The sequence below is a fragment of the Persicirhabdus sediminis genome (assembly GCF_016595495.1).
GTDB classification, from domain to species: domain Bacteria; phylum Verrucomicrobiota; class Verrucomicrobiia; order Verrucomicrobiales; family Akkermansiaceae; genus Persicirhabdus; species Persicirhabdus sediminis.
Map to the genome: position 1 here is coordinate 31,374 of NZ_JAENIM010000043.1, position 115,343 is coordinate 146,716.

85 protein-coding genes (1 of these 85 only partly in view) are annotated in these 115,343 nt (G+C 50.1%); 43 read left to right on the plus strand and 42 right to left on the minus strand.

All coding sequences use genetic code 11. The annotated features are described in order from the left end of the window. The 8 genes from JIN82_RS13075 to holA all read right to left on the minus strand — a co-directional run. Positions 1 to 647: transposase (locus tag JIN82_RS13075; RefSeq protein ID WP_325099513.1), on the minus strand; the 647-nt coding region annotated here is incomplete at its 3' end. Positions 648 to 837: 190 nt separating this feature from the next. Then, positions 838 to 2,361: a sulfatase family protein gene (locus JIN82_RS13080; protein ID WP_234042012.1), complete on the minus strand. Its 1,524-nt coding sequence runs from the start codon at positions 2,359 to 2,361 to the stop codon at positions 838 to 840. A gap of 42 nt (positions 2,362 to 2,403) precedes the next feature. Beyond that, on the minus strand, positions 2,404 to 4,014 hold the full coding sequence (locus JIN82_RS13085) for a sialate O-acetylesterase (protein ID WP_200312104.1): 1,611 nt from the start codon (positions 4,012 to 4,014) through the stop codon (positions 2,404 to 2,406). Between the two features lie 124 nt (positions 4,015 to 4,138). After that, positions 4,139 to 4,810 carry a phospholipase D-like domain-containing protein gene (locus tag JIN82_RS13090; protein WP_200312105.1) on the minus strand — a complete coding sequence of 224 codons (672 nt, stop codon included), beginning with the start codon at positions 4,808 to 4,810 and terminating at the stop codon, positions 4,139 to 4,141. A gap of 31 nt (positions 4,811 to 4,841) precedes the next feature. After that, positions 4,842 to 5,969 carry an HlyD family secretion protein gene (locus JIN82_RS13095; RefSeq protein ID WP_200312106.1) on the minus strand — a complete coding sequence of 376 codons (1,128 nt, stop codon included), beginning with the start codon at positions 5,967 to 5,969 and terminating at the stop codon, positions 4,842 to 4,844. Between the two features lie 24 nt (positions 5,970 to 5,993). Further along, on the minus strand, positions 5,994 to 6,377 hold the full coding sequence (locus tag JIN82_RS13100) for a DUF3302 domain-containing protein (protein WP_343221745.1): 384 nt from the start codon (positions 6,375 to 6,377) through the stop codon (positions 5,994 to 5,996). Between the two features lie 140 nt (positions 6,378 to 6,517). Continuing rightward, complete coding sequence (locus JIN82_RS13105; RefSeq protein WP_234042013.1) at positions 6,518 to 6,790, minus strand: DUF1653 domain-containing protein; 273 nt, start codon at positions 6,788 to 6,790, stop codon at positions 6,518 to 6,520. Positions 6,791 to 6,803: 13 nt separating this feature from the next. Further along, positions 6,804 to 7,910, minus strand: coding sequence for a DNA polymerase III subunit delta (gene holA, locus JIN82_RS13110; protein ID WP_200312108.1), 1,107 nt, complete (start codon positions 7,908 to 7,910; stop codon positions 6,804 to 6,806). A 257-nt stretch (positions 7,911 to 8,167) separates the two neighbouring features. On the opposite strand from holA, the gene JIN82_RS13115 reads away from it, so the two are divergent. The 3 genes from JIN82_RS13115 to JIN82_RS13125 all read left to right on the plus strand — a co-directional run bounded on the left by JIN82_RS13115 (position 8,168) and on the right by JIN82_RS13125 (position 9,592). Further along, positions 8,168 to 8,554, plus strand: a complete 387-nt coding sequence (locus tag JIN82_RS13115; RefSeq protein ID WP_200312109.1) for a hypothetical protein — start codon at positions 8,168 to 8,170, stop codon at positions 8,552 to 8,554. Positions 8,555 to 8,595: 41 nt separating this feature from the next. Continuing rightward, a complete protein-coding gene (locus JIN82_RS13120) occupies positions 8,596 to 9,225 on the plus strand; it encodes a hypothetical protein (protein ID WP_200312110.1) in 630 nt (209 codons plus the stop codon). Positions 9,226 to 9,352: 127 nt separating this feature from the next. Continuing rightward, entirely contained in the window at positions 9,353 to 9,592 is a 240-nt protein-coding gene (locus tag JIN82_RS13125; protein ID WP_200312111.1) for a YecH family metal-binding protein, read from the plus strand. A 99-nt stretch (positions 9,593 to 9,691) separates the two neighbouring features. On the opposite strand, the gene JIN82_RS13130 is transcribed toward JIN82_RS13125, so the two are convergent. Together JIN82_RS13130 and JIN82_RS13135 are read right to left on the minus strand one after the other, a co-directional pair. Further along, entirely contained in the window at positions 9,692 to 10,993 is a 1,302-nt protein-coding gene (locus JIN82_RS13130) for an ABC1 kinase family protein (RefSeq protein WP_200312112.1), read from the minus strand. A 13-nt stretch (positions 10,994 to 11,006) separates the two neighbouring features. After that, the gene (locus tag JIN82_RS13135; RefSeq protein WP_200312113.1) at positions 11,007 to 11,681 is read right to left on the minus strand and encodes a hypothetical protein; all 675 of its coding nucleotides are present in this window, start codon (positions 11,679 to 11,681) and stop codon (positions 11,007 to 11,009) included. A 176-nt stretch (positions 11,682 to 11,857) separates the two neighbouring features. Between JIN82_RS13135 and JIN82_RS13140 the strand changes: the two genes are divergently transcribed. After that, positions 11,858 to 12,286 carry a DUF1016 N-terminal domain-containing protein gene (locus JIN82_RS13140; RefSeq protein ID WP_200312114.1) on the plus strand — a complete coding sequence of 143 codons (429 nt, stop codon included), beginning with the start codon at positions 11,858 to 11,860 and terminating at the stop codon, positions 12,284 to 12,286. 13 nt (positions 12,287 to 12,299) lie between these two features. Here JIN82_RS13140 and JIN82_RS13145 read toward each other — a convergent pair whose 3' ends face one another. The 8 genes from JIN82_RS13145 to JIN82_RS13180 all read right to left on the minus strand — a co-directional run bounded on the left by JIN82_RS13145 (position 12,300) and on the right by JIN82_RS13180 (position 21,794). Beyond that, positions 12,300 to 12,767: a dihydrofolate reductase gene (locus tag JIN82_RS13145; protein ID WP_200312115.1), complete on the minus strand. Its 468-nt coding sequence runs from the start codon at positions 12,765 to 12,767 to the stop codon at positions 12,300 to 12,302. A 27-nt stretch (positions 12,768 to 12,794) separates the two neighbouring features. After that, the gene (locus JIN82_RS13150; RefSeq protein WP_200312116.1) at positions 12,795 to 13,604 is read right to left on the minus strand and encodes a thymidylate synthase; all 810 of its coding nucleotides are present in this window, start codon (positions 13,602 to 13,604) and stop codon (positions 12,795 to 12,797) included. Between the two features lie 87 nt (positions 13,605 to 13,691). After that, on the minus strand, positions 13,692 to 14,663 hold the full coding sequence (locus JIN82_RS13155; RefSeq protein WP_200312117.1) for a hypothetical protein: 972 nt from the start codon (positions 14,661 to 14,663) through the stop codon (positions 13,692 to 13,694). 339 nt (positions 14,664 to 15,002) lie between these two features. Next, complete coding sequence (locus JIN82_RS13160; RefSeq protein WP_200312118.1) at positions 15,003 to 15,554, minus strand: DUF4136 domain-containing protein; 552 nt, start codon at positions 15,552 to 15,554, stop codon at positions 15,003 to 15,005. Between the two features lie 133 nt (positions 15,555 to 15,687). Next, positions 15,688 to 16,647, minus strand: coding sequence for a YegJ family protein (locus JIN82_RS13165; protein ID WP_200312119.1), 960 nt, complete (start codon positions 16,645 to 16,647; stop codon positions 15,688 to 15,690). A gap of 490 nt (positions 16,648 to 17,137) precedes the next feature. Beyond that, positions 17,138 to 18,199, minus strand: coding sequence for an FUSC family protein (locus JIN82_RS13170; RefSeq protein WP_200312120.1), 1,062 nt, complete (start codon positions 18,197 to 18,199; stop codon positions 17,138 to 17,140). 140 nt (positions 18,200 to 18,339) lie between these two features. Then, positions 18,340 to 20,985, minus strand: coding sequence for an MGH1-like glycoside hydrolase domain-containing protein (locus JIN82_RS13175; RefSeq protein WP_200312121.1), 2,646 nt, complete (start codon positions 20,983 to 20,985; stop codon positions 18,340 to 18,342). 179 nt (positions 20,986 to 21,164) lie between these two features. Further along, positions 21,165 to 21,794, minus strand: coding sequence for a hypothetical protein (locus JIN82_RS13180; protein ID WP_200312122.1), 630 nt, complete (start codon positions 21,792 to 21,794; stop codon positions 21,165 to 21,167). 266 nt (positions 21,795 to 22,060) lie between these two features. On the opposite strand from JIN82_RS13180, the gene JIN82_RS13185 reads away from it, so the two are divergent. Next, positions 22,061 to 22,783 (plus strand): hypothetical protein, encoded by a 723-nt coding sequence (locus JIN82_RS13185; RefSeq protein ID WP_200312123.1) that lies wholly within the window; start codon positions 22,061 to 22,063, stop codon positions 22,781 to 22,783. Between the two features lie 32 nt (positions 22,784 to 22,815). Here the strand turns inward: JIN82_RS13185 and JIN82_RS13190 are convergent, their stop codons facing one another. After that, positions 22,816 to 23,256, minus strand: coding sequence for a Fur family transcriptional regulator (locus JIN82_RS13190; RefSeq protein WP_200312124.1), 441 nt, complete (start codon positions 23,254 to 23,256; stop codon positions 22,816 to 22,818). A 137-nt stretch (positions 23,257 to 23,393) separates the two neighbouring features. Between JIN82_RS13190 and JIN82_RS13195 the strand changes: the two genes are divergently transcribed. Together JIN82_RS13195 and JIN82_RS13200 are read left to right on the plus strand one after the other, a co-directional pair. Beyond that, a complete protein-coding gene (locus tag JIN82_RS13195; RefSeq protein ID WP_200312125.1) occupies positions 23,394 to 24,908 on the plus strand; it encodes a sulfatase family protein in 1,515 nt (504 codons plus the stop codon). A 192-nt stretch (positions 24,909 to 25,100) separates the two neighbouring features. Further along, positions 25,101 to 27,623: an HzsA-related protein gene (locus JIN82_RS13200; protein ID WP_234042014.1), complete on the plus strand. Its 2,523-nt coding sequence runs from the start codon at positions 25,101 to 25,103 to the stop codon at positions 27,621 to 27,623. Between the two features lie 101 nt (positions 27,624 to 27,724). Here the strand turns inward: JIN82_RS13200 and JIN82_RS13205 are convergent, their stop codons facing one another. Beyond that, the gene (locus JIN82_RS13205) at positions 27,725 to 28,243 is read right to left on the minus strand and encodes a hypothetical protein (RefSeq protein WP_200312127.1); all 519 of its coding nucleotides are present in this window, start codon (positions 28,241 to 28,243) and stop codon (positions 27,725 to 27,727) included. A gap of 238 nt (positions 28,244 to 28,481) precedes the next feature. Here JIN82_RS13205 and JIN82_RS13210 point away from each other — a divergent pair, with 238 nt between their 5' ends. Then, positions 28,482 to 29,936: a sulfatase-like hydrolase/transferase gene (locus JIN82_RS13210; protein WP_200312128.1), complete on the plus strand. Its 1,455-nt coding sequence runs from the start codon at positions 28,482 to 28,484 to the stop codon at positions 29,934 to 29,936. 325 nt (positions 29,937 to 30,261) lie between these two features. On the opposite strand, the gene JIN82_RS13215 is transcribed toward JIN82_RS13210, so the two are convergent. Next, positions 30,262 to 36,852 (minus strand): Ig-like domain-containing protein, encoded by a 6,591-nt coding sequence (locus JIN82_RS13215; RefSeq protein WP_234042015.1) that lies wholly within the window; start codon positions 36,850 to 36,852, stop codon positions 30,262 to 30,264. A gap of 798 nt (positions 36,853 to 37,650) precedes the next feature. On the opposite strand from JIN82_RS13215, the gene JIN82_RS13220 reads away from it, so the two are divergent. From JIN82_RS13220 to JIN82_RS13230, 3 genes are all read left to right on the plus strand, one after another. Then, the gene (locus JIN82_RS13220; protein ID WP_343221746.1) at positions 37,651 to 39,672 is read left to right on the plus strand and encodes a BCCT family transporter; all 2,022 of its coding nucleotides are present in this window, start codon (positions 37,651 to 37,653) and stop codon (positions 39,670 to 39,672) included. A 936-nt stretch (positions 39,673 to 40,608) separates the two neighbouring features. Beyond that, the gene (locus tag JIN82_RS13225) at positions 40,609 to 41,226 is read left to right on the plus strand and encodes a L,D-transpeptidase family protein (protein WP_200312131.1); all 618 of its coding nucleotides are present in this window, start codon (positions 40,609 to 40,611) and stop codon (positions 41,224 to 41,226) included. 656 nt (positions 41,227 to 41,882) lie between these two features. Then, positions 41,883 to 42,197: a hypothetical protein gene (locus tag JIN82_RS13230; RefSeq protein WP_200312132.1), complete on the plus strand. Its 315-nt coding sequence runs from the start codon at positions 41,883 to 41,885 to the stop codon at positions 42,195 to 42,197. A gap of 88 nt (positions 42,198 to 42,285) precedes the next feature. Here JIN82_RS13230 and JIN82_RS13235 read toward each other — a convergent pair whose 3' ends face one another. The 5 genes from JIN82_RS13235 to JIN82_RS13255 form a co-directional block, all read right to left on the minus strand. Then, on the minus strand, positions 42,286 to 42,867 hold the full coding sequence (locus JIN82_RS13235; protein ID WP_200312133.1) for a hypothetical protein: 582 nt from the start codon (positions 42,865 to 42,867) through the stop codon (positions 42,286 to 42,288). A 1-nt stretch (position 42,868) separates the two neighbouring features. Further along, positions 42,869 to 44,362, minus strand: coding sequence for a TPM domain-containing protein (locus JIN82_RS13240; protein ID WP_200312134.1), 1,494 nt, complete (start codon positions 44,360 to 44,362; stop codon positions 42,869 to 42,871). Between the two features lie 3 nt (positions 44,363 to 44,365). Further along, positions 44,366 to 45,316, minus strand: coding sequence for a LemA family protein (locus tag JIN82_RS13245; RefSeq protein ID WP_200312135.1), 951 nt, complete (start codon positions 45,314 to 45,316; stop codon positions 44,366 to 44,368). Continuing rightward, the gene (locus JIN82_RS13250) at positions 45,300 to 45,659 is read right to left on the minus strand and encodes a PadR family transcriptional regulator (protein ID WP_200312136.1); all 360 of its coding nucleotides are present in this window, start codon (positions 45,657 to 45,659) and stop codon (positions 45,300 to 45,302) included. The genes JIN82_RS13245 and JIN82_RS13250 overlap by 17 nt, the downstream gene beginning before the upstream one ends. Before the next feature lie 315 nt (positions 45,660 to 45,974). Continuing rightward, positions 45,975 to 47,930 carry a CASTOR/POLLUX-related putative ion channel gene (locus JIN82_RS13255; RefSeq protein WP_200312137.1) on the minus strand — a complete coding sequence of 652 codons (1,956 nt, stop codon included), beginning with the start codon at positions 47,928 to 47,930 and terminating at the stop codon, positions 45,975 to 45,977. A 106-nt stretch (positions 47,931 to 48,036) separates the two neighbouring features. Between JIN82_RS13255 and JIN82_RS13260 the strand changes: the two genes are divergently transcribed. After that, a complete protein-coding gene (locus tag JIN82_RS13260; protein WP_200312138.1) occupies positions 48,037 to 48,633 on the plus strand; it encodes a TFIIB-type zinc ribbon-containing protein in 597 nt (198 codons plus the stop codon). A gap of 792 nt (positions 48,634 to 49,425) precedes the next feature. Here the strand turns inward: JIN82_RS13260 and JIN82_RS13265 are convergent. Together JIN82_RS13265 and JIN82_RS13270 are read right to left on the minus strand one after the other, a co-directional pair. Continuing rightward, positions 49,426 to 49,779 (minus strand): low molecular weight protein tyrosine phosphatase family protein, encoded by a 354-nt coding sequence (locus tag JIN82_RS13265; RefSeq protein ID WP_200312139.1) that lies wholly within the window; start codon positions 49,777 to 49,779, stop codon positions 49,426 to 49,428. Between the two features lie 32 nt (positions 49,780 to 49,811). Further along, entirely contained in the window at positions 49,812 to 50,234 is a 423-nt protein-coding gene (locus tag JIN82_RS13270) for an RNA-binding S4 domain-containing protein (protein ID WP_200312140.1), read from the minus strand. 163 nt (positions 50,235 to 50,397) lie between these two features. Here JIN82_RS13270 and hflX point away from each other — a divergent pair, with 163 nt between their 5' ends. The 5 genes from hflX (at position 50,398) to JIN82_RS13295 (ending at position 56,219) form a co-directional block, all read left to right on the plus strand. Further along, positions 50,398 to 51,693 carry a GTPase HflX gene (hflX, locus tag JIN82_RS13275; protein ID WP_200312141.1) on the plus strand — a complete coding sequence of 432 codons (1,296 nt, stop codon included), beginning with the start codon at positions 50,398 to 50,400 and terminating at the stop codon, positions 51,691 to 51,693. Between the two features lie 38 nt (positions 51,694 to 51,731). After that, positions 51,732 to 52,988, plus strand: coding sequence for a L,D-transpeptidase (locus tag JIN82_RS17525; protein WP_200312142.1), 1,257 nt, complete (start codon positions 51,732 to 51,734; stop codon positions 52,986 to 52,988). A 248-nt stretch (positions 52,989 to 53,236) separates the two neighbouring features. After that, on the plus strand, positions 53,237 to 54,244 hold the full coding sequence (locus JIN82_RS13285; protein WP_200312143.1) for a L,D-transpeptidase: 1,008 nt from the start codon (positions 53,237 to 53,239) through the stop codon (positions 54,242 to 54,244). A 1,103-nt stretch (positions 54,245 to 55,347) separates the two neighbouring features. After that, positions 55,348 to 55,716, plus strand: a complete 369-nt coding sequence (locus JIN82_RS13290; protein WP_234042016.1) for a hypothetical protein — start codon at positions 55,348 to 55,350, stop codon at positions 55,714 to 55,716. Positions 55,717 to 55,808: 92 nt separating this feature from the next. Further along, positions 55,809 to 56,219 carry a hypothetical protein gene (locus JIN82_RS13295; RefSeq protein ID WP_200312145.1) on the plus strand — a complete coding sequence of 137 codons (411 nt, stop codon included), beginning with the start codon at positions 55,809 to 55,811 and terminating at the stop codon, positions 56,217 to 56,219. Positions 56,220 to 56,285: 66 nt separating this feature from the next. Here JIN82_RS13295 and mnmA read toward each other — a convergent pair whose 3' ends face one another. Continuing rightward, entirely contained in the window at positions 56,286 to 57,368 is a 1,083-nt protein-coding gene (mnmA, locus tag JIN82_RS13300) for a tRNA 2-thiouridine(34) synthase MnmA (protein ID WP_200312146.1), read from the minus strand. 300 nt (positions 57,369 to 57,668) lie between these two features. Here mnmA and JIN82_RS13305 point away from each other — a divergent pair, with 300 nt between their 5' ends. The 9 genes from JIN82_RS13305 to JIN82_RS13345 all read left to right on the plus strand — a co-directional run bounded on the left by JIN82_RS13305 (position 57,669) and on the right by JIN82_RS13345 (position 70,697). Then, on the plus strand, positions 57,669 to 58,802 hold the full coding sequence (locus JIN82_RS13305) for a hypothetical protein (RefSeq protein ID WP_200312147.1): 1,134 nt from the start codon (positions 57,669 to 57,671) through the stop codon (positions 58,800 to 58,802). Positions 58,803 to 58,856: 54 nt separating this feature from the next. Further along, positions 58,857 to 60,530: a DUF1318 domain-containing protein gene (locus tag JIN82_RS13310; RefSeq protein ID WP_200312148.1), complete on the plus strand. Its 1,674-nt coding sequence runs from the start codon at positions 58,857 to 58,859 to the stop codon at positions 60,528 to 60,530. Positions 60,531 to 60,896: 366 nt separating this feature from the next. After that, on the plus strand, positions 60,897 to 62,588 hold the full coding sequence (locus JIN82_RS13315; protein ID WP_200312149.1) for a hypothetical protein: 1,692 nt from the start codon (positions 60,897 to 60,899) through the stop codon (positions 62,586 to 62,588). Between the two features lie 50 nt (positions 62,589 to 62,638). Continuing rightward, positions 62,639 to 64,141: a hypothetical protein gene (locus tag JIN82_RS13320; RefSeq protein ID WP_200312150.1), complete on the plus strand. Its 1,503-nt coding sequence runs from the start codon at positions 62,639 to 62,641 to the stop codon at positions 64,139 to 64,141. A gap of 458 nt (positions 64,142 to 64,599) precedes the next feature. Beyond that, positions 64,600 to 65,058, plus strand: coding sequence for a universal stress protein (locus JIN82_RS13325; protein WP_200312151.1), 459 nt, complete (start codon positions 64,600 to 64,602; stop codon positions 65,056 to 65,058). A 261-nt stretch (positions 65,059 to 65,319) separates the two neighbouring features. Beyond that, positions 65,320 to 66,669, plus strand: a complete 1,350-nt coding sequence (bioA, locus tag JIN82_RS13330; protein ID WP_200312152.1) for an adenosylmethionine--8-amino-7-oxononanoate transaminase — start codon at positions 65,320 to 65,322, stop codon at positions 66,667 to 66,669. A gap of 15 nt (positions 66,670 to 66,684) precedes the next feature. After that, positions 66,685 to 67,614, plus strand: a complete 930-nt coding sequence (locus tag JIN82_RS13335) for a 2-dehydropantoate 2-reductase (protein WP_234042017.1) — start codon at positions 66,685 to 66,687, stop codon at positions 67,612 to 67,614. A 479-nt stretch (positions 67,615 to 68,093) separates the two neighbouring features. Then, positions 68,094 to 70,079 carry a serine/threonine protein kinase gene (locus tag JIN82_RS13340; RefSeq protein WP_200312154.1) on the plus strand — a complete coding sequence of 662 codons (1,986 nt, stop codon included), beginning with the start codon at positions 68,094 to 68,096 and terminating at the stop codon, positions 70,077 to 70,079. A gap of 15 nt (positions 70,080 to 70,094) precedes the next feature. Beyond that, complete coding sequence (locus JIN82_RS13345; protein WP_200312155.1) at positions 70,095 to 70,697, plus strand: RNA polymerase sigma factor; 603 nt, start codon at positions 70,095 to 70,097, stop codon at positions 70,695 to 70,697. Between the two features lie 103 nt (positions 70,698 to 70,800). Here the strand turns inward: JIN82_RS13345 and JIN82_RS13350 are convergent, their stop codons facing one another. Then, complete coding sequence (locus JIN82_RS13350) at positions 70,801 to 73,161, minus strand: LamG-like jellyroll fold domain-containing protein (RefSeq protein ID WP_200312156.1); 2,361 nt, start codon at positions 73,159 to 73,161, stop codon at positions 70,801 to 70,803. An 843-nt stretch (positions 73,162 to 74,004) separates the two neighbouring features. Between JIN82_RS13350 and JIN82_RS13355 the strand changes: the two genes are divergently transcribed. The 5 genes from JIN82_RS13355 to JIN82_RS13375 all read left to right on the plus strand — a co-directional run bounded on the left by JIN82_RS13355 (position 74,005) and on the right by JIN82_RS13375 (position 84,368). After that, positions 74,005 to 75,234, plus strand: a complete 1,230-nt coding sequence (locus tag JIN82_RS13355) for a hypothetical protein (RefSeq protein ID WP_200312157.1) — start codon at positions 74,005 to 74,007, stop codon at positions 75,232 to 75,234. Between the two features lie 371 nt (positions 75,235 to 75,605). Next, positions 75,606 to 77,864 carry a PKD domain-containing protein gene (locus tag JIN82_RS13360; protein WP_200312158.1) on the plus strand — a complete coding sequence of 753 codons (2,259 nt, stop codon included), beginning with the start codon at positions 75,606 to 75,608 and terminating at the stop codon, positions 77,862 to 77,864. Between the two features lie 452 nt (positions 77,865 to 78,316). Continuing rightward, on the plus strand, positions 78,317 to 80,509 hold the full coding sequence (locus tag JIN82_RS13365; RefSeq protein ID WP_200312159.1) for a PKD domain-containing protein: 2,193 nt from the start codon (positions 78,317 to 78,319) through the stop codon (positions 80,507 to 80,509). Between the two features lie 158 nt (positions 80,510 to 80,667). Next, on the plus strand, positions 80,668 to 82,896 hold the full coding sequence (locus JIN82_RS13370; protein ID WP_200312160.1) for a PKD domain-containing protein: 2,229 nt from the start codon (positions 80,668 to 80,670) through the stop codon (positions 82,894 to 82,896). A gap of 260 nt (positions 82,897 to 83,156) precedes the next feature. Then, positions 83,157 to 84,368 (plus strand): hypothetical protein, encoded by a 1,212-nt coding sequence (locus tag JIN82_RS13375; RefSeq protein WP_200312161.1) that lies wholly within the window; start codon positions 83,157 to 83,159, stop codon positions 84,366 to 84,368. A 50-nt stretch (positions 84,369 to 84,418) separates the two neighbouring features. Here JIN82_RS13375 and JIN82_RS13380 read toward each other — a convergent pair whose 3' ends face one another. Then, positions 84,419 to 84,688, minus strand: coding sequence for a hypothetical protein (locus JIN82_RS13380; protein WP_200312162.1), 270 nt, complete (start codon positions 84,686 to 84,688; stop codon positions 84,419 to 84,421). A gap of 203 nt (positions 84,689 to 84,891) precedes the next feature. After that, on the minus strand, positions 84,892 to 87,876 hold the full coding sequence (locus tag JIN82_RS13385; RefSeq protein ID WP_200312163.1) for a discoidin domain-containing protein: 2,985 nt from the start codon (positions 87,874 to 87,876) through the stop codon (positions 84,892 to 84,894). 260 nt (positions 87,877 to 88,136) lie between these two features. On the opposite strand from JIN82_RS13385, the gene JIN82_RS13390 reads away from it, so the two are divergent. Next, the gene (locus JIN82_RS13390; RefSeq protein ID WP_200312164.1) at positions 88,137 to 88,274 is read left to right on the plus strand and encodes a hypothetical protein; all 138 of its coding nucleotides are present in this window, start codon (positions 88,137 to 88,139) and stop codon (positions 88,272 to 88,274) included. Here the strand turns inward: JIN82_RS13390 and JIN82_RS13395 are convergent. Together JIN82_RS13395 and JIN82_RS13400 are read right to left on the minus strand one after the other, a co-directional pair. After that, complete coding sequence (locus JIN82_RS13395) at positions 88,264 to 91,257, minus strand: discoidin domain-containing protein (protein ID WP_200312165.1); 2,994 nt, start codon at positions 91,255 to 91,257, stop codon at positions 88,264 to 88,266. The genes JIN82_RS13390 and JIN82_RS13395 overlap by 11 nt on opposite strands. Before the next feature lie 16 nt (positions 91,258 to 91,273). Then, on the minus strand, positions 91,274 to 92,059 hold the full coding sequence (locus tag JIN82_RS13400) for a glutamine amidotransferase (RefSeq protein WP_200312166.1): 786 nt from the start codon (positions 92,057 to 92,059) through the stop codon (positions 91,274 to 91,276). Positions 92,060 to 92,270: 211 nt separating this feature from the next. On the opposite strand from JIN82_RS13400, the gene JIN82_RS17620 reads away from it, so the two are divergent. After that, a complete protein-coding gene (locus JIN82_RS17620; RefSeq protein ID WP_200312167.1) occupies positions 92,271 to 93,104 on the plus strand; it encodes a helix-turn-helix domain-containing protein in 834 nt (277 codons plus the stop codon). A 161-nt stretch (positions 93,105 to 93,265) separates the two neighbouring features. Here JIN82_RS17620 and JIN82_RS13410 read toward each other — a convergent pair whose 3' ends face one another. Then, positions 93,266 to 94,903, minus strand: coding sequence for a fumarate hydratase (locus JIN82_RS13410; RefSeq protein WP_200312168.1), 1,638 nt, complete (start codon positions 94,901 to 94,903; stop codon positions 93,266 to 93,268). 280 nt (positions 94,904 to 95,183) lie between these two features. Here JIN82_RS13410 and JIN82_RS13415 point away from each other — a divergent pair, with 280 nt between their 5' ends. Next, on the plus strand, positions 95,184 to 96,671 hold the full coding sequence (locus tag JIN82_RS13415; RefSeq protein WP_200312169.1) for an HD domain-containing protein: 1,488 nt from the start codon (positions 95,184 to 95,186) through the stop codon (positions 96,669 to 96,671). Between the two features lie 56 nt (positions 96,672 to 96,727). Next, positions 96,728 to 97,306: a peptide-methionine (R)-S-oxide reductase MsrB gene (gene msrB / locus JIN82_RS13420; RefSeq protein ID WP_234042018.1), complete on the plus strand. Its 579-nt coding sequence runs from the start codon at positions 96,728 to 96,730 to the stop codon at positions 97,304 to 97,306. A gap of 87 nt (positions 97,307 to 97,393) precedes the next feature. Here the strand turns inward: msrB and JIN82_RS13425 are convergent, their stop codons facing one another. From JIN82_RS13425 to JIN82_RS13435, 3 genes are all read right to left on the minus strand, one after another. Further along, the gene (locus JIN82_RS13425) at positions 97,394 to 98,131 is read right to left on the minus strand and encodes a hypothetical protein (RefSeq protein WP_200312170.1); all 738 of its coding nucleotides are present in this window, start codon (positions 98,129 to 98,131) and stop codon (positions 97,394 to 97,396) included. 14 nt (positions 98,132 to 98,145) lie between these two features. Beyond that, on the minus strand, positions 98,146 to 98,892 hold the full coding sequence (locus tag JIN82_RS13430; RefSeq protein ID WP_200312171.1) for a hypothetical protein: 747 nt from the start codon (positions 98,890 to 98,892) through the stop codon (positions 98,146 to 98,148). 66 nt (positions 98,893 to 98,958) lie between these two features. After that, positions 98,959 to 99,621, minus strand: coding sequence for a DUF1287 domain-containing protein (locus JIN82_RS13435; protein ID WP_234042019.1), 663 nt, complete (start codon positions 99,619 to 99,621; stop codon positions 98,959 to 98,961). Between the two features lie 426 nt (positions 99,622 to 100,047). On the opposite strand from JIN82_RS13435, the gene JIN82_RS13440 reads away from it, so the two are divergent. The 3 genes from JIN82_RS13440 (at position 100,048) to JIN82_RS13450 (ending at position 102,512) form a co-directional block, all read left to right on the plus strand. Next, positions 100,048 to 100,539 carry a DOMON domain-containing protein gene (locus JIN82_RS13440; RefSeq protein ID WP_200312173.1) on the plus strand — a complete coding sequence of 164 codons (492 nt, stop codon included), beginning with the start codon at positions 100,048 to 100,050 and terminating at the stop codon, positions 100,537 to 100,539. Positions 100,540 to 100,807: 268 nt separating this feature from the next. Then, on the plus strand, positions 100,808 to 101,521 hold the full coding sequence (locus tag JIN82_RS13445; RefSeq protein WP_234042020.1) for an alpha/beta hydrolase: 714 nt from the start codon (positions 100,808 to 100,810) through the stop codon (positions 101,519 to 101,521). Positions 101,522 to 101,606: 85 nt separating this feature from the next. After that, positions 101,607 to 102,512 carry a uracil-DNA glycosylase gene (locus JIN82_RS13450; RefSeq protein WP_200312175.1) on the plus strand — a complete coding sequence of 302 codons (906 nt, stop codon included), beginning with the start codon at positions 101,607 to 101,609 and terminating at the stop codon, positions 102,510 to 102,512. 479 nt (positions 102,513 to 102,991) lie between these two features. Here the strand turns inward: JIN82_RS13450 and JIN82_RS13455 are convergent, their stop codons facing one another. Together JIN82_RS13455 and JIN82_RS13460 are read right to left on the minus strand one after the other, a co-directional pair. Further along, a complete protein-coding gene (locus JIN82_RS13455; protein ID WP_200312176.1) occupies positions 102,992 to 103,180 on the minus strand; it encodes a hypothetical protein in 189 nt (62 codons plus the stop codon). 204 nt (positions 103,181 to 103,384) lie between these two features. Continuing rightward, positions 103,385 to 104,632, minus strand: a complete 1,248-nt coding sequence (locus JIN82_RS13460; RefSeq protein WP_200312177.1) for a porin family protein — start codon at positions 104,630 to 104,632, stop codon at positions 103,385 to 103,387. Between the two features lie 595 nt (positions 104,633 to 105,227). Between JIN82_RS13460 and ispG the strand changes: the two genes are divergently transcribed. The 3 genes from ispG to JIN82_RS13475 are packed head-to-tail and all read left to right on the plus strand — an operon-like array spanning position 105,228 to position 111,471. Next, positions 105,228 to 107,030, plus strand: a complete 1,803-nt coding sequence (gene ispG, locus JIN82_RS13465; RefSeq protein WP_200312188.1) for a (E)-4-hydroxy-3-methylbut-2-enyl-diphosphate synthase — start codon at positions 105,228 to 105,230, stop codon at positions 107,028 to 107,030. Between the two features lie 29 nt (positions 107,031 to 107,059). Continuing rightward, a complete protein-coding gene (locus JIN82_RS13470; protein ID WP_234042022.1) occupies positions 107,060 to 107,944 on the plus strand; it encodes a 50S ribosomal protein L11 methyltransferase in 885 nt (294 codons plus the stop codon). Between the two features lie 56 nt (positions 107,945 to 108,000). Next, positions 108,001 to 111,471, plus strand: a complete 3,471-nt coding sequence (locus JIN82_RS13475; protein ID WP_200312178.1) for a YihY/virulence factor BrkB family protein — start codon at positions 108,001 to 108,003, stop codon at positions 111,469 to 111,471. 121 nt (positions 111,472 to 111,592) lie between these two features. Here the strand turns inward: JIN82_RS13475 and lexA are convergent, their stop codons facing one another. Then, the gene (gene lexA, locus JIN82_RS13480; RefSeq protein ID WP_200312179.1) at positions 111,593 to 112,204 is read right to left on the minus strand and encodes a transcriptional repressor LexA; all 612 of its coding nucleotides are present in this window, start codon (positions 112,202 to 112,204) and stop codon (positions 111,593 to 111,595) included. A 306-nt stretch (positions 112,205 to 112,510) separates the two neighbouring features. Here lexA and JIN82_RS13485 point away from each other — a divergent pair, with 306 nt between their 5' ends. Beyond that, a complete protein-coding gene (locus JIN82_RS13485; RefSeq protein WP_200312180.1) occupies positions 112,511 to 112,663 on the plus strand; it encodes a hypothetical protein in 153 nt (50 codons plus the stop codon). A gap of 56 nt (positions 112,664 to 112,719) precedes the next feature. Continuing rightward, complete coding sequence (locus JIN82_RS13490) at positions 112,720 to 113,934, plus strand: transposase (protein ID WP_200312181.1); 1,215 nt, start codon at positions 112,720 to 112,722, stop codon at positions 113,932 to 113,934. A gap of 234 nt (positions 113,935 to 114,168) precedes the next feature. Here JIN82_RS13490 and priA read toward each other — a convergent pair whose 3' ends face one another. Beyond that, positions 114,169 to 115,343 carry the 3' portion of a replication restart helicase PriA gene (priA, locus tag JIN82_RS13495; protein ID WP_325099514.1) on the minus strand. 1,048 nt of this gene lie beyond the right edge of the window, so 1,175 of the gene's 2,223 nt are visible here — the last part of the coding sequence; its start codon lies beyond the right edge, outside the window; it ends in the stop codon at positions 114,169 to 114,171.

Sequence of the window (115,343 nt, forward strand, 5' to 3'; positions counted from 1 at the left end):
TTAGGCATTTCATCTTTCAGCCAGAGCACACGACATAGCCCACGGCGAGCGCGTTTATCTCCAGCTAGAGCGGCTCCATAACTACACCATCGATACGCTTCTGGTTTCTCCACCATGCCCGCTCTAACTGGGTTCAGATCAATGTAGGTCGACATGATTCTAGCAACGTATCCAGCCTGCACGAGCACGCTGGTGTAGCGACCGCTCCACAGGTAGCCGTCGCGGTTGTTATGCCTATTGTACCAGCGACTGAACCGCTGCTTCAGGCTCTTCATGAAGTTGCCCAAATCGTGCATCCGGCTGGTATATTGTCGCTTGAAATTATCCGCCGCCACCCGGCTGGGATTCCCCTCAGCATCTTGGCTAGTAGTCTCTAGCAAATTGTTAAATATCTGCTTCACCTCGGCGTAGTAGCTGGCTGAATACAGCGCCTTCACGCGTCGTAAAAACTCATCATCGCTAATTTCTACCTCACCTTCCTTAGGCACTTCAACCAGCAGGTGAAAGTGGTTCGACATCACACAATAGCTGAGGATTTTGACGCCGTAAAAGGTCTCACAATTACGCATGAGCCCAACAAATAGCTCACGCTCAGCATCACCCAAAATAAATCGCCGGTCGACTACACGCGAAATGCAATGGTACACCGCCGAGCGATGTTTTCGATATGGTGACAAATAGCGAGCTGTAGCCATAATCTCTACAGGTAACTCAGGTTGTGAAGATTGCAAAAAGTTCCTACGTGAAATTACCTGTCTGTAAAAAAAAGGAGAGGTAAAAAAAATGCCACGTCGTCAGGATGACGAGGTGGCATGGATGATAGGTTTAGCTGTGAGCTTACTTCCCTTTTCTTTTCTTTGGCTGAGGTCTGTTTTTGCGCTCAGCGGCTTGAGTATTGAACTGAGACACGTTAGTGCGTTTGCCTTCTGCGTATTTCACGTTGCGGTTAGCAGGGACTTTGCCGGTCACATTTTCAGCTAGTTGGCTGTCCCATGCGTCAAATGCGTCTTGCATTTGTTGGGCGCGCTCAGGGTATTTGTTAACGAGGTCAACGCGCTCGCCTGGATCTTCTGCTAGGTTGTACAGCTCGATGGTTTGATCGCTGCGGCTGTTCCAACAGAGCTTCCAATCGCCTTGGCGGATGGCGTAATCGTTGTCACGGCGCCAGAACATATTTTGGTGAGGTCTTTCGTTAGCTGGCTTTTCACCGGTGATGTATGGCAGTAGGTCAACGCCGTCAAATGGCAGTCCTTTGCTAGGTTTGGTCATACCTGAGCGGGCTACGGCAGTAGGCGCCATGTCGAAGCTAACCACTGGGTGCGGATAGACTTGACCAGCTGGAATGGTGCCAGGCCAGTAAGCGACTAACGGGACACGCAGGCCACCTTCGTAGGTATCGCCTTTAAAGCCGTTGAAATCGCCGGGGCTGGACATAGTTGTCGTGCCACGTTCTTTCTGTTTGGGCTGTTTAAATCCCTGACCGCGAGGGGTGCCATTATCACTGAGGTAGAAAATGAGAGTATTCTCGCTGAGGCCATTTTTTTCTACGGCGTCGAGGATGGCTCCGACACTGTCATCTAGCGCTAACACCATACCGGCAAAGAAGCGGCGTTCTTCGTGGTGTACTGGAAGGTCCTTGAGTCTCTCGAGGTATTTGTCGTGCACTTGCCATGGGAAATGGACTGCATTGTGAGCTACGTAGAGGAAAAATGGACGGTCTTTATTTTCGTTAATAAAGTCAGCTGCCTCGTCACCGTAAACTTCAGTTAGGTAGTCGCCTCGCTCTTGGATTGGCGTATCAATTTTGCCATTTCGGTAGACGGGGAAAATGGCTTTTCTGGTTTCGTCTGCATTGGCGCTAGATTTGAAATAGTCGTGAGATCCTGTTGGAGATCCGTAGTAGAAGTCAAATCCACGGTTCCACGGCAGTTGGTCTTCAGTTTCACCGAGGTGCCACTTGCCGATCATACCAGTGTGGTAGCCGAGCTCCTTCATCATTTCTGCGAAGTTTTGCTGGCTGTGTGGGATCACGCTGAGAGGGCCGTTGCCGTAGTAGCCGAGCCTCTGCTGGTGCATGCCAGACATGATACCGCAGCGAGATGGGCCACAGACGGATGCGGTGACGTAGCCTTGGGCGAATGAGGTGCCGCCTTTAGCTAACTTATCAATGTTAGGTGTGCGGATATCATCAAATCCATGGAAACCAACATCACCGTAACCCTGATCATCAGCAAGGACGATAATCACATTTGGCGGTGTCGCAGCCTGGCTGGCCGCTATGAGTGAAACACTGCCAATTAGGCTCAGTGCGGATGTTTTGAAGTCGTGCATATGCATTATATTTGTAATATAAATACGCATGTGCAAGGTCAAATCAGGACAAAGTAGCGGCTGATAGGATAATTATTTTAGTTCGATAGTAAAAACGGAAGCAGGCAGGCCCTCTTTATTGTAAAGGTTAGCCTTCAGCGGCAGACCCGCCCAGGCGTAGCGCACAGCTTTTGGTGCGCTGATTTCTGGGTGGGAAACCTTGACCTCGTCAGCTGAGATAATTTTGGCTTTTGCCCAATGCCATTGGCCTGAAGCATCTTGCATAGCAAAACCGCCGAGCTCGTCGTTAGTTGCCTTAGCTGGCTGCATGAGTGTTTTTGTCGATGCAGTTAGGCCGCTGCCAGTTGAGTCAAATTTGATCACCAAATCTTGACCATCCAGCTGGTGTGAGCGGTAGAGGGGGCCTGAGGAAACGATGTCTTTGGCATAATCATTAGCTAAGGCTAACAGAGCGAGTCGTTTGCCCACGTCATACTTGTTGTGCGGGTGGATGTCTTGGCTTTCACCGATGTCGTGAGCGACAGCCATGCCTGTGTTAGCCAGCTCGAGTGTAAGGCGCTGTTGTTCTCGTATGAAGGCAAACGAGGAATCGTCACCGGCGTCACCTTCAGCTTCACGGAAGCCCGCGAGCTGGACGTGATAGAATGGCAGTTCCTCATTGCCCCAGCGCTTGCGCCAGCCTTGGACCATCGCCATATAGCGCTGGCTGTAGACTTCTTGGAAATGGTTAGCATTACTTTCACCCTGATACCAGAGCACCCCGCGCACACTGTAGGGGATGCACTGGGCAACCATGCCGTTGAAGAGAGTGGCTGGAAATTGTTTGTTAGTTTTGGTCGGCGGATCTAGCCTCGGGCGTGGGCCTTGTTTGTTTTTTTGCCATTCAGCTAGGGCTAATTTGTGGGCATCGGCAGCTTTTTTTACAGCTTCAGGAGATTGTTGTTTTGCTTTTTCTGCTGCCTTTTCTAGATTGTTTTGGTAGTAAGCTTTAAGGTTATCGTTAGATTCTAGCACCTCTTTAGGGATCCATGCTTCTACACGAGTACCACCAACGGCGCACTTGATGATGCCGACGGGAACCTGCAGTTCTTTTCGCAGCTCTTTGGCAAAAAAGTACGAGGTAGCGCCAAATTTGTTACTGCTTTGTGGGCTTAGCGGTGTCCATGAGCTATCAAAACTATGAGCCTCGGCAAATGGGGAGGGTCGGTTAGGTACTGAGATTTGACGTAAGAGCGGATCATTGGCGGTTTTTACTTCTTCCCTGAGGAATTCCACCAGCGGCTGGTATTGAGGCTCACGAGCATCTTTTAGCATCATTTCCATAGTGAAGAACATGTTCGACTGGCCTGAGCAGAACCAGACTTCTCCAACAAGTACATCATTAATTTCTTTACTAACATCGCCGATGTTAACCTGTAGCTGGCGAGCTTCAGCAGATGCATCCATGGGCTCTAGCTGGACTAGCCACTTACCTTCTTCGTTGGTTACGGCTTTTACATTTTGTCCGTCAAATTGCACAGTCACCTCAGTTCCCGGATTAGCGGTTCCCCAAACTGGCACTGCTTGGTCGCGCTGCAGCACCATGTGGTCGCTAAACAGGCTTGCGAGAGCTGCTTGCTCGGCAGTGAGTTGGCCGATGCTGGCTGCTAGAGTGATGGTGGCGAGAAGGTAGTTCATTTTCATAATCCCTATAGAATGAGTAATGCACATAGGGGAAATGTGCGATTTGATGTGGATTAAACGAACATAGACGCGTTGTTATTTCAATAATTTAGTTAAAATAAACAGATTGTGGAGGCGGGAAATATTATTTGAGTTCCTGCCATAGTCTATCAAACTCTAGCTGGAATTGGCTGACTAACTTTGGTTCGTTAGTGACCAGGATATTTTCGTTATTGGCGGTGGCGGCACTGCGCGTCCAGTTGTAGCTGCCATTGAGCAGTTGGCTGGAGTCAGCGATGGCAAACTTGTGGTGCATGTGTGCCTCGCTACGGTCAAATCGGCAACTCACCCCTTTTTCTATCAAATAGTCGAGATCGGAGCCAAGGTCCTCAGATTTATCATCATCTGATAGAATGCGAACGCTAACACCACGTTGTTTAGCTTCGATAATTTTTTCTACAATACGGTTATCAGTAATGGTGAAAACACAGATGTCTAGCTGGCTACGGGCGCCGGATATGAACTCACGAATGCGGTGTAAGCAGTCGTCACCAGGGCTGAAATAGGCGCTGGATTTGATTTTCATTTCATTAGAGTAGAGCTGCTTGATGACGGCCTCCAGCCAGTCCATCACGGTAAGTTCACCAAACTCTTCTAGCGATTTGGTGGCGAGCCGAAAGGCCATAGTGCGCACTTTGGCCAGTTCGATATGATTGCCCTGTAGCTGGGAGATCAAGGTTTTGAGTTCTTTGCGCTCAGAACGGCTGAGGGCAAAATCTTCTAGCGAATCTATGAGTTGCTGTTGGATTTTTTCCATGCTGAAGTTTTTGTTGATGTTAGCTGGATGATTAATGATCGAGGTAGATGTAGTTTTCCCAGCTCTTCATTCTGAGGAGAATTTTTCTGAGCAGAGCGACGTGTTCGAGGTGTTCGCTGTAGACAGCGACCTCGGCGAAGATGCCATCTGGCAGCGTGTAGTCGCTCATATCATCAGTGATAGTTAGCATGACCGGCACAAGACCGCGTTTGTTTTTGGCGTATTCGGCGGTTTCCATGAGCGTGCCTGAGGCTTGAAATTCCCCTTCCCCTAAAGCGGGAAACATCTGGCTAACTTCTGCTGTGAAGACTTTGCCGGGGATGCTTGGAAACATGATCTCAGCTTGATAGCCGGGTTTGAGGCGCTGCAGGGCATTTTGACGAAAACTGGCAACGACGAAATGTTTTTGGTTAGGGATGAAGACCATGGTTGGTTTCAGAGGCATGCTAACAGCCATCATGCCAGGGCGCACTTTGATCTGTGTTACATAGCCGTCGCTAGGCGCGCAAACGATGGTGCTGTCGAGGTTGAATTGCGCCTTTGATAGAGCGGCTTGATGCTCGGGAATGACATTGTGCACTTGTGAGTCGCGCTCTAGCTGGTGCATGGCTAGGTTGGCTTTGGCTTCATCTAATGAGGCTTCAGCGCCGAGGTAAATTTGGCGTTTGTTTTCCACCTCGTTAGCTGAGACGGCGCCGCTGGCAGCAGTCTTGCTGAAGCGCTCGAATGACTGCTTAGTGCGGTCACGCTCACTGGTAGCGCGCTCTACAGCGGCTTGCGACTGGGCTACTAGCTGGGTCATTTGGTCGACTTGAGCTTTGGCTAGATCCAGCGCTGCTTGCATTTGATTGACTTTGAACTGGTAGGGTTCGGGGTCGATTTTGAAGAGCACAGTATCTTTTTTGATAGGTACGTTAGCCTCTACGGGCACGTCGATGACAAGCCCTCTAACGTTGGGGACGATGGGGGTGCTGATGAACCCACGAACGGCAGATTTTGAATGTGGGTGATTGTAGTTCATGGCAAACACAAGCGCGCCAATGATAACAACGCCACCAAGTACGGCGGTGGGGATTGTCCACTTGTTCAGTGGAATTTTGAAAAGTTTGAAAATGCAGATGCAGATGGCTGCGTAGGTGAGTAGGAGTAGGATTTCCATAGTCTTAAAAATTGAGGGTGGACATTATTCACCATTTTCCAGCTGGCTGGACGACTGCGCTGATTTTGTGGTTTGATTTGATTCTAACTTAGCGACTTGCTTGGTTAGTTTTGCGACTTTCTTTTCAAGATCTATCAATGCCTGTTGGGCGCTTTCGGGTTGCCCCTTATCACTGATGAAGCCCCAGCCGCGATCAGCGCGGTACAAGGTGGCCCAGATCCACAAAAATGGCCACAAGACGTGCAGGGTAAATAGACTAATCCAGCCAGCAACGAGGATGGCATCTTGCTGCGGGTGGTTTCTTTTTTTAGCGATTTCGTAGGGGATATCGTGAATGGCGATGATGCCATAGAAGATCACGAGTACCACGGCGATGAGAATTCCGAGTGAAATGTAGTCTAGCATGATGTAATGGTTGTGAGAGTAACATCACCTATCACCCAGTGTGATAGGGACTGTGAAACCATTAGATCGCTGGGGAATTTTTACAAGAGCATTAAGCGCCGCCACGCGCTGGATGATTGTCTATCAATGCTATGTCATTAGATCTAGCTAGGATCTTGGATGTGTTCAAAGCGATAGAAAGTTTTGCCGTCGCGGGTGACTTGCTCAGCAAACATGCTCAGCGGTCTCACCCAGAGCTCACGCTCGCCGTAGCGCGGTCGGTAGATCACCATGGTGTTGTCGGTTTCGCTACAGCGGGCGAAGTCGACCACATCGTATTCATTGCCTTTGAAATGCCGGTAGCGCCCTTTGACGATTTCTCTTTCCATGGTTTGCTGCTGAGATTCTTCGCTATGTCCTCTATGTGGTTGTATCATGTTCAGTGAGGATTTATTTTTCCGTGCAGATGATGGCGATGAGGCGGTGGAGGATCATGCGGTGGTCTTGGCCGGTGCTGACGAGTGAGAGGTCGGCCTCTAAGCATGAGTCCATGGCCTTGCGCAGTGCTGGGAGAGAGAATTTGTTAGCATCTCTAGCTGCTAGAAAGAGTGGGTAGGCATTGACGCCTCCTGCTTTTTTCTGTGGCAGCCAAGAGCGCTCATTTTCTGGCAGCGCATTGATGGCGGCGGCAAATTGATTGTAGTTAGCCAGTGAGACTTTGCGTCCAGCTGTGGCGGCTTTGGCCATGAATAGATTGCGCACGGTGGGGATGATAGAGGCGCGCAGCAGGCCGATGGCGGCTTCGTTGCGGGCGAGCTGTTGGTTGACAATCTCGATCGCTCTAACGGCATTTTTTTTCTGCAATGCGCGCCCGATTTCAAAAACGATGCCGGCGCGCGACAGTGGCACCATGAGCTGGACGTCGTCTACTTCCACTTGGCGCCGTTGGTCGCCGAGGTAGAGGTCGAGTTTGGCGAGCTCTGAGTTGATTTGGCGGGTATCTTCCCCAGCGCGCATGACAAATAATTCCATCGCTTCAGCCTCGAAGCTCATGCCGTAGTCGTTAGCTTTCTGGCGCACCATATTGGCGACGATGTCTTGCCAGCCGTCTTTGCTAACATCTGGTTTGTCGTAGCTGCGAATGGTGGCAATTTTATCTAGCAGCTTGTAGAATGCGCGGCGTTTGTCGATGCCGGTACAGCTGATGATGAGTTTGACGCTATCGGGCACGCCTTGTTCGATGGCTTCTTTGAGCGCTTCGACGCCTTGTTTGGTGCGGTCGGAGTCGCTAGTGCGATCGCCGCCAGCTAGAAATGATGCGCGTTTGAGCCAGACGATTTTATCGCCGCCAAAGAAGGGCAGGGTTTGCAGGGCTTCGATAGTTTGGCCGCAGGCGCTGTAGGCGTCTTCGCTATTGCCAGCGGTGCCTTCGATGATGTCGTTGGCAAAATCATCCGAGTCAGCGGGCTTGAGCTGGTTGAAGAGCTTGTGCGCTTCTTCAGCCACGCTGCCTTCATCATTGCCCATGATGACGTATATGTTCCCTGCCTTTGCCATGGCTTCAGCATGTTGTGGGGCAGGTGGTTTTGACAAGGCTCAAGTTATACCATTTGAGCCGATAAACCCTTGGCATGGCGAACTGGATTTTCCGCTAGGCCGCGGCGAGAGGAGCTCTTGTAGCTGGCTCGATTCAGGCCTTTAACCTATCAACCGTTTGCTTGTCTCGCTCGGGTCTTGTGCCTTGAGACGCGAGAGTATTTTGCTAGAATGCAGGAATGACAGCGAGGACAACTGGGTATGCATTTTTTGTTAGCATGACGTCTATAGTATTGATGGCTCTGGCATGTTTATGGGTAGTCGGAGTTTTGGTTTTTGATTTCAGCTGGCATCAATCTCATGCCTCACTGCTAGATGATGTTTTTCTAGCGGCTTTAACGGTAGTTGTAGTGGCGCCAGCTGCCTATGTGATGCGCTCGACTTGGAGTTTTTATAAAAAGCCGTGCATTGTCTATCTAAAGCCAGGTTTGGTTTTGTTAGCTCTCTCGCTAGCTGGAGTTTTGTTTTACCAGCTAGCTCAGCAACCCGCTGAGGTGTTGGTGAATTTGATCATGCCTGTGGCTATTGGCCTAGCTTGGCCGCTGGTTTATTTCAGCTGGCGGGCATTCAAATGGCTGCTGAGACACGGTGGCTGGCCTAGATAGCTGGCGATTGGGAATGAGTTTAGTTGTTAGGATTAGAGAATATGACAGAGGGCCGACGATTTAAAACCATCAAATGCATTTCTATCAGCATGGTGACCTTGCCGACTCTGCTGCTGATTGCAATATGGGTTGATTTTGTGATGTGGTCAGATTTAGCCTCGTTGCCCAATTGGATATTCCTGCTGATTCTATCGACGATTTTGGCCATCCCAGCGTGGTCGGGTTGGCGGTTTTATAAAAAGACGAGCTTAGGAAGTTTGCGGTCTGGCCTGTCGATGATGCTTGCGATACCTTTGCTGGTACTCATGTGCTGGCGAGTGGAGGATAGTAGTGGAATTTATTCCCAGCTCAGCTTTCCCGTAGCGATTCTCCTTGGCGCAGTGCTTCATGTTAGATCTGAGCGGCTATTGAAGGACAAGCTGAAGCTGGCTGGGGAAGTCTGCAAGCCGCATCCTTTGATCATCTCTGGGGCATTGTTTTTTATCTTTCTGGCGATGTGGACTACGCTGTCGCAGAGCTTCGAGGGTCATCTCAGTGAGTTGCGTGGCATGGCAAAAGTTCTCGGCATGTTAGCCCCCTTCCTATTGGCATTTGTCAGCTATAAATTATTGAGGTCAACTCTGCATCGCATGATTTACGGTAAGCCGGAGCTGGTTGAGCAATTAGATTAAAACTTTGTTTCTATTAAATCCCTGTAGCTGTAGGGTTTATAGACGCTAAATGGTGGCTAATTAATGCGTATGTTTTGAGCTTAGATGCGATGCACAAAGCGGGTGATTGGGCCTATAGTATCCACGTATGAATGAAATACATGGACACGAGGTAATGCAGATGATGATTGATGCGAATAAGACCTACTCACGTACGTCCCTGCGCAGCGACATCTACGATAAGTTTGGTGTAGACGCTACATTCTATACCTGTTCAGCCAGCGGCATGTCTGCAGATGAGTTGATCAAATTTTTGGAGAACAAAGGAAAAGTTGTTTTCAATTCTTATGGTTACATCGCCGAAGAAGTGGTGATGTGCAATCATTAGGGATTGATAAGCATTATGCGTTAGATTCATTTCTACGCAGTTGTTATTGTTACGTGTTGCCGGTATACCTGGGGGGGTATACCGGTTTTCGTTTTTTAGTTAGGATATGGCTGGCCTGCTAGTGCGGATTTTTGCTTTCAGCGCGCCAGCTAGGTTATACAGGCCGAAGTAGGTGCGGTTGAGGTAAAGGGCATCGGCATTTCCTCTAGCAGCATTGAGTGATTGCAGTTCTTGGTCGTCGCGCGTTTGGTCGCCAAAGTCAGCGAGCTCGCGGAAATACGATTGGTCACCAAAGTCAAACACCTCGTGCTGGAATGGTCTGGAGAGCAGGTCGACAGATTGGTGGAATACTTCGGTGAGCTTGGCCACCGCAGCTGGAGAATCGTCAGGTAATAAGAGGCCTATCTTATAGAGTGATTGGCGGAATTTCTCTGGATCTGCTAGGATTTCTGGCTCCATCAGGCTGAAGTATTGGCGGTAGAAATCATCCGGTAGCGCTTTGACACAGCCGAAGTCGAGCACCCAGAGCTGGTCGTCTATCACCTTGAAATTTCCTGGGTGTGGGTCGGCGTGAAAGACCCGCAGCGTATGCACCTGATGGTGATAGAAATCCCACAGCGACTGGCCAATGAGGTCAGCCAGCTGGCTATCTTCATTGCGCTGGCAGAATTCATCGAGCACTTCACCAGCCACCCAGTCCATGGTGAGGATGCGTTTGCTGCTGAGCTCGGCATGGAAGTTAGGAAATTGTATGTTAGCCAGCTGGCTGGACTTTTCCGCCAGCTCTAATGACCTACGTAGTTCCAGCTGGTAGTCGGTTTCCTCGGTGAGCCGTTCTTCCACCTCGTTGATGTATGGATTGATGGCTTTGGCATCTAGCTTGAATAAGCGCATGGCCAGTGGTTTGACGATGGAGAGGTCTGAGTGAATGCTCTCCGCCACGCCAGGGTATTGGATTTTTACCGCGTAGTCGTGGCCGTCTAACTTAGCTTTGTGGACTTGACCAATTGACGCCCCAGCGATGGCTTTTTTACCAAACTCATCAAATATTTTATCTGGCGATTTATCCATTTCGCTGAGGAATGTTTTCACTACCAGCGGGTAGGAGAGCGGCGGTGCCGAGTAGTGGGCTTTGGAGAATTCTTTGACGTAGGGGTCGGGCAGTAGGTTGCGGTCGAGGCTGAGCATTTGCGCTAGCTTCAGCGGGCTACCCTTGAGTTTGCTGAAGGTGCCAAAGGCCTCGGCGGCGGTGCGCTGGTGGAATTTCTCTTTGTCGCCATTGCCTGTTAGCGCCTTTTTGCCAGCGTATTTCAGGTAGTTCACACCGACACGGGCACCAGCTGCGGTGAGCGATGCGGCGCGTCCGATCTTATCTTTAGGGATGGATGTTTGTTCTTTCATCAGCGTGGTGGGACTACGGCTGCAGGCGGCGCATCATGAAGCGGGCGAGGTCTAGCGCGGAGTCGAGCACGCCTGAGCTGGCGCTGTCGGCAAAGAAGCGGACGGATTTTTCTATCAATGCGTCGGTGTCTTGGAAGCCGTCGCTGGTATCTTTGCGATAGTAGTCGATGAGGAAACGTAGCTGCTCAAACAGGCCCTTGGCGTAGAGCTCGTTGAGCTTTTTGCGGTCGGCAATCTGACCGCTTGCTAGACCTTCTTGCATCAGCTCGTCTGCCCAGCTGGTGAATGTTTGGCGCATGGCGCGCAGCGAGTCAGGTTTGAGATCTCGCATACACGGGAAGCACTCTACCAGCCGCGAGCGGTGGCGCTGGACGTGGGTGAAGAAGGTAAAGTAAAAAGCTAACAATTTCTGCTGGATGTCGTACTCAGCGTAGTCGTCATCAGCTTCCAGCACGTTGATAGTCTCGCGCACGAGGCTTTCCCAGTAGCGAGATTCGAGCGCGGAAAATGAGCTGTGATGTTGGTAAAAATCGCCTTCAGTTAGCTCGGCATATTTGCAGAAAGCATACACGCTGGCTGGCTCGTGTCCTTTGGTGAGCACGTAGTCCCAGTACATGTCAGCGACTTGCTCGGCGCTGGCGGGTGGGTTTTTGGCCTGTTTTTTCTTGGTGGATTTCTTCGCTGCCATACTCACGGGTGCCCCATTTCTGGCTGCCGTCAACTGCTAGTCGGCCGAATAAGAAGAAATAAGACACTATTTCCCTGCAGCTCTGATGCAGATGGATTATCTAGTGTTAGCTAGCCTGCTAGAAATAATCGCCCTAATCACCTTTTACCGTAAAGAATTGGCAAGGCCAAACTGCTATGTCTGATATTACTCCACATTCTCTTTTACAACGCATCCTTCAGTTGATTGCTGATGCTCAGGAGCGCGCCGTTCGCTCGGTTAATTTTGAACGAGTGCTACTCTACTGGAATATGGGTTTTCATATTGTAGAGGAAGAGCAGAGAGGAAAAGAGCGAGCTGATTATGGAAAAGAGCTCATTCAATCACTTGCTGATTCATTGACAGCTGAATATGGAAGTGGATTTTCTTTTCGCCAGCTAAATTTCTGTCGCCAGTTTTACCTCCAATTCCCAAAAGTGAACGCACTGCGTTCGCAATTGAATTGGTCTCAATACCGCCTTCTTCTGCGAATTGATAACGCGGATAAGCAAAGTTATTACCTTGGAGGGGATCGAGGTATTAAAGAGCTATCGCTGATGGCAATGAATAGGATGTTTTTGAAATGACAGTGCTGAAATTTTATTCAGCGCGGGTGTAGTGGCGTAGCTCGAATTTTTCGAATTCTTCGACGATTTGGTATTCGGGGAATTGTTGGATGAAGTCAGGGAACCAGGTGTCGCCGTCGTAGCTGGCGTGGATGTGGGAGACGAGGATGTCGTCTAGCTGATCGAGGAAGAGCTGGTAAATTTGCGCGCCGCCAATGATAAAAACGTGGTCGTCTAGCAGGTCTAACTTTTCCAGCTGGGCTGGTGAATGAATGACGGTGGCGCCATCTGCGCTCCAGCTGGTATCGCGAGTGATGACAATGTTTTGTCGCTTAGGAAGCGGTCTGCCGATGGAGTCCCAAGTTTTGCGGCCCATGACGATGGGGTGGCCAGTGGTATGACGGCGGAATAACTTGAGATCTTCTGGTAGATGCCAAGGCATGTCTCCGTTTAGGCCGATGACTCGTTCTGGAGTCATGGCGACGATGGCTGATAGTTTCATCTGAGCTAGCTGGAGTTAGGTTTTTAGTTAGACGGAGACGGCTGCTTTGATGTGCGGGTGTGGGTCGTAGTCGACGAGCTCGAAATCATCACCGCAGAAGGCGAAAATGTCTTTTACCTCGGGGTTGATTTTCATCTTAGGTAGCGGTCGGCAGTCGCGTGTGAGCTGGAGTTTGGCCTGCTCGAGGTGGTTGCTGTACAGGTGCAGGTCGCCAAAGGTGTGCACAAAGTCGCGGGCTTCGTAGCCGCACACTTGAGCGATCATCATGGTGAGCAACGCGTATGAGGCGATGTTGAATGGCACGCCGAGAAAGAGGTCTGCGCTGCGCTGATAGAGCTGGCATGAGAGGCCTGGGCGCTCGGATTCTGGATTGTGAACGTAGAACTGAAAGAGCAAGTGGCATGGCGGTAGGGCCATTTGGTCGACTTTGCCCACATTCCACGCGCTTACGATGTGGCGGCGTGAATGTGGGTTGTTTTTCAAGCTATCAATGAGCTGGCTGATTTGATCAATTTCCTCACCATCTTCATTTTTCCACGCGCGCCATTGCTGACCGTAGACGGGGCCGAGCTCGCCATTTTCATCAGCCCATTCGTCCCAGATGCGGACTTGGTTTTCTTTTAGGTAGGCAATGTTAGTATCGCCTTTGAGAAACCAGAGCAGCTCGTGAATGATGGAGCGGAGGTGAAGTTTTTTGGTGGTTAGGCATGGGAAGCCATCGCGCAGATCGTAGCGTGACTGGCGGCCAAATACGGAGAGCGTACCGGTGCCGGTGCGGTCGCCGCGGCTCTCTCCATTTTCTAATACATCTGTAAGCAGCTCGTGATACTGGCGCATGAATGCCTTATAGCCGAGCTAGCCCAGTGGTGTCGAGACCCGATCGTCTCTAGCTAAAATGCTGAAATGAATGGTTAGGTTGATGGCCTACTTTTTCTTTTCTGGCTTGGGTGCTTTGGAGGCATCGCGCAAGAACTTGAATTCTTCTTCGTCGGTGAAGGAATTGAGGCGTGCGTCAGACGAGGCGGTGGTAATTGGTTTGCCGTCAAACAAAACGATGGCGGCAAATCCACGGTAGATCACATTTTTGCTGTTGAAGTTGACATCCCATTTGAGGTGAGCATTTGGCAGCAGTTTGATTTTTTCTTCCTTCTTAACGAGTGCGTAATAATCGCGCTCTTGAATGCCAACGATGGCGTACTTGAGCGTAACTTCGGTGGCAAAACCATTGCGATTTTTAATATGGACAGTGCTGATGCTATCAACGGTCCTGCTGGCTTTTTGGCGCACGACATCCACCTGTATGTTAGGCTCCTGCTTGAGCATTTCTGGGTTCGCCTCGGTGAGCTTTTTCCAGTGCTCTAGGTAGCTATCATTGTCGCGAGTACTGGTATCGTATTTGGTTTTCGGGCGGTTATCTACTTCTGGCCTGTTGGAATATCGTTTGGCGTAGTCGCGCATGTGTTTGCCTTTTTGCACGGCGGCATGGCTGAGCTCGCTAGGGTCGTCAGATTTGCGTGCTTGGCTTGGCAAGACTAACTCCACATTGGCTAGAAGGGTGGAGAACTCAGGCACGTATTTCACGGGCACGATGTATTGGAAAACCATATCTTGATCGCGATCGCGAGTGCCAGATTTGATAGTTGGATAGAAGTGGCCGTATTCGGTGAATAGGCCACGGAATTGGGCTTCCTTCCACGTCTTCAAGATAGCATTTTTTGCCATCATGGCGTATTCGTTATCGACGCCGTCGACTAACTTGTAGGCGGAGTCGAGGAAATCATCTGGGCGCTGGCGGTTGCTGCGCTCATTTTTTTCTAAAGTTTCGATGATCTGGACCATGCGGGTTTTCAAAACCGCGAGATCTTTTTCGTTAGTCTCAGAGCTGACTTTTCCCATGGCCAGTTTTTGGGAAAACTCTTCGGCGCTCGTATTGATTTTCGTTTTGGCTTTTGGTTTAGCCGAAACGGGAACCGTAGCAAGGGTGGCTAAAGAGAGGGCCAATAGAGTGAATATTCTGAGTCGATCCATCACATTCACTGTATGTATGGAGTTATAATACTTTTACCAGTAGAAATTGCTGGGGGTGCTCGCTAGGGTTAAAAAATAACCACTAGAGTTGACTCTAGTGGTTATATCTTTGCTGAGATGTCGGGTTATCACGTCCTCACAGGTGGAGGGCATAAGTCGATGCATTACAGCTTCTTGAAATATTATCCAGTTCTCTGGATGGTTTATTTATTTGAAAAACGGCGCGAGAGCTTCGTTTACAGCGCCGCTGATAGCTTTTTTGCGCTGGCTGGTACTTGGGTTAGTGAGCAAGTCGCGAGTGGCGAAACTGCGGTAGACGAGTTCATTGGTTTTGGAGTCGAGCACGTCAATGACGATGGCGCCAGCTTCGAAATAATCTGGGCGCTCGCTTTTGATCACGCCTTCCATGTGTGCGGCATCAACAATTTCCTCTGCGTCACGACCGTAGCCGAAATGGTCATCTTCTGATGTGGTTGAGGCATTGTCTTGGAGCACGAGCATGTAACCGACGGTGAGGTCAGCGTTAGGGCTGTCAGTCGCTAGGCCATGACTAGCAAATTGCTCTTTGATAGAGGACTGAATCATCTGGTTCACCTTCTCAGATTGGTCAGCATAGGATGGTTTGGAGCCAGGTTTTTGTTTCACAAAGCGCATGCTGCTGTAGCCTTTGCTATTGCCCTTTGGCATGTCTACTTTGTTGGCACAGCTTGAAAATAAGATGGCCACGAGGAGGAGTGAGAGTGATTTGGCAAATTTCATACAAGCGACTTTATAGGCACATGCCTATCATTGCGCAAGAATAAGCCAGCTAGATGTCACTGACATCTAGCTGGCTGTAGGATAGAAATAGTTAGCTAGATGGTCGAATCTAGCTGGATGATCACATCCAGTGTTAGTAAATTTCTTTAACTTCAACTGGCGCTAAGATCTCGCGATATTGCTTAGCTACGGATGGATGCATGTCGCTGAGCATGGCGCGCAAGGTGTAGCTACCGTGCATTTTACCATTTTCTAAGTAGAGCCAATCGGACACAGCATCAAAGGAGACTTCAATTTCCTGGCCAGTTTCAAAGCCTTCGACGTTCTCGATATCACTTTCGATCTCTCCAGTGAAGAGACCTTCAAAGAAGTGAGTATTGGCTAACCAAACGTGCTCGGTGTTCACGCCATCGGTGATAGGGAATTTCACGCTGAAGCCTTCTAGTTCGCCAGCGATGAAGCGCTGCGTAGCATCTAGCAATGTGTCTCTAGCTGATTGAATGGCTCGGTTCATTTTTTCAGAACCAGAATCGAGGTCAACCATGTGCAGGAGCTCTTTGCTCACTGATGATGGGGCGTGACGGTTGTGTACGTAGTCGTCGAAAAGCCCAAATGACATGGTATCAAGCTCGTGGAGCATTTTGAACTTTTTGCCATTGTGAAGGCTGATGATAGCGCAGCCGTCTTCGTATGAGAGCATGTAGAGTGAGATGGTAGATTTGGAAAAATCGTCATCAGCCCACTCGCCATACAGAGCTTCTTCGTTAGTGCATGGGCCAACCACAATGATCATGCCGATAGGGTCACCTTCGACAATATTTTCAGGTAGCTTCACTTCGATAAACAAAAAGCGACCGCTTTGGTAGCTAACGATGATGATCTCTTCAGAGAGTTTTTTGTGCTCACCGTATGACATGGATGAGACTAACTCTTTCCACTGGTAGGCAGCGTACTCAGCGGCATCGTCGGAGAGCAGGTGCTTAATGGTATTGACTTTATCGTTAGCAAACAGGTGGGGAATCGTATTGCGAGTGAAATCTTTTTTGAGTCTGCTGAGCTTTTCTTCCGGGCTCTTTTGGAATAGCGTTTTCATATTTGTGCAATAGTTTGTATACGTAATTGTTAGTCGTGGGGATTATTTTCGCTTTTGCGAGGGGTGTAATCTAGGCGCCTAGTTTACTTCGACTATTGGACTAGAGCCATTTGGTCTAAGAATAAACACCGATGAGGTGGAGATGGTGTGAAAATTTATTGCTTAGAGATTGCCACAAGATTAACAATAAAACTAACTTTGTGCAAAATGAATCGATTAGATGTTGCAAGGTATTGTCAACACAATGCCCGTCTTTATATCTGTATCATAAAATCTATTAGATTTAGAATTGTTTTCTGTTAACTGCTCAACATCAGTGAATTCAAGCTATGTGAGATTTCATGATAATGATTGCAAAAGCAGCTAAGGGTATCAGCTAGATCACCTTTTGATATATTTATCGGAGAGGTTCAAAAGTGGTAAAAAAGGTCTATCAAGATGTCGCTAAATCGACCGAGTCGATTATGGAAATGTGGACCGATAGCTACAGTTAGCTGACATGAACTGACCTTTGATGTCTACGATAGACAATTTGGTGATGAAGAAAGTAGCCGCCGATACTGCCAATGAAGCTGCCGAGAGCGATATCAATGAAACGCGTCATGATGATTTCGTTAGCTGGAATATGCGGGCAGGTAGCGATAACTAACAAGACGGTGATGGGGGTGACAAAGATGATGCCTAGCGCGTAGTTTTTGCTGATGGCTATCGGTGTTAGGAAGTTCAGCAGCGAGATCATTAGGCAAATCTCCAGCGGGCTGAGCCGCGACAGCGTATAAAGACAGATGAGCACGCCTATAGCTGTGCCAGTGACGCGCTGTATCCCGCGCTGGAAGACGTGGCGAGAGTTGGCACCAAGCATCACAGTAGCGCAGGAAACACCGACCCAGTAGCCAGATGGGATATTGAGTAAATGAGCCACTAACATGGCTAGGCCAAAAAAGGCGGCGTAGATGAGAGATTGATAGATGTTAGTCTGCGGCTGGCGAATTGGCTGCGGAGCGTCAGCTTTGGCGAGTTTTGCGGCAGAGGATTTTTTCTTGCGTCGCGTGATGACAGCCTGGCTGATAATCAGGAAAAACAGGGTGTAGACACAGCCCAGGGTGATGGCTGAAGTATTTGCTAGGATGTGATCGAATGCCTGAGGAATGGCGTTTGCAACACAGGCGACCATGGTGAAAAAGAGTGCCTTTGGCTGCTGTAGATCAAGCCTATCAGCTAGCCAGTGAGCGGCTACCGTCAAGATGGTTAGTACAAAAATGGCTGTGTGAGGATACGGCTGGATGAGACTGCCGATGGCAAATGCGATGATGAAACCTGCGCAGCAAATGCAGATAGCTCGCAGCTGGTGAGATGCGCTAGAGGAGGGCAGGTAGATGGCCGCTAGGTTTGCTAGGCTGGCTAACAGTCCCAGCTGGAACTGGCCGACGTAGAGCCCTGTCAGTAGAGAGGCTAGGGTTGAGAGAGACAGGACGATAGCTGTCTGCAGCGGCATAGGGTGTTGTGAGAACTGGATGATTGTTTGCAGTTCTCTGCGGATAATCGATCTCATAGCTAGGTCGAGATGGGTTGTGTTTCTGTTTGAAACAGACGCACATGGCTAGCTGGATATTGAATTAGGGTCAAGATCCAGCTATGTGACGAGTGTTTGGAAATGCCAGAGCACTCGACCTAACTTATGTTGATGAGGACTTAGTCGATGTCTTCGCGCAGCGTGTGGATGAGCTTAGCCACAAGCCCGGTCCAGCCAGTTTGGTGTGAGGCGCCGATGCCGCGGCCGTTGTCACCGTGGAAATACTCGTAGAAGAGGATGTGGTTTTTGAAGTTAGGATCGTCGCGCAGCTGAGGAATGCCGTGGTAGACTGGTCGTTGGTCATTATCATCCGGGAGGAATATTTTCACTAACCTACGGGCTAGCTCGTCGGCAATTTCTTTGATGGTAAGGAATTGTCCTGATCCGGTTGGGCATTCGACTTTGAAATCATCACCGTAGTAGTGGTGGAATTGCTGCAGCGACTCGATGATGAGGAAGTTGATAGGGAACCAGATAGGTCCTCTCCAGTTAGAGTTGCCGCCAAACATATCTGAGTCTGATTCACCCGGCTGGTATTGCACGGGGATTTCACGATGACGGCCACGATAGCTGATTGAGAAGATGTATGGGTTTTCTTGGTAGACTTTTGATAGCCCGCGGATGCCGTAATCAGAGAGGAATTCTGTTTCGTCTAACATCCTAGATAGGAGTCGCTTCATGCGATGCCCGCGGAGAAGTGAAAGCAGGTGGCGGTGACCGCGTCCTGGTTCTTCCCAGCGTGATACGAGTTCCGCGAGCCGAGGTTTATTTTCAAGGAACCAATGCATGCGCTCGGCAAACTCGGGAACTTTCTCCATGTAACATGGCTCTAGTGTTTCTACGGCAAATAGTGGGATGAGGCCAACGATGCTGCGCAGTTTTAGCGGTTTGTGGGTGCCGTCAGGTAGGCTGAGCAGGTCGTAGTAGAATTTGTCATCATCATCCCACAGGCCGAGCCCTTCTTCCGCCATGTTAGTCATGGCTTCAGCAATGTAGAGGAAGTGCTCGAAAAATTTGGTGGCGATGTTTTGGTAGTTAGGGTTGTGTTCTGATAGGATGAGGGCGATGCGCATCATGTTGAGCGCGTACATGCTCATCCATGCGGTGCCGTCGGATTGATGGAATTGGAAACCATCTGGCAGCTCGGTATTGCGGTCGAACACACCGATGTTATCGAGGCCGAGGAAGCCACCTTGGAAGAGGTTGCGACCTTCGCTATCTTTGCGGTTCACCCACCAAGTGAAGTTGACTAACATCTTGTGGAAGACTCTCTCGAGGAAGTCGTAATCGCCGCTGTGACCGTTTTGTTTGCGATCTATCTGAAAAACTCGGAGGCAGGCCCAGGCGTGTACGGGTGGGTTGACGTCGCTGAAGTTCCACTCGTAGGCTGGGATTTGCCCGTTAGGGTGCTGGTACCAGACGCGCAACATGAGCTCCAGCTGGTTTTTGGCGAAGCTAGCATCTATCAGCGCGATGGGTAGGGTGTGGAATGCTAAATCCCAGGCCGCGTACCACGGGTATTCCCATTTATCGGGCATGGAGATGATGTCGGCATTGTTGAGGTGGCGCCATTCGTAGTTGCGTCCATGTGCTCTGTTAGCTGGCGGCTGCGGATGTGATGGATCACCTTCTAACCACTCTTTGACATCGTAGTAGTAAAATTGTTTGCTCCAGATCATGCCGGCAAATGCCTGTCTTTGCACGGCGAGTGATTCTGGGCAGGTGGTGCCGTGTTGAACGGCTTGATAGAATTCGTCGGTTTCACTGACGCGCTGGCTAACAATTGTGTCAGCGTCTTTGAATGGTGAGGCCATGAGCTGGCGGCAGAAGCGCACTTGTACTTGGCGGGATTCTCCAGCTGGAATTTCTAGCACGTTATGGGCGGCTACTTTGGTACCGCACTGGCTTGGGTTGACGGCGGATTTGTCGCCGTCGACGAGGTAGTTATTGATGCCGTCTTTGAAGTATCTACCTTTGATTTTAGCGCCGTGGTGGCGGTTGAGGTTGGTTTCGTTTTCGCAGAAGAGCATGTCGGCGTCGCCGTCGCTATGGAGGTGCCATTCGCCGCATTTTTCGTGTTCGATGAGCACGGCTTTGTTAGCGCCTAACTTCATGCTAGGTCGGTTGGTTTTTCCAGGTGCCCAGCTATTTCTGCACCAGAGCTGCGGCAGGATGTGTAGCGTCTCGGTATGCGGGCCACGGTTGGTGGCGGTGACTCGCATGATGATGTCTTCTGGGGTGTTTTTGATATATTCTATCTGGACGTCGTAGTAGCGGTCGTCGGCAAAGGCATCGCTATCCCAGATTTCAAACTCGGCATCTTGTTTGCCGCGCTTTTTGTTTTCCGCGACGATTTGATCGTAGGGGAATGCTCTCTGCGGGTATTTGTAGAGCATTTTGCAGTAGCTGTGAGTGGGGGTGGCGTCGAGGTAGTAGTAGAGTTCTTTGACGTCTTCGCCGTGGTTGCCTTCTGGATTTGTTAGTCCGAAGAGTCTCTCTTTGATGATGGGGTCTTTGCCGTTCCACAGAGCGAGGCCCATGCAGAGGTAGGATTTGGTATCACTGAAACCAGCTAGGCCGTCTTCGCCCCAGCGGTAGGCACGGCTGCGAGCGTGGTCGTGGGGGAAGTATTTCCAGGCATCACTATTTTCGGAGTAATCCTCACGTACGGTTCCCCATTGGCGCTCGCTGAGGTAGGGCCCCCAGGTTTTCCAGAGCTCTTCTTGTGTTCCAGTTAGCCGCTTATGCTCCGCTGTGCTTTTCATGCCTGAAAGCTAGCACAGGCTGAATGATTTAGGAATGAGGAATTAGATACGATGTCACATGATTCTGACTGTTTCATTAGATAAATGAGATTGTCAAAATGCAGGCACATTTGTCTGTTGGTGCGAGCGGGTTAGTGCTTGCGAGTTAGACTTTTTTGCGGAGGTATTTATAGCTCTGGCTATTTGACGGCTGGGAGTGCTAGCCTGAGTGATTTGATAGACAGTTGGTCTTCGTCAAAGATAGATTTTTCAGCTGGCTGGGGGACGTTGTCAGCTGGTCGGTGGTTGGTGTAGGCCACTTCTGCGTCGATGGTATTGCAGAGTGAGTTGAGCACAGGGAATGATTTTGGCGCTCTCACTAGGATTACTTTGAATTGCTGAATGAGCTTTTGGTGGTATTCAGCTGGCGCGTGTGATGGGGTAGACTGCTTGGCGTTAAACTCGGCGAGATGGATGGGTCTGCGCTTAGCTCCTAGGGTGACGTTGACGAGTGGCGCTTTTAGCTGAGCAGTTTTGGTGCAGCTGACTCTGCAGCTGATTTTTTTTAGTGATCGTGGCCGGTTAGACCAAAGCTGCTGGTAGAGTTCGTTTTTGACAAACAGCGCTTGGTACTTGTACGCGTGGGTCGAGTTGAGCTCAGAGAATACCCGTAGGTGGGCTTGGATGAGGTTGCAGTTATCTAAATCGATGAAGTTTGGAGTTTTGGTGCCGCATGGTCGGCTGCTCGAACCATGATATAAGATATTCGAGCAGAGGTCGATATGACCGAGAATTTCTCTTAGAGAAATGTCATAGAAATAGAGTGGCATTAGGGAGGGTGGTGAGGAGGTGCGGCGCTAAATAGGGAGCGTTCAGCTGAACTTTGTTTTGCTGTCTAAGTGTTTTAGGGTCAATGAAAAAAATGGTATTATCGTCTGGGTGTTTGATTTAACTAAATGGATTTTGCATTTGCTTTACTAAGCTTGGCAGATATTTGTATTATGGGATTTTTCATTCAAACTTCAGTATGATTTTATGCTATTGCTTGCATTGCTAAGCATGTGGTTTTATCTGTCTGTTAAGTTAGTTTCTAGTGATGAGAATGATATTGAGAAGGTTGTGTGCAGTGCTCCTGCTGTTTTTGCTTTGTGATGTTTCTTTGGCCAATGGTTGGAAGAAGGTTGATGATTTTTCCGGCTATAAGGTTGGCGACAGGGCTAAAGCGCCATGGGTGAGAGGGAATCCCGATGGTAAGCCTATTTCCTTATTTAGGGGGAATTATGGAACACTTAGAATGACTTGGGGGTCTAAAGAGGTTGATACGATGGGGCTGATGCGGCCTATCCCTACATTGCCATCAGACTACGTGACTTATTATTTCGAGCTGACTTTCACAGGGCCTAATTTGGCTCATAATATCTTTTTTTATGATCATGAGAATCCGCGCGAGCGAATGGATCATGCGATTCGCCTGCACTTCATCAATAAGTCTGGGGAAGTAGAAATGACGGCTTCTAATGGTGAGGAGCAGGTACGTGTGGTATCTGGCCTGAAGCTTGAGCAAACCTATCAGGTAAGGTTGGCGGTGAATCAGAGAGATGGTAAATATACGATTTTCTTTAATGACGGCCGCCGGCAAGCTAGGGAAGACGACAAAATTGCGGCGACGATGAATCTGAAGGGCTTTGATAAAACGCGCAAGCTGAAGACCATAGGGTTGCATTGTTATGGCAAGCGCATCAAGACTGATTACCAAATGGGGATTAATCACATTTATGTAGGCGGTGGCGTGAAGCTCGCCTTGCCTTCTGGTTTGTAAGGTTTTTTCCAGCTAGCTCAGTTGGCGCTGGGCTAGTGAGATGGCTTCTGCTCGCAATCCGGGCAGGTGCCATAGAACTCTAATTTGTGATAGAGTCCTTTGTATCCGGTGGTGAAGCGGATTTCTTTTTCTAGCTCGTGCACTGGGCACGGTGCGTTGATGGGCTGGATGTTGCCGCATTCTGTACAGATGAGGTAATCTTTGTGGCGGCCAGGGATGACGAGCTCAAAGTAGGCGGCGCGTTCGTGTAAGCCCATGCGGCGCACGATGTCGTGGTTATTGAGCCGCTGAAGGAGGCGGAATACGGTGGCGTTGTCGCATTGATCAGCCAGCTCTGGTGACTCAGCGCATTCGGCCAATGTCATTGGGCGCTGGGCGGCGGTGAGAACGCTGAGCAGCTTTTCCAATGCTTGAGTTTTGCGCATACCAGCGGCGCGGCAGCGGTCGAGTGCCTCTGTGAGCTGAGTGGACATGAGGGATATTTAGGGCAGGTGTGTGGAAAAATCCAAGGAATTATCACTGGTATGATGATGATTGTGGCGGCTGTTGGATGAAAGAGTTGTCCTACTAATTGATTGGCGCGCGTATTTAGGGTAGTAAATAATTTGAAATGATGAACTTAACTATGAAAATGCCGGTGGCTCTGGCGAGTATGGGCCTGTCTGCAATGCTAGCCACGGCAGCTAGCCCGCCAAATGTAGTGGTATTTTACGTCGATGATATGGGCTGGGGAGATGTTGGTTATCATGGATTTGATGACATCAAGACACCGTCAATTGATAGTTTGGCAGCGGGTGGGGTTCATTTTACTCAAGGGTATACGAGTGCCTCGGTTTGTGGTCCATCGCGCAGCGGCTTGCTCACCGGGGTGTATCAGCAGAAATTAGGGGTATATGGCAATGGCGCAGCTGGCGTGATGAATGCTGAGCAGCCGTTGATTTTTAAGACGCTCAAAGAACATGGTTATACCACGGGAGCGGTGGGCAAGTGGGGCATCCATGTAGGCAGTGAGACGCCTATGCCTACGGATAATGGTGTGGACTTTTTCTACGGGTTTTTAGGCGGTGGTCATGATTATTACCATTCGAGCTTGGATGCAAATCATGCCAAACCTGGCTGGCGTCCGATTTATCGGAATGCCGAGATGGAGCCGCCGATTCAGGAAAAAAATGGCTACCTTACGGAGCTTTTCACCGAAGAATCACTGGGTTTCCTTGACCGTCATGCGGGCGATGAGAAACCATTTTTCCTCTATGTGGCGTACAATGCGGTGCATTCACCGTGGACGGTGCCGCAGCCGTATCTCGATAGGGTGGATGACTTGGAAGTGCACCACCCAGACCGCAAGGTGCTAGCTGGCATGGCTTTGTGCATGGATGATGGTGTGGGGCAAATTGTCGATAAGCTGAAGGAGAAGAATGTTTATGATAATACGATTATCTTTTTCATGTCAGACAATGGTACTCCAGCTGGCCAAGGGGTGAAGAAACCGTACACCCGCACTGAGCGCAACGATACGGTGATGAGCAGCCCTGGACCTTTTAATGGCTACAAGGGCGACACCTACGAAGGCGGTATTCGCATCCCCTACATCATCCATTTCCCCAAAGAGCTGCCGCAGGGAAAGGTCTACGAATACCCCGTGATCAACCTCGACATGGCGGCTACCGTGACCGCGCGCATTGGCGTGGACTCACCGGGTGAGGGAGCCCCATTTGGCTACGACGGCAAAGATCTTTTCCCATACCTGAAAGGCGAGAAAACCGAGCGTCCGCACGAAGTTCTCTACTGGCGCCGCGGCAATGACTACGCCATCCGCGTGGGTGACATGAAGCTGGCCTTTAATGACCAGCGCGGGCCACAGACAATCCGCCTCTTTGATATGGTGAAAGATAAAGAAGAGCGTATTGATTTGGACCTGAAAATGCCTGAGCTAGCGCAGTCATTGCAGGATAGATTTGATGCCTGGGATAGCGAATTGGCACCTGCAAATAGACCGCAAGCAAACCGCAATTTCGACTACGCTAAAGGCCAGCGTACCGACGTGAAGGCATTTAACGCAGCGGCTTTGGCGAATCCCAAAAAGGCTGAGAAAAAAGGCGGCAAGCGTAAGAGTAAAAAATAAACCAAAGTGACAGAGAGAGAATAGACCTATGTGCCGAACGTTCAATAGTTTCAGTCCTAGCAATGAAGTTATTTCGTGCATTGCCAATAGCAGAATATGCGCATAATGTTCTGTCGTACCAATTGTATAGATAGAATGGAAAAGTCAGTCATGATGCCTCATCAATTTTTATCCTCAAGGCGCCCAAAAAGAATGGGCTCTTATTTCGCCGGTTTGGCTCTTGGCTGGTTAGCCACGTCAGGAGCATTGCTCGCTGGAGACGCCAAACAGCAACTGCTAGACGAAGGGGTGGAGCAGATTGTTTTTGCTACCCGCCACCAGTCTATCGACGCTCACTATTACGCTAGCTTTGGCCATTACGCGCAGAGTGAAAATACACCAGCGTACACCGAGTTTGGCCAGCTGGTCATTCTGGATGTGGATTCTGGCGAGATGAATATCTTGCTGGAAGATGAAAAAGGCGGCGTGCGTGATCCGCAGATGCACTACGATGGCAAAAAAATCCTCTTTTCCTACCGTCCTGGTGGCAGCCCGTATTTCAACCTCTACGAAATCGACATCGCCAGCAAAGAGCTGCGCCAAATCACCAAAGGTGAGTATGACGACATCGAGCCAAGCTACCTGCCCAATGGCGATATCGTTTTTGTTTCCACCCGCTCTGAGCGCTGGGTAAACTGCTGGGCGACTCCATCAGCTACCATTCACCGCTGTGATGAAAATGGTGAAAACATCCACGTGCTTTCGTCCAACATCGAACAAGACAATACCCCGTGGGTACTGCCTGACGGGCGGATTTTATATACCCGCTGGGAGTACGTAGATCGCAGCCAGTTTACCTTCCACCACCTGTGGACGATGCATCCAGATGGCACTCGCCAGCAGGCGTATTTTGGCAATATGCACCCGGGCCTCGTCTTCATTGATGGCAAGCCAATCCCGGGCTCAGATGAAGTGCTATTTTCACGTTCTCCCAAACAACACGGCTGGCGCGACCACAAAGGTTACGTTGCCAGAGTCAGTGCCAAAAAAGGCCCCGACCACGAGGAGTCATTAGTGGTGGTGAATGATAAAGTCGTCTGCGTAGATCCATACCCGATCAGCAAAGACCTCTACATCGCGGCGCAAGAAACCGCACTCATTACCATGACGCCAGATGGTGAAGTGGCTAAATTATTTGATCTGCCTAAGCAGCTTATCCAGCAAGGGCTGAAAATTCACGAACCGAGACCGGTGCGTCCGCGTGCACGTGAATCCATCATCCCAGATCGTACCGATGCGGCTGAAGAAACTGGCACCATGATCCTGAGCAACGTCTACGAAGGACGTAACATGGACGGCATCGAGCCAGGCAGCATTCGTGAGCTATTGATCATGGAAACCCTGCCCAAGCCAGTCAACCATGGCGGCACCCAGCCACCAATCAGCTTCTTTGGTACCTTCACATTGATGCGTACTCTGGGCACCGTGCCAGTAGAAGAAGATGGCTCCGCTCATTTTGAAGTGCCAGCTAAGCGACCAATCGTTCTCGCAGCTCTCGATGAAGAAGGCAACAGCGTGCAGCGTATGCTCAGCTTCACCACCGTGATGCCGGGTGAAAAACAAAGCTGTATCGGCTGCCACGAAGATCGTGTTAGCACGCCGCCACCGAGCTACGGCTCCATGTCCATGGCGCTCAAGCGTGAAGCTAGCATTCCCAAGCTGGCTGAACATCGCCCAGAAATCTACGATTTCCCACGCGACATCCAGCCCATCCTCGACCGCCACTGCGTAGAATGTCACTCACCAGATAAGCTGGATGGTCGGGTAAACTTGAGCGGCGATGACGGCCCAATTTTCACTCACAGCTACCACACACTCACCGTGCTGCAGGAAGCCGTGGACAACAGAAACCGCGCTAATGGCAGCCTGCCTCCATATTCATTTGGCTCAGGAGCTAGCCCGCTGATGAAGAAACTTTCCGGCGACCACTACGATGTCAAACTCAGTGATACTGAGATCGACATCATCCGTGGCTGGCTAGATACCGGCTCTGCATTCCCTGGCACCTACGCGGCGCTGGGATCAGGCATCGTTGGCAACTACGACCGCCTGCCAGAGCAATACCACGGTAGAATGTCCTCGCTGAATCAAGTGAGAGATTGGCCAGAAAGTGTCGCTGCGAGCAAAGTGATCAGACAAGACTGCATGAGCTGCCACACGGACAACCGTCGCCTGCCTCTGCACCCAGCTGACCACAAAGGCATTCCTCATTGGTCATGGGGCGGAGTGGATAAACCAATCAAGAGAGACATGGAGTGGCAAGACCGCGAGCTGGTATTCAGCTCTAACCACCAAGTATTCAACCTTAGCCGACCAGACAAATCACTCATGCTACAAGCTCCGCTGAGCAAAGAGCAAGGTGGACTAGGCATCTGTGTGAGTGCGGATGGAAAACCAGTGATAGAGTCTGATGATAGCGAAACCTATCAGCTGATCTTGAAAATGGTAGAGCGCGCTAAGCAAGAGCTCGATGGCACCAGCCGATTCAACCGCGACGACTTTGTGCCGCTGCATTCATACCTCAGACAGATGAAAAACTACGGCATCATCCCTGAGGAATATGATCCGGCTAAACATAAAATCGACCCGTACGAAGTGGACGAACTCTACTTCCAGAAGCACTGGTACCGTGCTGAGGGAGAATTTAATGAGAAAGCAACTTTGATAGAAAGATAAGACCATGCCGACTAGTTAGCACTAGTTAGCTAGTCGAATGGTAGCAGCCAGCCAGCTGGAAATATCTAGCTGGCTGGCAATGATGGAAACCCAAGTTGGCACTAGCCAGCTTGGGTTTTGTTATGTTGCTCTTGGGCTGCAGCGATGGCGTGCTGCGCCATGTGCACCTTGACGATGTTTTCTAACTCGCTAGATGGTCTGGCTGGATCTGGTTTGTGAAATAGACCAAAAAAATTGCGTCCCACTTGGATAGGCGTCATGATGATGCCCCAAGGAAATCCCCACCAGCCAAAGACGCCTGAAAATAACATGCCGCCGATTTTGTTTTTGATTCCACACGAGTGGCAGCAGATGTCAGGTTTGCTTTTCCATGAACTTAGAATAAAAGCTGACCAGATAGAATGTGATGTGTGTACATCGACGGGGCCAGCTTTGCCACATTTTGGGCAGCTGCCCGAGTGAACCTCAATGACGTTCTCGCAGAGGATGTCAGCTGGAATCTGATCGGCGACGTTTAAGACGTAGCCATGGGCGTGGCATTCATCGTTACAGAATTTCAAGTTGCCGTCTTTTTTGCCAGAGAAGATTAGGAAAGACCCGCAGTAGTCGCATTTCGCCATGGTTTTTTAATTGTTAATTTGTTGTGAAGTTAGTTCTCGTCAGCTGGCCATGTTAGTGGGAGAGCAGGGTGAGTTTGTTAGCTTGGCAGTGCGAACGGGCATTTTTGATAGGTGGGGTTAGTTGTCAATTAGAAAGCGGAGGTGACAAGATGTGTGCCATTTATCGTGCCTAACGGTTGGCAGACATGACTATTTTTTAATCTGTACCTGATCCGGTAAACGCTCCACTTTAGCTGGCATGAAATTTTTCTATCGACTTTGTTTAGCCGCAGCTGCGGTGATTTCAGCTGGCTCGCTGCAGGCGCGTCCAGCTGGAGAAAAACCTAACGTCATCATCATCTTAGCAGATGACCTTGGTTACGCCGGTTTGAGCTGTTTTGGAGGCGAGGGCATCTCCACCCCCACACTTGATAGACTAGCTGAAAATGGTGTGAAGTGTGAGAACTTCTACAGCAACAGCACAGTTTGTACGCCCACGCGTGTTGCCTTGATGACTGGCCGCTACCAGCAGCGTGTTGGTGTCGATCATATCTATTACTACTGCCTGAAGGAAAATGACGGCTTAGATCCTAATACCAGTCCATTATTAGCCAAACAATTTAAAGCAGCTGGATATGTCACTGGCGTTTTTGGCAAATGGCACCTCGGCGCTGGCCCAGCGTATCGGCCTGATAAGTTAGGGTTCGATTGGTTCACCGGATTTCTCGATGGCAATATCGACTTCATCTCGCATCACAATACCGAGAGCAAAGTCGATTGGTGGGTGAAAAATGAAGAGCGCAACCAAGAAGGTTACGCTCAAGACTTGCTCAATGAGGCCGTGGTTGACTTTATCGACGAGCACCATGAAAAACCATTTTTCCTCTACGTGCCGCTAGCTGCTGTGCACGTTCCCATGCAGGGACCTAAGGACGAGCCACTGCGTACGGATAGCTTCTACGCCTACCGAGTTGACCATCTATTCCCGCGCGACGAATACATGCGCCGCTACAGCGACATGGTCACCTCTATCGACCGTGGTGTGGACATGATGATGGCTGCTCTGCAAAAATATGAGTTAGAAGAAAATACCTTAGTCATCTTCACCTCAGACAATGGTGGCGAGGCGATTGGCGTGGGACACGCCAAAGTCAATGGGCCGTTCCGTGGCCACAAAGTGAACATGTATGAAGGCGGGCTGCGAGTGCCTGGGCTGATGTATTGGAAGGGTATGTTAGGCGGTGAGTCAGCCAGCCAGACTAGCGATGAAGTGATGCTGACTATGGATCTATTTCCCACTGTGCTAGAGGCCGCTGGTATTGAATACAATGATGATTATCCGCTGGATGGCGTGAGCCTGTGGCCAGCTGTGAGCAAACAAGAGCCGCTCGCTGAGCGTGACCTTTTCTGGATGCATACCGAGCGTCTTGTGATGCGTCGTGGTGATTGGAAGCTCATCCGCCAAGATGGCGGCGAAGAACTCTACAATCTAGCAGATGATCTAGCTGAAGCGAATGATCTATCGGCTTCAGCTGAGCAACAAGAGCGCGTCCAGCAGATGCTCAAAGACTCAGACCAGTGGCGCAAAGAAACCGCCATCGGCGTTCCAGCTGAGCGCGAAATTGGCGTGTGGGTGAAACCAGTGTGGCCGTGTAGCCGCGACGTCAAAGCATTCAACGAAGGGCGCGAGTATAGCTGGCCAAATAACAAATAAGATGATGTCCGTTAGTGCCCCGCAATTCAGTTGCCTCAGACTGGCGTGGATTGTCCAGCTGGCTTCCATTGGCTACCTGCTATGGTTTCTTTTTCATCTTCCAACTGGCAGCGCTGGCAGTGTGATGCTCTGCCATGCTGTCAGCTGTGTTTTGTTGCTAGTGGCATTATTGATAGAGAAAAAGCGCGATCATCTCTGGCTACCTGTGATTTCATTTCTTGTGGTACTAATCATCGTGCCCATGTTTTTGCCTCTCTAATACGAGATAAAAAATGCCGCTCAGAGAAAGCTCTGAGCGGCATTTGATTTCTATCAGCGGGTCAATCTATTCGAGAACGAGGTAGTTAACTTGCTCAGTAGCGTGCTTGCGCTCGCTATTACCAAGCATGTCTTCGTCAGCCACCAAGTTGAGGGAGCTCGAGGAAATTGGGCTCGCACCAAACAGCACTGGCCAGTAGCCGTCTGCGCCGTCCATTGCCGCGCCTGATAGAGCGGCTACACTTGGGTTACTCAGCGCACCACTCAGGCTATAGCTGTATGGGTTATCGCCATTGTTGCTCCAGTGTCTGATAGAGTCGGCGCCAGTAGCAGCCTCGTAGGCCACACCATTAATGGTGCCTGAGCCAGACTCAATGACGATGTAACCGATCGTCTCGTCAGCGCGGCTAACGACTGAGTCTTCACCAACGTGTTTGCCGATGTTGAGGTTGTTAGCATCAGGTGTGTTATTGCGCGAGCTTCCATGACACCAGAACACTGATGGGCTGTCGTCATTGTTACTCATCACTTGGCCAAGCACTACTGGTGAGGTGTAGCTGTTGTTATAGCTTACTGATTCAGCCAGCCAGTTGTTATTTTCAGCGGTCACCGTAGAGGTCATGCGCGCAGCTTCCATGGTCACGCCGTGCGCTGCGTGTGTGTAAATACCAGCTTCTACGGCGACAATGGAGACGTCTAGCGAGATCGAGTCTGTGAGACCATCAAATCTATCGATTTGGATTTCAAAACCTGACCCAGAGACATTTCGCAGACGAGTGACTACAGGAGGAGTCGTGCTATCTGGATAGATCGGTGTGGCAATGATCACCGCTGAGTGGTAGTAGGTGCCGAGATCAACTTGCGTCCAGTTAGTATTGCCCACACTGCTGAGTGTTGTGCGCGCTAGCTTTGGCGTTAGATCTTGCTCTACAGTCACCGTGATGGTGGCACTGGCTGAGGTAAACTCAGCGTCGGAAGCCGTGAAGCTGAAGCTGTCCGTACCGTAGAAACCTGCATTTGGTGTGTAGGTCACTAAGCTGCCTTGTTGGCTCAGCTGGCCGCTAGCTGGCTGGCCAGTGATATTGTAGTTCAGGTTGTCACCGTCGGGGTCGCTTCCTGTCAGTGTAATCTGAGCATCGCTGCCTTCAATTAAGGTCAGGCTGTCGTTATTAGCAACTGGTGGAAGGTTAGAGATCTCGATAGTTAGCGAGACATTGGCGGTGATGTTTTGGTTTCCATCAGTGAGGGTGTAAGTGAAACTATCAGAGCCAGACTGGCCAGCTGATGGTGTGTAGGTCACTTTGCCATTATCAATCACCGCTGTGCCGCGTGTGCCGTTAGTAACTGAAACTAGCGATAGAGTATCGCCATCTGCATCGCTATCGTTAGCGAGTACATCGATGGTGATGGTGTCTTCTTGATCTACCAGATAGCCCGTATCATCTAGCGCGACAGGTGCGGCGTTGCCAACCATGGAGACATTGTCAAACAGCGTGCGCTGAGCCGAACTGCTGCCGTTGTTATCGACGCGGAGAATGACTCTGCCAAAGGCTGCACTAGCTGGTGCTTGGTGGCTGCCCTGCAAGGTGTACCAGATTCCCGGTGTTTCATTGGCAATGTCACCTTCGTCCACGATGATGGTTGAACCAATGAGTCCACCAAGGGCGTCGTACCATTCCAGCTGGAGCGTCGGCTCCCACTTGTTGTTATTGTCGCCTTTGTTGTAGTAGTCAGTGCTGAGCTGGTAGATGTCGCCTGCATTCACCGGGATGTCTTGGTAAATGTAGGAATTTTGCCAACGAGACTCGATGTAGCGTGAGGCAATACCATCTAGGGTAGCAACTTCTAACCAGATGTTTGCATCACCAACGGTCACTCGGCGCCAGCTTGGAACGTCAAACGCTTCATCCAAGTTCTTGCTGTCGGTGCCTACATCAAATTGTGCATTGCTAACAAGGTTAGCTCCCGGAGTGCCAGGGGCTTCACTGGCTGCGCTATCCAGCTGGATGATGTAATCTAGCAATTCTTGTTGGGCGCTAGCTGATAATGATCTGACGACTGCGTGGGCGCTGCCGTCTGGTGCATTGGTGGCATTAAATACCTCAGCTAGAGTAGCTGCTGAACCATCATGGAGATAAGGAGCTGTGTCAGCTAGACCTTTCAGCGTAGGCGTATCAATGCCGTCTAATAGGCCTGATAGACGTTGACCTGAGCTGACCTTGATCGTGCCGATATCGTGGCGAACTAGGCTAGCGCTGTCAGTAAAGTCAGCACCGCCGTGGCACTGCGCACAGTTGAGATCAGCAAAGTGTCTCTGGCCAAGGTATGCGGATGCAGTCATGTAGCCGTCAGCCTCGCGAGCTGGGCTGCGCGGTTCATGTTTGAGCGAAGTGACATAAGCTGCTAGAGCGTCGAGCTCCACGCTGTGGCCAGCTTTACTATCACCGAGTGGCTGGTTGCGAGAGCCTGTGTTGAAATCACTATCAGCTAGGAATCCAGTGCCGCCGAATGGTCCGCGAATGTCGTGTTCGAAGTCTTGGATTTCATCAAAGTTACCAGACCAGTGAACGCGACCATGGCCAGTACCGCGTTTGCCGTTGAGCGTTGAGTTGTTACGTATGCCTTCGCCGCGCTCGGTGAAGTCGTAGGTGCGACCGTCTTGGCCACCGTCGTCGTGACAAGAGGCACAGCTGAGGTAGCTATCGCGCGACATGCGTTCGTCGTTAGCATTGTAGAAGACTTGTTTGCCTAGCAGGACTTCCGCGCTGAGCGTTTCATTGCTAACAGTGATGGTATTCAGCTGGACGTTAGTCGCTCCTTGATAGGCTAGGAATGGCTGAATATCAAATGACTGCACTGAGCGGCTCATGAAGTTTTTCACGAACAAGTTGCCGGAAGTGGCGTCGTATAACAAAGCATCTGGCGAGAGCTCGGTGAGCAATGTTTTACGCAGCGCCATGGTGCCGTCGAGGATGTCGTAGATTAGCACTTCGTTATTTCCGCGCATAGCAATGAAGACGTAGTCACCGAGTGGTGAGAACTCCACTGCCGCTGGGAAGGCTTTGTTATCGTGGTCAAATCGGCGTCCAGCTAGTTCGCTAGAGCTGGAGAGCTCGACAACGGCGGTGACCGCACGAATGGTATTTTGGAATGCTTGTGAGTCTGGCTGGCCACTGCCACCTTCGAGGAATTCTCCGCGATCGGTATTGGCTTTTGTGGCGGCGACCCACAGTTCGTCGCCAGCGGGATTGATAGATAATCCAGCTAGATAGTTAAGGATGCCTCTGCCGTTAGCGGATTCATCAATCGAGGTATCTTTAGCCAGATTGATAGTGGTGGTCAGGCTCATGTTGGTGAGGTCGACTTGCCAAACATGCGCGGTTTCCACTTCTGTAATAAACTGTGAGACGTAGGCTTTGTTGCCGTCGCCATCGATAGCAATCGCACGTGCGCCACGGCTTAGTTCTAGCTGACGGGTGACGATTTTACTAGCTGGATCAATCTCGAGCAACTGACCAGAACCTTCCAGCGCAACGTAGAACTTATCATTGCCAGCATGATAGGTGATGCCAGATGGAGCGCTGCCGTAATCTAGTTTGATGGATTCAGATAGATTATTGTTGGATGTGGTAATGATATCAATTTGATCGTTTCCTTTACAGGTAACCCAAACTTCGTCGACGCTGTTAGTCGCGACGGAGACCGGCTTCTGGCCGACGGCTACTTCTTTAACCTTGGTATTGGTATCCGCAAGTAGGGCGCTGACTGTATTGTTATCTGGGTTGACCGACCAGATGGTGGCGGTCGTAGTATCGATCGTTAGACCACTGCTTTTCGCCGGAGCGGCGCCAGTTGGCACGGAGCCCACGGTGATGGTGTAGTTGTAGCTAGACACATTGCCTGAGGCATCGCGCACGTTGACCAAAATTTGATGGCGACCGTCAGTAGAAAAGCTAGTCGTTAGGTCGGCTGCACTTTGCCAGGCACCAGCGACGCCGTCTTGAACCAGCTGGTACTCGAGCGCTTCACCTTCGGAGTCGATGGCGAAGGGCGATAGAGTCACACTTTGGCCAGCGCTCACCGGGTAGGTGGATAGATTGAAATCTGTCACCAGCGGAGCTGCGTTGCTATTATCAATAGCTGAGTCTGAGGTGGTGAAACTTGAGGTGAAGGTGGTTTCTAATCCATTGCCGACGACGTCTTTGATGCCGCCTTGGCTGACAACAATTTCGTAGGTGGTGCTAACGGCTAGATCTTCGTCAGGAGTGAAGGTGATGATGTCTTTATCTGAGTAGGTGAAGTAACCTGCTAGAGTTTGTCCACCCACAGGACGCACGATGAAGTTTTCCGGAGTGATAGATGAGGTATCGAGGTTCTCTGGAATGACGATGGCGATGCGGCTTTTTACCGACTGGCCAGTAGCGCCGTTCACTGGGTTGCAGTAGCTAACATCTGGGCCGCGAGTATCGGGCTCGGTTGAGCTAGCGTAAAATGCGGCGTGACCTTTTCCTCCAACAGAGAGAACCACATTGCCCATCGGAACCATGTATTCAGCTCCAACATCAAAGGTAGCGATGGTGCTGAGGTCGTCCATGTTATACATGCCGCGGCCAATGTAGCCGATGTTGTCTTGGAATTGGATGTAGTGGTTGAGACCTGTGGCCACAAAGCTACCAACGACGGTTAGGTTGCTCGGATCTGAGAAATCCACCACCGTTGTGCGTTTGTTGCCCGCCGCATCTTTACCTGGCATGACGAGTTTGTCGCCGTACACAGCTGGCTCGTAGGCATTGCCTACTCCGTAGATGAGATCTAGCAGTACTGGGTTGGCTGGGTTAGAAACATCGTAGGCTGCCACACCGTCGCCGGTATTACTGGCGGTGACTAACATCAAGTTGCCAACCACCGTCATGCAGCCGCGGAATCCTAGCTGGTTTTCAAAATCCAAATCTACCAGCTTGGTATCGGTTTTCATGTCCCAGATCTCAGCAGCCACATGACTGCGTGGGTAGCCGTACTGACCGTAGTATGCGTAGCGGCCGTCGAAGAAGGCATTCACGTCTGGAGATCTTTGCGCTACCAAGTTCTGCGGCGTGGCATGACTCACCGCAGGAAGCTGGCTGATATCGATGAATTTATCTTCATTGTTATAGGTGGCATTGATGTAGAGGTCTTGGCCATCGGGCATCAGGTACTCGCTGTAGAGGTGCTCAGGGCGGTGTACGTCGTAGTGCTGGCTAACACGTCTTGGATTGGTGATGTCTGAGAAGTCGTAGACGGAAATGCCGCCAGTATTGGCTAGCTTGCGACCGTCTGAGTAGAACCAGCCATCACGGTAGCCGATAGAAACAACACGTCCTTCTTCGCCGCTGTCGCCCACGCCATTGAGGTCAAATTCAAGAATCTTCTCACCCACGGTGGTATAGCTTTGCTGGTTGATGCCGGGGCCGCTGAGGCCTAGCGCTCTACCATTGAGCACGTTAGCAGTGCGGGATGTTGTCTCTCCTTGCAGTCCGTTTAGATAGAGATGGCGAATTTCGGCAGCATTAAGTTCGCGGTTCCACACGGCTAGCTCGTCGAGCTCGGCGTGCACGCCTGCGGTTCCAGCTAGCTGACCGATGCGGTCTAGTGGCAAGTCCATCACCCTGAAAGCTGAGGCAAATGGCGGTGTGCCGTAGGCGTAACCGTCGACGTAGACACAGGTGGTATGTTCGCCAGCCACCATGGCTAGGTGAACCCACTGGTCACTTGGCATCGCTTTCTCTAGCGATAGATCACCGCTAACAGCCTTGCTAATGCCTATTTCTTCAATGCCATCTTGTTTGAGGCGAACTGAGCCGTTAGCGGAGTCAAATAGAACTTCCATGGCCTCACCTGTAGCGCTGCGTTTTACCCAAGCTGAAAATGTCCACGGGTAGCTGATATCGCCAGCATTTAGGTCGATAGCTTCAGCTACGTCATCTAACTTTACTGCTTGGCCAAATGGGCCGTTAGTATAACTCACGCCACCTACCGCAGAGCCATTCAGCTGGCTGGGTCCGGCGTCGTTCAAGTCGCCATCAAATGGCCAGTAGCCAACCAACCCGCTGCCCATTTCAGTAGCGCTGAGTGGCTGGTTTAAATCCTCCTTTGTTAGTGATACATTGTCGACTATGATAGACGACTGCGAAGTGGTGACCAATGTTGGCTCGGTGGTATAATGCACTTGCACACGCACGGTTTCGCAGCCAGCTGGAGCAATGCCCTCAAGCTCGTAGCGATGCCAGCTGGTGTCGACAACCAATGCATCTACGTCTAGATTCTGGCGGGAAATTTCCTGCCCGCTAGCGTCTAACCAGACGATGGACGTTTCCATCTGTGTGCCATTGGCGAGCACGTTAGCATTAAAGGCTGAGCTGAGTGCTAGATGATAGCGGTCTCCGGCAACGGCTGGGATATCCTGATAGAGTGTCTGATCCAGATTGGTGATCCAGCCTTTCAGCCACGCTCCTTGGTTGCCAGATTCTGATGACCAGCCAGCATTTTGAATTGTCGTATAGTTAGAGTTACCAATAACAAACCAGTCGCCACTAGTGTTCATGGCGGTGCCGCCGCTGGAAAGCGCCGGTTCTTCAAAGCCTACATTCTGCAGCAGCTCGGTAGCTGAAAGAGAGGACATACAAAGCAGCGAGCTAAGCGCAGCCAGCCCAAGCGGGCTGTATTTCTCTCTAGGGTGAGGAAGGTGAAGTTTTTTCATTGTTGTGTTTGAGGTTGCTCTTCTTCACAAACGTAGTTTTCATATGCAAAACTTCGATGGTGAGGGAGATCAGGCTATTTTCCCCGATCTCATGGGCTTTGTGGAGATAAAAACCCATCATGGCTTTTTCACATCCAATAAAATTGTAAGGATTTCATTTCCTGCAAACATTTACATCTATTGATGTGTCGTACAGGATTCACTCAAACGCATGTTCCTCGCCGCAGTGAAAATAGTCAAAGACTAGCATTTCCGTAATTACGTAAAATCGTTAGTTTTGCGCCAAATGGTCAATAAACTGTAACTCAGAGACTTGCCAAAAAAGGGGGGCAAGAGGGGTAAATAAATCACTAATACAGCTGTTTAGTGTGATATAAATGAGTATAATAGCTGGCTGGATTCTAGCGGATCATCTTCTCGCTCAGGCGAGATTTTACCACCGCGAGATCTCCAGCAGCCCGCAGAGGGGGAAGGCAGCTGGACTATATAAGCGCGTGATTAAAACGCTGCGGTATATTAAAGCATAGCTATTTAAGCTGGCTGATAAAGGGCATAAAAAATGCACATGATTGCGCATTTCTACCAGAATGAACTCGTTAGGCGGTTGATTTGTAAACGTTTCAATCAACAGATATTGAGTCAGTTATCACAATTGGCGCGGGGTCATCTATGCAGAGTGTGGTATATTACAGCCGTCCGCCCAAGGCAGACAAACCTGTAATGACATCCAAAGACACAATCAATCGACCCGTATTTTTCAGCTCCTTATTGATCACATTAGTAACCGTGATTTATTCCGTCCTCCAGCCAGAGGGTAGCGCGGAACTATTCCAATCCATGCAATCATGGATCACCGGCAACGTTAGCTGGCTCTATGTGTTAGGTGTGGCTAGTTTCCTCATCTTCATCTTCTCTATCATGGTTAGCCGCCTGGGCGACATCAAGCTCGGCCCAGATCACTCCGAGCCGGATTATTCCAACAAATCCTGGTTTGCCATGTTGTTCTCCGCTGGCATGGGCATCGGCCTGATGTTCTTTGGTGTTGCCGAGCCAGTGATGCACTATCTAGCACCTCCTGTGGGCACGCCGGAATCTATCAATGCCGCCGAGCAGGCACTGCGCATTACCTTCTTCCACTGGGGCCTCCACGCCTGGGGCATCTACACGGTAGTGGCGCTCAGCTTATCATATTTCAGCTATCGTCATAACTTACCACTGCTGCCGCGTTCTGCGCTCTATCCGCTGATTGGTGAGAAAATTTACGGACCTATCGGCCACGCTGTGGATACCTTTGCGGTTATCGGCACCCTGTTCGGTGTAGCTACTTCACTTGGTTTTGGTGTGCAGCAGCTCAATGCTGGCCTGCACTTCCTCTTTGGTCTTGAGCAATCTACCATCGCTCAGGTGGTCTTGATTGTTATCGTCACCGGCCTAGCCACCATCTCAGTGGTGCTTGGCTTAGACGCTGGCATTAAAAGACTCTCAAATATCAACATGCTGCTAGCTGTTGCCTTGTTAGTAATTGTTTTACTCATGGGCCCTACTCAGATGCTGCTGCAGACACTCGTGCAAAATACCGGCACCTACATGAGCGAGCTCGTTAGTAGCACCTTCAACATGTACGCCTACGAGAAAAAGGAAGCATGGTTAGGTGGCTGGACACTATTCTACTGGGGCTGGTTCATTGCTTGGTCACCATTTGTAGGCACCTTCATCGCCCGTGTATCACGCGGTCGTACGATCCGTGAGTTCATCGTTGGTGTGCTCTTCATTCCTACTGGCTTCACTTTCTTGTGGATGACTATTTTTGGCAATACTGCCCTGCATGAAATTGCTGGAGCGAGTAATGATATCCTATCATCCGCCGTTGGAGATAATGTAGCTGTAGCTATCTTTGTTTTCTATCAGCAGCTTCCTGTTGTGGAAATTATGTCCATGCAGCTACCTCTAGCGGGTCTGTTAGCGGGCCTGTCATTAATCTTGATCGCCACCTTCTTCATCACCTCAGCTGATTCTGGCGCGCTGGTGATAGATACCATCACCGCGGGAGGAGAGACCAATACTCCTGCTTGGCAGCGCATCTTCTGGACATCTATGATTGGCATCGTCGCCCTCGTACTGCTCTACGCTGGTGGGCTCTCCAGCTTGCAAACCCTAGTGATTGCCAGCGCCTTCCCATTCCTCTTTGTGATCATCCTCTTCTGTTTCTCGCTATTCAAAGCGCTGCGACACGATTACATGCTCATCAACAGCGTGCAGAGCCACAATACATCCGTGCAATTCTCCAAGGCTAACGTCAGCTGGCAAGAGCGTATGGATTCGTTGTTAGTCAATCCATCTCATAAGGAAGCTCAAGATTTCCTCCAGCTAGAAGTGCGCCCAGCCATGAGCAAACTCGTCAAACAGTTTGAATCTAATGGATTCGCTACAAAATTGCTAGAAGAAGACGAACGTGTCCGCCTCGTCGTCATCAAAGATGAAGTAGAAAACTTCTCCTATGGCATCCGCCTGCGTCAGTTTGCTGTGCCAGTATATGCCGATGAGACACGCGAAGGTTACTACCGCGCCGAGGTATTCCTTCACCAAGGTGGCCAGCAATACGACGTTTACGGCTACAACGAAGACCAAATCATTGCCGACTTCATCAGCCAGTACGAACGCCACCTGCACTTCCTCTATCTCGCCAGCTCAGAGATTCTCGACGACGAGCAGGTAGGTGAGGACGCTGAAAATAAATCCTAACGAATTGGTCTGTGCGCTGGCTGGATTGACTTTCGCAGCACGGACTAACTAATTAACTAGCTGGGCCGTCCAGCTAGAAAATCTAGCCACCCGCACATAACATCCAGCTAGTCCGCCCTCACCACCGAGGGCGATCAACCATACCAACCCGCTTGACTCCAGCCCGCTGGACAAGCGGGTTTTTTTTGTCTATCATCATGACCCATTCAGCTAGGAGTGTTGGCAGGGAGATCCGCTTACCATTTTTTTTACCGCCTTGGGAATGTGTGAAGCTATTGAAGTAGTCAGAGCCGAAGCAGCCTTTTAGACAATCTGCTAGTGCGAATGGTTTACAATGAGGGAGAGCTAGTGAGGGAGAGCTGTGTGGGAGAGCTGTGTGGGAGAGCTGTGTGGGAGAGCTGTGTGGTGAATTAGCCCGTAGGGCTAGAGGATTTTAGCCGCGGGTCAACGAGCCCAGCGAGTGCAACCCGTGGTTGCATTCCAGCTAGATCCGTTCCCCGAAGGGGAAATGGAACGTAGCGGGTATTTGTTCATCCAGCTCAAGCAGAAATAGCTAGGCAGACATTAGTTCTAAAATGATATGGTTGGGGGGAATTTCCTGCGAGTCTAATGCTAAAGTTGTCTTGTCATAGGCCCATACGGTATAAATCAACAAGTCGATTAAGTTGCATTCCTTAACCACTTGCCAGCTACGTAACATAGCCAATGTGAAAATTTTAACCTCAACCCAAAAAACTAGCGCACTGAGTGGTTAGTGTGCTAGACGTTAGCGAAACAATGAATCACCTCCCGAGAAAGCCATACCTAGTAGCCCTTGTTGCAACATTTGGTCTCGTAATATTTTACCATTTCGGTGGTCCCATATGGCGGCCAATCAAAGCTCGCCTCACAGGTGAGAAGACCGTTGTGCAGGTTCTTGACGAGCTTGAACCGCTCATGGCTAAACGATTCCAGGATCTTGGACCTCTCACCAATGGCGAACCGATGAGTATTCTCGCGTTTAAGAAAGAACAACGGCTCGAGCTTTGGAAGCAGCGCGAGAGCGGCTGGGAGATGGTTTGTTCCTACCCGTTCACTGGCTACTCAGGTACGCTGGGCCCCAAGCTGGAGGAGGGTGACGGCCAGATTCCCGAAGGAATCTACCAGATCGAATACCTGAACCCAAACAGCTCATACCATCTTTCTATCAAGCTCGATTACCCGAATTCATTTGATCGGAAAATGGCAGATGTAGATGGTCGAGAAGAGCTGGGCTTTGACATCTTCATTCACGGGTCGAGTGCTACGATAGGCTGTATACCTATTGGTGATGAGGCTATCGAGGAGTTGTTCTATCTGATTGCCAAGAACGGATATAGTAATGTGACCACCATCATTACGCCTGTTGATTTCCGTCTTGGGGCCGCACCGCCTGAGGTGGACGGCATTGGCTGGGAGGCTGATCTCTACGCCAAGCTTTCCAAGAGGCTGAAGGACTATCCAATTCCTGAAAATCCCAACAATGAAGATGATAACAAGGAGCATCAGCTGCCCACAGTCCCACCGAGCAGCTAAGCATCATGAAAATTTCATCATCAACGCAAAAACCTAGCGCGCAGGAGGGTTGCAGTTGGTGTGTAAATAGACAGACAAGCTAATTGAACGGCTGCGGAAAAACCCAAAACGACTGAGGTTATTTCAGCTGTAATCCTTGTAGCTAGGGCAATCATGGTCCAGCTAGCTGAAAAATGTCTGGCATTTTTTATGACACTATTGAGCAGGAATTCCACTGCCGAAGGCATGGTTAAATGCCAGCCCCGTGCGATGGCGCAGCCATCCCGCGGGGAGGCAGATTCACCGAAACCCGAGCCCTGAATGGGCTCCACATAGGCACAGCCGTAGCAGAAATTTGTCGCCATCAGCTTGGCTGGGCTTTCTCTCGCCCCTTTGGGGCTTCAGGGTCATTGGGCGTGTTTACCCTGACCTGCGTTAGGCCTTCAGCCTGGCCTTGCTCAGGGCTGTAGTTTCTCGGTCCTTCGGACCTTTTTTTGGAAATACAGACTCAAAATCAGTGGATTAGTATTCAGTCAGCTAGAATGTTAAATCCAGTGATTTTGGATAACAAAACGATTCGATTAGAGGTTGCAGCAACCTGCTAGTACTCGGTAATCTTGTCTTGTGATATTAAAGTTGTGGAGGGTGGCTAATTAATTTTAGTCATTTAGACTGTAATGTTATTTAATGATATGAGGCAGATAATAGCTAAGTTGAAAAAAGATGAGTTTTTTAGGCCGAGTGCTCTATTTGTTTGGAAAAAAGTTGACATAATGTTGCTAATTTTTTTCACACTGGGGTATTTTGTGATGTTTGAAATGCCTAACAAGACGGGGGTGGGAGCACTGTCCTTCTGTTTAGCTCAAACAACTACGACACTGTTGATGGTGTATAGGGTTGTCATAAAGCAAAATAAAAAAATTCGAGAACTAGAAAAGTTACTGAATAAAGAATCTGGTGATGGTGACAAAGCAAAGCTACAATTCTATTAGACTTTGAATCTAGATCTTCTGCTAGAATCAGGTGATTGGTTTCAGCAGATTCTTGAGATGATGTTTGGTTTTCTAACCGGTTGAGAGGTCACAGCTGGTCGTTATCGATGACGAGTTGGTTTGCTTGCAACTCAGCACCTCGCACGGTGAGGCGGATGGAGGTGATGGGGGTTTCTGATAGGTGGAAGAAAACGATTTCACCATTGTATAGAATCTCTACTTTGTTGGGCGAATTGACGACTTCTAATTTGCTCTTTTGATAGAGATTGTCGAGGTAGAGCGTCTGGCACTTTTTTTGTTTTTCGTGTTCGGTCGGCTGAGCTGGTTTGAAATTGATATCTTTGAGGTGGAAGTGGCCTAGGTATTCGTTGTCGCCAGCCCATGCGGCAATGATGAGATATGGGGGCTGTTGGTGATGTTCGAGTCGAGTCAGCTGGAATTGCAATGAGGCTAACTGGAAGCTGTCGCGCAAGGTAATGCGGTGATGTTTGTAGGAATCTAGCGGGTCGACGGTGATGTCGAAAATCGAGGGATTTTTTTCGTCAGCTGAGCTTTGCTGGGCGGCAAAGATATAGGGGCCAGAGAAGATGCTCTCGGCTGCGTTCACCGGAGCGAAAAGCATGAGGGCGGCGGAGATGATGCCGTAGATGGAGTTAGGTGAAGCAGTCATGTTAGTTATGGAATGGGCTTCTTGAGCGCACGCTGGCGTTTAGTTTTTTGTCATTGAGGCAGCTGCTCGTGAACCATGCATAGCTGTTCCATGCGCGTTCATAATTTGGGTAGTGTTTGACCATGGCCTCGTAGTGGTCGGTGACGCCGTCCCACATGGGGAAACGCAAGCGCATGTCGATGCACATGAATCGTTTATCAAGCGTATCAGGTTCAAGCGCGAGACCTTTTTCCATCGTGCGTATGGCGGCGCGTATCCAGTAGCACTCGTAGTAGAGGAACTCGCCCAGCTGGAAGTAGAGGTCGGCGTCGTTAGGGTTGGCTTTTATCAATTGTTGGAGGTGATGGATGTGTTCGTAAGGGTCAGCATCGACATCAGCGGGAGTGGGCACACGGTAGTCTGCAACTCTCCAGTTAGAATCGCGAAAGGCAAACATCCACTGATTGTCTGGGTTTTCTAGCCGGCAGTAGCTTTTGTTTGGTGGGCTCGCTTGATAGGCCCAAGTTTTTGGGAAATCGACCAACCACTGTTTGTCTTTATTGCGCCGCATGAGCAGGTGGAATGCATTGCCCTTGCTGAAGCGAGCGACGGCTAGGTCGCCTTGTTGCATGATGTACATGGGGCCAGCTGCGGCGTAGCGTTGCCACATGGTTTTCAGCTGCGCTGGTGGGTGTGGGTATTCTAAGCGCATCATTTGGCTGCCTTTGGTGATGCAGGGGAGAAATGGATAGTCGATGCCATTTTCTAGCGCTGAGAGGAAATTCAGTGCGGTGACATCGGGTGTCAGTCCAGCTGGAAATCGACTGTCTATATCTGCGGGATCGTATTCCATAGAGCGATCGACTCGCTGCTGGATGCTGTTGTAAAAATCTTTAGTGCTGACGCCAGCGCCACCTGATAGGAATCCTTGGCTCATGCCGCCGCGTTTGAGCTCACCAATGGAGAAGCGGGTGAAGGTTTCTTGGCCATTGTGTTTATCGACTACAGCGGCGATCATGGCGCCAAATACATCGCCGTAGTAATTGCCCGACATGTAGGATTTGATGGTTTCCTGAAAGCCTAAACAAAAGGTATCCGGGTACATGTCTTCGAGCTCGTAGCCGACTTCAATTTTCAGCTCTTGGTCATCTTCGATGAAGAGAAAGAGTAGGCCTTTGCCGCCAGTGTTAGCGCCAATTTTCCAGGCATCAAACAGCTCGCTGGCATAGCTTTCTAGCGAATACCCGCGTGGCAGGGTGGGGCGCAGAACGATGGCAAATTCATAGCCTGTCTCTTTGTGTGCACGCTTGAGCTCGTAGCGCGCGTAGTCGTCGGCGCCACGGATGCCGCTGTCGTTGTAGAAGGCGAGCTGAGCTGGTTTTTTAGGAAATGGATCCAGCTGATAGGCGATGAGCGCCTTGGGTTTTTGTTGCTGCCAGAAGGCGACGAGCTCGGATGAGTAGTAGGTACAAGCGGCTATCAGCACCAGCAGATAGAGTGCAATGCGGTATTTCATGGCTTAGAATTGCACTTTAGGATTTTGCTTTGCAGCTTCAGGGGCGACGATGTAGCCCTCGTAGTTTTGCAGATTCATGGCTTGGGCAACGAATGCCTGCGGCATTTTTTTGATCTCGCTGTTATAGGCTCTAATGCTTTCGTTGTGACGCATGCGCTCGATGGCGATGCGGTTTTCGCTACCTTCTAAGGTGATGATTAGATTTTGGAACATCTGGTTAGCCTTCAGCTGTGGGTAGGCCTCTACCGAGACGAGCAGCCGGCTGAGACTACTTTCTAGCTGGTTGGCGGTGCTGAGTTTTTCGGCGCCAGTTTGGCGTGCCCAGTCGCTGCGCAATTTGCTGATTTCGGTGAGCAGCTCCCGTTCGTGTTTGGCGTATCCTTGCACGGTGCTGACGATGTTAGGGATCAGGTCGTAGCGGCGTTGCAAAACATTATCGACTTGTGCTTGGCTCGCTTTGATTTGTTCTTCTAGGCTAACAAGGTGACGTTGAGTTTTGATTGTCCAGCTGCCTGCGGCGATGATCAGAGTAATTATGACGGCTGCGGCAATGGCGAAAATTGCCACTTTGTTAGGTGGTTTTTGCTCGATCTGGCTGGTGGCCTGAAGAGTATTACCTTCTTCAGCTGGGGGATTCTGTTCCTCGACTAGCTCTGGATCAGCAGCATTTTCGTAGACGATTTCAGAATCTAATGACTCAATGTCATCGAGGTCAAAATGTTCGTCTAACTCGTCGCTTTCAGTGAATTCAGGATAGGATTCGGCTGGCTCTAGCTGGTTGAGTATTTCCAGTTGGCTAGCTTTATCGAGGTCGCTACCACCGCCTAACTCCTCAATCTGCAACATGGCTGAGCTGAGGATGTTCTCTTGGGCTTCGTTGTCGTAGCCTTTGTCTATCAGGCTCTCCGATAAGTGCTGGAGGTAATCAGTGAGCAGCTCATTTCTTGGGTTCATAGTCAGCGTTCAGTTTTTTTAAATCCTTCTGTAGGGAATTTACAAACTTCTGCATAAAGGCGAGCTTGATGCGGCCTTTGGCTTGAAGTTCGAAATATTTGCGCGGCGGGCCGCTTGCGGATTTCACACTATGAGCGCTGATGTAGCCTTCTTTGACCGAACGTGCTAGAATTGGGTAGACGGCACTTTCGGTGACCTTGGTCATGGACGGGTAACTGCGCAGCTCTTGGAGGATTGCATAGCCATAGTTCTCGCCACTTGTTAGCACACTGAATACTGCATACTCTAGCAGGCCCTTGCGGACTTGCCCGTACCAGTATTCTTCTGTGCCTGACTGCTTCATTTTGCATATTATAGATCAGGCTGGAGACATTAGTCTAGCACCAGATTCTAATAACTACTGTGAGAAATCATGTTTAGTAAAATTACTATTTTATAAATAATAGTCAAGGTGAATTGAAAGAGCTCGCAAATGCGACGGTATATATGTTTGCGCCAAGTAGATCAATTGTTTGAATAAGTAGTTGACTATTATTTATAAAATAGTACCTATTGGCGACGCGATTTTCCTAGGGGTATGAGAATCGTATTCGTATTATATGTAGGCCCGCTCTGTTTTTATGTATGGCAGAGCGGGTCATTTACGTCTAGCGAGTGGCTAGAATTCATCTTCAGATAGAACGACTAGGGTATCGTCTGGCTGGAGTGTGAAGGTGGTATTTTTCTCTGGGATCAGCTGGATGCCGAAATTATGATCGGCGTCATTTTCCAGCTGGTTAGTTTTCACGCCGAGGCAGACTTCGCCGCGTTGTTGTGCGATTCTGATCATACTGGCAAAGCTAACAACTTTTGGTAGATCATCGAAATAGAGCTGAGCTGGTTTGAGGTAAATCTCGGATCCATCTTCTTCGAAGATATCATCGTAGACGAGCTTGATGTCTCTGCTTTCTGAGATTTGTGCGAGGATCATGCTCACGAGTCTGTTGGAGATGATGACATCTTTGACGCCAGCTTGGGAGATGAGCGGGTAGTTCATGGAGTCGAGAATTTCCGTGATCAGCTTGGTGCCGTTTTGGTCGTGTTTGCCCTGCTCAAAGATGTGGCGCAGCAGCAGCAGCGTGGCAATGTTCTCGGAGTCTACTTTTTGCGCATCCATGTCGCGTCCAGCTTCAGCTAGCACGATGATGTTGTCGTAGTTTTGCGGCGATAGGCTTGTGAGGTCATTCATGCTGAGGCGGTCTTTTTCTATCAGCCTGATATCCATGCCTTCTAGGGTATCATTAGCCAGCTGGATTTCTTCTCTGATAGAATCGCTAGGGTCGAGTAACATGATGTCGATCTGGCTGCCATCTTGTACGTAGTCGGCATATTGTTGGAGAATGGTGGGCACTTTGTTGGACCAGCCAAGGATGAGTTCTTTTTCTATGCTTTGTTCGCTACGGCGGTTTGCTAGAGTGAGTTTTTCTGGCTGGGCGACGGCTTGGTTTTCGTAGTGGATTGTCGAGTCGTCATCGGCGAGGATGAGGATTTCATCATCACTAGTTAGCTGGTAATCTAGCGGTGGGTTGAGGCTGAGTGAGCCGTCTGCGTGGCGAATTCCCATAGGCACGCCATCGGCGAAATGATAGGGCAGGTCGGCGAAGCTGATGTCACCCCAATCGGCCTGATAGAAATACATTTCACAGCCGTCGTATGAGAGGATTTCGTTATAGACAACGGATAGGCCGACGGAGCGTGACGTTTGCACGAGCAGTTTGGCGAGGATATCGCCGGTGTCTACGGTGACGATATTTTCGGCGAAGGTTTTATTGATGATGTCGCGGTAGGTGGGTGAGTAGATTTCGGCGACGATGGCGGCTTCGTCTTTGTGGGCTTTGATCGTATTGAGCGCGAGGATGGTCTGCATCACTTTGGCGTCGCTCATGGTTTTATCTTTAGCGCTGCCCATTTCATCGCAGGCGGCGAGGATGATCATGGATTTGCAGCTCTCGGCGGAGACGATGTCGAGGTTGATGAGTGAGGCGGTATTGCCGCAGCGGGTGACGATGCGCGTGGTTTGGGTATTGGGCAAACGCAGCCGCAGGGTATCGTCCATGGTTTCTTTATCCATGTCTGATAGAATGACAACGCAGGCGTCGTCTTCGCTTTCGTTAGCCATGATGAGCTCTCTAATGATTTCGACAATGCGTTGTTCATTCCAGCCGAGAATGAGGGTGTGGTCATCTTCTATCACCTTGGAGTGGCCGCGTTTGAGCTCGCTGATTTTTTGATCCATGGCGGTGGTGATAAAGGCGATGAGGGCGGAGAAAATGATCACGCCTGATAGACCGGCGATCACGGCAAAGAATTTGTGAGCTGGTGAGGAATAGATGTCCTGAGCCATGTTGCCGGGGTCGGTGAGCTCGAGGAAGGTGATGTAGGCATTGCCGGTGAAGCTCAGCTGGTGCTGGCTGGCTAGGCTCTCGGGAGGGAATCCCCAAGCGAGCAATCCGCGCAGTGTGGCTAGAACTACAAAGATGACGAGGAAGGCAATGACGAGGCTGGTGAAAATGGAGATGCCCCCCTTGGCCATGAAGCTGTCGATGCGGTAGCGGATGATTTTTTTGAATGCCATGATGCGTGAATGATAGATCTCGCATTCTAATTGATAGATTATTACGGCTGTGGGCAAGGATGATTTAGTGATTTGTTCTCAATGAGTTATTTTTCAGCTGGATGACATGAAGCGCCTTTGGTCTGGTAGTGTTTTATTTGTTGTGTTAGTGATGGCAAAAATGATGAAGAGTCCGGTAGCAAATCATAAAGAGATGAAGCATGTGGTCTTAGATAAGGGGCTGATAGCTTTTAAGTGCGTGGAGACAGGGGGGATTTTTATTCCAGCTGGATCGTATTGGAGCTGGTTAGACCAGCAGCCAGAGCGTTTGCCACACCGCGAGCCGATGGCTGGCATTGCGCCGCCTATCATTGATAGCAAACATGCAAAGATTTGTCCTGAGACGGGCACGGTGATGATGCGTTGTGCGGTGGGTCACGGGTTTGATTTTTCTATTGATAGATCGCTGAAGGGGAGCATCTGGCTGGATGCTGGCGAGTGGGAGGCATTAAAGCAGCGGAATTTCCACGACGAGCTGCATTTGATTTTTTCAGCGCCGTGGCAGCAGGCGGTGCGCAATGAGGAGATTTATGCCGAGCGCCGCGAGAGGATGAAAAGCCAGTTAGGTGAGGATTTGCTCAGCCAGCTGGATGATTTGAAAGCTAGTTTGCGAGACCATGCGGCGCGTGATTTGGCGCTGTCTTATTTGTTGCACGAAGATTGATTTGGCCAGTTAGGTGGGGTGGTGCGCTGGGGTCTGTGTCGCTCTTGCAGAGCTGTGGTCTTATTGGTTTGCTGACCTAGGGTTGCGTTGAGCCTTCGGCTCTGCCTTACCCTAGGCTAGGCTGTTGCACGCCTTCGGCGTTTTTTTTAGTTAGGTGGGGTGGTGCGTTGGCGGCTGTGTCGCTCTTGCAGAGCTGGGGTCTTATTGGTTAGCTGACCTAGGGTTGCGTTGAGCCTTCGGCTCTGCCTTACCCTAGGCTAGGCTGTTGTACGCCTTCGGCGTTTTTTTAGTTAGGTGAGGTGGTGCGTTGGCGGCTGTGTCGCTCTTGCAGAGCTGGGGTCTTATTGGTTAGCTGACCTAGGGTTGCGTTGAGCCTGCGGCTCTGCCTTACCCTAGGCTAGGCTGTTGCACGCCTTCGGCGTTTTTTTTAGTTAGGTGGGGTGGTGCGCTGGGGTCTGTGTCGCTCTTGCAGAGCTGGGGTCTTATTGGTTAGCTGACCTAGGGTTGCGTTGAGCCTTCGGCTCTGCCTTACCCTAGGCTAGGCTGTTGCACGCCTTCGGCGTTTTTTTTAGTTAGGTGAGGTGGTGCGCTGGGGTCTGTGTCGCTCTTGCAGAGCTAGGGTCTTGTTGGTTTGCTGACCCTGGGTTGCGTTGAGCCTTCGGCTCTGCCTTACCCTAGGCTAGGCTGTTGCACGCCCTCGGCGTTTTGTTGCCGGATTGCGTTTTGTTTAGGGTGCTAGCCTTCGGCGTTTTGTTTGTTATATTAGGTTTTCTCAGCTAGCGGGTAGAATTTTCAGCCAGCTGGTAGATAGTCGTTGATGATGTTGTTGACGCTATCTTGTAGCTCATCTATCAGCGCGGGATCCATGAATTGATAGTCGTCTGGGATATCTAGCACGTAGATGTCTGTGCTGTCTTGAGCTTGTGGATCTAGCTGGAGGATTCTTTGTTTGTGCTGGTTTTCCATCACGCAGATGACGTCAGCCCAGTCGATGTCGTGGGGTTTTAGTTGGCGTTTGGCTGATTTGTTAGTTCCGGCTGATCGGGCTATCACAGCGTGGTGGTGGCTGTAGATTTTTTCAGCAGTTGGGCTGCGCCATTGGTTCATGGAGCAAATGAATAAGAGCTTGAGTCGAGAATTGGGCATATTGCTCAGCTAGCTAGAGCTGGTGTTAGTTTCTAGTTAGATGGTTGTTCTGGTTCGCCGAACTGATGGAGTCCGCGGTTCCATGCGCGGCGTTGTTTTTTATTGAGTCTGCCTTGGTCGCCTTCTTTGCGCAGTTGGCGGTTGGCTTTTTGGTCTTCTTTGCGGCGGGTGGCCTCGGCGAGCACATCAGCGGCGGTGAGGTCGCGGTAGGCTTCGCGGGCGAGTGGCGCGCCGACACGTTTGTCGATGAGCTGGACGACTTCGATTTGTTTTTTATGGGTGCCGTCGTGGCTGGGCACTTCTAGCAGGTCGCCGATTTTGATGGCGGCGGCTGGTTTGAGTGCGCGGGTGTCGCGTTTGACTTTGTTAGCGGAGGCGTCTTTGGCGGCGAGGCTACGGGTTTTGTAGAGTCGGGTAGCCCAGAGCCATTTATCGAGTCGTACGGTGTCTGCCATAGGTGGCTAGGATAGCTGAGTGGTGGCGATTGGCCAAAGCTAAAATGAGCTGGCTGAATGGGGTGGCAGGCGGCGAGTGGGGAGTGAATTGGTAAGATTTCTATGAAAAGATGGAATCTACGCGTGATTTTTTGTGAATTCTAGCGCATGTGTGTTGTGAAGCATGTTTGAGATCAGGGAAAAACCGGAAATGGTGGAGCGCGCGCTACTGGTGCGGCTTAATTTTGACAAACGCGATGAGGATGAAGACATCAGCCTGCTCGAGGAGTTGGGTGAGCTGGTGGAGAGTCTGGGCATTGGGGTGGCAGATTCTGCGCTGATGTATGTGCGTACGATGCAGAAGCCGTTTTTGTGTGGCTCGGGCAAGGCGGAGGAGATTGTTGAGCTGGCTAGAGCACATGAGTGCGACTGCATTGTGATTGATAATATTTTGCTGCCATCGCAGCAGCGCAACTGGGAAGAGCTCGCTGACTTGTGTGTGATCGACCGCGAGGAGGTGATTTTGGATATTTTTGCCAAACGTGCGCAGACTAAGGAAGCTCGCTTGCAGGTGGATCTGGCGCGCATGCAGTACTCGCTGCCGCGTCTGGCTCGCATGTGGGGTCACCTTGACCGTGAAGGTGGTGGCGGCACTGGCGGTGGTGGCGGAGGCGCTGCCCGTGGTATGGGTGAGCAGCAGATTGAGGTGGATAGACGGATGGCGCACAAGCGCATTGACCGTTGCCGCCGTGAGCTGGCTGAGGTGAGAAAACAACGTACCACACGCCGAAAGGAGCGGGAGAAAAACCAGACGCCACACGCGGCGATTGCTGGTTATACCAACGCGGGAAAATCAACTTTAACCAACCGTCTGGCGGGCGCGGATATCATGGCCAAGGACATGCTATTTGCCACGCTGGATACTACTACGCGGGCGATTGAGCTGCCTGATGGTCAGCCGCTTTTGCTGACCGATACGGTGGGATTTGTACGCAACTTGCCACACCGATTGGTGGAGGCCTTTAAGTCGACGCTGGAGGAGGCTGTGCTGGCTGATTTCATCATCCACGTGGTGGATGCCTCGTCGCCAGAAGCGGTGGAATTTCACAATACCACCATCTCGGTGCTGACTGAGCTGGGCGCTGAGGACAAGCAGATGATCACGGTTTTAAATAAGATCGATATGGTGGATGACCCAGCTGTGCTTGCGGCGCTGGAGGGGAAATTTGACAATGCGATCGCGGTGAGTGCGCGCACTGGCGAGGGCATGGACAAGCTGCTGGACCGCTGCTCAGACATGCTAGCAGATCGTGTGAAACGCCGACTTTATCGCATTCCGCAGGCGCGTGGCGACCTGAGCGGGCTGATTTACCGCGAAGCAAAAGTTCTCGATACAGAATACGATGGCAATGATATGTTGGTAACGGCGATTGTGCCTGCCAAGATTGCCGGCCAGCTGAAAGATTTCCTGGTCGACTAAGCCAGCGCAGACATCCCTATTCACCCACACTTATCATCATGCGTGCCCTAAGTTCATTGATAGCTCTGATGGTCAGCTTTAGCTGGCTGACGGCGAGTGGCCAAACAACGCCTTCGCCTTCGCCAGCCACCGCTGAGCTGCCGTCCATCGCGCCAGCTAGCACCCCGCAGGCGCCAGCTGCACAATCGGCATCACCTGTGAGCCCTGCGGCTCCGGCTTCGCCAGCTGCTCCTGTCGTTCCTGCTAGCCCTGCGAGTCCGGTCCCGTCAGCACCACATGCGCCGGCGTCCGCCCCAGCGTCTCAAGTTTCCCCATCTCCGCTCGGCCAGCCGACTGGCTCGGTGGCTGAGCTGGTGGAAGAACGTCCAGCTAGCATTGAAGAAGCGGTGCGTTTGCAGGTGTATCTGGACAGCAAAAACTTTGGCCCTGGGGTGATTGACGGCAAGCCGGGAAGGTTCACCACACAGGCGATTCAGGCGTATAATACCAGCCTTGGCCGCTATGCTGACGACTGGGCCAGTGTGATGAAAGAAGCTGCCGTGGCGGTGACTAGCCCGTATGCTACGGCGATCATTCCCGAGGTGGCTAAGAACTACGTTGACCCGACCCTTTCGTACAAACGGCCAGCGCAGGCGCAAGCGAAGATGATGTCCTACCGCAGCATGGCTGAGTTCATCGCCGAGCGCTACCATACCACGCCTGAGTTTCTCAAAGAAATCAACGGCCACAGCTACATGAACAATGCTGGGCCTCGCACCACGGTGAAAGTGCCCAACGTGCATCCATTCAAAATCGAAGACCTTAAACACGGGCGCATGCACCGTGGAAATCCACAGCTGCAAGCGCGCCACATCATCGTGGATACTAAGGTCAACATGATCTCGTTCTACGAGCGCCAGCTGATCGAAAAAGGTGGCGAATTTGACAATCATACCGTGGAGGTAAAAATGCAGCTAGTGGCTGCCTTTCCCATCACTCCGGGGCAGGAAAAATTCATCGAGCGCGGCATGTGGAATGTCAAAAACTCCATCGAGCTACCGACCTGGCGTTACGACCAGCAATTTCTCGATACCGGTGTGCGCGGCAAGGAAGCGCTCACCATTCCTTTTGGGCCAAACAACCCGGTTGGCGTGATCTGGACTGGATTGACCAAATCTGGCATTGGCATCCACGGCACCGACTCACCACATACCATCGGCCGCGCGCGCAGTGCTGGCTGTATCCGTATGGCCAACTGGGACGCCGTGCGTGTGCCTCAGCTCGCCGGCGTAGGCTCGGTGGTAGAAATTCGCTAGCATCTAGCTGGCTGGCTCGCACAGCGGGGAAGTTTTTTCGCCCAGTGGCTGGGCTGGCGGGAAAAAATGCCATTTTTCCTCCTATGGGCGCGGCTAGCTAAAGCCATCTGAGCGAGAATTTTATTCATATAGATGTAAACCTCTGTATGACACATGCGCGCTAACAGTTTCACAAATTCACCTCCGAGCAGCGTTTCTATGGTGATATGCTCCGCAAAATCACCGCACTACTCGTGGCCATCAGTTGTATGGCAACGGCCACCCTCTCGGCGCAATTCAAGCTCTTTGGTGGATCCAGCGAGCCGCCAATTCCCGCAAAAGACGCCCGACCAGCTAATATCGAAGAAGCCGTAAGACTGCAGATTTTTCTCGATGAGAAGAATTTTGGTCCCGGTGGCATCGACGGCAAGCCGGGGAAATTTACCACCTACGCGATTCAAGGGTACAATAGCAGCCGTGGCCGCGACCTCAACGACTGGGGCATCGTCATGCACGAGGCCGCCAAGGCCATCCCTGAGGCCTACATCGACGTAGCTATCCCGGAGCACGCTAGCCAATTTGTGAACCCAAAGCTGCCGTATAAACGCATCGAGCAGGTGGAGGAGAAAATGATGAGCTACCGCAGCTACCTCGAGTATATGGCTGAGCGCTACCATACCACGCCGCAGTTTCTCAAGCAGCTCAATGGCGATAGCTACATGGCCAGTGCCAAACCACTCACCATCGTCAAGGTGCCTAACGTCACCCCATTTCAGATAGAAAATCTCAAACACGGGCGCATGCACCGTGGCGACCCAGACCTCAAAGCCCGCCACATCATTCTCGATACCAAGTACAACATGATCTACTTTTATCAGCGTGAGTTAGTCCATCCAGCTGGCCGCGGCAAGGAAAAGCCAGCGGTGAGCATGAGCTTAGTAGCTAGCTTTCCAATGACGCCGGGTCATGAAAAATTCATCGAGCGCGGCATGTGGAATATTAGAAATTCTATCGAGCTGCCGACATGGCGCTACGACCCGCAATTCCTCGAGACAGGAGTGCGTGGTACGGAGGCGCTGAGCATTCCCTACGGACCTAACAATGCTGTGGGAGTTATCTGGACTGGCTTAACAAAATCAGGCATCGGCATCCACGGTACTGATTCGCCACAAACCATCGGCCGCACACGCAGCGCTGGCTGCTTCCGCATGGCGAACTGGGATGCTGTGCGCGTGCCTCATCTAGCTGGCGTTGGCGCCGTAGTGGAAATCCGCTAACTAACATCGTTTTTCAAATCATCTACCAGTGGATCTCAGCAGCTGAGCCACTGGTATTTTTTTGCCCGGAGGCTCTAACGAGGCAGAATTTCGCCAGAAGTTAAATCGGTTAACCTGCGTCACCTAACGATTCTTTCCGTGAACTAACTTGACTTGTCTAGTTGGGTGAATCAGTCATTTGTCAGTCTTGATAGAGGATTACTGCTAAGGAGAATATGTACGATGATGAGTGAGGATAACAAGCCAAGGGCAATAAGTGAACGAGTTGGCGAAGCGTCTAAGAGAGCTGGCCTGAGTGGGTTTAAACAAGCTGGTTCGATTTCAGCTGAGCCAGAGAGCCCAGTACCTTCTAAGATCAGAGTGCCTCGCTATCGATTTCATCATGGGGTTGCAGCGACCTGTATATTGATCACGGCCTTGTTACTGCGAATAGTTGTGATGATTGGCTACTCTTCGCCATCACAGACACAGCTTACAGTTTATTTTTTATTGTCTATTCTATCAGCTATTGTTTGGATATGGGGGTGTGTTCATTTCGCTAAAAATTTCGGCCTGCCTGGTATCTGGGGGGCATTTGGAATCTTTTTCATCTTTGGCCTCGCTGTTATTTATTGGGCGGGGCGCCAAAAGCCCAAATGGGATAAGGGAAGGAGCCAGAACCCATCTTCTGGTAAATTCAGAGGTGGTGACCCTAACAGCCTGTATTAGCTGGCTGTTTATTTGCATTTGAATCATCTAGTTTTTGTACCCGCCTCAGGCGTTTGCGATTCTATTTGGAGCTAGTTTGCGCCGCTGCAGGCTCATTTTCATATAACTAGTGGCATTGTCATACCGGCGGTCAGATAGGTTAAATGACAGTCAAATAACACGATTAAGCGTTGATATATAACCAGCTAGTTCTTCAGCTCGCTTGACATGTCCCGCTGGCTGAACAAGTCAGTTGTCTGTCTCTTTATGGAGGCATGAAACCAAGGAGGTGGCAAACGATGAATAGTGATCAAAAGAGATCAAGGGGGAATGAGCCCTTTGGAGATAGGTCAAGGAAAGCTCGGCTGAGAGGGTTTAAGCAAGCTGGTTCTATCACAAACGAGCTAACGAGCCAGGTGCGCTATAGCCGCAGGGCTGGGCTCTCACACTTTCCTCATAATGGGCTGGCTGCCTTATTATTGATTGTTGCGGTGGTTCTGCGTGTGGTTATCATGTTGGCATTCTCCTCACCGTCATCGGTCGACCTGGGTGGCGTCTATCTTGTACTTTCTATGTTATCTGCGCTGGCGTGGATATGGGGCTGTGTGCATCTAGCAATTCATTTTGGACTCAATGGCGTCTGGGGTTTGCTAGGTATTTTTTTTATATTCGGGCTAGCGGTGATCTTGTGGGCAGCACGTCAGAAACCTAGATGGGATCTCGAGCAACACATGCAAGCGCATCTAGCTAGATATGGCGGTGGCGATCCAAACAGCCTTTATTAGTTAGTTGGATATTGTTTGCCAGCCAGCTGACACGAGCTGAAAGTCACCGCTTATGCTTGTTGATAAATGATTTACTGATAGGGTGAGACGGTATGGACAACACAGAAAATGACCAAACGGTGAATTTGATTTGTGTTCGCTGTGGCGAAGCTAACGATGAGCGAGCTTCTCGCTGTGAGCATTGTAAGGCACCGTTAGATGACTTCGCCTCCACCGCACCGTGGGAAATGGGCAAGGTCACAGCTGGCCGTACTGCGGCGAATCCACGCACTAACCCCATTGTTTTCTGGGGTGTATGGTTATTATTTAGCCCAACGGTAGTGATTGCTGGCTACAGCTTTGTCAGTCACCTAACATACGCGATCGTCGGACCCGATGATTCTTACACCTCTGGCGGCTACCTGTTAGCTGGCCTGATGGCTGGCCTGTATTTCCTCATTGGTGGTTGGGCGCTGTACACGGTGACCAAACGGTTTTTTTCCAAAAAGAAAGCCAGCGAGTAAGACCATTGCCTCCAGCTAAAGGGAGCATGGTATAAACTAGCTGGCTAGCTGGAGCTGGCGATGCGCCTAGCTGATGATTTTTTCAAATACGCCGCCGCCGAGCAGCGTGCCGGCATCGTAGAAGGCACAGATCTGGCCCGCGGTGATGGCGCGCTGTGGTTTGGCGAAGTCGACCTGCCACTTGCCATTTTCCAGCGGTGTGACAGTGACCGGCTCAGATTTGGCACGGTAGCGCGGCTGAGCTTCAATTTTGCTGACGCCCTCAGGCACGCGGTTGACCCACGAGACCGAGCCGACGATGCACGAGCTGGCGTAGAGGCCAGGTGTGTCAGAGGTATCCCAGCCGACTACCAGCTGGTTTGTCTCAGCATCTTTGCCGACGACAACATAAGGCATGCCATCGCGTGGTGAGGCGACGCCGTGGCCTTTGCGCTGGCCGAGCGTGTAGAGGTGAAGCCCTTTGTGGCGGCCCAGTTTGTTGCCCTCGGTATCGACGATGTCGCCGGGGCTATCGGGCACATAGTTGCGCAGGAAATCGCTCATCTTGATGTTGCCGATGAAGCAGATGCCCTGGCTGTCTTTTTTATTAGCGACGGGTAAATTTAACCGCTGGGCGACTTCGCGTACTTGCGGTTTGAGCATTTCTCCACAGGGGAAACGCGCGTGCCACGCTTGTTTTTGCTCCATCAGTGAGAGGAAATAGCTTTGGTCTTTATTAGGATCAGCGCCGCGTAGGATGTCGGCGGTGCCATTGCTGCGCTCGCGGCGGCGGGCGTAGTGGCCAGTAGCTACGGCGTCAAATCCCTGCTCCAGCGCGTAGTCTAGAAAAACGCCAAACTTCATCTCGCGGTTGCAGTAGACGTCTGGGTTGGGCGTGATGCCGCTGCGGTAGCCTTCCAATAAATAGTCGACGATGCGCTCTGAGTATTGGTCAATCAAATCAACCACGCGGAACTCGATGCCAAGGTGCTTGGCCACCGCGTGCGCGTCTTCTACGTCTTGCTCCCACGGGCATTCGCCGGGGATATTATCGGTATTCATCCAGTTTTTCATGTACGCGCCAGTGACCTCATGCCCTTGCTCAAGCATGAGTGCGGCTGCTACGCTGGAGTCTACACCCCCTGAAAGTCCGACAAGTATCTTCGCCATGGGCGTCAAGCTAGCTGGCATCGGCCAGATTTCAAATGCGAATTTTCACCCATCCAGCCAGCTGGGAAATTGCCTAATCCGCGGGGCGGCAGTGGATTCTGCCACTGGCTGCGCGGCTTGCCGAAATGGCGCTGCCCATGAAGGCAGCGATTCTGGCGAAGTGGATGATTTCCTGGTCTGATGTTAGTTCCTGTTAAAATACCATTGATAGATTAGATGTCACGGTATTGTAACAGAAAGGCACTGCGTCTGTTGGGGTGAATAGGTGTAGGTATGATCCACCCAAATGGGTGAGGTTGTATGAGTAGAGAGAAAGCGCTGAAAGTTGATTTGGGGAAGTGGCAAATGGTCAAAATGCCAGGTCTATCAGCGCCTAGCCATCAGGGAGATTATTTCTCAGCTGAGGTGCAGGCGATTTTATCGCGCAACTTTGGTTTGACCTTTCCTGAGGTTGTTAGTCTTGAGGGCGAATATTATTACCGCGCGATAGATGACAAGGGGATTGATAGAGCGGCAAAGAGCAAGGCAGTGAAGAACATCGCTGATATTCCTAAGGGTGAGATTTTACGATTGATGGAGGGGTGGATTCGCTCACAACGTTGTCTAGCTGATGAGGGATTGCCTAACCATGTGCGGTCAATATTGCTCAATCTGAAGGTGCCCAATCCACGGCGAGCCATCCAGCAATACCGTCTATACAAAGATGACCAGGGCCAAGAAAGGTTGATGATCTTGTGGGGGTTTGAAAATAAAGATGCGCCGGCGGTGTCATTAGAGAAGGCGATCTCTAGCATCATGGATGTGCCAGTTAAGCATTTGCAGAGCATTCTATCGACTTCTATGCCGACCACAACATCCACGGTGGCGGTTCCTCTAGCAGCAGACACTCAGCAGATTGCAGTGATGATAGAAAATGCCAAGATGCAGGGGCAGACTGAGCAGAAGTCTAACTCAAGTGGCTGGATGATGTTAGCTGGCTGCGCGACCTTGGTAGCTGTTCTCGCTATAGCGGCGGTGGCTATGTTAATGTTTGGTGACGAGAGTCACTCTACGCCTGTGACGGTGTATCGTGAGAGTCCGCCAATGTCAGTAGCTGCTGAGCCGACTGAGCTTAGCGTGGAAGCTGAGGATGAGCTAGCTGGACTGGCTGAGGCTGTAGTTGAAGCGCAAGTGGTTGAGCCATCACCAGAGGTGACAGCATCAGTAGCGGAAGTGAGCCAGCCAGCTGAGCTGGATATGTTAGTAGCTGCTGCACCTGCTGAGAAGAGTGCAGAGGTGGCCAAGCTGGAGATCGATTTGGATGCGATGGTGGCTGTAGATCGCACTGAAAAGGTGGCGGATGAGATTTCTCTGGATGATCTGTTAGTAGGGGAAGGCGAAAAAGAAAAATCCAGCCAGAGCGAGAGTCTCATCGATATGATGACTGGCAATTAAGGACATAGCTGAATTTTTACAAATTTGAGGATTAATACAAACAAGATGATGATAATGAGAAAGTTGCCAAAGATGGTGTTATGTTTACTCATCTGGTCGATGAGCACCTTTGCCATGGCTGACCAGCAAGAGTTCAAGGAGATCAATGAGCGCCGGACAGCGCGCAAGGTATTGATTGATTACCTCAAACAGGATGGCAAGGCGCAGGAGACTGCCGCTGGAACATTGAAGATCGCAGCTGGTGTGGACTCGACCAGTGCACAGGCGGCGATTGAGGATGAGAATGCCGATCGCGTTCGCCAGTTTACCATCATTGCCTCTATCAAAGGCATGAGCAAAGATGAGGTGGCGTCGCAGTTTGCGCAAAAAATGGGCGTCGATACGGCGGCTCCTGACTACGAGGTTTTGCTGAAGCTGCATGGTTCTAACACTGTGGGGGCGAGCCTAGCGCCAAGTTTGGTACAGAAATTTTTAATTGAGCGCGGTTACCGTGATATTTCGATAGAAAAGCAGGGAGTTGAGTCATTCATCCGCTTCAGCCAGCCAGGGAAAAAATCATTAGGTCTGGTGGAAATCAAAGCACATGGATCTAGCACCGCGTTTAGCGGAAGTGGCGAGCTTGATGAGTTAGGCCTAGCTGGAAAATTTTGTGATCTCGGCATGGCGTCTCGCCCCGCTAAGGATAAAGAGGTGGCCTTGTTGAGTAAAAATGGCATTGGCAACATCCGCAGCGCTGCGAGTGAGTACCCGATTGCGCTGGATGGTGTGGCGGTGATCATTAACCGTGAAAACCCAGTGAGTACCCTAACTGTAGAGCAGGTAGCTGGATTGTTTTCAGGTAAGATAGCTAACTGGAAAGAACTTGGTGGGCCAGACCAGCCAGTTCACATTTATGCTAGAGATGAACATTCAGGCACCTGGGATACCTTCAAATCAAAGGTGCTCAAGCCTAGCAAATTGTCTCTAGCTGAGAAAAATGTAAAGCGCTACGAGGACAGCGGCAAGCTGGTGCTCAATGTAGCTGGAGATCCAGCTGGCATTGGCTTCATTGGCCTCGCTTACGTGGATACCTCAGTGAAGGCGGTGCCAGTGCAGGCTGGTGAGGGCGCGCGAGCGCTGGAGGCCACCCGACTAACAGTGAAGTCGGAGGATTACCCGCTGAGCCGCCTTTTGTACTTTTATATGCCTACAGATGCCTCGGCATTTACCCGCGATTTTGTGAAGTTCACCATGTCTGAAGCTGGCCAGAAGGTGGTCGATCAGGTTGGCCTAGTGGGGCAGGGTCGCTCAACCAAACGCGACTTCAGCAATGCGGATAAATTGAAAAAAGACTTATTGGAAATGGCTGATTTGCCAGCTGATTATCGTGCTTTGATAGAAATGGCAGATCGCCGCGATACACAGTCTAACTTGCGCTACCGCAGCGGCTCCGATCAGCTGGATATCAACTCGCTGAATAACTTAGATCGTCTGGCCAAACTCTTAGCTGATCCTGATTATGACGACGTGCAGGTGGTTTTGATAGGTTTTGCCGACAATGTGGGAGCAGCTAGAAGCAACCAGCGGATCTCTGAGCGCCGCGCACAAAAGGTGGCTGACATGTTAGCTGGTAAGGGCGTGCAGGGAATTCAGGTAGCTGGCTTTGGCGAGGCCTTGCCCGTAGCTGACAATGCTTCTGAAAGTGGCCGCGCAAAAAATCGCCGCGTTGAGATCTGGCTGCAGAGATAGTTTTTTATGTGAATGCAATACGTGAGTACCGGGTCCGTGGTTTGGGTTAACCACGGGCCCAATTTTTTGCATGTGAGCTTCATATTTACGTTTCTAGGAAAACCATGCTTTAGTCTGTTTAGTAGAGTTATATAGATCCTCGACAAATGGGGTTTCAGGCATCCATTTTTAGGTGAGGCACAGGAAAAATATAGCGTGTTATTTAGCTGTCCAATGGACAAGCCTAACTATGTTCTATGGGGCTTAAACTATTTTGCTCTGGTCCTCCGTTCTTAAACGAGTCAGAAATAATCTAAACATACAAAGTTTCAGACCTCTCCCATCTGGCTTCCCTGACAATTAAAGCCGTCCCGCAAACCACTCACCATGAATAATTTTCCCGACCAAGATTCAGTTGCTGGCTGGCTATCCTTATCAGACCTTGAATTCAGCCAAATGACAACGAGCACTTGGATACCTCTTGCGATCCAAAACAGTTCTAATAAGAACGGACTTCAACCGGGCGAGGATGGTTATTTCAATGAATGTTGGGACGTTGATAGCGTCGTCATGTTAAGAAGTTCAGTAGAAGAATTAGGGCATCCAGATTGGGAGACCATTACCTCTGGCTCGATTTCAAACGCTTGGACTGATGAGGTGTCGTTTCATATTCCCGGATATTTCTACCATGACAACACTTCAAATTTTCATGGATTGTATCCAGTGATCAAGAAACACTATGTGGGTCAGGAGCACGCCCACTGGGAACTACATCAGGAGATAGCTTTATCCCTAAATCTGCTCCGGCGAGGTAACTCATGGATCCGGCCAGAAGAAGGTAACGTGGAGGTCGCTAGGCTTAAGATTTGTGCAGATGGGGCTCCCTATCTACTAGAAATCAGAGCTGAATTTCTAAAGGATTACCTTCGGGCCAGAGATAGCCAACTAATTCTCGGGGGATTTGTTCTGAGAGAAACGACTGGGAGTACAGCTGAATTGGCGGGCTGGGATCTAGGGGGACGTGATCGCAACTTTATTCATGGTGAATGGGATGGGCATCATGAGGCTACATATATGGATAAGCCAATACATCATGCTCAGGGTAGAATCTGGTGGACTGAGGTGGTCGAACCTGCAAAAGCAAGTTATCGCGTTGGCAGCTGTGATGAACCTTCTCACATTCAATTTATCGTAGACGCTCAATCAAATGAAACAGCTACAGCTGCCGAGCTAGAAAATAGCAGCACGTGGTTGTATTTTTCGCCAAACCTAATCAGCTCGATGCTTGAGCTAGATCACGCAAACCTTTCCATGGGGTCATTGATGACAGGAACTTTGTCTATTGGGGATGCGCATTTTCAGTTCGGAATAAACGAGTGCAATCTAATCACGATTTTCGCGAAGGACATAGCTAGGCTCCCTCTATGGATACAGAAGTCACTTGTTGGTCATAACATAACACCAGAAGGCTCGATAGGAGAAGAGCTCAATCTCATGCAAGTGAGAGCATACTTTGCTGGGACGATAGCTCCGGAGAAACGCCTAGTAAAAGCTATTAGAGGGCTTAACGCTGTATTTGAGGAGAAGACATCATCTCCATTACTTAGGAACGTTCCTGACGAAACTGAGCTTGCCAGGAAGTTGCATCGCTTTCATTCGGGTTCTTTTGAAGATGTATGCTCTCTCAGTAAACAGTTGGTGAAGATTCTGATTGAGCGTATTGATCTGCCGCACCTAACGTCCCTGCTTACGGAGGGGAATAAAGCTGAAGCTAAAAGGAAAAAATTTCGTTCTCTAAAGATTGTTGGCCTCTATCTAGAGCAATTAGGAGGAAACGGTCGCGACATGACCACAGCACTGGTCGGGATCAATGACCTCCGTCAAGGTGATGCACACATTACCTCATCTACTGCCAAAAGTGCTTTAACTCTATTTGGTCTTCCTGAAGATGAAATAGATCACCTTAAATCATGTAGAATTATACTTACGTCAGTAACCAATTGCATAGAGGCAATAGCAACACTAGTCAGTTCGAATACTACTATAGACTCTAGCCGCTCTCCTAATTTCATCAATTGATCCTGTGAGGAACCCGTCACGACTTCGGCTACCAAAATTCTCAACCCGACATGAAATTCACCTCCCAAAATCTACCAAGGTTGGATCTTAATGATTTCAAACTTCACCAGAAAGTTTATCATCTTAATGACGGGCCCGGCGAAGTGATCATTGTTGATGATGATCGCGTCAAGGTGGGTTGGGATGATGGATCGAATTATTCATTTTGGAAGTCAGAGCCTAAGCGCTATTCTGAAGGATTCGTTAGTAAGGCCAATTACTTTATTTATGTCGCGGCAGAAAAACTACGCTCTCAATTACCAGCTATTCATCATGCAGCTAGGGTCAATGGCACTTTGGTTGCTCCTTCATCTCCAAATGGCAGTGACATTGAGCTCGTTAAGATATGGGCTCAAGGCGAAAGCTCTGAAAACAAAGAGGCTACACTTACTCGTATGTTATCTGCAAGACTAGCGGAGAAGGCCGTTGCCGAGTACTTTGAGAGCAATAACTATACAGTTGATGATATTGCCGCTAGCCAGATAAACGAGGATAACAATGGTGACTGGAAGCTCTACGACCTGAGGGTTCAACCATCAAAGCCAAGAGGCGGGATCTTATACGTGGATGTTAAAAATTCGAGGAGGTCTGAGCTGAATCCCAAATCATACACTCGGCATTGCGTACCCAACTTCAAGTTTACCTCAGACTATAGGTCTACTAGGAAGAGGCAAGAGGTCCAAATTGCTGGGGCATTATCCAGCTATGTTCACTATAAAAAGATAACAGCGGAGCCAGGAGAAGTGTTGTACCTAGGCCTGACGTCGCAGAAAGTCATCGACGGCATGATTAGGCATTTTTCAGGCGATGGTTTAATTATCGATTTTGCCTTATGTGGGCAGAGAATGTTACCCCCATGGACCTTTGAACATCAGCCTGAAGTATATCAGCTCCGCCAGAGACTCATTCAGTGTATCGCTCTTGAGCAAGCTTCCATAGACGAATCAGCGCCAGATGAATACAAAATCTTACAGTTAGCAAAATCAATTCGTCCTCTGGGGTTCAGTAGGTACAGCTATGAACGTGTCCTTGCTGAAGGCATCCAGACTCTAGGTCTATCATTACCTGTCATTTACTTATCTGTACTCAAGCATTTTATAAATAGTCTCCAACAAGAACGCGATTATAATGCCCGGGCCATAGAGAGCCTTATCTACACTGGTGCAGCCAGCAATGATAAACTAACGCCAATGTTTGTATACGATCCACTAGAAACTGTGGGAGCACTTCTGGCTTGCCTATCTAAGCTATGGAAAAACAAGACCGAGGAGTTAAAAAGATTTAAAAGCTTCCGGCTGATAGGCCTGAATAGTCTAAGAGGCGCCCGTGACGGTGAGGACAGCTCATGGCAGACACTCGTTACCTATTGCGGAGGGTGGACAACAACGGCAGCGGGAAAATTAAAACCCTGTGGTAACACGCCCTTGGTCTGGGGAGAATGCTGCACATGTGATTGTGGATACCTCATTTGCCCAGAGTGTGAATTCTGCTGTAAGACTTGTAAGTCATTATAAATGTGACTGAATCGCCTCGACCTCGACCCCATTCATGCTCGGGATGCCATTCGTTGGCAATTGCCGCCTAGCTGCATCAGGACATCTGCTAGCTTAGGTGAAGACTTTCGATATCCCCTTCGCCAAAGTATGAAGGGTAAGCTTATCTGAACTCGCACATAGGTAATCCAGAATGAGGAAATACTTCGACTCCAGCTACTTTTGAATCCTTTTCGGCCTAAATTAGGATTGTTACATTTAAATTATCTGTCTTTTAATCTAGATCGTGTGTCCGTGGTTTTGGTTTAAGCACGGGCCCAATTTTTTGCATCTGCTGGGTGAGATGCTAGTTTGATAGCTTGTTTTTATAAGTGACTGGAATGCAAATGGTAACAATTCAATCGTTGTTTGTTATTTGGCTATCATATTCTCTAGATCGCTTGCAGATTTGAAAGAGAGGTAGTATAGGTGATATTGCTATGAAAAGGATTGTTGCGGCATTAGATTTCTCCGATACCACCCCACTGGTAATTGCAGAAGCCGGTAAGCTGGCTAGGGCATTGAATGAAACATTGTATCTAGTCCATGTGGTGGAGGCTGAGCCGGTGTATACGGCGTATGGATTTACTGCGGATGAATTTCCTGCGATGCATGAATACCAGGCTGAGGCTGCGAAACGTGGCCAGAAAAGGTTGGATCAGGCAGTGGAGGAAATGGGCGCGGTAGGCGTGGTGACCAAGTTGCTAGAAGGTTCGCCATTGTTCACCCTGTTGGAGTTTGTGGATGAGATAGAGGCTGATATGTTGATCCTCGGTGCTCACGGTCACGGCTGGCTGGGTAGTTTGTTATTGGGAAGTGTGGCTGAAGGTGCCATTAGACGATCAAAAGTACCTATCATGGTGGTTCCCGCACCAAAGAAGAAAGATAAACAAGAATAATACCATTCTACCAGATCACTAGCTGGCATGGTTTTGTTTTCATGCTAACAAATAGACTGGCTCAGCTGGCTGAGTTTATCTCACACGCGCCTGACTTTTCAGCTAGGCCTGAATTTGTCGGTGAACGACTAGCCAGCTAGACGCCGATCTTTCACCTTGGCATTGAGGGGGATCGCAGTTTGCGCTGGCGATTTTTCACCGCGCAAATGGCATCTTCCCGCTACCCTTGGGGTGATCTAGCTAGCATTGGCTAGCTAGATAATGATCAGCCGATTAGATAATTATGATTGGCTGGTGGGGAGATCTGCGGCAATTTTTTGCATCGTGAGCACGGAGAAATGGATTGAAGCAGATAAACGTCATGGATGGCACCCGTTCACCCGCCAGGCGGAGTGGTGTGCTGCTGACCACCAGCCGCTGGTTCTGGTGGCTGGTGAAGGTGTGTGGCTGGAGGATTCGCAGGGGAATCGGTACATCGATGGCAATTCGTCGATCTGGACGAATGTACACGGGCACGCCCATCCAGTGCTAAATGCCGCGCTGGCTGAACAGGCGCAGAAGGTGTGCCATACGAGTTATTTGGGCTTTGCCAATCCACGGGCGAGCGAGCTGGCTGAGCGGCTCGCTGGTTATTTTACTTCCCTCCAGCGGGTCTTTTTTTCAGATGATGGCTCTACGGCGATGGAGTGTGCGCTGAAGATGGAGGTGCAGTACCGCCAGCTGGTAGGCCAGGGGGAGAAATGTGAAATCATTGCCTTTGATAGCTGCTACCACGGCGATACCATGGGCGCGGCATCGCTGGGTGGAGTGGATGCTTTTGCGAGCCGGTTTCGTAGTTTTGGCATGCCTGTGCGCCATGTGAGTTCGGTAGAGCAGTTGGTTGAGTTAGATTCTAGCCAGCTGGAAAATGTGGCCGCTTTGGTGATAGAGCCGATGGTGCAGGGAGTGAACCAGATTCACGTCTGGCCAGAAGGCATGTTAGTGAAGCTGCGCGAGTGGTGTGATGCTCACGATGTGCATTTGATTTTTGATGAAGTGATGACGGGATTTGGCCGCACGGGTAAGATGTTTGCCTGCCAGCACGAAGCTGTGGAGCCTGATTTTCTTTGTTTGGCTAAGGGGCTGACGGGTGGATATTTGCCGCTGGCTGCCACGCTTACTAACGAGAAGATTTATTCCGCATTTATTGGCTCGGCGGATCGCGCATTCTACTACGGTCATAGCTACACGGCTAACCAGTTAGGTTGTGCGGTGGCATTGGCAAATTTAGACTTGTTTGAGAGTGAAAATACCTTGGCCCAGCTGGCTGGAAAAATCCAGCTACTGAGCGAGTTACTAGGCGAGCTGGCTGAGGAATTTGTAGAGATTTACGACATCCGCCAGTGTGGCTTTGTCGCTGGTGTGGAGCTGCGCCAGCTGGATGGAAAGAAATTTCCGCTAGATGATAGATTGGGCGAACATTGGTGTGTGAAAGCGCGCGAGTTTGGTCTATTGACGCGCCCGGTGTTGGATACCATCGTGGTGATGCCGCCGCTGAGCATCACAGAAGATGAGCTGCGCCAGCTGGTGGCGGCGATGGCGAAGACGATGAAAGCATATTTTAATCATTAGAAGGTGATGATAGAGATGAAGAAAAAGGTGGCTATTGTTGGGGCGGGTGCGATTGGCCTGTATTACGGTGCGCGGCTGGCTAAGGCTGGTGCCGAGGTGCATTTTATCCTGCGCTCAGACTATGATGCGGTTTGTGAAAATGGCATCACGGTGGAAAGTGTGGCGGGTGATTTTCAGCTGGCTGCAGATGAGGTGTTAGCTGCGCGCTCTGCTGCTGAGGTTGGGCCAGTGGATTTGGTCATCATCGCGTGGAAGGCTACTGCCAATGAGCATTATGAGTCGGCTGTTAGCCCATTGATTGGAGAAAATACCAACATACTAACATTGCAGAATGGACTCGGCAATGTGGAGGATCTTGCCAAACTATTTGGCGCTCAGCGGATTCTGGGAGGATTGTGTTTTGTCTGCATCAACCGCTTGTCTCCTGGTCACGTTAGACATACCGCTTCAGGGAAAATTGTCATTGGAGAATTCCAGCCAGCTGGCAATGATCGATTGGCTGATTGGCTAGAATTTCTAACTGCAGCGGAAATTGACGCCCAACCAGCTGATAACCTTGAGTACGCTCAGTGGGCGAAGTTAGTCTGGAACATTCCGTTTAACGGCTTGGCGATTGCCGAAGGCGGTGTGGATACCGAGCAGCTCTTGGCTAACCCTGAGGTGGAGCGCAAGGTGCGAGCATTGATGGCTGAGGTGCAGGCTGTCGCAGCTGCTTTAGGCCATCAGATCTCAGATCGGTTTTTAGAAAAACAAATCGAGGTGACGCGGCCGATGGGCCCGTATCGCCCATCTAGCATGATTGACTACGTGGAAGGACGCGCCGTCGAGCTGGATGCTATTTGGACCAATCCGCTGCGCATTGCCCAGCAGCTGGGTGTGGCGGTTCCAGAAATGGAAGCACTGCACGGACGAATTGTGCAGCGGCTTCGCTCTAGCAATTCATAAGTTTGGCATAGCTATTTTCGTTAGCATGGCCAGCCAACCATTGGCTGGCTTTATACACGCGTTTGGTCACATCTAAAGGGGGCGCGGCAGTGAAACGTCATTTGAATTGACGCTAAATGATAGCTTGTCGCACGGAAGTTAACCGTTTTAGCATCGCGACAGTCGAACGCTTGCTTTGTGCGCCGCAAGGCGCGTGAGCTGAGTGAATCGCGTGATTAGGCCTCATGTGAGTGAGGGCTTTGCAGATTTCTCAGTAAATCGCCAACTCAATGGGTGGTGTTGGCGACGAGCTGGGGGGCATTAGGGGGAATGATTTCTCACGATGCCTATGCTCCTTTGCCAGTATGGGCTGGCAAAGGGGTCTGCAAATCAGCTGTTTGATGGACTCATTTGCTAGATATTTTTCAGAGTGACAGAACTGCTGGATTCATACAGTATCTTGTTGCTTAGCAATGGCGGATGAATTGGACAGAGCGTTAATGGATTTCTACGACAGTGATGTTGATGATCTAACGGCTGACGAGAAAGACCAGCTCACGCCAATTCTGAATACGCTTTATACTTTTACAGATCGCTATGAAGTGGGCGCGTCCATTGGTGGCGGTGGCGAGAAACGCGTTTTCGAAGCGGTTGACTTGCACCTTGGCCGCAAGGTGGCTATGGCCTACGCCAAAAATGAGGACAGCGAGCTGGATAAAGAAGAGTTTCTCCGCGAGGCTTGTTTGATTGCCAACCTCGAACACCCTAACATACTCAGTGTGCACGACATTGGTGTGGACGAGCTGAATTCAGCCTATTTCACTATGGACTTGCTGCCAGCTGGGAGTTTGCGCGAGCAGGTGGATGAGCTGGATAAAAAAGCGCGACTTGAGAAGCTGCCTGATCTGCTAGAAGTTTTCCTAAAAATATGTGACGCCATTGATTATGCGCACTCGCGTGGTGTGGTCCATCTCGACCTGAAACCTGACAACATTCGCTTGGGTCACTTTGGTGAACTTTTCATCTGCGATTGGGGGCTAGCAAAGATCGTAGACGCGGAGACATTTTCAGCTGACCGCAGGGAGTTAGATGGTCAATTTGAGCGCGCGACTAACTTGCGCGGCAATATGCGAGGAACCATTGGTTATATGGCGCCAGAGCAGACGACATTGGATGGAGATGTGAGTGAGCTCAGTGATATTTATGCACTTGGCGGGCTGCTGTATTTCATTCTCACTGGGAACTCGCCGATCTCTGAAGGCGAGCTGACGGATTCGGTTTCGAAGATTAGAGGCGGTAAGGTTAGGCCATTTACAGAGCGAGCGATTTCAAGCGGTCTAGCAGCGGTTGCGCTGAAGGCTCTATCTACTGAAAAAGAGGACCGTTACCCTAGTGTGCTGGCTCTGCGTAGAGATGTGCTTAGTTATATTCGAGGATTTGCTACTCAAGCACAGCAAGCTAGCTTGCCCAAAAAAGCGTGGCTATGGGCGCTGCGACATTCTAAAGTCGTTAGTTTGTTAGCTGGGGTGTCAGCTCTGATTGCCTTTCTGGGGATGATTTCCAGCGCGGTGATCAACAACGAAAGAAACGAAGCGGTTAAAGCGAAGGAGTTAGCTGATAGAAACCTTCATCTCTATCAAAAAGAGCACGATATTGTGCAGCAGATGGGTGAGGACGTGAACCGCATGATGAGTCTGATCACCACAAGCGTGGATGCGCGGACACCGCGCACTACCATTCAGCTGATCAGGGCGAAGTTAGAGCAAGACCTAAGCCCTCGTTTGCGCAGCAACTTGATGATGCAGCTCGGCGTGCAGTATTTTGTATTGCAGGAGTTTAATGCCGCCTATGACTGTTTTAAGGAAAGTGATGAGCATTATGCACACCATCTAATGCACACTACCAAGTATTATGCGAAGCTGAAACCTCACGAGAAAAGGTTGCTTAGCGATAGAGATTTGGCGGCTATATTTGTATCTCCTAACCTCAAAGTCTATCAACAATTCAGCTACGCATTGTATTACCATCATATGAGGCGTAGGTATGCAGATGGGATTAATCGTCCTGGTGCTTATATGCCATTGGCTGAAGCCATTTTGTGGAGCATGAATTGCCCGTACGGCGATGATTTTGAGCCATTTCGGATAGAGCGAGGAAAGAACGGCTTCCGGCTGGATTTATCTGATGGGCTGTATAGTACCTATCGGTTGTTAGTTCCGGGGCTTTACCAGGTCAACGTGCTAGAGGGGATCAAGTTTGAATACCTAGATATTAGCAATACTCCGCTAACAAATATGTTTGAACTGAAGCCGCTAAATGTGGAAACTCTAAAAATGGTAAATATGCCACGGTTCCCATTTCATCGTTTCAGCATCAACCTGGCGAAAGAGATGGGGGTGAAAAAGCTTATTGTTAGCGAGTCGGAGATTTCTGGAAAAATGCTCAAGCAGATGAAAAAGAACTTCGAAGTTGAAGTCCTGCCATAATTGAAAATCAAAACTATGCCTGATCCATACAAGACACGAATTAGCTTAATCAACCGCTTAAAGGAGCTGGATGATAATCAGTCATGGGATGAGTTTGTAACGATCTATCAAGGGTACATCTACACGGTGATTCGCAACATGAACATCAATGAGGCGGATCGCGATGAGCTGGTGCAGCAGGTGATGATTAAGCTGTGGGAGAAGATTCCCGCGCTGGATAGTACGGGCAAGAAGGGCAGGTTTCGCAGCTGGCTGAGCACGGTGACTCGCAATTGTGTGATCGACTATATTCGCAAGAGAAACCGGCAGATGGCGCTGATGGATAAGGTGACGCAAGAGAAGGAGCGCGATTACTTGAACTCGGTGCAAGTGCCAGCTTCCGACTTATTTGAAGATGAGTCTTGGCGCATGCATTTGACTAACAAAGCGCTCGATAACATTCGTCCGCATTTTTCTGACAATGCAATTCAGTCGTTCCGTCTGAGCCTGCAGGGCATGGAAGCGCAAGAAATTGCAGAAACGTTAGATGTGAAGCCGGAGTCTGTCTATCGCCTGAAGACACGCGTTAAGGCTTCTTTGATTGCTGAAGTGAAGCGGTTGCGCGCAGAGCTGGAATAATAGCTTTGGCGCTTGTTAGGTATCATCAATCATGTGGGGGGTACAAAAAAGCCCGCATGCATAGATGAGATATGCATGCGGGCTGTGAGATGTTATTGATAGCTTATTTCATCTCTACCTTCACTCGGTAGAAGCCAGCCGCTTCGTTAGCTGGAGTTTCTACGGTCGCTTTATTTTCAGGCGGGGTGGCTGAGATGTCAGCTGCATAGGTGGTCCAGTCTACCATGTTGGTAGATTTTAAGATGGAATACTTTCTGTTTGCTACGCTGAACCATGAGATGTCGATGGCTGAGCCATTGTCAGTCTTGCGCATTTCTGTTCTGAAGAAATCGGCAGGATTGTTAGGATCTGTTCCGGCGAGGTATTCATTCAGGTTGCTATAGCCGTTGCCGCTGAGGTCTCCGGCACCGTCAGTAGGATCGTTAGGATCAAGTCCGTGCATGATTTCCCAGTAATCAGGGATGCCATCGCCATCAGAATCAATGATCATTAGAGGCTGGCCTGCTAGACCCTTGGCGCGGAGCTCTTTGATTTCGTCAGTGCTGAGCGCGCGGTTCCAAACGGCGATTTCATCTAGGTCAGCCAATGGGCTTTCTTCGTCAGGGCCACCAATGGTGCCGAGCGGGCATGCAATAGAGCCAGATGGACGAATGCTAGAGCCTACTTTGCTGCCATCAACGTATAGATCAACGCTTGAGTTGCTCGCCACAAAGGTTAGGTGAAGCCAAGTGTTGCCTGGAGCTACGTAGCCGAACAGGTAATCATCTTCTCCTTTGTAACCTGTACCAATGCTGCGTGGTTCTTCCCAGTTTTCAAAGAAAATATAGTTAGATCCCGAGCTGGAGCCAAGTAGCTTTGACCAATCCGTGGCGGTATTACGTTTGATCCACATAGATGCAGTCCACGGCACAGGGATGTCAGATCCTCCGTTGAGTGTGATGTATCTGTTCTGGTTGGTGAAGCTGATGGCGTTTCCTACTGGGCCACGGTTGTAGACTAATGATCTTGTTGAGCTGCCGTGGCGGCCATTTCCAGAGGCATCCTCTAGGTTAACATCTAGCGGGTAGTAAGCTTGCAGACCTCCTAAGAGGTTAGTAGCTGCAGCCACGTAGATAGAAACTGTAGATGAAGCGGAGAGCTCTAGCTCGTTAGTCACTCGCAGTGTGATAGTATGCTGACCATCAGCTAGGCGAACTGTTGGGTTTACCCCTTCGGCGATGACAACACCATTGAGCAGCCATTCGTATTTGACGATGCGGCCTACCGGTGTGGATGAGCCTGATCCGTCCAAGGTGACATATTCACCAGGGAGTTCATCACTATCAGCGATTGATTGGTTAGCACCAGCATTAGAGCTTGGGCGATCAGCTGCTGCTGAAGCTAGAGTGAAGGTGGTGAGCACGCCTTTGTGATCACTTGGCCACTTCAAATCAGTGCCAACAAAGTTGTCACTTGAGTTCATGGTATTGAGTTTATCCTTGAGGTAATAGTTACGAGATCCGACTACCGCTGACTCCACAGCCTGAAGAGTTTTTTGGTTATAGTAGATGTAGTCAATGCGATCGCGTTCGTCACTTTTGGGTGTCCAGCTGGTAGAGCCAGTGCCATAGGCCTCGGATGGCCAAGTGGCGCCTGGGTGAGTTGCTGGGTTTGGGTAGAGTTCACGATAACTATCTATCCATCCATTGTTAGCTAGCGTGATGCTGTTAGTCCAAGGGATGACGAGCCCGTTGTGTCCATACATGTTGCGAGTAGAGTCCACCCAGTCGAGGTGGGAGGCATCATTGAAGTCACCCGCTAAGACGACGTCTTCACCAGCATCAGATAGTTTTTTCGCAAAGGAAATAAAATCAGCAAGCGCTTCGTCTCGTTTTGAGTTTTGATCGTATTTCATGATCTCAGCGACATCAGTGGTAAGGTACCAGTTATTAGCATTGATTTCGCCCCAGCCGTCGTTGCCCTTACCGCCCCAGTAACCACGGGGTAGGTTGAGCGCATAGCTGGTATAATCTAGGTGTGCCACGCAGACGGTGAGCGGATCTCCTGAGGGCAGCTCAAGGCGGTAGTACATGATAGATCCACCTTTGGAAGAAACACTGCCTGAGCTGAGAATAGGATAGCGAGTGATCAGCGAGACATCGCCTGAGACACGGAAGCCAGTGTAGTCTTTGTGCCCTTTTGCTGATAGAGAGGTGAGCAGTTCCTCAGGGATGGTATATGTTGATGAGGTTTCAGAGAGGGCGACAATGTCGGCATCTGTGGCAATCACTGAGTCAGCGATTTTGTTGACACCATCCGTTACTTTAGTTCCTCCATGCCAGGCATTGAGTGAAAATATTTTGATTTCAGTTGAGTTGAGTGTGGATGGGCTTGCCTGTTCGGCAATAGCTGCGCCGCTGGTAACTAAGGCGATGGACGCAAGGAGTTTAGCGATATTTTTTCTATTTGATAGAACGCTCTTCATTGTTTGTTGTGCTCGATAGCTTTGTTAACATACGGGGTTTAGGTGTGCTTGTTAGGATTCAACTTGCCGGTAATATCTACCTTTGTGCCTAGTGAGTGAAGCTAGCTGGATAGATGTGAAAGTATTGCCGGAGTTTGACAGGGTGATTGTTGTTTTTCTAAACAGTGAGACGGGATAACATTTTAAGTGTTAGCTCGGCGAGCGCTTAGAATCACATGTGTATTTGTTGAATTCAAAAAGACTGGCTAGTTATTAAAATCTAGTGATCTTGCTCGAATTAAATGGAATTTACTAAATGGAAAAATGAAGTAAACGTTAAACGATTCGTATAACAAAACCCGAGTTTTAAAGCATTGAAGTGATCGAACTTGGGGGCGGAGAATTTTTGATTCACCAGCTGGCAGCCCAGTTACTGGCTCGATTTTCAGCGTTTGATTTACAGGTTTATTTGATCTGCTGGGTTTGCTTATCGAGGGCTGTATCAGGGTGTTTTTTATGCTCGGCTGAGTTGTTATTTGCAGCTTTGTTGAGGCTGATACATGTCTGGTTCTTTTGGAGTATGTTATACCATTCGAGCTGATAAATCGACGGCGTGATCTCATTGTTAGTTTGGCATAAAACCATTTCGCCGAGTGAGCTGTGAGAATGTGATTAGGCACATCAGGTAATCGGCAAAGGTAAATAATTATCGGCTAGGTCAACTAATGAATGAGTGATGAACTTAACAGTTGGACGTATTGGATCCTTGGGCTTAGTGGTCAGTTTTGGGTTACTGAGTTTCGCTATTGGAATAAACGGGCGTTGATGCCCCCAGATGGCAAATAATGATCCCCATATAATGTTATGAAAACTAATCTTAAATTACATAGAGGGGCGTTGATGAAAGCCGTTTTGTTATTCTTAGTGAGCTTGTTTAGTAGTTTGCCGGTGGGCAAATTGTATGCAGCGGAATGGAATGGGCCATCTGGCTGGGCAAAATACGATGTGGCTGCGCGCCGGGCGATGTGGGTGTGGAATCCCATTCCGACAGGTGGTGACAAACGCGCCAACAAATTCTGGGATAGAGACGTCAAGGCTAACGAGAGGTTTTACGATAACTACAAAGGCTCAATGGATCTATTTTTTGATTTTTGTGAGAACAAGTCGATCCGAGTGCTCTATATGTCATGTGGCATTTACCAGTATCAGGCATCTGAATTTAAAGCGGGCAAGCTAACTTCAGTGGAGAAAAGAATGATTCCATTTCTGAAGGAGGCGAATGCGAGAGGTATCCAAGTCTGGTACATGTACTACCTCAATGATGAGCGGGATAGCCGCACTTTGATGAAGGATACGGACCAGATTCTTAATATCGCCAAGTCGGTAGATAATTTTAACAAGAAGCATCCTAACTATCGTTTTGCTGGGATTCACTGTGACCAAGAGCCAAACAACCCGGCTGTTTACAAAGGTTTACTGGAGAATACTAAGAAGGCCTACGATTGGATCGAAAAGTCAGGCTCTGATTTGCTCACCTCACAAGCGCTACGTCCTAAATGGCGGAACCAGAAAGTGAACTGGAATGGCGAGAATAAGCTGATGAACGAGCACATGCAGGACTGGCTGCATCACAGTGTGCTGATGGCATATAGCAGCAGCCCGAATTCGGTTTATAATTGGTCGAAGGAGGTTATCGCTTATGCGGACTCGATTGGACGCAGTGCTGCGATTGGTAGTGAGGTGGCCGATTTGACCGGGCTTTGGGACGGTTCTGAGAAAGAAACCTGGCATGGCAAATTGGTTGAGGAAGATGCAAAAACTCGCTTTAAGGTGGGAGCGTCTAGCTCGGTGACCTGGGAAGACATGATGCATACCACGGTGGATAAATTTAAGGACCATGAGAGCTTTGACCGTTTGGCGATTCATTCCTACGGCGAATATTTCTGGCATTGGTTTGGCGAACATCCACGCGATTACTTGCTAGGCCTCAAAGGTGGTAAGTACAATTCATCATCTATCAGACCTGATAAGGTTGATTTGACCAAGGATGCCTTGCCGCTATTTGGGCACAAGCCAGATCCTCGTAAGCGCTAGACGCGAGGCATGATACCATTCTGGCAGATCTCTAGCTGGAATGGTTTTGATTTTAAGATAAAAGGTCACCTTCCTGATTGTTGATGATGATCAGGAAAGGTGGCTGAGCCTGATTCGCTCCTATTGGTGAGCAGAAATAGTCGTCATATAAATAGACTGACTTATCTGTGAAAAATGGGAGCTATTTTTCAAAATTTGTTCGGATAATCGGTTTTCTATATGATTCCAATTTTTACTATTGGACATCATGATTTGGACAGAATATGGCGAACGCATTGAGTTGTTTTATTAACTGTGATTCCTGCGGAAATCTCTTCACCTCAGTTGATTATATTAGGCGGCGACTCAGCAGATAACCCTATCTCGTTAACATGAAAACCTATATGAATACAAATTTAGAGGCGCTAAAGCGTCTGATATTTTCTGTTGCTTCGGCAATATTGATAACGGCATTGTCATGCACTGCATTGCAGGCTGATGAATGGAATGGCCCATCGGACTGGGCAAAATTTGATGTGGCTGAGCGCCGGGCGATGTGGGTGTGGAACCCTATTCCGACTGAAGGAGGTAAGGAGGAAAATAGAAGCTGGGACGGGGATAGAAACGTCAGCGAAAGGTTTTATCAAAACTATAAAGGATCGATGGATCTGTTTTTTGATTTTTGTGAGAACAAATCGATTCGTGTTTTGTATATGTCTTGCGGCAGTTATCAGTGGACCGATTATAGTAGTGGAGGTTTGGATTATGCTGAGGAGTATATGATCCCGTTTTTGGAGGAGGCGAATGCCCGGGGTATCCAAGTTTGGTATATGTACGTATTGAATGATGATCGGGATAGCGCGACATTGGTAAAGAATACTAACCAAATTATTACTATTGCGAAGGCGGTACATAATTTCAACCAAGAATTTCCTAGCTGTCGTTTTGCCGGCATTCACTGTGACCAGGAACCTAATGACACGTCGGTTTATACCGGTTTGCTGGAGAATACAAAACGGGCCTATGATTGGATTGAGGAAAGCGGTTCTGATCTGCTCACTTCGCAGGCTCTGCGTCCCGCGTGGCGTAATGCGAGCATCACTTTCAATGGTGAGACTAAGGTGATGAATCAGCACATGCAGGATTGGCTGCATCACAGTGCGCTGATGGCATATAACAGTAATGCAAATAAGGTTTATGACTGGGCAAAGTTGGTCATTGATTATGCTGATTCGATTGGACGCAGTGCGGCAATTGGCAGTGAGGTTGCCAATTTGAACGGGGCTTGGGACGGCTCTGAGAATGAGACTTGGTATGGAAAATTGGTGAATGAAAATGCAGCGACGCGTTTCCAGGTATCATCATCGAGCCCGGTAACCTGGGAAGATATGATGCATACCACGGTCGATAAATTTAAGGATAATCCGAGCTTTGACCGTATGGCGATTCATTCCTACGGTGAATACTTCTGGCATTGGTTTCGGAAACAGCCACGTGATTACCTGCTCGAGCTTGAAGGCGGTGAGTATGTCTCAAGCGCTATTAATCCAGACAAAGTAGACTTAACAGTGGATGCATTGCCGCTGTTTGGTCATAAGCCGGTTCCTTTCGACAATCGACATCCTGTTGTAGTTACTGGTGAAGACCGCTATGTTTTTGACTCTGACCGTAAAGACGGTGAAATGGTTGAGCTGGACGGCAGCGGATCGACGGATGACTTTGGCATTAGTGAATATGTTTGGAGCATAGATGGTGAAGAAATCGCTAGGGGGGCCAAGGCTACTGTATTTTTAGCCGATGGTACGCATGAGATCACATTGACGTTGACTGATACGGGGGGCTTAAGTTTAAGCAGGGGGGTAACGATCTCTGTCATGCCAGCTGGCGAGGTTCTCTTTAGCGAAGATTTTGAAACGGCAACACCGGGATTTGATCAGCTGGATCCAGCCAAGGGCTGGGTGCAGGTGGGAAGTAACCAGCCCGAGCACGTAGGCATCGGTGATTACGGTCCCGATGGCTCACAAGCAGTTAGCCTGAGTGCTAAAAAAGGGTGGATATACAAAGCGATCGATACTAGTGGCTGGGAATCGATTATGGTGAGTTTTGACCTCAGGTTAGAGGGCTATGCTAATGAAAAAAATTTAGTGTGTAAGTATTCCAAGACAGGATTAACTGAATCTAAGCATTGGACAACAGTTAAAGCATTTGACAGTACTCATACGGAATATGACAGGTACACATTGGTGTTGCCAGCAGCTGCCGCTAATAACCCGAACTTTATTTTCAATTTCCATTCAGTAGGTAATGACGGAGTGAAGACAGATATTTCCTTCATCGACAACATCGTGCTTACAGGTGTTCGTATGGAGGGTTATGACCATGGAAGCGGCTCTGACGAATCTCACATGCAAGTGGTGGGTGCTGAGTTCAGCCTAACTGGCTCAGGTGGGACAAGTGGTGCCAATGATTCGGTGACCCTGAAATGGGGCAGTGCAGTGAGCGGTAGCTACTCTATCTGGTCATCTGTGGATTTGATTAATTGGACCGAAGAAGTGAGTGATATTCCTTCTGCGGGTGAAATGACCGCGCAGGAGTTTACCCCTTCGCAGGTAGCTTCCGATAAGCGGTTCTTCCAGATCCGTGAAAATTAGCCCAGTGGGCTGTGGCGCCAGCTATTCTAGCTGGCTGCTATTTCCTCTAGTAGGATCTTTATATAGACAGTTTGTTAATTAAATGCCTTAAAAGGTGAAAAGCGCTCTGAGCAATCAGGGCGCTTTTTTTTGTCGTTAGCTAATACCATTCTCCCAGTTAACTAGCCGAAACGGTTTTGATTTCGCACTAACAATCGTTAAAGGTAAATTGTCATCGATTGTGTCGATTTAAGCGATGTTGATAACCTTAACGACTAGACCTGTCACACAGGTATTGCTATAAGTAACTTTCGATGCGTTAGATTTTCTAGGCAAAAACCACTTGGTTCTTTGTTGTGGCAAATCGAAAGCAGTCATCCCCATAAACTATAATGAAGACTATAATGAAAACTTATCTCAATTCATATAGAGGGGCATTGACGAGGTCCTTTCTATTACCATTGGCTGCCTTAATGGTGGGGGTCTCAACTAACAATCTAGCTGCGCAGGAATGGAATGGACCATCTGACTGGGCGAAATTTGATGTTGCTGCACGCCGGGCTGTGTGGGTTTGGAATCCAGTCTCCATGGACGGGACAACAGACCAAAACAAAAACTGGGACGGGAGCAAAAACTCGAAGATCCGATTTTTTGAAAACTATAAAGGTTCGCGAGATCTGTTTTTTGATTTCTGTGAGAACAAATCTATCCGTGTTGTCTACATGTTTGTAGGTATCTATCAGTATCGTTCTGCAGACTATACGGCTGGGGTATTTCCCTATGAGGAAGAAAATATGTTGCCCTTTATGGAGGAGGCGAACGCCCGTGGGATTCAGGTTTGGTACATGTATTATCTGAACGACACTAGGGATAGTACGACACTCAATGGCAATACTAACCAGATCGTTAGAATCGCACAGACGGTAGATAACTTTAATAAAAAGTACCCGAATGCACGCTTTGCAGGCATTCATTGTGACCAGGAACCTAACGATGAAAGCGTTTATCCGGGGCTCTTGAATAATACCAAAAAAGCCTACGACTGGATTGAGGAGTCAGGTTCCGATTTGCTCACTTCACAAGCACTGCGGCCAAAATGGCGCAATCAGGAAGTGACTTGGAATGGTGAGACCAAGGTGATGAACGAGCACATGCAGGATTGGCTGCATCACAGTGTATTGATGGCTTATAGCGACGAACCTAGCACGGTTGATTCTTGGTCATCTGCGGTGATCGATTATGCGGATTCCATTGGCCGCAAAGCTGCGATTGGTAGTGAGGTGGCTGATCTATCAGGATTTGCTTACGATGCTTCTGGCGAGACTTGGTATGAAGAAATTCAGGCTGAAAGTGCGGAAACTCGCTTCAAAGTGGGGTCAGCTGATTTTGTGACATGGGAAGACATGATGCATTCAGTGGTGGATAAACATGAAGCCACGCCGAGCTTCGACCGCATGGCGATTCACGGCTACTCGCAGTATTTCAGGCATTGGTTTGGCGACTTGCCGCGCGACTACCTGCTAGGTCTGGAAGGCGGTGTTTACGACTCCGCTGTTATTAACCCAGAGAAAGTGGATCTCACTGTGGATACTTGTGAGCTGTTTGGCTATGTTCCAAATCCAGATGCTAACCGTCACCCAGTAGCTTATGCAGGGGAGAACCGCGCCATTTTTGATAGCGATGGCAAAGTGGGTGAGATGGTTGAGTTAGACGGTAGTGGTTCTACCGATGATGTAGGTATTGTTAGCTACATCTGGACGCGAGATGGCGTGGAAATTGCCACTGGAATGAAGCCTACCATATTTCTAGCAGATGGTGAGCATGTGATCACTCTGGAGGTTACCGATGGTGGCGGATTGAGCCGTACCCATGAGGTGATGATTGATGTTTTTGCTCCCTTCAGCGTGACGCCAGCATTGTTCGAGGAGGATTTTGAAACGGCGACGCCGGGATTTGATCAATTGGATCCAGCTAAAGGTTGGGAGCAGGTGAGTAAAACTAACTACGTGGGCATAGGCGACTATGGTCCAGACGGTTCACAAGCAGTGAGCTTGAGTGATCAACGTGGCTGGATTAACCAAGCGATAGATACGACCGGTTATAAAGCGATTACCGTGAGCTTTGATCTAAAAGTAGAAGGGTATGCTGATGGTAAATCTGGTACCGTTAGGTATTCCAAGGATGCGGGTAAAAACTGGATCGAAGTAGCTGGCTATGACAATACCCATACCGAATATCAGCGCTATTCGGTGAAATTTCCAGCTGATGCGGAAGACAACCCAGACTTCATCCTGCGCTTCCATTCGTTAGGTGATAACAAGACAGATATTACTTATGTTGATAATATCATCGTTACAGCGATATCGATCGATGGCGGCGATGGCGGCGATGGCGGCGATGGCGGAGTAGACGAGCCAGGTGAAGCGTACATGAAAGTGATGGAATCTGGCTTCCATCTGGGTGGCGTCGATGGATCTGGCCGCTCAGTGCGGCTGAAGTGGGGCAGTGCTTTAAGTGACCGCTATACGATCTGGACTTCAGAGGATCTCGTTGAATGGAGCGAAGAAGTTAGTGACATTGCCTCTGGTGGAGAAGTGACTGAGTTGGAGTTTACACCTTCGGAGCTGAGCTCGGATAAGCGATTCTTCCAGATTCGCAAAAATTAAGACGCGTTTTATTTAGCAGCCCCATGTCGATTTTAAACAGATCGGCATGGGGCTTTATTGATTTAGTTTTTACTAGTGAAATTTCCAATTAAAATTTCGCAACTTTCTGAGGACATGGTGGTTTGCGAGCCAGCGTTTATAGCTAGCTATTTTTTATCATGAAAACCGAGATTCATTCACATCGATGGCCATTCAGGCAGAAGAAATTATTATTCATCGTAGCCATGTTGATGAATGCTTTATCATGCACGGCATTGCAGGCAGCGGAATGGAATGGTTCATCTGGCTGGGCAAAATTTGACGTCGAGGCTCGGCGCGCGATGTGGGTATGGAATCCAGTGTCGGTAGATGGCGATAAAACGGCTAACAGAAACTGGGATGGAACCAAAAATGCCAAGGAGCAATTTTTTGCTAACTACAAAGGATCAAGGGACATGTTCTTTGATTTCTGTGAGAACAAATCTATCCGTGTGGTGTATATGTTCACAGGTACCTATCAGTGGACAAATTACGACAGCGGCACGCTTGATTACGCCATCGAGAACATGCTCCCATTTCTAACTGAGGCTAGAGCGCGAGGCATCCAGATCTGGTACATGTATTACCTAAATGATGATAGGGATAGCGCTACCTTGGTCAACAATACTGATCAGATACTAACAATTGCTCAGGCGGTAGATACTTTCAATCGCGACTACCCTGAGGCAAGTTTTGCAGGTATTCATTGTGACCAAGAGCCAGACGATACGGATGTCTATACAGGCCTGCTAGATAATACCAAGAAAGCGTACGAATGGATTGAGGAGTCAGGCTCAAAGTTGCTCACCTCACAAGCGCTGCGTCCCACATGGAGAAATCAGGACATTACTTGGAATGGTGAGACGAAGATCATGAACCAGCACATGCAGGATTGGCTGCACCACAGCGTGCTGATGGCCTATAGCGATACGCCAAACACTGTCTACACCTGGTCTAACCAAGTGATCACTTATGCCGAAAGCCTCGGTCGTACCGCTGCTATCGGTAGTGAACTAGCAGATCTAGAAGATGCCTGGACCAATGCCGATAAAGAAACTTGGTATGAAGAGGTCAGCGGAGAAAACGAAGCAACACGCTTTCAGGTAGGCTCAACAAATGGCACCACTTGGGAAGACATGATGCATGAAGTGGTTAACCGCTACGAGGACAACGCTGGTTTTGATCGCATGGTGATTCATACCTATTCATGGTACTTCAAGCATTGGTTTGGCGACTACCCGCGTGACCACTTGCTCGGCCTAGAAGATGGCGTTTACGATTCTGATTCCAATATTTTTGAGAAAGTGGATCTGGGGGTAGATAGTCGTCCTTTGGTTGAGTACGTTTGGAATGGTTACCCCATTGCTGATGCTGGGGGCTATCAGTTTGTTTACGATACCGATGGCGAGGTAGGCGAAATGGTTGAGCTGGATGGTAGCGGATCAATAGCGGGATCTGAGATTGTTAGCTATGTGTGGAGCAAAGATGAAGTGGAAATTGCCAGCGGCGTGAATCCTACGGTTTTCCTAACGGATGGAGTCAATGTGATCAGTCTAGTGGTGACTGACATTGATGGTTTGAGCAGCTCTAGCGAAGTAACGATAGACGTTTCGCCGTATTCAGCTAGCAGCGGGTTTCTCTTCTCAGATGATTTTAATTCAGCGACAGTTGGAAATGACGGTGTGCCAGATCCAGCTAAGGGATGGGTTTACGGCATTGGCATTTATATGGGCAATAAGGATGGACCAGATAACTCACCGGGTGCTCGCTTGCGTCACAACAATGGAAGCATGCTCAAGGCGATTGATACCACTGGGCGCAAAGACATCACTATCAGCTTTGATGTGAAAACTGAAAATTATGCTGATGACGAAAGTGGCACCTTAAAGTGGTCTGCTGATGGTGGTTCTAGCTGGACGGTGATTGCGACCTATGACAATAGCCACGAGACCTACTTCAGCGAATCTATCACCTTCCCAGCTGAGGCAAATGATAACCCTGATTTTCAGTTCATATTCGCTTCACATGGCAGTGACAATCTAGATCGGCTGTACATCGACAATGTGATTGTAACGGGTACCTTGATCGATGGCGGTAACGACTCTGAAACTAACGAATCTTACATGCAAGTGGTGGGGGCTGAGTTTAGCCTAACTGGATCAAATGGTTCGAGTGGCGCCAATGATTCGGTGACGTTGAAATGGGGCAGTGCCGATAGTGAAAGCTACTCTATCTGGTCATCGGTCGACTTGGATAATTGGACTGAAGAAGTGAGTAACATCAGCTCTGCTGGAGAAATGACCGAGTTGGAGTTCACTCCATCGGTGGTTGATTCGGATAAACGCTTTTTCCAGATTCGCCAAAACTAGAGCGAAGTTATTTTTTCATCCCCATGTTCTACCATGCTGATTGTTAACTAGCTGGCATGGGTTACATCTCAAACTAACAAAATGACTGGTTCAGCCAGCTGAGATTCATATTGGAATCAGCTAGCTGGCGGTCATTTTTTATTAATTTACAGGTCGAGCTGAAATGCTTAGTTAGCTGAGCATTTCAGCACATTTATTAGAAACTTTATGAGATTGATGAGGTTTGATTAGGAGCTGTTATGGACTGCTATTTTACTATCATGAAAACCATTATAAATTCGTCGAAGAGCACATTGAGGCTACTTTTTACTTCAATTGTAGGAGCCTTAAGTGCCGCAATCATGCTGGTTGGTGTTGCGCGTGCCGCTGAATGGAATGGCCCGTCTGACTGGGCTAAGTTTGACGTTGAGGCTCGCCGCGCGATGTGGGTATGGAATCCAGTCTCCGTAGCTGGCAACAAACAAGCTAACAAGATCTGGGACGGATCAAAAAATGCCTCTGATCGTTTTTACAAAAACTACAAAGGGTCGATGGATATGTTCTTTGATTTTTGTGAGAACAAATCGATCCGAGTGGTTTATATGTTTGGTGGCACCTATCAGTGGTCAGATTACAGCCGTGGCAAGTTAGACCAAGGGCTTGTGATGAAGTCATTTTTGGAAGAGGCCAATGATCGTGGCATCCAGATTTGGTACATGTATTACCTGAATGATGATAGAGATACCCGCAGCATGTTGGAGAATACCAACCAGATTTTGGAGATTGCTCAGGCAGTAGATAAATTTAACAAAAGGTACCCGAAGGCACGTTTTGCAGGCATCCACTGTGACCAAGAGCCAAATAAACCGCAAGTTTACCCGGGCTTGCTGGATAATACCAAAAAGGCATTCGACTGGGTGGAGAGCACTGGCTCGGACCTGCTGCTCTCACAGGCGCTGCGACCAAAGTGGTTTAACCAAAGCCTGAAGTGGAATGGTGAGACGAAGACGATGAACCAGCACATGCAAGATTGTCTGCACCACAGTGTGTTGATGGCTTACAATGACAAACCTGAGACGGTGTACAAGTGGTCTAAGGAAGTGGTTGATTACGCAACTAAGATTGGCCGTAAGGCGGCGATTGGTAGCGAGCTAGCTGACCTCAAAGGGGCATGGCCTAACTCTGATAAAGAGACTTGGTGGGAAGAAGTTAGAGCTGAATCAGATGAGACTCGTTTTAAGGTGGGCTCGTCTAAATCGGTGACTTGGGAAGACATGATGCACGAGGTGGTGAAGCGCGAATCTGGCAAGGAGGGATTTGATCGCCTAGCTATCCATACCTACTCGCAGTATTTCTATCATTGGTTTGGCGATTATCCGCGTGACTACATCCTGTCACTTCCGGGTAAGAAGTATGACTCTAGAAAAAATAACCCAGACAAGGTTAGGCTGACTAAAGACGTCTTGCCGCTGTGTGGCGTTGGGCCAAAATAGGTGAGCTAACAAGCTGATAAAATTTACCCACAGCGTGGTGACTGACTAAGTCACGACGCTGTTTTTTTGTGTTCATCTGGATGGGCGCTTTCACGCTTTTTCAAACATTGCAGGTGGTTTTGATAGAACTGAAGTCGTTCTTCATCGGTGAGCTGCTTCATCCACGCTAACCTTTCAGCTAGGGGGAGCTTTCTGATTTCGCGCAGCTGGCAGTGGCTGGGGGCATCATTTGGCGAAAATGGGCACGCGATCGTGAGTCCGAAGATGATCGATTTTAAGTCGTCGACCTCGTGCTGGTTGCTAGGATTTGGTTTGGCCATGATAGAAACCTGATTGAGTTGTTAAGTATTCTAGCTGAGCTTGCTGGGAAATGCTAGTTCAGAGTGAAGTTAGTTTGTTAGCTCGGCGCGCTGGCAAAAAAAATCCAGCTGGAGAATGACCTGTGGTGGATCATTTCCAGCTGGAAAGGAAGTTGAGCTGGCTGGTGAGTGAGTTCTACCAGCCAGCTGAAATTACTGAGTCATTATGGAATGATGACTTCGAGCAATTTGAATGGATTCTTTTTGTCGACCAACACAGCGCGCACACGCAGGTAGTTTGCGGTGACGGGGTCAAACTTATGTGTGCTGCCTTTGGTAATGTTGGTATCTGCTTTGTCGCTGCAGTCGACGAGCGGGTACCACATGCCGCCTTCTGGGCTGTATTCGATGACGTATTTGGCCGATGAGCGGTTTTTGTGAGAGTTGGCGACAATCGTGAGCTCGGTGAGCACGGTATCATCAGGCAGGGTGACCTGCCACCAGTCGCCGCTTTTTTGAGCATCCCAGGCGAAGTCAATACTGCTGCGGTTGCCATCTGTGGCGTAGCGCGCAAACAGCTGGTTGCAAGAGGCGTCGGCTGGGGCGTTGACGGTGCGTCCTGGGGCGTCGATCACAAGGCTGCCAGCGTCGAGTGGCGCTTGTAGTTTTGGGGCGGTGACGGTCACTGCTTTGATGCCAGCGGCTGCTTGTTCTTGATATCGGCGACCGTATTCGTGGCTGAAGGTATCGCAGACCATTTTGAAGCTCAGCGGTGTGGCTGGCCAGTTTTGCTCTTCATCGCTGAGGCTAGCGACTGGGCGTTTGTAGCTGGCGTACATGCCGTTTGGAATTGGCTCAGGATACTCGCTGCGGTAGCGGGTGAGGATTTTCTGCACGGTACCATCGTGGGCGTCTGGCTTGGCTTTCCACTGGAGTTTGACGCTGGTGACCTCTGGTTTGAAGTAGAGTTCGTCGCCGATGCGTTTTGGCTCGCCGGCGTCAGAGCTGGCGCTGGTGAGTTCCACAAAGTAGGGGACGCGCAGGACGATGTTTTTCGGCTGTTGCCAGAATTTTTTATCGATGCTGATTTCAGCGCCGCCATCGACAAAACGATATTCTCCGCTGATGTCGCCAAACTCGGTAGGGATGGCATTGATGGTCATTTTTTCACCAGCCACGGCCCATGTTGGGGCGATGAGGTTGAATAGGTGGAGGTTGCGCTCGTCGGCATCGATGCCGAGGCGACCGCCGTATTCTAGCACCATCATGTTGCGCAGGAATAAGGAGATCTTTGCTGCGGCCCACGCGTGTGGTGGCGGGCAGTGAGCGTAAGGTGTGCGGTTGGTCCACGGATCAACGAGGTTTTCAAATCCCTCATGGGTTGGGCCGTTGTGCAGCAGGATGTGATAGAGGTCAACGAGTGCTTTTTCTTGCTGGCCAGTGACGAGGAACTGGTGGGCCATGTTCACCGTATTGTACTGGTGAATGTGCATGCCGTTGCGGTAGGTGGAAACCCCCTCGCGGTATTTGCGACCGCGAATGACATCCAGCGTTTTCAGGAAAATCGGGTTGTCGGTGGCGAGCAGCTCACTTGGATAGCCCATGTAGACGTTTTCCCAGTCTTGGTTGAGGAATTCTTTCCTCTTAGGTGCGTCAATGTGGCGTTTGTCCTTGAGGATGAAATCGTCAGTGATCTCTAGGTCTGGATAGACGTGTGAGCGCACATAACCTTCTTTTTCAAAGCTATCAGTGACGGCGTCTACAATTGCTTTGGTATAGCTGTCGTCAATTTTCATCCACTCATCAGCCAGCTGATCTTCACCGATCAGACGGGCGAGACGAATGCTGGCTCGCAGGCCAGCTAGACCAAGCATGTTGTGGCAGCTGGCTAGGCCGTCAACCATAGGTGCATCGTAAGGCACGGTGGGGCGCAACAGGCCGCGGTACTTGCCGGATTTATGATCGCGGATGAGCAGATCGATGCCTTTTTTGACGTATGGAAAAACGTCTTTACCAGCTTCGATGTCGTTGGTGAATACTGGCGGATAGGCCAGCGAGAAGATGGCGTGACCGTGGCTGGTTACAATGCCTTCATTGCCGCGGTTGTGCACGTCGATGAACATGCCGGTATCAGTGACTTGTTTGCCCTTGATCCACTCGACGCTGTATTCGTGCATGTGGTCGTGGCCGCTGCGCATCCACGCCATCATCATGTCGATGTAGTCGTTGAGGAAAAGTTTTGGATAAGGCAGGCCAGACCCTTGACGGCGGCCTTTGTAACCGTCGTCGGAGCGGGTGGCTAGCGCGAGGTGAACGAGGGACGCGCGGTGGCTGTCCTCGATGCGCTGCTCGGGCACGGTGAAGGTGCCGCGTTTGAAAAAGTCTTCCCAGAAGGTGATGACGCGTTGGCGCTCGGTATCGTAGTTGGCATTTAAAATCAACTCGCGCTCGGCTGAGTCTTTGGTGCGCACGCGTGGCAGCACGGCGCTGAGTTCCATGCTCTCGCCGGCTGCCAGGGTTCCTTTACGGCTGGCGATGGCGTAGCTGGTATCAATGCGAATGCCTGCGTTGAAGCCAGAAAATGGTTCGCTGTATGGTGTGTCTAGCACACTCTCGTAGCTGATGTTATCGCCTTGGTAGATGGCGCTGAGCACGCCATCCACGCTGACGATGTTGTTGTCGATGCTGACTTTTTGCTCTGCTCCGATGAGCGCCGTGGGTGAGCCGTCGCGGTAGTCAACTCCGCTGCCGCGCAGGGCGGCACCGAGTTCCACTTTCTGCGGGCTGCTGCCAGTATTTTTCACTGTCAGACGGGCAAAGTGAACGACGTTTTTGGGGCCAATATTTTCCAGCTCTGAGCCAAAGGCTTCGAGCTGATATAGCAAATCTCCCTCTTGCCATTCGTAGCTGATAATTGGTAGCCAGCCGTGCATCCACGTGCGCTGGCGAGCGAGAATAGGTTTGCGATCCGCGCCTACAAAGAAATGAAGTTCCGCGTTTTGCTTAGCAAAAATGGAGCCATCGAAAGTAAATTGGGCGACGTCTGGCTGCCACGGGCTGCCGAGTACTGTGGTTGTGCGGCCACCGTAACACCATTCGCGGTTAGAATCGTCGACCACTGTAGGGTCGAACATGGTGCGCTCTTCTTTAGCTGACGCTCCCATGAGCGAGGCAGCTATGACAAGCGGTATGGTTAGTTTTTGTATCATTGTGATTGGTTTGTGATTTTTTGTTAGCTTGTTGAGTCCGGCATGCATAACCATAAAATGGTCGCCATGGAGGGATGGCATTGCTGGGGTGCGATTTGGATAGGTCCTAAACACATATACTCAAAAGCTGAGGGGCACCTTACTAGACCAATACAGAGTGAGCTTATTAAGTAAATTGGCTTAGCATTTTTGATTGGTATTTATCGAGGTGGTAAATTGCGTGTCAATTTATCGTTGCCGGGTTGGTGGGTTTGGCGACCATGGCTAGGCATGATTTGGGCACAAAAAAATCCAGCTGGAGAATGACCCGTGGTGGACCATTTCCAGCTGGAAAGGAAATCGAGCTGGCTGATGAGATGGCTCGTCAGCTAGCTGAGTGTGAGGAGTTTATTTTTTAGGAATGGTGACTTCCAGCAGTTTGAATGGTGCCTTGGTATTCACTTCTACGGTGCGCACGCGCAGGTAGTTAGCAGTGACTGGGGCGAACTTATGAGTGCTGCCAGCACCTACATTGGTGTCGGCCTTTTTGCTGAAGTCGACGATTGGGTACCACATGCCGCCTTCTGGGCTGTATTCGATCACGTACTTAGCTGATGGGCGCTTAAGGTGCGAGTTCGCGACGATAGTGACCTCAGTAAGCACGGTATCCACTGGCAGAGTGACCTGCCACCAGTCGCCAGCTTGCTCGGCATTCCATGCGAATCGCTGACTGCTGCGGTTACCATCAGTGGCGTAATGCGCCTGCTCTTGGTTGCTGGAGGAAACGGCTTGCGCTTTTACGGTGAGGCCTGGAGCATCAACGATCAGGTTGTTTTTATCAATTGCCTTGATCACTTTTGGAGCGGTCACTGTAGCGATCTTCTTGCCTGCAGCTGCGTGCTCTTTGAATCTGCGACCGTATTCGTAGTTGAATGTCTCGCAGACCATCTTGAAGCTCAGCGGTGTAGCTGGCCAGTTTTGCTCGTCAGTAGTGAGGCTGGCAACTGGGCGCTCGTAGGTAGCGTATTGGTCGTTTGGAATTGGCTCAGGATACTCGCTGCGGTAGCGGGTGAGGATTTCCTGCACGGTGCCGTCGTGAGCGCCTGCTTTGGCTTTCCACTGGAGTTTGACGCTGGTGACCTCAGGTTTGAAGTAGAGCTCGTCGCCGATGCGTTTTGGTTCACCTGCGTCAGAGCTAACTCCGGTGAGTTCCACAAAGTATGGCACACGCAAGACGATGTTTTTTGGCTGTTTCCAGAATGTTTTGTCGATGCTGATTTCTGCACCGTCTTGGAGAAACTTGTACTCACCGCTGATGCTACCAAATTCGGTAGGAATGTCGTTGAGAGTCAGTTTTTCACCTGGCACTGCCCAAGTAGGAGCGATGAGGTTGAAGAGGTGGAGTCTGCGCTCGCCTTCGTCGAGGCCGAGACGACCACCGTATTCGAGCACCATCATGTTGCGTAGGAACAGGCCAATTTTCGCCGCTGCCCATGCGTGTGGTGGCGGGCAGTTAGCTGCCGGTGTACGGTTAGTCCATGGCTCGACGAGGTTTTCAAACCCCTCGTGCGTTGGGCCGTTGTGCAGCAGGATGTGATAGAGGTCAACGAGTGCTTTTTCTTGCTGGCCAGTGACGAGGAACTGGTGGGCCATGTTCACCGTATTGTACTGGTGAATGTGCATACCGTTGCGGTATGAGGAAACGCCCTCGCGGTATTTGCGGTTGCGGATGAAGTCCAGTGACTTGAGGAAAATTGGGTTGTCGGTGGCGAGCAGCTCACTTGGATAGCCCATGTAGACGTTTTCCCAATCTTGGTTGAGGAATTCAGCCTTGCTTGGTGCGCTGGCGTAGCGACGATCTTTGACGAGGAAATCATCAGTGATTTGGTGGTCAGTGTACAAGTGTGAACGAACATAACCTTCTTTCTCGAAACTTTCATTCAGAGCCTCAATCACAGCTTTGGTGTAGGTTTCCTCAACTTCCAGCCACTCGGCTGCCAGTTCGTCTTCGCCCACTAGACGTGCGAGACGGATACTAGCGCGCAGGCCAGCTACTCCGAGCATGTTGTGACAGCTAGCTAGGCCACATACCATAGGTGCATCGTATGGTAGAGTTGGGCGCAACAGGCCATGGTATTTGCCAGATTTGTGATCGCGGATCAGCAGGTCTACAGCCTTCTTCACGTATGGGAAGACGTCTTTACCAGCTTCGACGTCGTTGGTGAAGACTGGCGGGTAGGCGAGTGAGAACATCGCGTGGGTGTGGCTGGTGATGAGATCATCATTGCCGCGGTTGTGCACGTCGATGAACATTCCTGTCTCTTTGACTTGTTTGTCCTTGAGCCATTGCACGCTGTATTGGTGCATGTCTTGGTGGCCACTGCGCATCCACGCCATCATCATGTCGATGTAGTCGTTGAGGAAGAGCCTAGAATACGGTAAACCAGAACCCTGACGGCGACCGTCTATGCCGTTGTTTGAGCGAGTAGCTAGCGCAAGGTGCACCAGTGAGGCGCGGTGGCTGGCTTCAACTCGTGGCTCAGGCACGGTGAATGTCCCGCGTTTGAAGAAATTTTCCCAATAGCTGATGACGCGCTGGCGCTCGTTTTCGTAGTCAGATTTGACGATCAGCTCGCGTTCGTTGCTGTCGCTAGGACGCAGGCGCGGAAGCGCTGCTGTGATGTCGATGCTTTCACCCGGTGCGAGTGTGGCTGAGCGATTAGCGAGGGCGTAGCTGGTATCGACGTCGAGAGATGCTTCTCCGCCATTGAATGGAGCGGTGTATGGTTTATCGACAACGCTTTCGAACTTGATGTCGTCGCCGCGGTAGATGGCGCTGAGAACGCCGTCTACGCTGACGATATTATTGTCGATGCTGACATTTTGCTTAGCGGTGATAGGATTTTTTTGTGAACCGCGGCGGTAGTCCATGCCAGTACCACGCAGGCCTGCGCCGATGACGGCAAGCTGAGGCGTTTTACCTGCATTGCGCACGCTGAGGCGGGCATAGTGCACGACATTATTTGGGCCAATCTTTTCGAGCTCTGAGCCAAATGCTTCGAGTTTGTAAACCAGATCGCCTTCTTGCCATTCGTAGTTGATGATGGGTAACCAGCCATTCATCCAGTGGCGCTGGCGAGCCAGAATAGGTTTGCGCTCAGCGCCAATATAGAAGTGAAGTTCAGCATTTGTGTTAACAAAAATCGACCCGTCAAAGGTGAACTGAGCGACGTCTGGCTGCCACGGGCTGCCGAGAACTGTGGTGGTGCGGCCGCCGTAGCACCATTCGCGGTTAGCATCATCGACAACTGATGGGTCGAACATGCCCTTATCTTTATCTTTAGCTGACGCAGAGAAGAGCGTCGCAGCTATGATGAGGGGAATAGGTAATTTTACTGTCATGGTTACTTGTGTTTATTTAATGATTTGTCAGGGCGTCGATCGCTTTGAGCCAAAAGTTTTTGTATTGATCCCAGTAGACAAAGTTACATCCCCAGTGAGGGGCTGGATCTGAGGTGTAGGCGAGCACGCGACCTTTGCCAAACTGGCCGTAGGCTACTGCTGGGTGATCAGTGCCTTCCCAGTTGAGCAAGACTTCGCAGCCAGGTTTGGCTTTGACGATGTTGTAGCCAAGGATGGGTGGGCCTTGGGAAAAATCGATGTCATCAAAGATTTTTGAATCCGTATCCGCTGGAGTCATGCGGAAGCCTTCTGTGGACTCGCGTAGGTCTTCCACTTCGAGACATTCTACCGGCAGGATTTCTTTCATCTGAGTACGTCCCCAGCCGCCTTTGCCCATCTCGCCATTGAAGCTCAGCCAGCCGCCAAGGAACATGACGTTTGTGCCATTTTGCACGGCCTCTACAGTCAGGCGAACGCGATCCGGGAAGGTGAGTACCTTGGTGCCAAATAGGTGGCGGTTGAAAAACTGCGGGTGCAGCTGGAAATTCTTAGCCTCAACATCTGAGAAAATGATGATGTCATATTCCTCGAGGATTTTTTCATATTCGCCCGGCTGCATGTTGTAGAAATCCCATGTAGGCACGCTGACGATTTCGTGTTTGTCGCTAGAATTGACCGCTTCTACCAGCCACTTTCCATAGTTGATGAAGTCTAGCCCTTTGGCGGCGTGGTTGAAGGAGGTCTCTGCGTAAACGGGACCGATCTGCACGGCCCAATCGCCGATGTAGTAAATTTTTGCCATATCTTTATTGAGGTTGACTGCTGGGGCTAATGAACTTAGCTCATTTGGTCATTGTTTTGTGTGTCATTATGCGGGGGCTTAGCTGGCTAGAAAGTGTGTGTTTTCCTGCCAATGCTTTGATTTGGGGGTTGTAGGTAATTTTTCTATTTATGGATACAGCGCTTGAGATTCATTTATGTTTAACATATTCTGTCATCGGGTGGACGAATTTGTGTCAGATGGGTTATTAGCAAAAAAGAGCGCGGCAGAAGCCAAGGCCGCGCCTTTACCCGTTTTGGTCAACAGCATTTCCGGTGCTTGGCGTTTGCGCATTAGTGAGGGGTCGAGCACGACAACTTTCTCACCACCAGGGCATTTGCTGCATTATGTAGTCGCCGGAACTTACCAGATTGTGATTGGCAATAAGCGCTTTGAGGTCACCGCGGGTGATGTCATTTACTACTCTGGCGTGGAGGAGGTGAGGGCGGTAAATTCCAATGATTCGGTAATTTTTTATTCGGTGAGTTTTCAGGCACCCGAGCTGATAGTGAACCGCGCGGGCAGCTGTGTTTTTGGAAAAATGTCTGAGCTGGAGATTTATTTTGATCAAATTTACCAAGAGCTCAATTCACCAGAAGCAGCTAGTGTGGGGCTGCTGCGTTCGGTTTCCGCGCTCTACGCTGTGCTGGCTGAACTCGCCGCGCATGAGCAAGATGGAGTGGTGATCCAAAGCTCCAACACCTGGCTGCAGGCCGAGCAGATGATACGCGAACACTACGATTGGCGAGTTTCTATTCCTGAGCTGTGCGATCAGCTAGGGGTCAGTGCTTCTACATTGCACCGATCATGTAAGCAGGCGCTCAACTTGAGCCCTGGTAAGCGCATTCTCCAGCTGCGACTGGAAGAGGCCCGTGGGCTGCTGCGCTATACCGATCTGAGTATCTCGGAAATTGCCGACGAACTCAGCTATGCCAGCCTGCACGATTTTTCCCGTGATGCCAGCAAGTACTTTGGCCACTCAGCTACAGAAGAAAGGCAGCTGGGACGGCAGCAGAATACCAGCTAGCCAGCTGGTAGCTTTCCGACAGCTAGACAGACAAGTTTTAGCCGCAGAAATGCTCGTGCGGCGGGATCTAGTTGGTGGTGGTCATTAGCCGCTCAGCGGGCACAAAAAAAGCGCCCTGCTGACAGAGCGCTTTTAGTGTATTATGAAAAAAATGAGTTAGCTTATTTGCAAGCTGGGCAGGTATTGATGGACTTGAAGAAATCGTTACCTTTGTCATCCACGAGGATGAAGGCTGGGAAATCTTCCACCTTGATCTGCCAAACAGCTTCCATGCCGAGCTCAGCAAACTCAACCAGCTCAACACTCTTGATGTTGTTCTGTGCGAGGATAGCTGCTGGGCCACCAATAGAGCCGAGGTAGAAACCACCGTGCTTTTTACAAGCATCAGTCACTTGCTGTGAGCGGTTGCCTTTAGCAATCATTACCATAGACGCGCCTTGCTCTTGGAACAGGTCAACGTAGGAGTCCATGCGGCCAGCTGTTGTTGGGCCGAATGAGCCACTTGGCATGCCTTCTGGAGTCTTAGCTGGACCCGCGTAGTAGACAGGGTGCTTCTTGAAGTACTCAGGAAGTCCGTTACCGCGCTCGAGACGCTCACGCAGCTTAGCGTGGGCGATGTCACGGGCCACGATGATGGTTCCGTTGAGTGAAAGTGGTGTGGTCACTGGGTACTTGCTCAGTTGCTCACGCACTTTGTCCATGCCTTGGTCGAGGTCGACTGCAACACCTTTGAATTTCCAGTCTTTCCACTCATCTGGGATGTACTGGCCTGGGTTTGTTTCCAGTTTCTCAAGGAAGACACCATCTTTAGTGATCTTAGCTTTTGCTTGGCGGTCAGCTGAGCATGAAACGCCGATACCAACTGGGCATGAAGCACCGTGACGTGGCAGGCGGATGACGCGTACGTCCAGGGCAAAGTATTTGCCGCCGAACTGAGCACCGATGCCGATCTCGCGAGCAGCCATCAGCAATTCTTCTTCCAGCTCTTCGTCGCGGAATGCTTGACCGTGTTCGTTACCACCGTCAGGAAGTTCGTCGTAGTAGCGAGTAGAAGCCAGCTTCACTGTCTTCAGGTTTACTTCAGCTGAAGTACCGCCGATGACAAATGTCAGGTGGTACGGTGGGCATGCAGAGGTGCCGAGTGAGGCCATTTTCTCCACACAGAACTCAACCAAACGCTTAGGGTTGAGAAGAGCTTTAGTTTCCTGATAGAGGAAAGTTTTGTTGGCAGAACCACCACCCTTAGCCATGAAGAGAAACTCGTAGGCGTCGTTATTAGTCGCGTAGAGATCGATCTGAGCTGGCAGGTTGGTCTTAGAGTTCACTTCGTCATACATAGTCAGTGGCACTGACTGTGAGTAACGCAGGTTCTCTTCCTGGTAAGTTTTGTAAATACCCTTAGAAAGTGCTTCTTCGTCGTTAGCACCAGTCCATACAGTCTGGCCTTTTTTACCCATGACGATGGCTGTACCTGTGTCTTGGCAAGTTGGCAGGATGCCATTAGAGGCGATCTCAGCATTGCGCAGAAGTGTCAGCGCTACCATCTTGTCATTATCAGTAGCGTCGTCATCCGCGAGGATGCCAGCTACTTGTCTCAGGTGCGATGGACGCAGCATGAATGAGATGGCCTTGAACGCTTCGTTGGCGAGGCGTGTGAGTGCTTCTGGCTCAACTTTGAGAATCTCTTGACCGTTGAAGTCAACAGTGCTGATACCTTCGTTTCCGAGGTTGATGTATTCGGTTTTATCAGGACCTAGTGGGAACTGTTTTTGGAAGTGAAATGGTGTGCTTTCGGCCATAATCTTGGTGTTTGGTTGTCTACCCTTATGGCGACAATAAAGTGCAGCTCGGGAGGCTCGGCAACCGCAATCGTACGTATCAGAGGATATGCATAAATCTTCGCCAAATCAGCTTGCTAGAGCGTGGTAGATGAGCAATATGCGGTCAGTTATAGCGGGCTCCAGCTAGCCAAATCAGCATGATTTCAGCTAGAGAATGGCGCCAAATTTTCCAGCTGCTTGACGATGATTTTTTGGCTTCCTTCTTTCCATCTTCCAGCTGGCTTGGTACGGGTATGGCATGAATACACTGAGTATAGCCGAGCTGCTAAAACAGGCTGACGAAAAGCCACTGCAAGCCTATGTAGATGGCCAATTGCAGAAGAAGGAATTGCGCGAGACCAAAAGCGGCAAACCCTACCAAGTGATTCATCTCGTGGACGCGCTTAATTCCATGAGCCTCAAAGTTTGGGAAAACCACCAGCAGTACCAGCTGATAGAAGAAATGGAAGTAGGCACCTGCATCCGTATCGGTGGAAAATGGACACAAAGCCAGTGGGGGCTAGATGCCAGCGGCTGGGATTTCCGTCTGCTCAACGACAGCGAGAAAGCATTGTTATTTTCAGGTGATGCTTCGTTGATAGAAAAACAAGCTAACGACTGGCGCGACCTGATGTCCATGTTAGCCGATATCCAAGACCCGCGACTATCTCGCGTTTGCCAATTATTTATCGACGAATACGGCGAAACATTCCGCCGCGCCGCTGCAGCTCGCCGCAACCATCACGCACGCCGTGGTGGGCTGGTAGAACACAGCGCGCAGATGATGCGTGCCGCTTGGGCACTTTGCTCAGTCTATCCAGATCTCAACCGCGACCTGCTAACAGCTGGTGTGCTTTTCCACGACTGTGGCAAAATGTGGGAGAATAATTACCCAGAAGATGGCTTCACTCAGCCGTACAGCCTAGAAGGTGAGCTGATGGGCCACATTCCTCTTGGCCTCGAGCTGGTAAGCAAGCTGTGGGCGCAGATGGAAGCTGAGCCAGCGGCCAAACATTTCCTCGCGCTGCTGCCAGAAAATGCAGAAGTTAGAATGCACTTGTTACACCTCATTGCCAGCCACCACGGCGCCTACGAGTGGGGCTCACCAACGCTGCCACGCACGCCAGAAGCCTATATTCTCCACCACGTCGATAACATCGACGCCAAGTACGAGATGATGATGATGGGCTACGAAAAAAATCAGTTATTGGCGCCTAACATCCAAGAGCGACAATTCCCACTTCCCGCTGCATTGGTGAAACCATTAGATCATTTTTCCTCTAGCAAACCCGCAGTGGCTGCCGCTGATGTGGCAGAAGAAAGCATCGTTGAGCCAGCTAGCCTAGCAAGCGAAGTTAGTGAGCCTGAGCTGGCTGTCGAACCAGAGGTGATAGAATTAGTTAGCGAGGCTCCGGCCGAGCCAGAGTTAGTAGTGGAGGAAACCCCACCAGCGCCTGAACCAGCCGCTGAAGCCGAACCTGAGCTGCTAGCAGAGCCAACTCCAGAGGCAGTGGCTGAGCCCGAGCTAGCTGACGAGCCAGAACTTGTAGCTGAGCCAGAATTACTCATCGAACCAGAACCTGCTGCCGAACCAGAAATGGAGATGGCGCTCGATCCCGTAGAGCCAGTGGTGGAGGAAGAACCGGCTGCTCCAGCTGAGCCAGCAAAAGCAAAAAAGGCGAAACGTAAAAAGCCAGCTGAACCAGCTAGCAATGACGACGGAGACGACTTGTTTTCTTTTCTCTAAGCGGCCAGCCGCACAACGCTAGAGTTGGCGTGATTGAGAAATAGTGGAATAAATGAATGCATGCAGTACTCTCATACATCATGAAGACACGATTCTTAATCACGGTGACTACAGCCATTACCCTAGCTGCTTTTGCCTGTAATAGCGTCGCCCAATCTAGCAAAGAGAAAATGAGCACCAGCAAGCAAGAACCCGAACAGCCAAGCGGCAAAGTCAATAAATCCGACGCCGAGTGGCGGTCAATCCTCACCGACGAGCAGTACCGAGTAGCCAGAAAAAGCGGTACCGAGCGGCCAAATGGCGCAGTGTATAAACAATTCAAAGCACAGGGAGCTGGCACCTATTATTGTGTTGGCTGCAATGCCGAGCTGTTTAGCTCAAAGGAAAAGTTCGACTCCGGCTGTGGCTGGCCGTCGTTCTACGACCCATCAAATGCGAAAAATGTCAGCCAGCATAAAGATGTTAGCGCGGGCATGGTGCGCATCGAGGTGCGCTGTAATGTGTGTGACGCTCACCTAGGTCACGTATTTGAGGGCGAAGGATTTAATACCCCTACAGACAAACGCTACTGCATCAATGGTGTGGTGCTCAAGTTTGTGCCCGACCAAGAGGACAAGGCTGACGCCGACGAGTAGCCGTCTGCGCTAGCTGGAAATTAGATCAAAAAAAAGCGCCTGCATGCAGGCGCTTCTATAATTTGCTTAGCTCTAGCAACGTATTTGTTAATACGGAGATTCGTATTTTTCTAACTCTTTGTTGAGATAGGTTTTGGCCGCTGTTTTCTTCAGCTTGTCTAGCAACGATGGATTGAAGTTAATCGGCTTCTCTAGCACTGAGCTCATAATTTTGTAGTCAATCACATTGCCGTCTACATCACTAACAATGAATATGTAGCCGAGGTATTTACTGCCGCCCACATTGCCGTAGCCATTACTGTCGCTGTCGTAGCGAGTGTAAACTGGCTTGCTGGTATATTCTTCCGTGCGGCCGATTTTTGGCGCCAGCTTAAATTCTTGATTGGTTAGCACTTCCAGTTTGTTGGAGTGCCGCTGGTCTTGGCCAAAGAGTAGAATATTACAGTGGCAGGCTGGGCTATCGCGACGATCAGTATTTTTGATCTTAGCGGTCACTGAGCACTCCATGGTCTTCATGTACCACGATGAGCCTTCAGTCTTGCGTCGCTTGCTAACCACCACGCTGAGGTCCAGCCTCGGGTATTGTTTGGCTAGAACTTCTGCCTGCTTCTTGATCTTCTTCTGCGAGCTCTCGTTGAAAATGTCGATGCTCGTAGTGAAGACTTTTTTGTCTGGCTGACGCTGTAGTTTGGCTTTGCCGTCAGAGAATTCCAACAACTTTGCTTGCATGGTCTTTCCTTCGGTACTCTCTAGCAATAGAGTTTGGGCACAGGCTAAAGAACAGAGGGCGGCTGAGAGAAGGGTGATGAGCAAAGGTGTTTTCATTGTTTGTTAGTGTGTTATCTTTTCCCAGCTTTTTTAAATTCGCCATCCAGCTGGTTGCCTTTGGATGCTTTCATGAGGGACTCGAGGGCTCCCGGGCTGTTATCGAGTATTTTTTCGATGGTCTTAGACATCGTCTTATACTGCAGGATGTTATTTTCCTGGTCTTTTATCACGAGGACGTAACCTAACGACTCGTAACTATTAGATGTCGAGTAATAATAGTCGGCGCCTTTTTTGAGGCAAGTATTATAGACACTTTTCACCGTGTGCTCAGCGGATCGGCCAGCGCTTGGGCTGAGGCTAAATTCTTCTTTATTGAGAACTTTGAACTTATCAGGGATTTTCTGATTTTCGCCAAGGGCGATGTAGATGCACTTACACGGCGGGCTGTTGACTCGCCCTTGGTTATGCAAAATTACTTTGGCGCCAAGCGTCTCTTGCTCCTGGTAATAATCAAGTGCCTTGGTGCGTTTGCTCACACTAACCTTAGGTTCTATCCTTGGATAGACGACGGGCATGTTTTCAGCTGCCTCTTTAATTCGCTTTTGGGTATCGCTATTGAAGCGATCTAGCGGCACGACAAACTCTTTGTTGTCTGAGGATCTAATGATGGTGGCTTTACCATCTTGAAGATCAATGAGTTGACCTTTAAAGACTGAGCCTGAGGTGCCCTCAAAGAGCAAATTTTGAGCGGGCAAGCTGGTTGAAAACGCCAGCGAAAGTAGTAGGCTAGCTGCTGATAGTTTTAGAGTTTTTTTCATGTATGGTAAATTGTTTTATGTTTGCCTAAACAATTAGCTAACATAACAACTTACCCATGGGTATTACTATTTTGTAAAAAATCTGTAATGACCAGTGATCTGGTACTCAAATAGAACGTCCTGCCACTCTGCTCCGTCACCCATATTGTGCACGATCCATTTCTCATCACCGCGCTCACCTGGACCTGGAACGACGATGCCCATGTGAGTATCGCCATATGGAAGTCTCCATGAAACAAGATCGCCGAACTCATAATCTTCAGCATCGCGGCTGATTTCTTTGAGGTCGGCGTTTTGGCGTTCGAAGAACCTTTGGATGTTAGGAAGGCGTCTGTGATCGATGTTGCTGTCCGCCGCTCGGGATCCCCAAAGCTGTGGGTAGGCGCGGAAATCAGCCAGCATGTCTTCGTGAATGAGCTGCTGAAGGTCGATATCTTGTGAGCGGAAGGCGCGAACAATAAGGTCGGCGTTAGATCCTCTATCAGCTGGAATGTCTCCCATTGGGTAGCTGATTTCACAATAGTCTGGATCGTACTTCGCTTGCTGGTGCGTGGTGCGTAGCAGAGCTGCCGCAGCGAGCATGTCGCCAGCGTTGTTAGTTTGTTGTAATTCACTAACGCGATCTTCTACTTTCGAATCAGTAGGTAGATCGTGTTGCTTGATCCAGTATGCTAACAAGTCAGATGGCTTGAGCGTGAAATATAGAGAAGCGCCTACGAGAAGCAGCATGAGCCAAGCTCCGTGAAAAGTTCGCTGCTTCTTTTTTATTGGTTTAGGGCCAATGTATTCGATAGGTGTCATTTTAGTCGTCGTGATGGTAAAGGATCACGGGGGCCGCTAAATTTGCTTACAAGGAAATCAAATCATATTTTTGCTGGCTCGGCGATGATTTTCTTCAAAAAAATACGCCTGATTTTTCGGTTTAGTCATTGTTGGATAAACTTTCTGAGCCTTAGTGAAATATGACAAAAATGTATGATAGAGAATGTGATTTTATGATTGGGTTCAGTGAACGTTCGTGTACATTTCCAAATTATGATGATTCAGAGCTATGAGGCCCCTTTGCAATGGGGAGCCCTCGATATTGGAATAATCGGGTTGGCGAAGTCATGGCATGGCGAATCGCTGGATAAACCAGTCGGGTTTGCATTAGCTATGGATAAGGAAAACTTGTGGTTTGTGGTGACACGAAGCCAGCCAGCTGTCATTCACCCAGATGCTCAGCCAGGAAAGTTTACCGCTGACTTGTGGAAGTACGATGTTGCGGAGCTGTTTTTTGCAGACCCTGTTAGTGGCCGATATATTGAATTTAACTTAGCGTCTAACGGTGCATGGTGGCAAGCGGAGTTTGTTGCTCCAAGGATACGCGATCGCATGGAAGATATTGTCATGCCGGGAGTGCATACTTTTGCTGATAGTTCAGAGTCGGGCACCTGGGTGGCAGCCATGGCTATTCCTCTGGATATGTTGCGAGCTCGGGTTGGGTTTGGGCCGGAAACGAAAGCCAATGTTAGTTTTGTTGTGAATTCCCCAGATCCAGTTCACCTGAGCGCCAATGAGCTGGCTGGTGAGGTTCCTGATTTTCATCAACCGCGGAAATTCAGCCGCATCGAAGTGGTGGATGGTAAAGCGGTATTCGCCCGCTGAATTTGCAGTTAGGTTAAACTACGTATTTCCGTTACTATCTTAGATGAATGACAAATTCTGCTAGGTGTGACTAGAGAAAGTATTGATGGGCCAGACATTGCTGGGGGAACTTGTGTCAGCTATTGAGGAAAAAAATAGATAGACTTGCTATCATCGATTTAAAACGCAAGGATGCAGCCATCTCAGCGAGGAGCTTATGCGCCCGAGCTGCAGTTATTATCCTCATTATATGATCAGCTCAATAGCTCCTTCTCCTATGCCCTCACTCATGAAATTGCACAACAAGCACGGTGAGCAGCTGGACTTTTCTTACCACGAAGGACAGAAATCAGACACTCTCGTTATTTTAGGCCACGGGCTGACAGGAAATAAAGACCGTCCTATTTTAGTAGATTTGGCTAATTCTCTGTCTGAGGCGGGCTATCCTTGCTTGCGTCTGTCTTATTCGGGCAATGGTGAGTCTGATGGGAAATTTGAAGAGGTTACTATTTCTAAAGAAGTGGAAGATCTTTGCGCAGTGCTTGATCAGGTGAAATCCTATAAACGCATTGCTTATATTGGCCATAGTATGGGGGCTGCTGTGGGCGCTCTAGCTGCGGCGCGTGATGAACGCATCAAGGTTCTCGTTTCTCTAGCAGGAATGGTGTATACGCGAGATTTTATTAAGCGCCATTTTGCTAATGTAATTCCAGGGAAAGGTAATATGTGGAATGAAGAAGAGCATCCATACTCTGAGGCTTTTCACAATGACCTGCATAGCATCGACCATGTGCTGAGTGCCGCTAAAGAAGTGCGTGCGCCTTGGTTATTATTCCACGGTGGCCTGGATGATGTGGTGCTGCCAAAAGATAGCCACGGCTTGATGGATGTGATTCGTGACCCCAAGGTGCTCGTCGAGCTGCCTAATGCGCATCATTCATTTGAAAACCACAATGCTGAGCTGGTAGACACCGTTGCCGCTTGGCTGAAGCGACATCTTTAATTTCTGTTAGCGGAGTGATTTCTCCGACTTAATGATGGGGTGACCTTGAGCTAGACACAGCGCAAGATCCTACTATGATCGCATTATGGCTGCCGCTGAGCTTCTCATCAACCTGCTGAATCAGTATCAGCAAAAAGGACAAAAGAGCATTTACGTCGATGACGCTGCTCGTGGGATTTTGCGTGCTTTTTACCAGCGCGCGGTGGGCAAAAATACACCTGCAGGTGGTGGCAGAGCTGCTGCTTCTCAGGATTTAGCCGAGCTACCGCAGGCTGTCAGTAAGGGGGAGAAGGTATCTCTCAGTCAGCCTGATGAGGTGGTCGCGCAAAAACCAGCTGAGCTGGCTGCTATCCAGCTAGTGTCTAACGATGCGAAGGGAATGCTGAATGAACTCTGGCAACATAGCAAATCGTGGCGACCATTGTTAGCTCTAAAATCTGTACGTAACCGTCATGTATTTGCCAGCGGTAGACCAGATGCCGATATCATGTTTGTTGGTGAAGCACCTGGCTATGAGGAAGAGCAAAAGGGCAAACCATTTGTTGGGCCAGCGGGGCAGAAGTTAGAGGCTATTCTCAAGGCGATGAATCTGAGCCGCGATGAAGTTTACCTAACTAATGTGTTGAAGTTTCGCCCGATGTTGCCCAATCAGACATTAAATAACCGTAAACCTAACGAAGCTGAGGTTCGCGCTGCCATGCCTATTTTGCTTGGTGAGATTGATGCGGTGAAACCGAAATGCATCGTGGCTCTCGGAGCGACGGCATCCGCAATTTTCTCTGGTGAGAATATCGCTGTGGATGAACAGCGTGGCAAATTTATCGACTGGAATGGCACGCCTGTCAGAGTGACCTACCACCCGAGCTACCTGTTGCACACCGAGGACACTGCGGAAAAACGCAAAGTCTGGGAGGACATGCTGGCCGTGATGGAACGATGCGGCATGGAAGTAACCGACCGCCAGCGTGGGTTCTTCTTGAAAAAGAAATAAGCTAAGCGCAGTGGAAGTAGCCGGCCCTGATGGTGTGGGTTTTATGGTGAGACCAGAGCAATGGTAGATGTTGGGGTGTGGTTGGCCTGCGTTCGCTAGCTGGGGTGGACTGACACCAGTCAGCCAGAAAATTGCTGAGGAGGTGGGTGGACGGAATGGCTACTAGGCCATTAAATAATGCACGGCATTTTTCAGAGCGCTGATGCAGAATCCTTATAAATACAGCGTTTCCCGACGATATGGGCCGATACTATTCGGGTTTTTCCTGAGGTTTTCCGTGAGTCTTTTCCCGCAGGTGGATGGTTTCGAGCCAGCCGAACTGGGCCAGCTTCATCAGCTGTGGGTGGGCCAGCTGGAAAATTGCTGGCGAGGTGGGTGGACGGAATGGCTACTAGGCCACTAAATAATGCACGGCATTTTTCAGAGCGCTGATTCAGAATCATTGTAACTACAGCGTTTTCCGACGATGTGGACCGATACTATTCGGGTTTTTCCTGAGGTTTTCCGTGAGTTTTTTTCCGCAGGTGGATGGTTTCGAGCCAGCCGAACTGGGTCAGCTTCATCAGCTGTGGGTCAGCTGGAAAATTGCTGGCGAGGTGGGTGGACGGAATGGCTACTAGGCCACTAAATAATGCACGGCATTTTTCAGGGTGCTGATGCAGAATCATTATAAATACAGCGTTTTCCGACGATATGGACCGATACTATTCGGGTTTTTCTTGAGGTTTTTCCTGGGGCTGCCCACCAGATTTCCCCTCGATTTTCAGCTATTTTTTCGTGAGCTGGCTGGATTTTTGACGACAAAAAAAGGTGAAGCCAACGAGTTGGCCTCACCTCAGTTTGTTGTGTGTCTGGATGGCTTGTTTGCTATCCTAGAAATACATACGGAATGCGCCGTAGAGAGTGGTACCGCGGTAGACGGTGTCGCCAGCTGATGACAGGTCGTCCCACTGCGCGCCAAACATGAGCTTGGTATTGTCGCCGCAGAGGTAGTAGTTGAGGCCGGCGTAGATGCTGTGGTGTTCGTCGCCGTATCCGTTGTTGATGTCGGCACCTTCCACTGAGCCAGCTGCGGTGGCGTAGCGTGAATACATACGGAAACCTTCGTCGCGGTCGGCTTTGGCGTATTGGTAGCGGAAGGCTGCTTCAAGTTTGTCCTGAATGAGGTAGTAGGTAGGGATCACGCTGATGCCCCAGATGTTGCCACCGCGCTCGTAGTTGGCGTCGCTTTGTTTGCCATTTTTGATGATCATGAAGTCGCCGAGGAATGTCCAGCGGTCGTGTTCGATCATGGTATTAAGTGAGCTTGTCCACTCTTGTTTGTAGGTTTGGTTCACCTGAGTGTCGGCGTTGTAAAGCATGCGCCAGTCGACGTAGGCTTTATCGAATCCAGCTGCTTGTGAATAGTCGTAGCGCAGGTTACCGCCGTAGATTTGGCTGGTGGTGAAACGTGAGAATTCTTGGCTGGCATCACCTGAGTAAATGCCGAGGTGGCCGCTGAGTTCGTCTTTGCTGGCTTTGACGACTAGACCGGTGGAGTTACCTGGGTGACCGTAGTTACCAAGGGCACTACGTTCTACGGTTTTGATGAAACGAGAGGAAACGGCAAATTCACCAGACTGCTGAAGTAGGTGGCGGCCTGCTGCGATGGTGAGGGTGTCGACGGAGTCGAGGTCAAATGCGCTGGCTGCGTTGAAGGTGAGTTTGGCTTCGAAGAGTCCTTTGTATCCGAGGTTGTTCTGGCCGAAGTCAACACCACGTGTGGCATTGTCGCTGGTGAGGTCGGCATTGGCGCGGATGTCCCAGTGGTTGAGGAATTTCATGCCTGCGCCGAGACGGAAGCGGCGCACTTCTTCTACTTGGTAGTCAAAACTGTCACCATTGGCGTCTTCGGCGTCAACGTGGCCGTATTGCCAGTGAAAGCGGCCAAAAACTTCGAGTTTCTGGACGTATGGGTTGTCGTCATTTTTGTAGAGGACACCTGGTTTTCCTGAGATCCAGCTGCACCAGTTACCATCGTTGGCTTCTGGTTGTGGGGTGAGAGCGGCTTCACCAGCGAGTGCTGGGATAGGCAGGATGGCGGCTACGCCGATGGCAGCCAGTTTTTCTAGTGTGTGCATCTTGTGAGTGAGTCTGATGGTTACGGCCAGCCGTAATGGCTGAGCCTACTTCTGCAATAAAAGTGAAGCAAAATTACTGGCTGATGTCATCGCTTCTCTTGGGAAAAGCTAAGCTTTTTTGGTGATAGGGCGAACGAACGGATGTGTGCGCCTTCAGCTGTGCTCAGCTCGGTGCTAGCTAGGGGGATCATTTATCAGCCATTTTGAAATTTTTTGTTAACACAGAGTGATGAAGTCATCCATTTATCATCAATGACTTCAGTGGTTTTTCTGGGTGACCGGAAAGAAAAAGTAACATTTTTTCTCAGTGCTTGTCACATTTCTCATAGGGAGGGTCGTATCATGGGTGTAAGAGCGATCAAGAGGTGAGAGCTCGTTGACGCGGGAGATCCTGAAGAAGGAGAATAAGCGTCCAACCATCATTAACTACTACTTCACTAAACCACTTTACTGAGCCATCGGTAAGGTGGTTGTTTTTGGAACCTAATGTTACCGTTAACTTTTTATTACTGCATACGTAGCTAGCTGGATTTGTAGCACGATGAATGGATACGGGTGTAGACGTGTTGGTGATTTCACGCTATACACCGTGGCAATGACTGATGTGGCTCACTCTGAACTTTCTTACTGTGCGGATTTATTTTCCTACCAGCGCCGCTGCACTCGTGTGGTGAAGGTGGGGAATGTAGAGATTGGTGGCGATAACCCCATTCGCGTACAGTCCATGATAACCTCTGATACGCGCGATACTGAGGCTTGTGTGCGTGACATTTTGCAGCTGGCTGAAGCTGGTTGTGAGATTGTGCGAGTTACCGCGCAGACAAAAAAGTATGCAGAGAATCTAGAACACATCCGTGATGGTGTGCGCGCGGCTGGCTGTGATGTACCATTGGTGGCTGATATTCATTTTAAACCTGACGCGGCATTTGAAGCGGCGAAGTGGGTGGAAAAAATCCGTGTGAATCCAGGAAACTACGCGGACAAAAAGAAATTTGAAATCCGTGAGTATACGGATGACCAATACGAAGAGGAGCTCGAGCGCATCCGCGAGGAATTTGTCCCGCTGGTGCAGCTATGTGGTGAGCTTGGTCGTGCGATTCGCATCGGCACCAACCACGGTTCGCTTTCTGACCGCATCATGAATCGCTACGGCGATACGCCGCTGGGCATGGTGGAGAGTGCGCTGGAGTTTGCCCGCATTGCGCGTGGTGAGAATTTCCATAACTTCGTCTTCTCGATGAAGGCGAGCAACCCGAAGGTAATGATCGAAGCCTACCGTTTGCTGGTAGCGCGTTTGGACGCCGAGGGGCCAGATTGGAATTATCCAATCCACCTAGGGGTGACGGAAGCTGGCGACGGTGAAGACGGTCGCATCAAAAGTGCCATTGGCATTGGCTCTCTGCTAGCTGATGGCGTTGGCGATACCATCCGTGTATCGCTCACAGAAGATGCAGTGCATGAAATTCCAGTCGCGCAGGCAATGGTGAAAAACCTCGAGCTGGCTCAGTCTGGCAAAGACGCCAAAGTGGACGTCAAATTGCCACTCAGCTACGATCCTTTCAGCTACCAGCGACGTGAGTCCAGCCCAGTTGAGCTGGGTGAATTCAAAGTCGGCGGAGCCAATACCGTGCGTGTTTTCACCGCGCAGGAGAAATGGGACGCCGTGTCTCATAAGCTCGACAAAATGGGTGATTTTCAGCCAGAAATCGTGCTCGAACAAGCAGGGGTGACCCAGCTAGATCCGCGTGATGATGCCGCTATTTCTGCCGTGAACCAGTCGGACGCTCCACAAATTGTTGCCGTGGCCGATGGCGTGCAGATGGGCGTGATCCACGCGTACCGCATGCTGGCGGCTAAGCTGGATAAAAAACATCCAATTCTACTCAAAGATACGCTCACTGTGAGCGACGATGACGGTCAGCCGTTCCTCGACGCCCTGCTCACAGGCGCGCGCAATATCGGCTCGCTACTCTGCGATGGCATCGGTGATGCCATCATCATTCAGGGGGAAAAAGCACCGGGCCAGAGCCTCAGGCTCGCCTACAATATTTTGCAAGCAGCTGGCACGCGTATCTTCAAAACTGACTATGTGGCCTGTCCGTCATGTGGGCGCACATTGTTTAACCTACAAGAAACGACACAAAAAATTCGTGAAGCAACAGGCCATTTGAAAGGCGTTCGCATCGCGGTGATGGGCTGTATCGTCAATGGACCGGGAGAAATGGCAGATGCCGATTTCGGTTATGTTGGAGGTGCGCCAAGCAAGATTAACCTATACGTGGGCAAGAAAGCAGTGAAATTCAACATCCCAGAAGATGAGGCTGTTGAGCGATTGATCGACTTGATCAAAGAACACGACCGCTGGATCGAGGCGCCTACGGAAGTAGTTGACATCTAACCTGTTGCACTTCGTTAGGAGATGAAATTATGTTGAATGACAATTTTATGGATGTTATGCAGGACGACATGTGGGTTTGGTCCAAATTGTCTGGCATTCAGTGGATGGACGCGTGGGAAGAGCGCTTCTATGGCAATCCAAATGCGGTGATTAACGTGCTGAAAGGCGGGAAATCTACGCGTGTGGAGGTATACGCGGAAACCGAGCAAGAGGTGCTCGACATCCAAAAGCAATTTGGCGGTAGCGTGCGTAAGCTCGTGCATAAAAACTGGGCCGCCATGGTGGAGCCAGACCGACCGCCTATTAAGATTCGCAGCAAGATGATTGTCACTCAAAAGCGTGATGCCGAGGCGCGCGCTGAGCTGGAGAAAGAATTTCCAGGTCGTCACATCGTGCAGATTCCTGCCGACATGGCATTTGGTACTGGCGATCATGCGACAACATCTAACTGTCTGCGCTTCCTGGTGGATGTTGCTAGTGAGTTGAAAAAGAATGGTCAACGCTGGGATATTCTCGATCTGGGTTGTGGTTCAGGCGTGTTGGCCATCGCCGCTCGCATGCTTGGGGCAGACTCAGGATTGGCGCTGGATTTTGACCCCGCAGCGGTGACTGTGGCGCAGCGTAATGTGGAGCTCAATGGCCAGAAATTTATCGATATAGGGCAAGCGGATGTTTTAAACTGGGAGCCCAGCCGAAAGTATCGAGTTGTGGTCGCCAATTTGTTTTCCACGGTTTTGCAGCAGGCGTTTCCAACGATTGTCGAATCTCTTGAGGATGATGGATATTTGATCATATCAGGTATCCTCAAAGAGCAGTGGCCAGAGACCCAAGAATGTGCAGAAGAAGAGGGTCTAGTATTTTCTGATGTGCTTACTCGTGGCAAATGGGTGAGTGCTCGCGCACGGCTAGGGTAGATCTGGCGTTGTCAAGTTGCTAAAACGAGCATAGCTTCTGCTCTGTCATGAAAGCTATGTCATCATCACCCACGTTGGATGACCTGCGGCATGCGGTAGTCAAGTGCGGACAAGTTTTGCGCAACGCTGGCGTGCGCTGGTGGAAACACAAACACTCGGATGAGGCCGCCGCTATGGCCTTTTATTCGCTCGTCTCGCTCGGCCCCATTTTGGTGGCTGGGGTATTAGTTGCGTCCTTGTTTGTTGACCGAGCTACTGCAATTCAACAGCTTATTAGTGAAACTACCGAGCTGGCAGGTGAGGGAGTCGGCCAATATTTGGCTCAATTACTCAATAATCAGCTATCAATGTCAGCGGGAAAATTACCGCTAATTGGTATACTTGTGCTTTTTTATTCAGCCACCAAAGTGATCGCCAAACTACGCGATGCTTTAGGCAAGGTTTTTGGTGAACGCAAAAAGAAGAAAGGCAAAGAAGCCGCCGTCTACGGCATTATTTCGCGCCTCATGTCAGTGGCGATGTTATTAAGTCTGGGAGCGATGATTGCGCTCTCCGTGATCTTGGAAACCTTATTGGGCCTGCTGAAAAGCCATTTGGATAGCGTGAGCATGTCGCTCAACTTATTTGTTTACGTATCTCCGCTGATCTCATTCCTTAGTGTGGTGATGCTTACCGCAGTGATTCTGCGCTGGCTGCCAGCTAGACCACCTAGATTCAAAGAAGCATTGATTGGTGGAGCCATCTGCGCGGGCATGCTCACAGCTTTGAAATTTGGTCTCGCCATCTATTTCAAACACGCCGCGGTTGGCTCACTATACGGTGGTGCTATCGCCCTGGTTTTGGTTTTATTTTGGATCTACTTTTCCATGCAGGTTTTCCTATTTGGCGCAGAATGTTCAGCCGAATTAGTGAGTAATCGAATTGCCAGTGGTGGCCCTGATGATGAGCCTGAAAACCTAGAGGAAACCATCAAAGAAGTGATCGAGGCAAAGCAAATGGCCAATGGCAACGCGCGAGAAGAGGTGACTTTCTCAAGCTTACTTTCAGCCGTCAAAATGCCAGAGATCAAGCTGGCTCCGAAACCTGAGCCAGTTGTCGAACCGCGGTTAGCACTGTCACCTGTAGAAGCTGGTTTTTCCCGTGATTTTAAATTGCCGCCAAAACGTCCATCTGCAGAGGCTGAGGAAGAAGAGTTTACTGAGGTATCCAAAGTTGTCATCGGCAAACCGTCTAGCGCAAATGCTTCACCTCAGAGCAATGTACCATCAGCTGGAAATGCCGCGCCAACAGCTGGCGCTAGCCAAGATCGACCAAGCGTGCCATCTCATATTCAAATGCCTGCAGTAAAACCTGCAGTTAATAAGAAGCCCGTTCCTCTAGAGGATAAAAAGGCAGTTGAGAGAGCTATCGCTCAGGAAGAAAGAGCTCAACAACGCGCCGCTGAACGAGCTGCAGCTGAGCAGAGGATTCATTCTGCAAAAGCTAAAGAGCAAAAACTTGCCGCCGAGCAACGTGCCGTAGTTGAACAAGCGGCCGAGCAGCGACGCGCTGCTGAGCAACGTGCTGCTGTTGAAAAAGCGGCTGCGCAACAACGCGAGGCCGAACAACGCATTGCCGAAAAACGCGCAGCCAAACAACAAGCCGAGGAGCAACGTGCTGCGGAGCAACGGGCGGTTCTTGAAAAAGCTGCCGCTGAACAAGCTGCCGCTGAACAACATGCTGCTGCTCAACGTGCTGTGGCGGAAAAAGCCGCCGCAGAACAACGCGCCGCAGAACAACATGCCGCCGAACAACGTGCCGCTGCTGAAAAAGCCGCTGCCGAGCAACGCGCGGCGGAAGAACGTGCTGCTGCTCAACGAGCAGCTGCTGAGAAAGTAGCCGCTGAACAACGCGCTGCCGAGCAACGCGCCGCTGAAAAGCGCGCCGCAGAAAAGCGTGCTGCTGCGCAACGCGCCGCTGAGCAACGTGCTGCCGAAAAAGCTGCCGCCGAGAAACGTGCTGCCGAAAAACGTGCTGAGGAACAACGTGCCGCCGAGCAACGTGCCGCCGAAAAACGTGCTGCAGAACAACGCGCCGCCGAGCAACGTGCCGCCGAACAAGCTGCCGCGGAAAAAGCCGCCGCAGAAAAAGCCGCCGCTGAGCAACGCGCCGCTGAAAAACGTGCCGCTGAGCAACGTGCCGCCGAGCAACGAGCCGCCGAACAACGAGCCGCGGAACAAGCTGCTGCCGAACAAGCCGCTGCCGCACAAGCTGCTGCAGAAAAAGCTGCCGCCGAGCAACGTGCCGCAGAAGAACGTGCTGCTGAGCAGCGCGCCGCCGAACAACGCGCCGCCGAACAACGCGCCGCTGAACAAGCTGCCGCTGAACAACGCGCCGCCGAACAACGCGCCGCTGAACAAGCCGCCGCCGAACAAGCTGCTGCCGAGCAAGCCGCTGCCGAGCAACGCGCCGCCGAACAACGCGCCGCCGAACAAGCTGCCGCCGAGCAACGTGCCGCTGAACAACGCGCCGCCGAACAACGCGCCGCTGAGCAAGCCGCTGCTGAACAAGCTGCTGCAGAACAAGCTGCCGCTGAACAAGCTGCCGCTGAGCAACGTGCCACTGAGCAACGTGCTGCTGCGCAACGTGCAGCTGAAAAAGCTGTCGCCGAGCAAGCTGCCGCCGAACATGCTGCCATCGAGCAACGCGCCGCGGAACAACGTGCAGCTGCACAAGCCGCCGCCGAGCAACGTGCTGCAGAGCCACCCGTCGACGAGTTGCGTGCGATGGTGGAAAGGATATCTATTAAGAAGAAGACTGCCGAGAATAAGTTAGCTCAGCAACGGGCTGCTGAAAAAAAGACCGGTGAGCAAGAGACTGTTGAGCGAGAATCCGCTGCTGCAAGAGAGGCCGCTGAGCGCGAGGTTCTTGCAAGAGAGTCAGCTGAGCGCGAAGCCGCTGCCAGAGAAACTGCAGCTCGCGAAACTGCCGACCGCGAAGCCGCTGAACGAGAAGCTACTGAGCATAAGGTCGTCGTCGAAAAGGTAACTGCTGGTCTGAGCTGGGAGCCATTGGCTCAAGAGGTCGACCCAGATCTAAATGAGAAAATCATTCGCCTAGTACCTGTAAAAAAAAATGAACAAGAATTAGCTGTAAATGACGACTATGACTTTGTACAAAATACTGCAGGTCAGGATCTTGTAAATAGTTCCTTAGACCACCAGGTCCAAATTGAAACGAGAACAATCATCATGGATGAAGAAATTCAAAATTCAGCTAATAAAGGCATAGGTGCAGGTGAAATGGTATCTCAGCAAGATAAAGCAGCAAAGGCAATGGCCGCCCAGGCAGAAGCCGAAAAGATTGAGGCTGAGCTGATGCGCCAAGCTCGTAAGAAATCAGGAACTCGCTCTATTCTAGTTCCTAAGGTGCCTCGTCAGGAATCCGTGCTTACAACTAATTTGACACCAAAACCAAAACCAAAACCAATGGTGCCTCCTAGACCAGGATTGATTCCTGGCCCGCCTCAGCAAGAGCAGCAAGGGTAAATTCTAGATCGCTGGTCGCGGCGCGCATGGCTCCACGATCAGCCAATATGGGCCACACTTCATTGTGTGGCCTGTTTTTTTTCCCAACTAGTGGAGCACGAATGGATGATGCGCGACCTACTTAGGCAGCTCTGAGCAGGGCGACCAAGACGCCCTGAATGATCAGTTCTCTGGCTGGAATGAGGTCTGGGAAGTCTGGGTTTTCTGCCTGCAGGTAGGGTTTGCCTCGTTTGACGATGTAGCGTTTGAGGGTGGTTTCCCCGTCAATCAATGCGGCGACGATGTCATTTGGCCGTGGCTCGCGAAATTCTAAAATCACCGTATCACCGCTGCAAATGTGGGCGTCAATCATCGACTCGCCGTGGACTTTGAGCGCAAAGGTGCGCGCGTTGCGTGGGATGCCTAAGGTGGCAATGTCGATAGAGATACAGCCTTCATTGCCTTGTTCACTCGCCTGTGCCAAACCAGCTGCGATATTTCCGTAGACTGGGATGTCGATGATTTCTTCGCGATCGAGCTCTTCTGGAAAGACTACTCCGTGGGCGCGTCCAGGTAGGCGAACAATCACACCTTTCTTTTCGAGTGCTCGTAAGTGACTCATGGCTGCAGTCTGGCTGGCAAAACCAAAGTGGCGCTGGATTTCACGCGATGAGGGCATCACGCCAGACTTGTGGTGCATTTCTTTCAGGTAATCAAAGACTTCTTGTTGGCGTTTGGTGAGTGACTCTTTCATGACTTCGTGAACAGTGTTCGAGAGAACATACTTTAGGGTTGGATGATTGACAAGGGGATTTGTCATAAGCCGCGCTATCGTGGACTGGAGTGGCCGGGCCCATGAGACGCGTTTTTGCATCGAAGTTGCGAGTTATGGCTTTTAGCCTGATTGACTAACTAAAAGGTGTATGGGGGTAATTAAAAGATGCACGGCATTTTTTTGCATGCAAGCCATTGATTCTGTGCGATATTGGTGATTATGTAGCTAAAAGATGCACGGCATTTTTTAGATGCAAGCCACTAATTCTGTGCGATATTGGTGATTATGAAATCTCCAGAATCATCGCAGAATCAACAAAAACCAGCGGAAACGAAGCCGCTGACGCCGCTGCAGCTTGCGGATTGTAAAACGGGTTTTTCTGGTGGCGCGGCGGGCATGATTTGTGCGCCGCCGTCTGGCGGGCATGTGGGTAATTAAAAGATGCACGGCATTTTTTAGATGCAAGCCACTGATTCTGTGCGATATTTGTGATTATGAAATCTCCAGAACCAACGCTGAATCAACAAAAACCAGCGGCAAGGAAGCCGCTGACGCCGCTGCAGCTGGCGGATTGTAAAACGGGTTTTTCTGGTGGCGCGGCGGGCATGATTTGTGCGCCGCCGTCTGGCGGGCATGTGCGTATTGTTGGTGATGATCAGCACTCCTACTGTTACCACGTGATGAGCCGCACGGCGGGAGGAGATTATCTGTTTGGCGACCAGGAAAAAGAAGCATTTTTACGCATCATGTGGCGCATGGCGCGCTTCTCAGGCATAAAAATCCTGACTTATTGTTTGATGGATAACCATTTTCACTTGCTCATTCGCGTGCCTAGCAGGGTGAAATTCAATGCCAAATTTGAAGCCTACGAATCACACGGTCGGCCAGACGAAAGACCGTCGCAAACCAAGCAGCAAGGGGAAGAGCGGCTGATCGAGCACCTGCGAACGCTGTATAGCAAAGCGTACATCAGCCAGCTGCGAGCCGAGCTGGCGCACATGCGCGCCAAAGGCATGGAGCGCTATGCTGATGAGCAACTAACTAAATACAAAGAGCGTTTTTGTAACTTAGAAAAATTCGTCAAAGAACTCAAAGAGCGCTACAGCCGATGGTATAACAAAACTCACGGTAGACGCGGCGCGCTTTGGATGGGCCGCTACAAAAGCGTGTTGGTAGAATCTGCTAACAAACCAGCAGAACACGAAACCGGTGAAGATTTCACCGCGCTTCATGCCATCGCCGCCTACATCGATCTGAACCCAGTTAGAGCGAGCATCGTTAGCGATCCCAAAGACTACCGCTGGTGCGGTTACGCGGCTGCTCTAGCTGGCAGCAAACGCTGTCGTTACGGGCTCTGCGAGGTGATGCGCGTGGCACAAACTAGCTGGAGGAAAAACGCCCATCGCTACCGACTCTGGCTGATAGAAGACGCAGCCGTGACTGATGAAAATGCCAAATCCCAGCTAGAAAATGAACGTGCTAGAGAGGGCAAAATCTCACCCGCCGAGCTACTGCGGCACAAGATCAAATACTTCACCGACGGCGTGGCCATCGGCGGCAAAGCCTTCATCAACAATCAATTCAGAACTCACCGCAAAAAGTTTGGCAAGAAACGCAAGCAAGGCGCAAAGCCTATCACCTCAGCTGGCCAGCCAGCTGAAAGTCCTAGCAAACTCTACAGCCTGCGCGGATTTCGCGGTACGAGTTAGGTAGCTGGAAAGTATATTAACGAGTCAATTCTCAGCCAGAGATCGATGCTGCAGTGTGACACATGTAGCACTAAATTTTCCATCTAGAACATCTGGCTACCAACTAGCTCACTCGCGTGTTAGTTTGGTTGGTAGTTCATCTCAGTTGGGAAATGGATGGTCACCATGCAAGAAAATGCAGAATTTCCAGCTGGAAAATGGCTTCGCTTGAGATGTTTGCTAGAGAGAAGGCAACTAGAACCCCATGGCATCCATATCAAATACGATGGTAACGTCTTCAGGTGGTGGGGTGGCCGTTAGGATCTTGTTGACGTAGTTGCTGAGCAGTCTAGCAGACGGGCTGCGCAGCATCAGCTGGAATCGATATTGCCCGTGAGCTTTGGTGAGCGCAGCTGGAAGTGGTTCGCCTAGATAGATGCCTTCAGGGAGGTTTTTGGCGAGCCTTTGGTGGATATTTTCTAGGGTAAACTCAGCGCGGCGCTCGTGCGATGATCGCGTTCCTAGCAGCGCGCAGTGGGTGAATGGCGGGTAGCCAAATTGCGAGCGGAATTCTAACTCCTGATCGGCATAACCATTAAAATCATGGTGGCGAGCAAATTGGATAGATGGCGAGTGTGGGGTGAATGTTTGCACGATCACCTCGCCCTCGAGCTCGCCACGTCCAGCGCGACCAGCCACCTGAGTGAGCAGCTGGAATGTGCGCTCGCCGGCACGGAAATCTGGGATGTGAAGTCCGAGGTCGGCATTGAGGATACCGACGAGTGTGACGTTAGGAAAATGCAGCCCTTTGGCGATCATCTGCGTGCCGATAATTATATCTATCTTTTTCTGGCGGAATGCTGTTAGCGTGTTTTTCAGCGCATTTTTTTTGCGCATGGCATCGGCATCGATGCGGGCGACTTTGGCGCGCGGGAAGAGCTTCTGCAGTACACCCTCTACTTTTTCTGTGCCGTACCCTTGCAGGCGGATGGCGGGGTCGTTGCACTCTGGGCAGTTTTTTGGCACGATGGCTTGGTGCCCGCAGATGTGGCAAATGAGCCGTTCTTCGGCGCGGTGATAGGTTAGAGGGACTGCGCAATGGTTGCACTCACAGACGTGTCCGCAAGCTGGGCACTGGAGTGAGCGGGCAAAGCCACGGCGGTTGAGAAAGAGGATGATTTGTTCTCCTTTTTCGAGTTTGTTATCCATGCGGCCACGCAGCGCATCTGATAGAATGGCACCTTTGTGTTTGTGTGACTCAATGCGCATGTCGATGATGCGGATGATGGGCATGGATTGGTCATCAGCTCGTTTTTTCAGCTCTACCAGCTGGTATTTTTCAGCTAGATAGTTCTGATAGCTTTCTAATGATGGTGTAGCTGAGCCGAGCACGACGGCGCATTTTTCAAAATGAGCACGGAGGACTGCCA

Excerpts from the sequence above, each read along its gene's own strand:
- JIN82_RS13130 (WP_200312112.1), bottom strand. The coding sequence starts at position 10,993 with ATGAAAGAACAAACATCCATCCCTAAAGATAAGATCGGACGCGCCGCA.
- JIN82_RS17525 (WP_200312142.1), top strand. The coding sequence starts at position 51,732 with ATGCGTGCCCTAAGTTCATTGATAGCTCTGATGGTCAGCTTTAGCTGG.
- JIN82_RS13335 (WP_234042017.1), top strand. The coding sequence starts at position 66,685 with ATGAAGAAAAAGGTGGCTATTGTTGGGGCGGGTGCGATTGGCCTGTAT.
- JIN82_RS13230 (WP_200312132.1), top strand. The coding sequence starts at position 41,883 with ATGTTATTTAATGATATGAGGCAGATAATAGCTAAGTTGAAAAAAGAT.
- JIN82_RS13190 (WP_200312124.1), bottom strand. The coding sequence starts at position 23,256 with ATGTCCACTCAGCTCACAGAGGCACTCGACCGCTGCCGCGCCGCTGGT.
- JIN82_RS13340 (WP_200312154.1), top strand. The coding sequence starts at position 68,094 with ATGGATTTCTACGACAGTGATGTTGATGATCTAACGGCTGACGAGAAA.
- JIN82_RS13135 (WP_200312113.1), bottom strand. The coding sequence starts at position 11,681 with ATGGCAGCGAAGAAATCCACCAAGAAAAAACAGGCCAAAAACCCACCC.
- JIN82_RS13415 (WP_200312169.1), top strand. The coding sequence starts at position 95,184 with ATGAATACACTGAGTATAGCCGAGCTGCTAAAACAGGCTGACGAAAAG.
- JIN82_RS13400 (WP_200312166.1), bottom strand. The coding sequence starts at position 92,059 with ATGGCAAAAATTTACTACATCGGCGATTGGGCCGTGCAGATCGGTCCC.
- JIN82_RS13485 (WP_200312180.1), top strand. The coding sequence starts at position 112,511 with ATGAAATCTCCAGAATCATCGCAGAATCAACAAAAACCAGCGGAAACG.
- JIN82_RS13390 (WP_200312164.1), top strand. The coding sequence starts at position 88,137 with ATGGCTAGGCATGATTTGGGCACAAAAAAATCCAGCTGGAGAATGACC.
- JIN82_RS13105 (WP_234042013.1), bottom strand. The coding sequence starts at position 6,790 with ATGATACAACCACATAGAGGACATAGCGAAGAATCTCAGCAGCAAACC.
- JIN82_RS13125 (WP_200312111.1), top strand. The coding sequence starts at position 9,353 with ATGAATGAAATACATGGACACGAGGTAATGCAGATGATGATTGATGCG.
- JIN82_RS13440 (WP_200312173.1), top strand. The coding sequence starts at position 100,048 with ATGGATAAGGAAAACTTGTGGTTTGTGGTGACACGAAGCCAGCCAGCT.
- hflX (WP_200312141.1), top strand. The coding sequence starts at position 50,398 with ATGTTTGAGATCAGGGAAAAACCGGAAATGGTGGAGCGCGCGCTACTG.
- JIN82_RS13215 (WP_234042015.1), bottom strand. The coding sequence starts at position 36,852 with ATGTCCTCTCTTTCAGCTACCGAGCTGCTGCAGAATGTAGGCTTTGAA.
- JIN82_RS13115 (WP_200312109.1), top strand. The coding sequence starts at position 8,168 with ATGACGTCTATAGTATTGATGGCTCTGGCATGTTTATGGGTAGTCGGA.
- JIN82_RS13090 (WP_200312105.1), bottom strand. The coding sequence starts at position 4,810 with ATGGAAAAAATCCAACAGCAACTCATAGATTCGCTAGAAGATTTTGCC.
- JIN82_RS13175 (WP_200312121.1), bottom strand. The coding sequence starts at position 20,985 with ATGAAAAGCACAGCGGAGCATAAGCGGCTAACTGGAACACAAGAAGAG.
- JIN82_RS13315 (WP_200312149.1), top strand. The coding sequence starts at position 60,897 with ATGAATAATTTTCCCGACCAAGATTCAGTTGCTGGCTGGCTATCCTTA.
- JIN82_RS13245 (WP_200312135.1), bottom strand. The coding sequence starts at position 45,316 with ATGAACCCAAGAAATGAGCTGCTCACTGATTACCTCCAGCACTTATCG.
- JIN82_RS13320 (WP_200312150.1), top strand. The coding sequence starts at position 62,639 with ATGAAATTCACCTCCCAAAATCTACCAAGGTTGGATCTTAATGATTTC.
- JIN82_RS13325 (WP_200312151.1), top strand. The coding sequence starts at position 64,600 with ATGAAAAGGATTGTTGCGGCATTAGATTTCTCCGATACCACCCCACTG.
- holA (WP_200312108.1), bottom strand. The coding sequence starts at position 7,910 with ATGGCAAAGGCAGGGAACATATACGTCATCATGGGCAATGATGAAGGC.
- JIN82_RS13200 (WP_234042014.1), top strand. The coding sequence starts at position 25,101 with ATGGGCTCTTATTTCGCCGGTTTGGCTCTTGGCTGGTTAGCCACGTCA.
- JIN82_RS13295 (WP_200312145.1), top strand. The coding sequence starts at position 55,809 with ATGGACAACACAGAAAATGACCAAACGGTGAATTTGATTTGTGTTCGC.
- JIN82_RS13350 (WP_200312156.1), bottom strand. The coding sequence starts at position 73,161 with ATGAAGAGCGTTCTATCAAATAGAAAAAATATCGCTAAACTCCTTGCG.
- JIN82_RS13445 (WP_234042020.1), top strand. The coding sequence starts at position 100,808 with ATGAAATTGCACAACAAGCACGGTGAGCAGCTGGACTTTTCTTACCAC.
- JIN82_RS13355 (WP_200312157.1), top strand. The coding sequence starts at position 74,005 with ATGAAAACTAATCTTAAATTACATAGAGGGGCGTTGATGAAAGCCGTT.
- JIN82_RS13270 (WP_200312140.1), bottom strand. The coding sequence starts at position 50,234 with ATGGCAGACACCGTACGACTCGATAAATGGCTCTGGGCTACCCGACTC.
- JIN82_RS13080 (WP_234042012.1), bottom strand. The coding sequence starts at position 2,361 with ATGCGTATTTATATTACAAATATAATGCATATGCACGACTTCAAAACA.
- ispG (WP_200312188.1), top strand. The coding sequence starts at position 105,228 with ATGACTGATGTGGCTCACTCTGAACTTTCTTACTGTGCGGATTTATTT.
- JIN82_RS13170 (WP_200312120.1), bottom strand. The coding sequence starts at position 18,199 with ATGAGATCGATTATCCGCAGAGAACTGCAAACAATCATCCAGTTCTCA.
- JIN82_RS13250 (WP_200312136.1), bottom strand. The coding sequence starts at position 45,659 with ATGAAGCAGTCAGGCACAGAAGAATACTGGTACGGGCAAGTCCGCAAG.
- JIN82_RS13410 (WP_200312168.1), bottom strand. The coding sequence starts at position 94,903 with ATGGCCGAAAGCACACCATTTCACTTCCAAAAACAGTTCCCACTAGGT.
- JIN82_RS13095 (WP_200312106.1), bottom strand. The coding sequence starts at position 5,969 with ATGGAAATCCTACTCCTACTCACCTACGCAGCCATCTGCATCTGCATT.
- JIN82_RS13365 (WP_200312159.1), top strand. The coding sequence starts at position 78,317 with ATGGTGGGGGTCTCAACTAACAATCTAGCTGCGCAGGAATGGAATGGA.
- JIN82_RS13195 (WP_200312125.1), top strand. The coding sequence starts at position 23,394 with ATGATGAACTTAACTATGAAAATGCCGGTGGCTCTGGCGAGTATGGGC.
- JIN82_RS13430 (WP_200312171.1), bottom strand. The coding sequence starts at position 98,892 with ATGAAAAAAACTCTAAAACTATCAGCAGCTAGCCTACTACTTTCGCTG.
- mnmA (WP_200312146.1), bottom strand. The coding sequence starts at position 57,368 with ATGGCGAAGATACTTGTCGGACTTTCAGGGGGTGTAGACTCCAGCGTA.
- JIN82_RS13155 (WP_200312117.1), bottom strand. The coding sequence starts at position 14,663 with ATGGGAAAAGTCAGCTCTGAGACTAACGAAAAAGATCTCGCGGTTTTG.
- bioA (WP_200312152.1), top strand. The coding sequence starts at position 65,320 with ATGATCAGCCGATTAGATAATTATGATTGGCTGGTGGGGAGATCTGCG.
- JIN82_RS13210 (WP_200312128.1), top strand. The coding sequence starts at position 28,482 with ATGAAATTTTTCTATCGACTTTGTTTAGCCGCAGCTGCGGTGATTTCA.
- JIN82_RS13260 (WP_200312138.1), top strand. The coding sequence starts at position 48,037 with ATGAAGCGCCTTTGGTCTGGTAGTGTTTTATTTGTTGTGTTAGTGATG.
- JIN82_RS13455 (WP_200312176.1), bottom strand. The coding sequence starts at position 103,180 with ATGATTCTGCATCAGCACCCTGAAAAATGCCGTGCATTATTTAGTGGC.
- JIN82_RS13380 (WP_200312162.1), bottom strand. The coding sequence starts at position 84,688 with ATGGCCAAACCAAATCCTAGCAACCAGCACGAGGTCGACGACTTAAAA.
- JIN82_RS13220 (WP_343221746.1), top strand. The coding sequence starts at position 37,651 with ATGACATCCAAAGACACAATCAATCGACCCGTATTTTTCAGCTCCTTA.
- JIN82_RS13205 (WP_200312127.1), bottom strand. The coding sequence starts at position 28,243 with ATGGCGAAATGCGACTACTGCGGGTCTTTCCTAATCTTCTCTGGCAAA.
- JIN82_RS13460 (WP_200312177.1), bottom strand. The coding sequence starts at position 104,632 with ATGCACACACTAGAAAAACTGGCTGCCATCGGCGTAGCCGCCATCCTG.
- JIN82_RS13285 (WP_200312143.1), top strand. The coding sequence starts at position 53,237 with ATGGCAACGGCCACCCTCTCGGCGCAATTCAAGCTCTTTGGTGGATCC.
- JIN82_RS13435 (WP_234042019.1), bottom strand. The coding sequence starts at position 99,621 with ATGCTGCTTCTCGTAGGCGCTTCTCTATATTTCACGCTCAAGCCATCT.
- JIN82_RS13265 (WP_200312139.1), bottom strand. The coding sequence starts at position 49,779 with ATGCCCAATTCTCGACTCAAGCTCTTATTCATTTGCTCCATGAACCAA.
- JIN82_RS13240 (WP_200312134.1), bottom strand. The coding sequence starts at position 44,362 with ATGAAATACCGCATTGCACTCTATCTGCTGGTGCTGATAGCCGCTTGT.
- JIN82_RS13395 (WP_200312165.1), bottom strand. The coding sequence starts at position 91,257 with ATGACAGTAAAATTACCTATTCCCCTCATCATAGCTGCGACGCTCTTC.
- JIN82_RS13470 (WP_234042022.1), top strand. The coding sequence starts at position 107,060 with ATGTTGAATGACAATTTTATGGATGTTATGCAGGACGACATGTGGGTT.
- JIN82_RS13235 (WP_200312133.1), bottom strand. The coding sequence starts at position 42,867 with ATGACTGCTTCACCTAACTCCATCTACGGCATCATCTCCGCCGCCCTC.
- JIN82_RS13085 (WP_200312104.1), bottom strand. The coding sequence starts at position 4,014 with ATGAAAATGAACTACCTTCTCGCCACCATCACTCTAGCAGCCAGCATC.
- JIN82_RS13385 (WP_200312163.1), bottom strand. The coding sequence starts at position 87,876 with ATGATACAAAAACTAACCATACCGCTTGTCATAGCTGCCTCGCTCATG.
- JIN82_RS13425 (WP_200312170.1), bottom strand. The coding sequence starts at position 98,131 with ATGAAAACACCTTTGCTCATCACCCTTCTCTCAGCCGCCCTCTGTTCT.
- JIN82_RS13255 (WP_200312137.1), bottom strand. The coding sequence starts at position 47,930 with ATGGCATTCAAAAAAATCATCCGCTACCGCATCGACAGCTTCATGGCC.
- JIN82_RS13345 (WP_200312155.1), top strand. The coding sequence starts at position 70,095 with ATGCCTGATCCATACAAGACACGAATTAGCTTAATCAACCGCTTAAAG.
- JIN82_RS13375 (WP_200312161.1), top strand. The coding sequence starts at position 83,157 with ATGAAAACCATTATAAATTCGTCGAAGAGCACATTGAGGCTACTTTTT.
- JIN82_RS13150 (WP_200312116.1), bottom strand. The coding sequence starts at position 13,604 with ATGCGCCAGTATCACGAGCTGCTTACAGATGTATTAGAAAATGGAGAG.
- JIN82_RS13180 (WP_200312122.1), bottom strand. The coding sequence starts at position 21,794 with ATGCCACTCTATTTCTATGACATTTCTCTAAGAGAAATTCTCGGTCAT.
- JIN82_RS13145 (WP_200312115.1), bottom strand. The coding sequence starts at position 12,767 with ATGAAACTATCAGCCATCGTCGCCATGACTCCAGAACGAGTCATCGGC.
- msrB (WP_234042018.1), top strand. The coding sequence starts at position 96,728 with ATGCATGCAGTACTCTCATACATCATGAAGACACGATTCTTAATCACG.
- JIN82_RS13305 (WP_200312147.1), top strand. The coding sequence starts at position 57,669 with ATGAGTAGAGAGAAAGCGCTGAAAGTTGATTTGGGGAAGTGGCAAATG.
- JIN82_RS13120 (WP_200312110.1), top strand. The coding sequence starts at position 8,596 with ATGACAGAGGGCCGACGATTTAAAACCATCAAATGCATTTCTATCAGC.
- JIN82_RS13450 (WP_200312175.1), top strand. The coding sequence starts at position 101,607 with ATGGCTGCCGCTGAGCTTCTCATCAACCTGCTGAATCAGTATCAGCAA.
- JIN82_RS13475 (WP_200312178.1), top strand. The coding sequence starts at position 108,001 with ATGTCATCATCACCCACGTTGGATGACCTGCGGCATGCGGTAGTCAAG.
- JIN82_RS13310 (WP_200312148.1), top strand. The coding sequence starts at position 58,857 with ATGAGAAAGTTGCCAAAGATGGTGTTATGTTTACTCATCTGGTCGATG.
- JIN82_RS13225 (WP_200312131.1), top strand. The coding sequence starts at position 40,609 with ATGGCTAAACGATTCCAGGATCTTGGACCTCTCACCAATGGCGAACCG.
- JIN82_RS13370 (WP_200312160.1), top strand. The coding sequence starts at position 80,668 with ATGAAAACCGAGATTCATTCACATCGATGGCCATTCAGGCAGAAGAAA.
- lexA (WP_200312179.1), bottom strand. The coding sequence starts at position 112,204 with ATGAAAGAGTCACTCACCAAACGCCAACAAGAAGTCTTTGATTACCTG.
- JIN82_RS13490 (WP_200312181.1), top strand. The coding sequence starts at position 112,720 with ATGAAATCTCCAGAACCAACGCTGAATCAACAAAAACCAGCGGCAAGG.
- JIN82_RS13165 (WP_200312119.1), bottom strand. The coding sequence starts at position 16,647 with ATGAAAACGCTATTCCAAAAGAGCCCGGAAGAAAAGCTCAGCAGACTC.
- JIN82_RS13140 (WP_200312114.1), top strand. The coding sequence starts at position 11,858 with ATGTCTGATATTACTCCACATTCTCTTTTACAACGCATCCTTCAGTTG.
- JIN82_RS13360 (WP_200312158.1), top strand. The coding sequence starts at position 75,606 with ATGAAAACCTATATGAATACAAATTTAGAGGCGCTAAAGCGTCTGATA.
- JIN82_RS13185 (WP_200312123.1), top strand. The coding sequence starts at position 22,061 with ATGAGAATGATATTGAGAAGGTTGTGTGCAGTGCTCCTGCTGTTTTTG.
- JIN82_RS13160 (WP_200312118.1), bottom strand. The coding sequence starts at position 15,554 with ATGAAATTTGCCAAATCACTCTCACTCCTCCTCGTGGCCATCTTATTT.